We start from the raw sequence: 113,017 nt of genomic DNA, 5'->3' as shown, positions 1-113,017 counted from the left end.
CCGCCAGCAGGCCACCGGCAGCGCCCGCTTGCCGTAACCGGGTGGGCGCCAGGCCTTTCAGCGCCCAGAACACGGTGACAAAAGCCGGCACCGACAGCAACGTGATATTCAGTGCGCAGGTACGCCATGTGCGCCCGAACAACAGGTCGGCGCGAGCATCCACAGGCGCCCCGGCGATACTCACGGCCGCCCCGCACCAGACCAGCAGCAGTGGCAAGCCAAGCATCTTCCAGCCCGCAGCGCCCTTCGCCCCTGGCCTGGCCAAGCGGCTTGTCAACCACAGCCCGATCAACGCCAAGCTGGTTGGAAAGGCGACTTTGCCCCAGAACAACGGGGTTTGTGCGACCTCTGTGATATCACTACGTACACCGTAAAGGGCAACTGTCAGCAGCAGTGCTGCGGTCAGCCCACCCAGCACAGCAACCGCCATCCGCCTGCAAACGGCGTGGCGCGGCACTGGCCCTTCGCCTGCGGCCAGCAAGGCAATCAAGTCGTCAGTCTTCATGGTTATTGGCTCCTCCAATCAGCCTGGATAGCGCTTTCAGACCTCGATGTATCCCAACCTTTACCGCTGAACTGGAAAGCCCGGTAAGTTGTGCCGTCTCTTCGACAGACAACCCCTCCAGCTTGACATGAACAATCGGCAGTCGTTGCCGCTCTGGCAGTTGCTTTAGCAGCTTGGTCAGGTCTCGGCTGGCCTCGGCTGATTCAACCTCCGAAATAGCAAACAATTGCGCATCATCGTCCAGAACATCATGCCGGGCTTCGCGACGTGAAACACTTCGCAGATGATCCGCCAGTTTGTAACGGGCGATCGCATGCACCCAAGCCGTCAAAGGCTGCTGTGCCTGGTAAGTGTGACGCGCGTTATGCACCGCCAGCAGCACATCCTGCACCATGTCCTCTATCTCGGCCGGGCGCCTGCTCAGACGGCTGCGCAGAAACGCACGCACATGCAGCGCAAGCGTGCCAAGAAAATCCTGATAGGCCAGCTGGTCGCCTGTCAGCCCTCGAAGCAACAGTGCTTTCAACCGGGCCTCGCGAGCCTCGAGCTCATCCTGTGAGTTAGTTCGCTGCATGGGCCGCCTGGGTTACACCCTGAATACAATTGACTTGATTCATCCGCTCCCGGCGTGTGGCACGCAGGTGCTGCAAATATGCCATGCCCTTGGCTTCAACATCAGCTTGTTAAGACATGCCCTGAAAAAAATTCTCCCACGGCTGTAACCCTTTTTACGCGAGGCACGAATTACTCCATGAGCCGCCGGTAAAGACCACGGCCACACTCTCAGGAGATTCACCCATGAAAACCCTCGCCCTCACCACTGCAGCACTTGCTCTCGCCTCGCTTGCAGGCGTTGCCATGGCGGCCGACAGCACGCAACCCGCAGGCAGTGGCGCTGCCATGGAAAAATGCTACGGCGTCGCCATGGCAGGAAAGAACGATTGCAAGGCCGGCGCCGGTACCAGCTGCGCAGGCAGTGCGAAGAAAGACTACGACGGCATGCACTGGAAAAACGTCCCCGCCGGCACCTGCACTTCGATCAAGACACCTGCCGGCATGGGTTCGCTGACACCTCACAAGTCTTGATCAGGGGAAACCGACCATGAACGCAGACGCACGAATGGGCGCCGGAATCAGCCTGAAGGCCGAGCACTACGACCAGGCGCTGGCGTGCAATCTCGAAGGGCTCTGGTTTGAAGTTCACCCGGAGAACTACATGGTCGGTGGCCCTCGCCTTGCCTGGCTGAACCGCATCGCAGAGCGGCACCCGGTCTCATTGCATGGTGTGGCACTTTCGCTGGCGGCTGATGCAGCCCCCGATCAGGACCACTTGCAGCGTCTGCGCGCACTGTGCGATCAGACCGAACCGGTACTTGTATCAGAGCACCTGGCCTGGTCCACCTGGCAGGGGCACTACCATCCAGACCTGCTGCCATTTCCCCGCAGCAACGAAGCCCTGCAGCGCATCGCTGAAAACATCCAGCGATGCCAGGAGGTATTGGGCCGGCGTATATCCATCGAAAACCCCAGTCATTACTTGCAGCTGCAGGGCCATGACTGGGACGAGATCGACTTTCTTGGCGAACTGACACGTCGCACGGGTTGTGGCCTGCTGCTGGACATCAACAACGTCTATGTGAGTGCTCACAATCTGGGGTTCTCGGCAACTGCCTACCTGGACCGCTTTCCAGCGCAAGCCATCACAGAAATTCACCTGGCCGGGCACAGCGATGATGACCAAGGCAACCTGTTGATCGACTCCCATGATGCGCAGGTGGCCGAGCCTGTGTGGGCGCTGTACCGCCAACTGGTTTCCCGTGTCGGCCCGCGCCCGACACTCATTGAACGTGACGACAAGCTTCCCCCGTTCACCGAACTGCTTGCTGAACGGTCCATCGCACAGTCGATCATGACTTGCCCAGGTGTATTGCCATGAACCTTTCCCTTGGTCAGTTCCAGCACGCATTCATCGAGGCACTCTATTCCCGCCCTGCTCCCCAGCTTTCGGGAGTGACCGAACAAGCGGCATTCGCGGTTTATCGCAACACGGTGCTGGCCGGCTGCGTGGATGCGCTGCGCGCAAACTTTCCGAGCGTGTGCACACTCGTCGGGCGCGCCTGGATGGATGAGACCGCGGCAGTCTATGCGCGGCAATTTCCCCCCAGCGATCCCCGGCTGATCTGCTACGGCGCAACCTTTCCGGATTTCCTCGAAGACATTCAGTCACAGCATGCTGTGCCGTATCTGGCGGATGTCGCGCGCCTGGACCTGCGTTGGACAGAAGCCTTCAGCGCGCCGAACGAACCGTGCCTGAACCTTGTCGAGCTGGCAGGCATGACCCCCAGCGATCTGGATCACGGTTGCCTGCCCCCCCGTGCCAGTGCCCGCTGGTACTGGTGCGAAGCGCATCCTGTGTACACCCTGTGGCGCTGCGCCCGCGAACAGCTTGCCTGGCCCCATGACCAGCCATGGGTGGGCGAAGGGGTACTGTTTGTCGGGACCGCTGATGGCGTATGCCATCAGCCGCTGGGGAAAGGTGGCCATGAGTTTCTCAAGGCCTGTGCGGCCGGACACTCGCTGATGCAGGCCTCAGACCTGGCGCGACACGCAGAAACCGACCTGGACTTCACCGAGATGCTCGGGCGCCTGATGACAGCCCAGGCTTTTCGCCCACTCGCCTTCACAGGAGAACACCACCATGGCTAGTGTCGATTTCACACCCCCGGCCAGCAGCTTGCGGCGCGCCTGGAACCACGTTGCGCAGAGCATCGAGCGCCGGTTGAGCGATGACCTGTTGTGCCTGGTCGCCCGGCTCGGGATCGCCTCGGTATTCTTTCTTTCCGGGCGCACCAAAGTGGAAGGTTTCCTTACCCTCACACCCAGCACCTATGAGCTGTTCCGCACCGAGTACGCGCTGCCGCTACTCTCGCCCTGGCTTGCAGCGCACCTGGCAGCCTACGCTGAGCACTTGTTCCCGCTATTGCTGGTGCTCGGCCTGATGACCAGGCTATCTGCGCTGGCACTGCTGGGCATGACCCTGGTGATAGAAGTGTTCGTATACCCCGATGCGTGGCCCACCCACCTGACTTGGGCAGGGCTCTTGCTGCTCCTGGTCGCACGTGGCGCCGGCGCGTTTTCGCTGGATCATCTGCTGAAAGTGAAATGACCGAAGGCCAATTGGCACCTGCCCTGTTCACGCAGCAATCGTATCGTTTTCGCTACACTGTAGCGAAAACGATACAAGCCCGCCTCGACGTGGGTGCACAAGGGTTTGATGCTCAAACCCTTTTCCTCCCATGAGCACTTGTAACGATATCATTCCATACAAAAAATATGGCTTTCCACCATATTTACGTAAGCAATTGATAAAAAAGAAGTTTTTTATATTGGCCGCATTATTGCTTAGGGAATCCTACCCTAAGAGCGCGGCGCCACCGCGCCCCACGCCCTGCTTCCCGAGGATTTCCCATGAGCGAGTTGCGTTTCACTGAAGATCACGAATGGCTGCGCGTCGAAGCCGATGGCAGCGTCACCGTGGGCATCACCGCCTACGCCCAGAATGCCCTGGGCGACGTGGTTTTCGTGCAACTGCCAGAGTTGCAGCAGTATGAGAAAGGCAGCGAAGCGTCCACCGTCGAATCGGTCAAGGCCGCCAGCGGCGTGTACATGCCACTGACGGGTGAAGTGGTCGAAGTCAACGGCCAGCTCGAAGACAGCCCGGAACTGGTCAACGAAGACCCGATGGGCGAAGGGTGGTTCTTCCGCTTCATCCCTGCCGATGCAGAAGCCGTGACCGCTCTGCTCGATCAGGACGCCTACGACCGCCTGCTCAAAGCCAACGACGACGCCTGAGGACACCCGCCATGACCATCAACCTCGGCACCGCCAACGAATTCATCGCCCGTCACATTGGCCCGCGCGCCGCTGACGAACAGGCCATGCTCACTGCACTGGGCTTCGACTCGCTGGACGCCATGACCGCTGCGGTCATCCCCGACAGCATCAAGGGCACTAGCGTGCTTGGCTCGCATGACGGCCAAAGTGAAGCGGATGCGCTGGCCGCACTCAAGGCCATCGCCGGCAAGAACCAGCTGTTCAAAAGCTACATCGGCCAGGGCTACTACAACACTCACACTCCGGCGCCGATTCTGCGCAACCTGCTGGAAAACCCGGCCTGGTACACCGCCTACACCCCATACCAGCCAGAAATTTCCCAGGGCCGCCTGGAAGCGCTGCTGAACTTCCAGACCCTGATCAGCGACCTCACCGGCCTGCCGATCGCCAACGCCTCCTTGCTTGACGAAGCCACGGCTGCGGCCGAGGCCATGACCTTCTGCAAGCGCCTGTCGAAGAACAAGGCCAGCCACACCTTCTTCGCCTCGGTACACTGCCACCCGCAAACCCTCGACGTGCTGCGCACCCGTGCCGAGCCGCTGGGTATCGAAGTTGTGGTTGGCGACGAGCGCGAGCTGGGCGATGTCAGCGCCTTCTTCGGCGCCCTGCTGCAATACCCGGCCAGCAACGGTGAAGTGTTCGACTACCGCGAGGTCGTACAGCGTTTCCATGCTGCCAACGCACTGGTCGCCGTAGCAGCAGACCTGCTGGCCCTGACCCTGCTGACCCCACCGGGCGAATTCGAGGCTGACGTGGCCATCGGCAGCGCCCAACGCTTCGGCGTGCCACTGGGCTTCGGTGGCCCGCACGCGGCTTACTTCGCCACCCGCGACGCGTTCAAGCGCGACATGCCTGGCCGCCTGGTCGGCGTGTCGATTGACCGCTTCGGCAAAACCGCCCTGCGTCTGGCCATGCAGACCCGCGAGCAACACATCCGCCGCGAAAAGGCCACCAGCAACATCTGCACCGCCCAGGTGCTGCTGGCCAACATCGCCAGCATGTTCGCCGTCTACCACGGCCCTGCCGGCCTCAAGCGCATTGCCGAGCGCACCCATGCCCTGACCGCGATCCTTGCCGCCGGCCTGAAGGCGCTGGGCGTACAGGTGGTAGGCGCCAGCGCCTTCGACACCCTGACCCTGGCCACCGGCACTGCCACCGCCAGCCTGCATGGAAAGGCACGCGCCCAAGGCATCAACCTGCGCCAGATCGATGCCGCCCATGTGGGTTTGTCTCTGGACGAAACCAGCACTCAGGCTGACGTCGAGTCGCTGTGGCAGCTGTTGGGTGGCGAGCAGGCACAGCCTGACTTCACCGCACTGGCCGCCAGCACCGGCTCCCTGCTGCCTGCCGCCCTGCTGCGCCAGTCGGCCATCCTGGAACACCCGGTGTTCAACCGCTACCACAGCGAAACCGAGCTGATGCGCTACCTGCGCCGCCTGGCCGACAAGGACCTGGCGCTGGACCGCAGCATGATCCCGCTGGGCTCGTGCACCATGAAGCTGAACGCCGCCAGCGAAATGATCCCGGTCACCTGGGCCGAGTTCGGCAACCTGCACCCGTTCGCCCCGGCCGAGCAGAGCCAGGGCTACCTGCAGATGACCACCGAACTGGAGGCCATGCTGTGCGCGGCCACTGGCTATGATGCCGTGTCGCTGCAGCCCAACGCCGGCTCGCAGGGCGAATACGCCGGGCTGTTGGCGATCCGCGCCTACCACCGCAGCCGTGGTGAAGGCCACCGCGATATCTGCCTGATCCCGTCGTCGGCCCATGGCACCAACCCGGCCACCGCACATATGGCTGGCATGCGTGTCGTGGTTACCGCCTGTGACGCCCGTGGCAACGTCGATGTCGAGGACCTGCGCGCCAAAGCCATCGAGCACCGCGAGCGCCTGGCTGCAATCATGATCACCTACCCGTCGACCCACGGCGTGTTCGAGGAAGCGATCGGCGAAATCTGCGCGATCATCCACGACAACGGTGGCCAGGTGTACATCGACGGCGCCAACATGAATGCCATGGTCGGACTGTGCGCGCCAGGCAAGTTCGGCGGCGACGTTTCCCACCTGAACCTGCACAAGACCTTCTGCATCCCGCACGGTGGTGGTGGCCCGGGCGTTGGCCCGATTGGCGTCAAGTCGCACCTGGCGCCGTTCCTGCCAGGCCATGCACAGCTGGAAAACACCCAGGGCGCGGTATGCGCTGCGCCGTTCGGTAGCGCCAGCATCCTGCCAATCACATGGATGTATATCCGCATGATGGGCGGTGCCGGCCTCAAACGTGCCTCGCAAATGGCAATCCTCAACGCCAACTACATCGCCCGCCGCCTGGAAGAGCACTATCCTGTTCTGTATACCGGCGGTAATGGCCTGGTGGCTCACGAATGCATTCTCGACCTGCGCCCACTGAAGGACACCAGCGGCATCAGTGTCGACGACGTGGCCAAACGGTTGATCGACTTCGGCTTCCACGCCCCGACCATGTCTTTCCCGGTGGCTGGCACGCTGATGATCGAACCGACCGAAAGCGAGTCCAAAGAAGAACTGGACCGCTTCTGCAACGCGATGATCCAGATCCGCGAAGAAATCCGCGCGGTGGAGGACGGTAGCCTGGACAAGGACGACAACCCGCTGAAAAACGCCCCGCACACCGCGGCTGAGCTGGTTGGCGAATGGACCCATGGCTACAGCCGCGAGCAGGCGGTATACCCGCTGGCGAGTCTGGTGGAGGGCAAGTACTGGCCGCCGGTCGGCCGGGTCGACAACGTGTTCGGCGACCGCAACCTGGTGTGCGCCTGCCCGTCGATCGAGAGCTATCAGGACGCCTGATTGCGCTCAGGCCCGCTACCTGACTTGAGGTGTGGACCTCTGTGGGAGCGGGCACGCCCGCGAATGCGATGATGACTTCACCGACGCATTCGCGGGCACGCTCGCTCCCACAGGGTTCACCGTCCGCCTAATTTCCCCGGCTGGAGGAACCACCATGTCACTGAGCGTCTTCGACCTGTTCAAGATCGGCATCGGCCCCTCCAGCTCCCACACGGTCGGCCCGATGCGCGCCGCTGCGCGGTTCGCCGAAGGGCTGCGCCGTGATGGCTTGCTTACCCGCACCGCCAGCGTCAAAGCCGAGCTGTATGGCTCACTGGGCGCCACAGGCAAAGGCCACGGCAGTGACAAAGCCGTGCTGCTGGGCCTTGAAGGCGAACACCCGGACATTATCGACACCGACAGCATTCCCGCTCGCCTGCAAGCCATCCGCGACAGCGGACGCATCAACCTGCTGGGCGAGCACAGCATTGCGTTCATCGAAAAGCAGCACCTGGCGATGATCCGCAAGCCGTTGGACTACCACCCCAACGGCATGATCTTCCGCGCGTTCGACGACGCAGGCCTGCAAATCCGAAGCCGCGAGTATTACTCGGTAGGCGGTGGTTTCGTGGTCGACGAGGACGATGCCGGCCACGACCGCATCGTCGAGGACACCACGGTGCTGGCCTATCCGTTCAAGACCGCCAAGGAGCTGCTCGGCCACTGCACCGCGCATGACCTGTCGGTGAGCCAGGTGATGCTGGCCAACGAGACCGCCTGGCGCCCAGAAGCAGAAACCCGAGCCGGGCTGCTGCGCATCTGGCAGGTGATGCAAGATTGTGTCGCTGCTGGTTGCCAGCATGAGGGCATATTACCGGGAGGGCTCAAGGTCAAACGCCGTGCGCCGGCCCTGTACCGCCAACTGAGCGGCCACCCGGAGGCCAGCCTGCGTGACGCCCTGTCGGTGCTCGACTGGGTCAACCTCTACGCCTTGGCAGTGAACGAGGAAAACGCCTACGGCGGTCGTGTGGTTACGGCCCCTACCAACGGCGCAGCGGGCATCGTCCCGGCAGTCCTTCACTACTACATGCGCTTCGTGCCGGGTGCCAGCGAGGACGGGGTGGTGCGCTTTCTGCTCACCGCCGCAGCCATCGGCATCCTGTACAAGGAAAACGCCTCCATCTCCGGTGCCGAAGTGGGCTGCCAGGGCGAGGTCGGCGTGGCCTGCTCGATGGCCGCCGGGGCGCTGTGCGAAGTGATGGGTGGCAGCGTGCAGCAGGTGGAGAACGCCGCCGAAATAGGCATGGAACACAACCTGGGCCTGACCTGCGACCCGATCGGCGGCCTCGTTCAGGTGCCCTGTATCGAGCGCAATGCGATGGGCTCGGTGAAGGCCATCAACGCGGTACGCATGGCCCTGCGCGGCGACGGGCAGCACTACGTGTCGCTGGACAAGGTCATCCGCACCATGCGCCAGACCGGCGCCGACATGAAAAGCAAATATAAAGAGACCGCCCGTGGCGGCCTGGCCGTCAACATCATTGAATGTTGACCCGACAATGACAGCAAGGAGTCATCGATGTCCGAAACACTGCTCAAGACCCCACTGCATGCCCTGCACCTGGAACTGGGTGCGCGCATGGTGCCGTTCGCCGGCTACGACATGCCGGTGCAGTACCCGCTGGGTGTGCTCAAGGAACACCTGCACACCCGCGAGCAGGCCGGCCTGTTCGACGTCTCGCACATGGGCCAGATCATTCTGCGTGGTGCTGACGCCGCCAAGGCGCTGGAAAGCCTGGTACCGGTGGATATCATCGACCTGCCGGTGGGCATGCAGCGCTATGCCATGTTCACCAATGAGCAAGGCGGCATTCTTGACGACCTGATGGTTGCCAACCTGGGCGACGACACTCTGTTCCTGGTAGTCAACGCGGCCTGCAAGGCGCAGGACCTGGCTCACCTGCAAGCGCACATCGGCAGCCGCTGCGAGGTGCAGCCGCTGTTCGAGGAGCGTGCCCTGCTCGCCCTGCAAGGCCCGGCTGCGGTCAAAGTGCTGGAACGCCTGGCTCCAGAAGTGGCCGGCATGATCTTCATGCAGTTGCGCCGGGTAAAGCTGCTGGACGTGGACTGCTTCGTCAGCCGCTCGGGCTACACCGGCGAAGACGGCTACGAGATCTCGGTACCGGTCAACGCTGCCGACGCCCTGGCCCGCCGCCTGCTGGCCGAGCCGGAAGTACAGCCGATCGGCCTGGGCGCACGCGACTCGCTGCGCCTGGAAGCTGGCTTGTGCCTGTATGGCCATGACATGAACACCGAGACTACGCCGATCGAAGCCAGCCTGCTGTGGGCGATTTCCAAGGTGCGCCGTGCCGAGGGTGCACGTGCTGCCGGCTTCCCTGGTGCCGAGGCGATCTTCGCCCACGTGCGCGACGGGGTCGCGCGCAAACGCGTAGGCTTGTTGCCTCAGGAGCGTACGCCAGTACGCGAAGGCGCGGACATTGTCGACGCAAACGATAAACCGGTGGGTAAAGTATGCAGCGGAGGCTTTGGTCCGACACTCGCTGCACCTGTCGCAATGGGTTATATCGATAGTGAACATGCTGCACTCGACACTGCACTGTTTGCCGTGGTGCGTGGAAAGAAGGTGGCCTTGAAAGTCAGCAAAATGCCTTTCGTGACACCACGTTACTACCGTGGCTGAAACGGCTTTGTGAAGGTTTTGGGCAGCGTCGACATATTCGTTTTCGAACCTGCCCAATAACTTTTGAACATGGCGCCAGGCCAGGCGCCATGCCGTTTCCGACAAATCGGTCGGTTATCGGCAAGCGGCCAGTTTTCCATACGACCAAGGGCTTGTTTTTCGCTCGGGAGTTGGCGTAGAGTCACTGCACTGTGTTTGCATGGGTCGCAACAGTTCGTGACCTGGGCCAGTAGCCGAGATTTGCTACAACCCGTTCGACGTCTCTTACTTCCTGCAACCCAGCCCAGTAGTCTTTCGCTTACAAAAAAGTGCGAAAGAAACTGTCATCAAAATTTAAGTTTCATAGGAAATAAGACAATGGCTGAGCGTCAGAAGGGTACCGTCAAGTGGTTCAATGACGAAAAAGGTTACGGCTTCATTACCCCAGAAAGCGGTCCGGATCTCTTCGTGCACTTCCGCGCTATCGAAGGCAACGGCTTCAAGAGCCTGAAAGAAGGCCAGCAAGTCACCTTCGAAGCAGTCCAGGGCCAGAAAGGCATGCAGGCTGACAAGGTTCAACCTGTCTGATCCAGCGCCAGACTTTGAAAAGCCCCTGCCAAGTGCAGGGGTTTTTTTTTGCCCGTAGAATAGTGGGCTCGTATTTTGGAGCGTCCTGCATGTCCAAGCCTCTACTCACACCCCAGGGTGATTTTCCGCCGGTCAGCCTGGGCCGGCGCCTGGCTGCAATGTTCTATGACTTTTTGCTGTGTACCGCACTGCTGATCGTTACCGCTGGCGCCTACAAGATGATTCAGATGTCGATCATCGGCGAAGCACGTATGCGCGAGCTGACCGAGGCCGGCGCACTGGATGGCGACCCACTGCTGTCTACGGTATTGCTGTTTGCCCTGTTCGGCTTCTTTGCCAAGTTCTGGACCCACAGCGGGCAGACGCTGGGTATGCAGGTGTGGGGCGTCCGGGTGCAGAATGCCGATGGCTCGGCCATCAGCCTGTGGCAGGCGCTGTTGCGGTTCGTCGTGTCGATCGCCTCGTGGCTGTGCCTGGGGCTGGGTTTTTTCTGGGTGCTGATCGACAATCGCAAGCGTGGTTGGCATGACATCTATTCGGAAAGCCAGCTGGTGCGGGTTCCTAAACAGAAAAAATAAGCCACAAGCTTGGCGTTGCCGGTTCGGCCCTTTCTTGATGCCTGCGCGGTACCTGTAGGAGCGGGTTTACCCGCGAAGAGGCCGGGACAGCTCAACACCCATGAAAAAGCCGACCCTGAGGTCGGCTTTCTTGTGCAGCTCAGGCTATTAGCCTGCCCGGCGCAGCAACCACACGCCCGCCAATGCACAGATACCTGCCGGGATCACCACCGCTAGCAGCGGCGGGAAGCCGAATACCTGACTCGAAGGCCCGAGCAGGTCCTGGCCAATGCGAAACACGAAGCCCACCAGTACACCCGTGAACACGCGCTGACCGAGGGTTACCGAACGCAGCGGGCCAAAGATGAACGAGATCGCCATCAGCACCAGAGCCGCCGTTACCATCGGCTGCAGCACCTTGGTCCAGAACGCCAGCCAGTAGCGGGCGTTGTTCAGGCCCTGGTCAGACAGGTAGTGGATGTAGTCCCACAACCCGGTAATCGAAAGCGACTCCGGCGCGAGGATTACGGTATTGAGCAGCTCTGGCGTGAGCGAAACATCCCAGCGCTCCTCTGGCGCGTTGACCACCTCGGTATGGTCGCCACGGAAGTAGGTGGTACGCACATCGGCGAGCAGCCAGTGGTCGCTCTGGTACTGTGCGCGGCGGGCAAAGCTCGAGGTGACGATCTTGCGCTCGCTGTCGAAGCGGTAGCGGGTCACGCCCAGCAGCAGGCCATTGGGCTGTACGGCGTTGATGTGCACGTACTCCTCGCCCTGGCGGTGCCACATGCCGCGCTTGGAGCTTTGTGCCTCACCACCACCCTGAGCCAGAGAACGGTCGGCCTGAGCCTTGTTCTCAGTCACCGGAGCCACATATTCGCCAATCAGCAGACCAACCAGCATCAGCACCAGCATCGGCTTCATCACCGCCCAGACGATGCGGCCGATGGACACGCCGGCCGCACGCATGATGGTCAGCTCGCTGCTGCTGGCCAGACTGCCCAGGCCGATCAGGCAACCGATCAAGGCGGCCATTGGCAACATTTCATACAGCCGCCGAGGCGCGGTAAGCAGGACAAAGTTGCCCGCTTCCATCACTGTGTAGGTGTCACTCAGGTCGCTCATCTCATCGATGAAAGCGAAAAGTGAAGCCAGGCCGAGGATGATCCCCAGCACGGCCAGGATGGCCAGCAGCACGCTCTGGCCGATGTAGCGATCGAGCTTAGCCATGGGCCACCTCCGCACGGCGGGCGGCGCGTTTGAGGCGCAGCGGCTCCCAGTACATCAGGCCAAGGCCGATCAGCAGGAACAGGCCGTGTACCCACCACATGCCCAGGGCAATCGGCAGTTTGCCCTTCTCGAGGGCGCCGCGTACGGAAATCAGCATTGTCAGGTAGGCCATATACAGAAGAATTGCCGGCAGCAGCTTGAGGAAGCGGCCCTGGCGCGGGTTGACCCGCGACAGTGGCACTGCCAGCAGGGTGACGACGAACACCAGGATCGGCAGCGACAGCCGCCATTGCAGCTCGGCGCGCTCACGCAGGCCCTTGGCGCCGATCAGTTCGGAGGTGGGAATAGCTTCGCGCTCGGTCACTTCCTCGGCCACTTCCGGCTTGGGCAGCAGCACGCCGTAGGTGTCATACTTGATGGCGCGGTAGTCGGCCTGGCCCGGATTGCCGTCGTAGCGGTAACCGTTTTCCAGAACCAGGTAACGGTTGCCGTCGGCCTGGATTTCCTGGTGACCTTTTTCAGCGACCAGCACCGATGGGGCGCGGTCCTTGGTCTTGTCCTGGTTGAAGCGCTTCTCGGAGATGAACACCCCGCCCAGGTTGATGCGGTCATCCGACAGTTGCTCGGTATAGGTTACCCGCGAGCCATCACGCAAGGTCTGGAAGCGGCCCGGCACCAAGGTATCGAACTCGGTCAGGGCATCCTGCTGGCTGATGATCTGCTGCACCTGGGCCACGCCCTGCGGGGCCAGGCTCATGCTCAACCAGGCCACCAGCAGGGCAACCAGGGCAGCCGGTGCCATGGTCAGGCCCAGCAGGCGCTGCTGGCTCATGCCTGTGGCCGACAGCACGGTCATCTCGCTTTCCAGGTACAGGCGCCCGTAAGCCAGCAGTATGCCGAGGAAGAGCCCCAGAGGCAGGATCAGTTGCAGGAAGCCTGGCAAGCGGTAGCCCATGATCAGGAACAACACGCCAGGGTCGAGCACGCCTTGGGCAGCCTGGGCCAGGTACTTGATGAAGCGCCCGCTCATGATGATCACCAACAGCACAGCGCTGACGGCGCTCAAGGTCACCAGGACCTCGCGGGACAGATAACGAAAGACGATCAAACCAGACACTCCTGGGTTGTCAGGGCGGACAGCCATGCAATGGCGCCAAACAATGACTTAGTACATCCAAGACCAATGCCGGTTCGCCAAAGGCGAACCTCCATGTAAAGTGCGCGCATTATCCTGTGATTGACCGCCCCTGTCACTTGGCCGCGCACGAAGGTGCACAACGGGGTTGTCAGCACGCTTGCCACAGGCTCAAACTGGCAGCTTTTCCGCTGGTGCGCGACGACGCGGCCAGGCCCGTCCAGAGCGCCGGAACACACGGCGCCATTCGTATCGATCATTCGGGGATCCTGACATGGAACTGGTTGTAAAAAGCGTAGCTGCTGCATCCGTAAAAACCGCCACCCTGGTCCTTCCGGTAGGTGAAAACCGCAAGCTCGGCGCTGTTGCCAAGGCTGCCGACCAGGCCAGCGAAGGCGCCATCAGCGCCGTGCTCAAGCGCGGCGACCTGGCCGGCAAGCCGGGCCAGACCCTGCTGCTACAGAACCTCCCTGGCCTGAAAGCCGAGCGCGTGCTGCTGGTGGGCAGCGGCAAGGAAGAAGCCCTGGGCGACCGCGCCTGGCGCAAACTGGTGGCCAGTGTCGCTGGCGTGCTCAAGGGCCTGAATGGCGCTGACGCAGTGCTGGCCCTGGACGATATCGCGGTCAGCAACCGCGACGCCCATTATGGCAAGTACCGCCTGCTGGCCGAAACCCTGCTGGACGGCGAGTATGTGTTCGACCGCTTCAAAAGCCAGAAAGCCGAGCCGCGCGCGCTGAAAAAGGTCACCCTGCTGGCCGACAAAGCCGGCCAGGCCGAAGTCGAGCGCGCGGTCAGGCATGCCAGCGCCATCGCCAGCGGCATGGCCTTCACCCGCGACCTCGGCAACCTGCCGCCTAACCTTTGCCACCCAAGCTTCCTGGCCGAACAGGCCAAAGACCTGGGCAAGGCGCACAAGGCCCTCAAGGTTGAAGTGCTGGACGAGAAAAAGATCAAGGACCTGGGCATGGGCGCGTTCTACGCCGTGGGTCAGGGCAGCGACCAGCCACCACGCCTGATCGTGCTCAATTACCAGGGCGGCAAAAAGGCCGACAAGCCTTTCGTGCTGGTGGGTAAAGGCATTACCTTCGACACCGGCGGCATCAGCCTCAAGCCAGGCGCCGGCATGGACGAAATGAAGTACGACATGTGCGGCGCCGCCAGTGTGTTCGGCACCCTGCATGCAGTGCTCGAACTGCAACTGCCGATCAACCTGGTGTGCCTGCTGGCCTGCGCCGAGAACATGCCAAGCGGCGGTGCCACCCGCCCAGGTGACATCGTTACCACCATGAGTGGCCAGACCGTGGAAATCCTCAACACCGACGCTGAAGGCCGCCTGGTGCTGTGCGACACCCTGACCTACGCCGAGCGCTTCAAACCGCAGGCGGTCATCGACATCGCCACCCTGACCGGCGCCTGCATCGTCGCCCTGGGCAGCCACACCTCCGGCCTGATGGGCAATAACGACGACCTGGTCGGGCAGTTGCTCGATGCCGGCAAGCGCGCCGACGACCGTGCCTGGCAGTTGCCGCTGTTCGATGAATACCAGGAGCAACTGGACAGCCCGTTCGCCGACATGGGCAACATTGGTGGGCCGAAGGCCGGTACGATCACCGCTGGCTGCTTCCTGTCGCGCTTCGCCAAAGCCTACAACTGGGCGCACATGGACATCGCCGGTACCGCCTGGGTCAGTGGCGGCAAGGACAAAGGCGCCACTGGCCGCCCGGTTCCTCTGCTGACCCAGTACCTGCTGGACCGCGCTGGCGCCTGACGCCGTGAATCCGGTGGTGCCTTGCGCGCCACCGGCCGGCGATTCCCACCATGAGCAAAGTCGACTTCTACATTCTGCCCACCGACTCGCTGTCGGCTCGGCTCGATTTCGCCTGCAAGCTGTGCGAGAAGGCCTGGCGCCTCGGCCACCGCGTCTATCTGCACTGCCAGGATGCAGAACAGCGCAGTGAACTGGACCAACGCTTGTGGCGCTTCAAGGGCGAGGCTTTCGTGCCCCACGACCTGGCCGAGGTCCATGCAGATGCTGGCGTGGTGCTGGGCCTGGCTGACAACGCGGGCGAGCACTGCGGTCTGCTGATCAACCTCGGCGCCAGCGTGCCGGGCTTTGTCGGGCAGTTCGAGCGGGTGGCCGAAATCGTCGTTGAAGAGCCCGCCATCCGCCAATCAGCCCGTGAGCGATTCCGTTTCTACCGTGAACAGGGCTATGCTCTGCAAGACCACCGCTTACAGCGACTTTGACGACGATGGACAAGCCCTCCCCTTTGCCCGATTCCGCCCACCTGCTCGATGACCTCGAGTCGATCCGTCAGCTGCTTGGCGACGCCGACCTGCAACCGCCGCTGCTCACCGAGACGGTAGAGCAGATTCCGTTGCTGCTGGACGAAACCGCCAGCGACCCCGCGGCGCCCGACGAACCGGTAGCTGCCGAACCCGAGGACGACCCGCAAACCCGCCGCCAGGACACCCTGCTGCACCTGGAAAGCGAGCTGCGCGCTGCCGCGCAGATGATCATGCAGGACGTGATCAACGACTTTACCCCGCATATCGAGAACGAAATCAAGCGCCGGCTGGATGCGCGGATCGAGCGCCTGATCAAGCGTTCCGAGTAGAATCGGGCAACGGTGTCGCCTGCTTCGCAGGCAAACCCGCTGCCACAGGTTCGAAGCCTGCGCTTTGCCCGCGAGACAGGCGACACTGTTCCGACAGTTGTCAGCAGCTTGTCGCCTGCGGCCCCCAGCTTGGTTATACTTCCCGGCTTTCCCGAATAAATGCACAGGGTCCCGCCGCGCATGGATAAGACCTACCAGCCGCACGCAATCGAAACCTCCTGGTACAACACCTGGGAGTCCGAGAACTATTTCGCTCCACAAGGTGCAGGCGAGTCCTACACCATCATGATCCCGCCGCCGAACGTAACCGGCAGCCTGCACATGGGCCACGGGTTCAACAACGCGATCATGGACGCCCTGATCCGTTTCCGCCGCATGCAAGGCCGCGACACCCTGTGGCAGCCTGGTACCGATCACGCGGGTATCGCCACGCAGATGCTGGTCGAGCGCCAACTTGAAGCCAAAGGCCAGAACCGTCATGACCTGGGCCGCGAAAAGTTCCTGGAAAAGGTCTGGGAATGGAAGGATCAGTCCGGTGGCAACATCAGCCGCCAGATTCGCCGCCTGGGCTCATCGGTAGACTGGAGCCGCGAGCGCTTCACCATGGACGATGGCCTGTCCGAAGCAGTAAAAGAAGCGTTCGTGCGCCTGCATGAAGACGGCCTTATCTACCGCGGCAAGCGCCTGGTCAACTGGGACACCAAGCTGCACACAGCCATCTCCGACCTCGAAGTGGAAAACCACGACGAGAAAGGCCACCTGTGGAACCTGCGCTACCCGCTGGCCGACGGCGCCAAGACCGCCGAAGGGCAGGACTACCTGGTGGTTGCCACCACTCGTCCGGAAACCCTGCTGGGTGACGCCGCCGTGGCAGTCAACCCAAACGACGAACGCTACCAGGCACTGATCGGCAAATTCGTCGAGCTGCCATTGGTCGGCCGCCGCATCCCGATCATCGCCGATGACTATTGCGACCCCGAGTTCGGTACCGGTTGCGTGAAGATCACCCCGGCCCACGACTTCAACGACTACGAAGTCGGCAAGCGTCACAACCTGCCGCTGCTGAACATCTTCGACAAGAACGCCTTCGTGCTGGCCAGTGCCCAGGCCTTCAACCTCGACGGCAGCGTCAACGAGCAGGTCGACACCCAACTGCCGGCCCAGTATGCCAACCTTGACCGTTTTGTCGCGCGCAAGCAGATCGTCGCCGACCTGGACGCCCAGGGCTTGCTGGTCAGCATCGACGACCACGCCCTGAAAGTGCCGAAAGGCGACCGCTCCGGCACGGTCATCGAGCCGTGGCTGACCGACCAGTGGTACGTTTCCACCAAGCCGCTGGCAGAACCTGCCATCGCCGCCGTGGAAGATGGCCGCATCCAGTTCGTGCCCAAGCAATACGAGAACATGTACTTCTCCTGGATGCGTGATATCCAGGACTGGTGCATCAGCCGCCAGCTGTGGTGGGGCCACCGTATTCCGGCGTGGTACGACGAGGCCGGCCAGGTCTACGTTGGCCGCAGCGAGGAAGAAGTACGCACCAAGCACAAGCTGGGCGCCGACGTGGCCCTGCGCCAGGATGACGACGTACTTGACACCTGGTTCAGCTCGGGCCTGTGGACATTCTCCACCCTGGGCTGGCCGGAGCAGACTGAATTCCTCAAGAAGTTCCACTCCACCGACGTACTGGTGACTGGCTTCGACATCATCTTCTTCTGGGTTGCGCGCATGATCATGCTGACCATGCACCTGATCAAGAACGAAGACGGCACCCCGCAGGTACCGTTCAAGACCGTGTACGTGCACGGCCTGGTACGTGACGGTCAGGGCCAGAAGATGTCCAAGTCCAAGGGTAACGTGCTGGATCCGCTGGACATCGTCGACGGTATCACCCTCGACGCCCTGCTGGAAAAACGCACCAGCGGCATGATGCAGCCCAAGCTTGCCGAGAAGATCGCCAAGCAGACCAAAGCCGAGTTCCCAGAAGGTATTGCCAGCTACGGCACCGACGCCCTGCGCTTCACCTTCTGCTCGCTGGCCTCGACTGGCCGCGACATCAAGTTCGACATGGGCCGCGTCGAAGGCTACCGCAACTTCTGCAACAAGATCTGGAACGCTGCCCGCTACGTGCTGGACAAGGGTGAAGACTGCGGCCAGAACGGCGAAGCCTACGAGCTGTCGCTGGCCGACCGCTGGATCATCTCGCAGCTTCAGCGTACCGAAGCCGAAGTAACCCGCCAGTTGGAGCAGTTCCGCTTCGACCTGGCCAGCCAGGCGCTGTACGAGTTCATCTGGAACCAGTACTGCGACTGGTACCTGGAGCTGTCCAAACCGGTACTGTGGGACGAAAACGCCCCGGTAGAGCGCGCCCGCGGCACCCGCCGCACCCTGGTGCGTGTGCTGGAAGTGGCACTGCGCCTTGCGCACCCGTTCATGCCGTTCATCACCGAAGAAATCTGGCAGCGCATCGCGCCGCTGGCCGGCATCGACGGCAAGACCATCATGCTGCAGCCGTGGCCAGTGGCCAACGAAGCGCGCATTGACGCCGCCGCCGAAGGCGACATCGAGTGGCTGAAAGAGCTGATGGTCGGCCTGCGTAATATCCGTGCCGAAATGAACATCGGCCCAGGTAAGCCGCTACCGCTGTTCCTGAAGAATGCCAACGCCGACGACCAGCGCCGCCTGCAGGAAAACGAAGCGCTGCTGAAGAAGCTGGCCAAGGTCGAATCGTTCACCGTCCTCGGCGATGCCGACGAAGCGCCGCTGTCCGCTACCGCCCTGGTCGGTGACCTGCAAGTGCTGGTACCCATGGCCGGGCTGATCGACAAGGATGCCGAGCTGGCACGCCTGAACAAGGAAATCCAGCGTCTGCAAGGTGAAGTGCAACGTGTTGGCGGCAAGCTGTCCAACGCAGCCTTCGTCGACAAGGCCCCACCTGCGGTGATCGAGAAAGAACGCGCCAAGCTGGCCGAGTCTGAACAGGCTCTGGCCAACTTCACCGAGCAGCATGCGCGGATTGCTGCGCTGTAAACACTAGAGAGACCGTTGGGGCCGCTACGCGGCCCTTTCGCGACACAAGGCCGCTCCCACAGGACGGCGCCAACCTTCAAGGCGCCACCCTCCTGTGGGAGCGGCCTTGTGTCGCGAAAGGGCTGCGTAGCAACCCCAGGTTCTTCAAGCCACCGCTCGTATAGGGCTGGACACTGCCATGACCCCGAACAAACCCACCCTGCACCCGCGCAACCGCCACCAGGGTCGTTACGACTTCCCCAGCCTGATCAAGGCCCACCCTGATCTGGCCCGTTTCACCATCACCAACCCCCACGGCAAGCCCAGCATCGACTTTGCCAACCCCGAAGCCGTCCGCGTGTTCAACCGTGCACTGCTCAAGGCCCAGTACGGCATCCAGCACTGGGACATCCCGGCCGATTACCTGTGCCCGCCCATTCCTGGCCGTGCCGATTACATCCACGTAGCCGCCGACCTGTTGGCCGATGACAATGCCGGCGACGTCCCAAGGGGCCCCCAAGTGCGCGCGCTGGACATCGGCGTGGGGGCCAACTGCATCTATCCACTGCTGGGCCACAGCGACTACCGCTGGCGCTTCCTCGGCTCAGACATCGACCCCATGGCCTTGGCTTCGGCCAAGGCCATCATCCAGGCCAACGGTTTGGGCAAGGCCATTACGCTGCGTCAGCAGGCCAACCGAGCGCACATCCTCAGCGGCCTGCTGCAGGAGGGCGAGCGCTTCGACCTGACTTTGTGCAACCCGCCCTTTCATGCCTCACGCGACGAAGCCACCCGCGGCAGCCAGCGCAAATGGAAGAACCTTGGCAAGCAGGACCCCAAACGCAAGCTGCCGGTGCTGAACTTCGGTGGCCAGAACAATGAACTGTGGTGCGAAGGTGGGGAAATCCGCTTTGTCACCCAATTGGTTGGCGAAAGCGTGCAGTACGCCGGACAGGTGCTGTGGTTCACCAGCCTGGTGTCCAAGGCCAGCAACCTGCCGGGCATCGAGGCCGCGTTGAAGAAGTCCGGCGCCAAGGCCGTGCGCATCATCGAGATGGGCCAGGGGCAGAAACAGAGCCGCATGGTCGCCTGGAGCTTCCATGACGACGCCGCACGTCAGGCCTGGCACGCCCGGCGTAAATCACAGGCATGAAAAAACCGCGCCCGGGCAAGCCGGGCGCGGTTTCGTCAAAGCAACAATTACTTGTTGATAGCGTCGGTCAGCACTTTGGCTGGAACGAACTTGACGACTTTCTTGGCAGCGATTTCGATGGCAGCGCCAGTCGAAGGGTTGCGGCCGGTACGGGCAGGACGCTCGGAGACTTTCAGCTTGCCGATGCCTGGCAGAGTGATTTCAGCGCCGTTTTCCAGTTGGTCTGCAACGATCTGGCCCAGTTGCTCCAGAGCGTTCTTGGCGGTGGCTTTTGGCGCGGCGATCGATTCGGCGATGTCGGCAATCAGTTGGTCTTTGGTCAATGCCATGGTGGTGTTCCTTCCCTATCAAATTCGATGGTTATGCAGCGGACTACGACGTTATCGGGCCAGCCCCTTTAAATGGAGGGCCGCGCCAATTGCGTATGTAGATACGTAAATCGGCGTTTGGTTCGACACGACGAAAGCAAGCTGCCAGCACTGCGCCACACGAGGGGCGCAAGACCGCGCAAAACTACCACAGGAATGGATAAATATCCGCTTCGCACTTTGATTAAATGCAGGTTTTTCGGGCGTTTCAGCTGAAAACACACAAAACTGAACAAAAAACGAACAACAGACATATCTGCCAACATACGGCCACTGCATCACCTCAGGTCTAGGTTAAACTTGGCAACTTTTGCAGCTCGCCGAGAATTCCATGCCAATCCGTCATTGCATCGTTCACCTGATCGACAAAAAGCCCGATGGCAGCCCCGCCGTGCTGCATGCTCGTGACTCCGAACTGGCTGCCTCCGATGCCATCGAAAACCTGCTGGCCGACCTCAATGACAGCTACAACGCCAAGCAAGGCAAAGCCTGGGGCTTTTTCCACGGCGAATCGGGTGCCTATCCGCTGAGCGGCTGGCTGAAGCAGTACTTGGATGAAGAAAAGGATTTTACCGCCTTCAGCCGCGTGGCTGTCGAGCACCTGCAGAAGCTGATGGAAGAGTCCAACCTGTCCACCGGCGGCCACATCCTGTTTGCCCACTATCAGCAAGGCATGACCGAGTACCTGGCAATCGCCCTGCTGCACCATAGCGAAGGTGTAGCTGTGAATGCCGAGCTCGACGTGACCCCTTCCCGTCACCTCGACCTTGGCCAACTGCACCTGGCAGCACGCATCAACCTGTCGGAGTGGAAGAACAACCAGAACTCCAGGCAGTACATTTCGTTCATCAAGGGCAAGAACGGCAAGAAGGTGTCGGACTACTTCCGCGACTTCATCGGCTGTCAGGAGGGTGTCGACGGCCCGGGCGAAACGCGCACCCTGCTCAAGGCCTTCAGTGATTTCGTTGAAAGTGAAGACCTGCCGGAAGAATCTGCCCGCGAGAAGACCCAGACCCTGGTCGAGTACGCCACCACCCAGACCAAGCTGGGCGAGCCGGTGACACTGGAAGAGCTGTCCAGCCTGATCGACGAGGACCGCCCCAAAGCGTTCTACGACCACATCCGCAACAAGGACTACGGCCTTTCGCCGGAAATCCCGGCGGACAAACGCACCCTCAACCAGTTCCGCCGTTTCACCGGGCGTGCCGAGGGGCTGTCGATCAGCTTCGAGGCACATCTGCTGGGGGACAAGGTGGAATATGACGAAGCGGCGGGGACCTTGATCATCAAGGGGCTGCCGACAACCTTGGTGGATCAGCTGAAGCGCCGCAAGGACTGATTTCCCCCAAGCCGCCAAAGGAGGCAACCAATGCCTCCTTCGCCGACTTGCGCAGCCGTTTCACCAACCGCTCCTGGCGCAGCGCCGCGCTCTTGTCCGGCCACTGCTCCACATACACCAGCGCCTGGGCCGGGCTGGTCTTGAAATAGCGGGCGCCCTGCCCTTTCTGATGCGCGGCAAACCGACGCTGCGGATCATCGCTGACGCCGCAATACAACGAGCCATTGGCTGCCCTTACCAGATAGACGAACCAGGGCTTTCCAACGGCAGGTTCGACAACCTCACTCACCCTGGGCCTGCTGGAATGCGCGCAACCCCTTGAATGCCTGCAGGCGGACCTTGTTCTGCATCAGCGGCGACCACCCCAGCAGCATGCCAGGAACACCCAGCGCTTGCCGCGACCAGCGCCACAGGTCAAAGGTGTCGTCATGCTGGCAAATCAGCCCATCACGAATGACAAAGCGTGCCTGGATATCGTTGACCACAATACGCCCGGTCTGGCTGAACAAGTAGGTAGCCACCCAATGCGCGCTGCCACTGTGCTCATCTGCGCGTATGCTGTCGAATGTCAGGGTGAAGTTCTTGGCGCGGGTGGTGAGCATCCGCCACATATCGCCGGCGTCCTTGCCGCGCAGGGTGCCGAACACCGGGTCGCTGAAAACGATATCGTTGCTGTAGCAGGCCAGCATGGCGTCGGCATCCAGGCGCTGGAAGGCCTGGTAGAAACGGGTGATCAGGGCGCGGTTGGCATCGCTCATGGGGGGCTGGTCCGTCCTAGGTTCGAAAGCTGCACGATAATCTGCCCCGATGGCTTATGCCAGTACCGTCCTCTTGGCGGGTAAGAGGACGGTACTGCAAAACAGGCCTCAGACTTTCTCGCTGGTCACCTGCACATGCAGCGCCCGCCCGGCCCCCAGACCGAACACGATGGCACCGACGCCCAGCACCGCAAAAATCCAGCCCAGGGCCGCCCAGCCGCCAGTCAGGTCATGCACCAGGCCCACCGCAAATGGCCCCATTGAGGCGAGGGTATAACCCACCCCCTGGGCCATGCTCGACAAGTTCGCCGCCACATGGGCATCCTTCGAGCGCAGCACGATCAAGGTCAGCGCCAGGGCAAAGGTACCGCCCTGCCCCAGGCCCAGCACAATGGCCCACCCCCACAACCCGGAAAGTGGCGCATACAGGCAACCGAACAGCCCCGCCAGCGTACCCGACATGACTACCACGATCGCCAGCCGCTGGTCCTTGCCGCGGGTGGCCAGCCAAGGGGCGCTGAGCGAGCTGATCAACTGCACGATTACCGACCCTGACAGCACCAGCCCTGCCTCGGTTGGGCTGAGGCCGCGACCGATCAGGATCGATGGCAACCAGCCGAACACGATGTAAGCCAGTGATGACTGCAGGCCCATGTACAGGGTCACCTGCCAGGCCAGTGGGTCACGCCACAGGCCTCGCACGCGATAGGCTACCTTGTGCAGGCCATGCCCCTGACGGGCCTGTGGCAGCCACACCAGCATGGCCAGCAAGGCCGGCAGCACCCAGAAGCCCAACCCTAGTGCCCAGCTGCCGTCGAAATGCTGGGCCAAAGGAACGGTGGCACCCGCGGCCATGGCAGCGCCCAGGCATAATGCCATGGTGTATACGCCGGTCAGTGTGCCAGCATGCTGCGGAAAGTCGCGCTTGACGATACCCGGCAACAACACGCCGATAATGCCGATGCTGGCCCCCGCCATCAGGCTGCCGAGGAACACCCCGACAGCCCCAAAGGCGCTTCGTACCACGAGGCCAAGTGCCAAGGTGACGAGGATGCCAAGAATCACCCGCTCGCTGCCAAAGCGCCGCGCCAGCACCGGCGCCAAGGGAGCAAACAGGCCCAGGCAGAGCACCGGCAAGGTGGTCAGCAAGCCAGCCTGCGAAGCACTCAGGCCCAGGCCTTCAGATACTTGGCCCAGTACCGGCGCCATGCTCGACAATGCCGGGCGCAGGTTCAAAGCCACCAGCACCAGGCCCAGCAGCAACAGCCAGGGCCGCCGCAACACCACAGCCTGCTGCTGGACCTGCTCGTCGTCAGCTTCAGCGTCGATCAGCAGCTCATCGAGATCCCGCTCGTTCGAGGGGGTATTACGGGTGATGGATTCAGCCATGGCCTTCTCGGTGTCAGGATTCAATGAGGGTACGGCTCAGGCACTTGGCCCGTTCAGCGTCACGTCGCTCGATGGCCTCGAGGATCTGCCCATGCAAGTCGAACGTGGCCTGGCAGCGCGGAACGGTCGCCAGACTGTGTTGCAGCGCGGCAGCCACGACACCGGAAAAGTAACGGTACAACTCGCTTAATGCCGGGTTGTGGGCGGCATCGACCAGCCGCTGGTGGAACACCAGATCGCAAGCCACATAGGCATCGACATCGCCGTGAAAGTGCCCGGCACTGCCTTCAAGGGCATCCCGTAGCGCTTGCAGGTCAGCATCGGTACGGCGCAGAGCCGCCAGGCCGATGGCCTCCACCTCGAGGATATGGCGTGTTTCCCGGGCCTGCTCGGGCGTACATCGGGACATCGCGCGCACCGCCTGCAGCGGGTCCTGGGCAGTGCGCAGGTAGCTGCCGTCGCCCTGGCGAATTTCCACCAGGCCACTGAACGCCAGCACGCGCATGGCCTCACGCACGGTGTTGCGGCTAATGCCCAATTGCAAGGCAAGCTCTGGCTCGGTAGGCAGGCGCTGGCCGACCTGCCAATCGCCCTGCACGATGCATTCGCGCATGCGCTCTACAGCCAACTCCACCAGGGAGCGCTTGCTCAGCTCGGTATTCATGTCACTCAACCAATCATCCGATGAATTTACGCAGCTTACTGGATTGCGGGCAAAAACGTAAACAACCTGATATTTCTGCCAGTTGTGGGCATGACACTTTGTTGCAACCCTCGTTGCGTGCTTTCAAGGATGTGCCTACATGCGACTGGCGAGTTTGCTGTTATTTCTGTTCCTGACCCTGCAGCCAGGCTGTGACACGGCCCGGCACCAGAGCCGCCCTAAAACCTTGCTCATCGGCCTTGACGGCGTGCAATTGCAGCAATACCTGCAACTGGGCGATGCGACCAACCTGAAGCAGCGCCTGTATTACGGCAAGGCCTACACAGGGGGCATCAGTGGTAAAACCAGCGAGCAACCCACCTTGAGCGGCCCTGGCTGGATCACTTTGCTGACCGGCGTGTGGAGCAACAAGCATGGCGTTGAATCGGACGATGACTCGCAACGGGTAAACCCGGCGTTTCCTAGCCTGTTCAAGCGGCTACGCCTGGCATACCCCAATGCCTACCTCTCCAGCATCGTCAACTGGTCACCCATCAACACAGCATTTCTGCTGGAGGACGCCCATGACGCCGATGTACGCGAGAGTGGTTTGTCGGATGAACAGGTGATAGCGCGTACGTTGCAGGTCCTTGGCGACACACCCGCTGATTTCACGTTCATTCAACTGGATGAACCTGACCAAATCGGCCATCACACGGGTTATGGTGAGCGCTATGCACAGGCGTTGCGCAAGGCAGACAGCGAGATCGGACGGCTATTGGACAAGGTAGACCAGCGGCGTCGCATGTTCCCGCAGGAAGATTGGCTGGTGCTCGTCAGTACCAACCATGGCCGGGACTATTGGGGGAAAGGCCATGGCGGCGCTTCGGAGCAGGAAAAGAGCATCTTCATCGCCAGCAACAAACCGTTGAATCAGGAACTGACCGAGCTGAGCATTCCTGTGGAAATGCCTGGACCCGGCAACCTGTACGGGCTACCCGCGCAGACCTCGGTAGCGCCCACGGTGCTGCGCCACATGGGCCTCAAGCTGCAGCCGGAATGGCTATTGGATGGCACGCCTTTACTGGGTGATACCGGCGTACGCAAGGCGCGGGCCGACGAGAACAAAGGATCGCTACGCTGGAACAGCAATGCCAATGGCTATCTGACCATTATCAAGAATGGGCATGTAGTTGCCCAGGTGGCGGCCAGAGACGAGCAATGGACCGACCCTGAGGGCATGGACGAGCAGAACGATTATGTACTGGTGCTTGATGGTACACCGGCGGCAGTGCGCAACAGGCCGGCAGCCAAGCCGTTTGTGATCGAAGACCGCCGCTATTAAGCCCTTGAGAAGCAACAGTTTTGTCGTTCCTCAAGGGCTGGCGCGATCCCCGTAGGAGCGGGTTCACCCGCGAAAGGGCCGGGCCTGCTGGCCAGTTTCCACCCGCCGTTCACCGTTGCCGCCGCTACCGTATTCGCGGGTAAACCCGCTCCTACACGTCAGCTCAACGCATCCAGCAGTGCCTGGTTCATTTCCGGCGTACCGATGGTGATCCGCAGGAACTGGGCAATACGCGGCTGCTTGAAGTGGCGCACGATCACGCCCTGCTCGCGCAAGCGTGCCGCCAGCTCGCCGGCATCCTGCTGCGGGTGACGGGCGAAGATGAAGTTGGCAGCCGACGGCAGTACCTCAAAGCCCTTGGCCTGCAGTTGCCCGACCAGCGCCTCGCGGCTGTCTATCACCTTGCGGCAGGTTTCCTCGAAGTACTCTCGATCGTCGAACGCCACCGCCGCACCGACGATAGCTGCACGGTCCAGCGGATAGGAGTTGAAACTGTTCTTGATCCGCTCCAGCGCCTCGATCAGGTCCGGGTGCCCGACTGCCAGGCCAACTCGCAGCCCCGCCAACGAGCGCGACTTCGACAGCGTCTGGGTAACCAGCAGGTTATCGTAGCGGTCCACCAGGCTGATCGCCGTTTCACCACCGAAATCGATGTAGGCCTCATCCACCACCACCACCGAATCACGGTTGGCCTGCAGCAACTGCTCCACCACCTGCAACGGCATCAGGCAACCGGTCGGCGCATTGGGGTTGGGGAAGATGATGCCCGCGTTAGGCTTTTTGTAGTCCTCGATGCGGATCTGGAACTGCTCATCCAGCGCCACCTGTTCGAAGGCAATGCCGTAAAGGCCGCAGTAGACCGGGTAGAAGCTGTAGCTGATGTCCGGGAACAGCAGGGGCGTATCGTGCTGGAACAGGCCGTGGAAGATGTGCGCCAGCACCTCGTCCGAGCCGTTGCCGACAAACACTTGCGCCGGGGTCACGCCGTAGTACTCGGCCACTGCTTGCTTGAGGCGGTCACCGTTCGGGTCGGGGTACAGGCGCAGGTTATCGTTAAGTTCGCCGCGCATGGCCTCCAGCGCCTTGGGCGATGGGCCATAGGGGTTTTCGTTGGTGTTCAGCTTGACCAGGCGCGCCAGCTTGGGTTGCTCGCCCGGCACGTAAGGCACCAGGTCCTTGACGAAGGGGCTCCAGAATCGACTCATGCTCAGTTCCCCTTGTCTTGGGTCAGGATACGGTATTCGGCACTACGGGCGTGGGCAGTGAGCGACTCGCCTCGGGCGAGGACCGAGGCAGTGTGACCCAGCTCGGACGCGCCCTGCTCGGAGCAGAAGATGATCGACGAACGCTTCTGGAAGTCATACACCCCCAGCGGCGACGAAAAACGCGCGGTACCTGAAGTGGGCAGCACGTGGTTAGGGCCAGCGCAGTAATCGCCCAGCGCTTCGCTGGTGTGGCGGCCCATGAAGATCGCGCCAGCGTGGCGAATGTGTGGCAGCCAGGCTTGCGGGTCGGCCACCGACAGCTCCAGGTGCTCCGGTGCGATGCGGTTGGCCACTTCCATGGCCTGCTGCATATCTCGCACCTGAATCAGCGCACCACGGCCGTTGATCGACTTTTCGATGATATCGGCACGCTCCATGGTTGGCATCAGCTTGTCGATGCTGGCAGCCACGCGATCGAGGAAGGCGGCATCCGGGCTGACCAGAATGGCCTGGGCGTCTTCGTCGTGCTCGGCCTGGGAGAACAGGTCCATGGCGATCCAGTCCGGGTCGGTCTGACCGTCGCACACCACGAGAATTTCCGAGGGGCCGGCGATCATGTCGATGCCTACCTGGCCGAACACGTGGCGTTTGGCGGTGGCAACGTAGATGTTGCCCGGGCCGACGATCTTGTCCACCTGCGGCACGCTTTCAGTGCCGTAGGCCAGCGCAGCCACGGCCTGGGCACCACCGACGGTGAAGACCCGGTCGACACCGGCGATGCAGGCAGCCGCCAGCACCAGCTCGTTGACCTCACCCCGTGGGGTCGGTACCACCATCACCACTTCAGCCACGCCGGCAACCTTGGCCGGGATGGCGTTCATCAGCACCGACGACGGATACGACGCCTTGCCGCCCGGCACATACAGGCCAGCGCGGTCCAACGGGGTGACCTTCTGGCCGAGCACGGTGCCGTCGGCCTCGGTGTACTGCCAGGAATCCTGCTTCTGCCGCTCGTGATAGATGCGCACACGGTTGGCGGCCTTTTCCAGGGCTTCGCGCTGGACCGGAGTGATACGGGTCAGCGCCAGTTCCAGGCGCGCGCGATTGAGGATCAGGTCGTCAATCGACTTGGCGTCAACACCATCGAAGCGCTGGGTGAATTCCACCAGCGCCGCATCACCGCGTTCACGCACGGCCTTGATGATGTCGAGCACGCGCTGATTGACCGCGTCATCGGACACACTTTCCCAGCTCAGCAGATGATCCAGATGTCGGGCGAAATCCGGATCAGCAGCGTTGAGACGGGCAATTGCAGTGGACACGGTCATGGCGAGGGCCTCGTAATATTAGCGAATGCTCAGGCGCCCTAGGGGATTGTGCGAAAAGTGCCTGCGCGACGATCATGCTACGTTAAAAACAGGCTCGGAATGCTCATTTGCAACCAGCAAAGTCGGGCGCGACCCCGGCCGTTCCTCGCCTGTTTTCGTTCTTGCGTGATCGCCGCTCGGCGACTTTTCGCACAATCCCAAGCTACCAGTCCATACGCGCGGGCACCCGAGAAAAATGGCTATGACGCGGATAGACGGGCGCGACAGCGAAGGCCGCGCGCAGCAGGTAGAGCGTTAGCCGCGGTGTCGCGATTCGACCGCTCCGCGCAGCGTCTCGATCAGGCTCTGGATGCGGGCGTGCTGCATTTTCATGGAGGCTTTGTTGACCACCAGGCGCGAGCTGATCGTGGCGATCAGTTCCTGGGGTTCCAGGCCGTTGGCACGCAGGGTGTTACCGGTGTCGACCACGTCGATGATCTTGTCGGCAAGGTTGATCAGCGGTGCCAGCTCCATCGAGCCATACAGCTTGATGATGTCGACCTGGCGACCTTGCTCCGCGTAGTAACGCTTGGCTACGTTGACGAACTTGGTGGCCACGCGCAGGCGCCCCTTGGGCTCGGCTGCGCCGACTACGCCCGCGGTCATCAGCTTGCATTGGGCAATCTGCAGGTCCAGGGGCTCATACAGACCCTGGCCGCCGTACTCCATCAACACGTCCTTGCCGGCCACACCCAGGTCGGCAGCACCATGCTCGACGTAGGTCGGCACGTCGGTGGCACGCACGATCAGCAGACGCACGTCGTCCTGCGTGGTGGGGATGATCAGCTTGCGGCTCTTGTCCGGGTTTTCGGTCGGCACGATGCCGGCCTCGGCCAGCAACGGCAAGGTATCGTCGAGAATACGGCCTTTGGAAAGCGCGATGGTCAACATTGGAACGTCGGTCCTTAAGCGGCTGCTGCCGGCCAGGTCATCGACCTGGCCGCATTCAATTCAAAAGGTGCGTCCTTGCACCCGCGGGGTACTAGCCCGGTACGCGGCGGATTTTCGCGCCGAGCATCTGCAGTTTTTCCTCGATGCACTCGTAACCACGGTCAATGTGGTAGATGCGATCGATCAGGGTATCGCCTTCGGCAACCAGCGCCGACAGCACCAGGCTGGCCGAAGCACGCAGGTCGGTGGCCATGACCGGGGCACCCTTCAGCGCCTTGACGCCAGTGACGATGGCGGTGTTGCCTTCGACCTGGATCTGAGCGCCCATGCGGTGCATTTCGTAAACGTGCATGAAGCGGTTTTCGAAGATGGTCTCGATCACCGCGCCAGTGCCTTCGGCAATGGCATTCAGCGAGATAAACTGCGCCTGCATGTCGGTCGGGAACGCCGGGTACGGGGCGGTACGCAGGTTGACGGCTTTCGGCCGCTTGCCATGCATGTCCAGTTCGATCCAGTCTTCGCCGGTATTGATGTCGGCACCCGCTTCCTTGAGTTTTTCCAGTACGGCTTCAAGGATGGTGGGGTCGGTGTCCTTGACCTTGACGCGGCCACCGGTCACGGCAGCGGCGACCAGGTAGGTACCGGTCTCGATGCGGTCCGGCATCACGCGGTAGTTGGCCGAATCCAGTCGTTCGACACCATCGATGGTGATGGTATCGGTACCTGCGCCCTGAATGTTCCCGCCCATGGCGTTGATGAAGTTGGCCAGGTCGACCACTTCAGGCTCACGCGCGGCGTTCTGCAACACGCTGCGGCCCTTGGCCAAGGCAGCGGCCATCATGATGTTCTCGGTACCGGTCACGCTGACGGTGTCGAAGAAGAAGTGCGCGCCACGCAGGCCGCCTTCAGGCGCCTTGGCCTTGATGTAGCCGCCTTCCACTTCGATCTTCGCCCCCATGGCCTCAAGGCCACGGATGTGCAGATCGACCGGGCGCGAGCCAATGGCGCAACCGCCAGGCAAAGCCACTTCGGCTTCGCCGAAACGGGCAACCATCGGGCCCAGCACCAGGATCGAAGCGCGCATGGTCTTGACCAGCTCATACGGCGCGACCAGGGTCTTGATGGTGCGTGGATCGATTTCCACCGACAGCTTTTCGTCGATTACAGGCTCGATGCCCATGCGCCCGAACAGCTCGATCATGGTGGTGATGTCGTGCAGGTGCGGCAGGTTGCCCACGGTGACCGGGCCATCGGCCAGCAGGGTCGCTGCCAGAATCGGCAGGGCTGCGTTTTTCGCGCCCGAAATGCGGATCTCGCCGTCAAGGCGAGCGCCGCCAGTAATAATCAGTTTGTCCATTGGAGTCTCGCCGCCAAGTTGGCTCAGGTGCGCTCAGCCCAGGCTGCGCTGCTGAAAAATTTCATGGTTACCGCATGGATGCTGCCATTGGCGATCCACGGATTCAGGTGAGCATAGATCGCCTGCTGGCGTTTGACCGGACTCAGGCCAGCCAACTCGTCGCTGATCACGTTCAACTGGAAGTTGCAGCCTTCGCCTTCAACTTCGACCCGGGAACCCGGCAATTTCTCTTCAAGGAAGCTCTTAACTTCTACGGCCTGCATGCTCAACCTCAATCGGCGCCCGATGCGCACGGGTCGGCCATCATACAAAAAAGCCCCTCGCCTGCGAAGCCCAACGAAGTCTTCGCTGACCGAGGGGCCATCATCCGTGCCTGGCCACTAGCTTGCCAGCACTTCATCGAGATCATAGACCTCGGCAATTTCCCGCATGTCGTCGGGCATGCTACGCACCTCGCACGCCTTGCCGGTGGCCTGAGCATCACGAATGTACGCAAGCAACAGCGACAGGCCGACACTCGACGACTTCTCGACAGCCGAGCAATCAAGCACCAGTCGCGGCTCGCGCGAGCCATCGATCAGCACCTTGCCCTGCTTGCGCAAGGCCGGGCCGCTGCGGTAATCCAGCACGCCAGCCAGACGCAGCACGCCCGGCTCGGCCATGCTTACAGCAGCCTCGCTCATTTGACGCTCTTCTCTGGCGAGTTGTCAGCAGTCTGCTTGGCCTTGGCCACTTCGCCGGCCCAGCCGTCGATGGTCTTGTCCAGGTCGTTGCCGTTGCGCTGCATGGCATCGGCGAACTGGTCACGGAACAGCTTGCCGATGTTGATGCCGTTGACGATCACGTTACGCACCTTCCACTCGCCACCAATGTTCTCCAGGGTGTACTGCACGGGGTACACGGCACCGTTGTTGCCGGTGACCTTCATGCCGACGCTGGCGCGCTTGCCGTCATCGGCCTTAGCCGGGTCGACGGTGATGCCCTGGTTGTTGTACTCAAGCAAGGCATTGCCATAGAACTGCATCAGGCTGCGCTTGAAGTTCTCCTGGAAGCGCTGCATCTGCTCCGGGGTCGCCTTGCGCGAGTACTTCACGGTCATGATGCTGCGCGAGATACCGTCAGCATCCACCACCGGGCCAAGAATGCGGTTGAGCGAGTCATAGAAGGCGTTGGGGTTGGACTTGTACTGCTCCTTGTTGGCCTTGAGGTCGCCGAGCAGTTCATTGGTGGTGCCCTGAACCACTTCGTGCGGTGTCTGCGCAGCCAGGGCCAGCAGGGGGAAGGCCGCCAGTAGCACTAGCAGGCCACGTCGCAGGATCGAAATCATGGATACTCCTTAATTAGCCGGTTGCGCTTCTTTCGGTTCCTTGCCAACAGAGTTGAGCAGGAACTTGCCAATCAGATCCTCCAGCACCAGTGCCGACTGAGTGTCATGGATGGTTGAACCATCCTTGAGGACATCGTCTTCACCGCCCACGCTGATGCCGATGTACTTCTCACCAAGCAAACCGGCGGTCAGGATCGAGGCAGTGGAGTCGGTCGGCAGGTTATCGACCGACTTGTCCAGCTGCAACGTCACCCGACCGGTGTAGGAATCACGGTCCAGATCGATGGCGGTGACCTTGCCGATGGTCACACCGGCCATGGTCACTTTAGCTCTGACCGTCAAACCGGCGATATTGTCGAAGTACGCATAAACTTTATAGGTATCAGTGGTCGGGCTGGCCGACAGCCCGCTGACACGCAGGGCCAGCAGCAGCAGCGCCAGGATCCCGGCCAGGAGGAACAGGCCGACACCGATTTCCAGGGTGCGGTTTTGCATCAGAAATCTCCAAACATCAAGGCGGTCAGAATAAAGTCCAGACCCAGCACTGCCAACGAGGCATAGACCACGGTCTTGGTGGTTGCACGACTGATCCCTTCTGAAGTGGGCTCACAGTCGTACCCCTGGAATACGGCGATCCAGGTCGAGACGAAAGCAAATACCAGGCTCTTGACCAGCCCGTTGAGCACGTCGTCAGTGAACGAAACACTGTTCTGCATGTTGGCCCAGAACGAACCCTCGTAGACGCCCAGCCAGTCCACCGCCACCCACGAGCCACCCCAGATACCGACCACGCTGAAGATCAGCGCCAGCAGCGGCAGCGAGATGAAACCTGCCCACAGGCGTGGAGCAACGATGTACTTGAGCGGATCGACACCGATCATTTCCAGGCTCGACAACTGCTCGGTGGACTTCATGTTGCCGATTTCGGCGGTCAGCGCGGATCCGGCACGACCGGCAAACAGCAACGCCGTTACCACCGGGCCAAGTTCACGCAGCAGGGTCAGGGCGACCATTTGCCCTACCGCCTGCTCCGAGCCGTACTTGGTCAGAATGCTGTAACCCTGCAGCGCCAGCACCATGCCGATGAACACCCCGGACACGACGACGATCGCCAGTGACAGCACGCCCACCGAGTACAACTGCTTGGTCAGCAGCTGGAAGCCGCCGCCAATGCCGCCGCGACCGACCAGCGCATGGAACAGGAACAGGCACGAACGCCCGAGCACGGCCAGCACGTCGATTGCCGACCGGCCCAGCAGGCGGACACGTTCGAGTAAGGATTTTCTGCGCATCAACGCGCCCCCAGCAGGTCGGCGCGGTAATCAGGCGCGGGAAAGTGGAAGGGAACCGGGCCATCCGGGTCGCCTTTCATGAATTGGCGGATCCGTGGATTGTCCGAGCCCATCAGCTCATCAGGCGTCCCCTGGCCCAGCACCTGGCCGTCACCTACCACGTAGATGTAATCGGCGATGCTGGCGGTTTCTGCCAGGTCATGGGAAACCACGATGCTGGTGATGCCCAGGGCATCGTTGAGCAGGCGAATCAGGCGCACCAGTACCCCCATGGCGATCGGGTCCTGGCCGACGAACGGTTCGTCGTACATGAGGATCTGCGGGTCCAGGGCAATCGCCCGGGCCAGCGCCACGCGGCGCTTCATGCCACCGGACAGCTCATCGGGCATCAGGTCGATGGCACCGCGCAGCCCCACGGCCTGCAGCTTCATCAGCACGATGTCACGGATCATTTCGTCCGACAGCTGAGTATGCACGCGCAGCGGGAACGCGACGTTCTCGAACACATCGAGGTCGGTGAACAACGCGCCGCTCTGGAACAGCACGCCCATCTGCTTGCGGGCGTCGAACAGGTCGCTGCGCGACAGCGTCGGCAGGTTCTGGCCGGCCACCCATACTTCACCGCTGGAGGGACGCAGTTGCGCCCCCATCAGGCGGAGCAACGTGGTCTTGCCGCAACCCGATGGTCCCATGATGCCGGTGACCTTGCCGCGCGGGATGCGGATGTCGACGTTGCTGAAAATGCTGCGCGAACCACGTTTGAAGGTTACACCCTTCAACTCGACCGCGTAGGCGCTATCCACACTCATCTAGACTCCTTGCTAATGCAGCCTCGTCCTAGTGGACGCCGGCCTCCATCTGGAAGGCACACACATCCCGGCAGGCCGAATAGCGGCGAACTATAGCACCGCTGACAGCGCCGCCCCAAGGCCGGGCAAGCAGTCGTTCAGCACCGGGACAGGCTTTGGTGGTATTCGCTACAGCAATCGAGGAGGTGAGGGTTTTCATCATTGCGCGTATAATCGTCGCCTTTTCCTCAGGCATTGCTTTTTCGACATGAGCCAATCCAGCGAGCTGATCCAATCCGCCCAACGCACCCTGCGCCTGGAACTCGAGGCCGTAGAGGCCCTTTTGGCGCGCATCGACGACAATTTCGTCAAAGCCTGCGAACTGATTCTGACCAGCAAGGGCCGGGTCGTCGTGGTCGGCATGGGCAAGTCCGGGCACATCGGCAACAAGATCGCCGCCACCTTGGCCAGCACCGGTACGCCAGCGTTTTTCGTCCACCCGGCCGAGGCCAGCCATGGCGACATGGGCATGATCACGCGCGATGATGTCATCCTTGCCTTGTCCAATTCCGGCAGCACAGCCGAAATCGTCACCCTGCTGCCATTGATCAAACGCCTGGGCATCAAGCTGGTCAGCCTGACCGGCAACCCGGACTCGCCCCTGGCCCAGGCCGCCGAGGTCAACCTCGACGCCCGCGTCGAGCAAGAGGCCTGCCCGCTGAACCTCGCCCCTACCTCCTCTACCACGGCATCGCTGGTGCTGGGTGACTGCCTGGCCATCGCCCTGCTCGAGGCCCGCGGCTTCACCGCTGAAGACTTTGCCTTCTCGCACCCGGGTGGTGCACTGGGCCGCCGCCTTTTGCTCAAGGTCGAGAACGTGATGCACAGCGGCAACGAGTTGCCCCAGGTTGCCCGCGGCACCCTGCTCAAAGAGGCACTGCTCGAAATGTCCCGTAAGGGCCTGGGCATGACCGTGATCGTCGAAGCCGACGGCACGCTGGCCGGGGTATTCACAGACGGCGACCTGCGCCGCAGCCTGGACCGCAACATCGACATACACACCACTCTGATCGACCAGGTGATGACCGTGCACGGAAAAACGGCCCGCGCCGAAATGCTCGCTGCCGAAGCCCTGAAGATCATGGAAGACCACAAGATCGGCGCGCTGGTGGTGGTAGACCGCGAGGGCCGCCCGACCGGCGCCCTGAACATGCACGACCTGCTGCGCGCCGGTGTAATGTAAGGAGCGATGGAATGAATCAGGACCTCATGCAACGGGGCAAAGCCGTCAAGCTGGCAGTGTTCGATGTGGATGGCGTGCTCACCGACGGGCGCCTGTACTTCCTCGAAGACGGCAGTGAGTTCAAGACGTTCAACACCCTCGACGGCCAGGGCATCAAGATGCTCATGGCCTCGGGCGTGACCACCGCGATCATCAGCGGGCGCAAAACCCCTGTAGTCGAGCGCCGGGCGAAGAACCTCGGCATCCCGCACCTGTACCAGGGCCGCGAGGACAAAGTGGTCGTGCTTGACGGCCTGCTTGCGGAGCTGGGCCTGAGCTATGATCAAGTAGCCTACCTGGGCGATGACCTGCCCGACCTGCCGGTCATTCGCCGGGTGGCATTGGGCATGGCCGTGGCCAACGCCGCACCGTTTGTTCGCCAGCACGCCCACGGCGTGACTCAGGCGCGCGGTGGCGAAGGCGCAGCCCGTGAATTCTGCGAACTGATCATGCAGGCCCAGGGCACCCTGGACGCTGCCAACGCCAATTACCTGTAAGGCTGCCCATGTTCAGCAAGAAAGCCCGCACTATTGCGCTGCTAGCAGTGATTACCGCCCTGCTGGCGGCGGTCGGCTACTGGAATGTCAGCCCGGAAAGCTTCCTCGACAAGCCGGTGGCCAAGGTAGACGAAAGCGCCATCGACTACTATGCGATCAACGCCCACAGTGTGCAGTTCCTGCCTGACGGCAAGCTGCAGTACGAAATGACCGCCGACAAGGTCGAGCATCTCAAGGCCAGCGAAATCACGTTGCTGACTACGCCGGATCTGCACATGTACCGCGGCACCGAATACCCGTGGCACGTGCAGAGCACCCGTGCCGAGGTCAATCCGGACGGCACCGAGGTCGAACTGATCGACAACGTACGGATTGCGCGCACCGACGAAAAGCAGCGTGAAACCATCATTACCAGTTCACGCATGACCGTGTTCCCGCAGAAGCAATATGCGCAGACCGAGCAAGCCGTTAGAATCGACGGCGCCGGTGGCACAACTACGGGCAAAGGAATGAAAGCGTATTTGAAAGAAAGCAGGATGGACCTGCTCTCTAACGTAAGAGGACAGTATGAGGCTCGTTAAAACTCTCCCCCTTTTGCTCAGCCTGAGCGCAGCACTGGGAAGCGCGAGCGCCTTCGCACTGCCGAATGACCGTGATCAGCCGATCCGCATCCAGGCCGACCAGGCTCACCTGGATGACAAGCAAGGCGTGGCCACCTATACCGGTGACGTGATCATCACCCAAGGTTCGATGATGATCAAAGGCAACACCGTGACCATCACCCGCTCCGCCTCCGGCGACATCGATGTGGTGACCTCGGTGGGCAACCTGGCCTACTTCGAGCAGCAGCAGAGCGCAGCCAAGCCGGACAAGATGAAAGGCTGGGGCGTGACCATCCAGTACCAGGCGCAGAAGGACCTGGTAATTCTCACCGACCGCGCCAAGGTCGAGAACGAAGGCAACACCACCGAAGGCGAAAAGATCGTCTACAACACCCAGACCCAGGTGGCGACCGCCGGTCGCGGTAGCAACGTGACAACACCACGTCAGCGTATCGACATGGTGATCCAGCCCAAGAAGAAGGCCGAGTAAATGGCAACCCTCAAAGCCCAGCACCTGGCAAAGAGCTACAAGGGGCGGCATGTAGTACGTGATGTCAGCCTGTCGATCGACAGCGGCCAGATCGTCGGCCTGCTCGGCCCCAACGGCGCCGGCAAGACCACTTGCTTCTACATGATTGTCGGGCTGGTCCAGGCCGAACAGGGCCGAGTACTGATCGACAACCTCGATGTGAGCCACCAGCCCATGCACGGCCGCGCCCGCGCCGGCATCGGCTACCTGCCGCAGGAGGCCTCGATCTTCCGCAAGCTGTCGGTAGCCGACAACATCATGGCCATCCTCGAGACCCGCAAGGATCTCGACCGGGACGGCCGCCGCAAAGAGCTGGAAAGCCTGCTGCAGGAGTTCCACATCAGCCACATCCGCGACAACCTCGGCATGAGCCTGTCCGGTGGCGAACGCCGCCGCGTCGAGATTGCCCGCGCCCTGGCGACAGCGCCCAAGTTCATCCTGCTGGACGAACCGTTCGCCGGTGTCGACCCGATTTCGGTTGGCGACATCAAGCAGATCATCCACCACCTCAAGGCCAAGGGTATCGGTGTACTGATTACCGACCACAACGTGCGTGAAACGCTGGATATCTGCGAAACCGCTTACATCGTCAACGATGGCCGACTGATCGCTGAAGGCGACGCAGAAACCATCCTGGCAAACGATCTGGTCAAAGAAGTTTACCTGGGCCATGAGTTCCGCCTCTGACCCGGCAAGCGCCTGAAGTACTGGCTAACAGCCGTGAGACTGCGGGTAAAGTTGTTACGGTACTCTAGGCAAACGCTACAATTTAAGGCATAAAACTTGCTTGATCTGGCGCTCCGGCGCCCTCGTGTAGTGGATGGCGCATGCGCGCCGGCGAACAAGGTATTAAGCCCCTGCCATGAAACCATCGCTCGTCCTAAAAATGGGCCAGCAACTGACGATGACTCCTCAGTTGCAACAGGCCATCCGCCTGCTCCAGCTCTCAACCCTGGACCTCCAACAGGAAATCCAGGAAGCGCTGGAGTCGAACCCGATGCTCGAACGTCAGGAAGACGGCGAAGACTTCGACAACAGCGACCCGATGGCCGACAACGCCGAGAACAAGCCGGCCGCCGAAGTTCAGGACAACAGCTTCCAGGAAAGCGCCGTCAGCGCCGACAACCTGGAAGACGGTGAGTGGAGCGAGCGCATCCCCAACGAGCTCCCGGTCGATACCGCCTGGGAAGACATCTACCAGACCAGCGCCAGCAGCCTGCCGAGCAACGATGACGACGAGTGGGACTTCACCACACGCACATCGGCCGGCGAGAGCCTGCAAAGCCACCTGCTGTGGCAGTTGAACCTGGCGCCGATGTCCGACACCGACCGCTTGATTGCCGTCACCCTGATCGACAGCATCAACGGGCAGGGCTACCTGGAAGACACCCTCGAAGAAATCTGCGCCGGTTTCGACCCGGAGCTGGATATCGAGCTGGACGAGGTCGAAGCAGTACTGCACCGCATCCAGCAGTTCGAGCCGGCTGGCGTCGGTGCTCGCAACCTCGGCGAATGCCTGTTGCTGCAACTGCGCCAACTGCCCGCTACAACCCCGTGGATGACCGAAGCCAAGCGTCTGGTCACCGATTTCATCGACCTGCTCGGCAGCCGTGACTACAGCCAGCTGATGCGGCGGATGAAAATCAAGGAAGACGAGCTGCGCCAGGTCATCGAACTGGTGCAAAGCCTTAACCCGCGCCCTGGTTCGCAGATCGAGTCCAGCGAGCCCGAGTACGTGGTGCCCGACGTCATCGTGCGCAAGGACAGCGACCGTTGGCTGGTAGAGCTGAACCAGGAAGCCATCCCACGCCTGCGCGTCAACCCGCAGTACGCCGGCTTCGTGCGACGTGCCGACACCAGCGCCGACAACACCTTCATGCGCAACCAGCTACAGGAAGCGCGCTGGTTCATCAAGAGCCTGCAAAGCCGTAACGAAACCCTGATGAAGGTGGCCACGCAGATCGTCGAGCACCAGCGCGGCTTCCTCGACCACGGCGACGAAGCGATGAAGCCGTTGGTACTGCATGACATTGCCGAAGCAGTAGGCATGCACGAATCGACCATCTCGCGGGTTACCACGCAGAAATACATGCACACCCCGCGCGGTATCTACGAACTGAAATACTTTTTCTCCAGCCATGTCAGCACCTCCGAAGGCGGAGAATGCTCGTCCACGGCGATCCGCGCGATCATCAAGAAACTGGTTGCGGCGGAAAATCAGAAAAAGCCATTGAGTGACAGCAAGATCGCTGGTTTACTGGAGGCACAAGGCATCCAGGTAGCCCGTCGCACCGTCGCCAAGTACCGCGAGTCCCTCGGCATCGCACCGTCGAGCGAACGCAAGCGACTGATGTAGCCCCTGAGATGAGCCACAGCGTTTTCGTGGCAGGTGCAAGACCTGCCTCTTTATGCACGGGCAACAAAGGAGAAGCTGTATGCAAGTCAATATCAGTGGACAGCATGTAGAAGTCACCCAGCCACTGCGCGATTACGTGCTTGAAAAGCTCGCCCGCGTGGAGAGTCACTTCGACAAGATCACCAACGTGCAGGTAATCATGAAAGTCGAGAAGCTTCAGCAGAAGGTCGAGGCGACCCTGCAGATTCCCGGCGGCGAAGTGGTAGCCAACGCCGAACACGAAGACATGTATGCAGCGATCGATGCCTTGGCCGACAAGCTCGACCGCCAACTGAAAAAACACAAGGAAAAACAGCAAAGCCTGCTGCAAGGTGCAGCTGCCCGCTGATCCCCCTCATCCATGATCCGACTTGAAACCATCCTGACCCCCGGCCGTTCCCTCGTGAACGTGCCGGGCGGCAGCAAGAAGCGCGCCCTGGAAAAGGTCGCCACTGTCATCGCCGACCAAGTGCCAGAACTGGAGATGCAGGACGTCTTCGAAAAACTGGTAGCCCGGGAAAAGCTCGGCTCTACCGGATTCGGCAATGGCATCGCCATCCCGCACTGCCGCCTTGAAGGATGCTCAGCTCCAGTCAGCGCTCTGCTGCACCTGGAAGCCCCTATTGATTACGACGCCATCGATGGCGCGCCAGTGGACCTGCTGTTTGTGCTGCTGGTGCCCGAAGCGGCCACCGATGCCCATCTTGAGCTATTGCGTCAGATCGCCAGCATGCTCGATCGCAAGGAGGTTCGTGATCGGCTGCGCGCGGCCACCAGCAATGAGGCTCTGTTCCAGGTTGTCCTGGACGTACAGAACGAGCACTGAACATGCGCCTGATCATCGTCAGCGGCCGGTCCGGCTCCGGCAAGAGCACCGCCCTCGATGTCCTGGAAGACAGCGGTTTTTATTGCATCGACAATCTGCCCGCTGGGCTGCTGCCGCAGTTGGCGGAAAATGCACTGATCAACACCGATTTGCTGCAGCCCAAGGTGGCGGTGTCAATCGATGCGCGCAACCTGCCCAGCCACCTGATACGCTTCCCTGAACTGCTTGAAGAAGCCCGCGCCCGGCACATCCAGTGCGACGTGTTGTACCTGGATGCCGATGAAGAGGTCCTTCTCAAACGTTTCTCGGAAACCCGCCGGCGACACCCTCTGACCAACGCCAACCGCTCGCTCGCGGAAGCGATTCGCGTGGAAAGCGAGTTGTTGGGACCCATTGCCGACCTGGCCGACCTGAAGATCGACACCACCAACCTGAACCTGTACCAGTTGCGTGACTCGATCAAGCTGCGCCTGCTCAACCAGCCCGAGCCTGGCACAGCGTTTCTGGTCGAGTCGTTCGGTTTCAAGCGGGGAATGCCGGTTGACGCCGACCTGGTTTTTGACGTGCGCTGCCTGCCCAACCCCTACTGGAAGCCAGAACTGCGTGAGCACTCGGGCCTCGATCAACCCGTGATCGACTACCTGGCTGCACAAGCGGATGTCGAAGACATGTACAACGACATCTCCAGCTACCTGCTCAAATGGTTGCCCCGCTTCGCTGCCAGCAACCGCGCCTACGTAACCATCGCCATCGGCTGCACTGGCGGCCATCACCGTTCGGTGTACATCACCGAGCGCCTTGGTCGACAGCTGCAGCAAACCCTGAAAAACGTCCAGGTCCGCCATCGCGACCTCTAGCCCAAGGATCCGCCCCACGATGCCCGCCCGCGAAATCACCATCATCAACAAGCTGGGTCTGCATGCCCGGGCGGCAGCCAAGTTCGTCGGGGTGGCCGGCCGCTTCCCCTGCCAGGTACGGGTTGGCCGCGCCCCGGACAAGCTGGTGGATGGCAAGAGCATCATGGCGGTGATGATGCTGGCAGCAGGCAAAGGCACCCAGGTGCACCTGCATACCGAGGGCGAGCAGGACAGCGACGCCATGGACGCACTGGTCGAGCTGATCAACAACTTCTTTGACGAAGGCGAATAGACCTCGCACACCTGCGCTTGCACAATGTCAGGACATCGCGGCATCCATCACCATCATCAGACAGAAGCCTGTACACAGCCTAAAGCTCGCCAAGAGCGCATACCGGTCCGACTCACTTCAGGGCTTCGAGGTAGCGACGCTCGACTTCCACCCAGTCAATGACGTTGTAGAAGGCACCGATGTATTCCGGGCGACGATTCTGGTACTTGAGGTAGTACGCGTGTTCCCACACGTCCAGGCCCAGGATCGGCACATTGCCGTGCATCAGCGGGCTGTCCTGGTTGCCGCTGCTCTCCACCACCAACATTTTTTGCGGCGTTACGCTGAGCCAGGCCCAACCGCTGCCGAAGCGGGTCAACGCGGCTTTGGTGAAACCCTCCTTGAAAGCCTCGAAACCGCCAAGTTGGGCAGTGACAGCTTGCGCCAGCAGACCCACGGGCTCGCCACCGCCCTGAGGTGACATGACAGTCCAGAACAGGCCGTGGTTGGCGTGCCCGCCGCCGTGGTTGGTCACAGCGCCACGCAGGTCTTCCGGCAGTTGCTTGACGGCAGCGATCAGTTTTTCCACCGGCCATTCGGCCCACTTGGTACCTTCAACGGCGGCATTGAGCCCGTTGACATAAGTCTGGTGATGCTTGGTGTGGTGGATTTCCATTGTCTGGGCATCAATGTGTGGCTCCAGCGCGTCGTAGGCGTATGGCAATGCAGGCAAGGTATGGTGCATGTCAGTGAATTCCGTAGGCATGGGTTCTGGGCGGTGACGCAGTGTCAGATACCCCCGGCGGTGAGCTTTTCCGGGTCCAGCAGCGCTTCAAGCTGATCGCGGGACAGATCGGTGTGCTCCAGCGCCACATCAATGATTGGGCGCCCCTGCTTGTAGGCGGTCTTGGCGATTTCGGCGGCCTTGAGGTAACCGATGATCGGATTCAACGCAGTGACCAGGATCGGGTTGCGCGCGAGGGCTTCCTTGAGTTTGTCTTCGTTGACCTTGAAGCTGGCGATGGCTTTGTCGGCCAGCAAGCGGCTGACATTGGCCATCAGCTCGATGCTTTCCAGCAGGTTGCGAGCGATCACCGGCAGCATCACGTTCAGCTCGAAGTTACCGGCCTGGCCCGCGACGGCGATGGTCGCGTCGTTGCCAATCACTTGGGCGGCGACCATGGCAGTGGCCTCCGGGATCACCGGGTTGACCTTGCCTGGCATGATCGAAGAGCCCGGCTGCAGAGCTTGCAGCTCGATTTCGCCCAAACCGGCCAGCGGGCCGGAGTTCATCCAGCGCAGATCGTTGGCGATCTTCATCAGCGCCACGGCGGTGGTCTTGAGCTGGCCAGACAAAGCCACGGCCGTGTCCTGCGAGCCGATCAGGGCGAACAGGTTCTGGCCGGGCGTAAACTCGATCTTGGTCAGGCCACTGAGCTGGCGAGCGAAACCGACAGCGAACTGCGGATGGGCATTGATGCCGGTACCCACGGCGGTTCCGCCCTGGGCCAGCGCCTGCAAGTGCGGCAGCATCGCTTCGATGTGCGCCTTGGCAGCATTGATCTGCGCAGCCCAGCCATCCAGCACTTGGCTCATGCGCACCGGCATCGCGTCCATCAGGTGAGTACGACCGGTCTTCACGTACTGATGTACTTGTGCCGACTTGACCTCGATCACCTGCACCAAGTGCGTCAGGGCTGGCAGCAACTGCTCGTGCAGGGCCAGCGCAGCGCTGACGTGGATGGTGGTCGGGATGATGTCATTGCTGCTCTGGCCACAGTTGACGTGGTCATTGGCATTGACCGCCTCACCCAGTACATGGGAAGCCAGGGTGGCGATAACCTCGTTGGCGTTCATGTTCGAACTGGTGCCAGAGCCGGTCTGGAACACATCGACAGGGAAGTGCTGGATGAAATCCTCGGCCAGCAGTCGCTCAACCGCCTTGACGATAGCCTGACCCTGCCCGGCAGAAAGTTGCGCCAGTTCGACGTTGGCCTTGGCCGCAGCGGCCTTGGCCAGCAACAAGGCACGAATGAACTGTGCCGGCATACGCTGGCCGCTGATCGGGAAGTTGTCGACCGCGCGCTGGGTCTGGGCGCCGTAAAGGGCCTGAACCGGCACCTGCAGCTCACCCATGCTGTCACGCTCGATACGGGTATCACTCATCATCAAATCCTTGCATCAGTTCATCGGGAGAAATCGAAGGCAGCAGGCGGCAATTGGCCAACTGCAAGGCGTAGGGCTGCCAGCGCTGGTTCTGTTCCTGACGGTCGAGGTTGCGCAGGTCCAACAGAGGACGCCATGCCTGATCCAGGCACAGGCAACGCCAATGCCAAGGCAGCATGCGATCACAGGCGGTATCCAGCAGCAGGCGAAACGCTGTCAGCGCCACCGTCCAAGACGAGGTTTCGGTGCAGCACACCAGATAGCGGCCTTCGGCCAGGTAATGCTCGATCAGGCGCGGCTCGTCGGGCTCGAGCGCACAGCGAATACGCCGGCTGAGCCAGCGCCAGTTTTCCAGGTAGGGCAGTTCGCGGAGGACGGGTTTCATGAACATCATCGCCGAGTTAACGGATAATGATATTGATTATTAAATGACAACCATAATCATTACAAGAGGGGATGATGAAACAAAAAACCCGGCGCAAGGGCCGGGTCTTAGGATTTGCAGAAAAAGTTTAGAGCCTGTAGCAGCCCGTTCGCGGGCTAACGATCAGCTACCAGCAACGGTCATGCGCTCAATCAGCACCGAGCCCGTATGGATATTGCTGCGGGTTTCAAGATCGCTGCCAATCGCGACAATCTGCTGGAACATGTCTTTCATGTTTCCGGCGATGGTGACTTCCTGCACGGCATGCTGGATCTCGCCATTTTCGACCCAGAACCCCGCCGCACCACGGGAATAGTCCCCCGTCACCATGTTCAAGCCATGCCCCATCAGCTCGGTCACCAGCAGCCCGCGGCCCATGCGGCGAATCAGCGCGGCCTGATCTTCGATACCGTGGCTGACGAACAGGTTGTGCACGCCACCGGAATTGGCCGTACTTGGCAAACCCAGCTTGCGCCCGGAATAGGTACCCAGCAAGTACGACACCAGCTCGCCTTTGTCGACAAACGGTTTGGCATAGGTGGCCAGGCCATCACCGTCGAACGCGGCGCTGCCCAACGCACGCGGAATATGCGGACGCTCGTCCAGGGTCAGCCAGGAAGGGAACAGACGCTGACCAATGGTACCCTCCAGGAACGACGACTTGCGGTAGAGGTTGCCGCCGGAAATGGCCGACAGGAAGCTACCGAACAGACCACCGGCCAATTCGGCCGAGAACAGCACCGGTACCTCGCAAGTCGGCACCGGCCGGGCGCCAAGGCGGCTGGCAGCACGCTGGGCAGCGCGCACGCCGATGCTGCGCGGGTCGGCCAGCAGGTTGCCCTGGCGGTTCACGTCGTACCAGTAGTCACGCTGCATCTGCCCGTCGCCTTCGGCAATCATCACGCAGCTCAGGCTGTGGCGGGTCGAGGCGTAGCCACCGATGAACCCATGGCTGTTGCCATACACGCGGCAGCCCTGGTGGGTATTGAGGGTGGTGCCATCAGCGTTGAGGATGCGCGGGTCGGCGTCGAACGCCGCCGCCTCGCAGGCCAGGGCCATTTCAATGGCCTTCTCGGGCTCGATATCCCAGTCGTGGTACAGGTCCAGATCAGGGATTTCACGCGCCATCAGCGCCGCGTCGGCCAAGCCCGAGCATTCATCCTCGGAGGTATGCCTGGCAATTGCCAGCGCTGCGGCGACAGTCTCGCGAATCGCCTCCGCGCCACTGGCAGAGGTGCTGGCCGAACCTTTACGCTGGCCGACATAGAGGGTGATACCAAAGCCCTGGTCGCGGTTGAACTCGACCGTTTCGACCTCCCGCTGGCGTACGGTGGTGGACAGCCCCTGCTCCAGCGACACCGCCACTTCGCAGGCACTGGCCCCCTGACGACGCGCCTCGGCGATGATCGCCTCGACCTGTTCCTGCAATGCTGGCAAGTCTTTCGGACCTACGCTCTGGACTGCACTCATGGTTCTCTCCACTCAAATTCTGCGTACGGCTTGGGGTCATTCTACGACCGGGCCGGACAAGCGGCCCCCGACTGGTTATCATGGCGGCGATTTCTAGCGGACTGCCACCATGGTTGATTCAAACGACGACGCCTTCGACGGCGAAAAAAGCAAAACCCAGATCAAGCGCGAACTCCATGCGCTGGTCGAACTCGGCGAGCGGCTTACCACGCTCAAGGCCGATACCTTGGCGCGCCTGCCATTGACCGACGAGCTGCGCAAGGCACTGGCCGAAGCCAGCAAGCACACCGCTCATGGCGCCCGTAAACGCCACATGTCGTTCGTCGGCAAGCTCATGCGCGTGCAAGACCTCGATGCCATCCACGCCCTGCTCGAGCAGATGGACAGCTCGACTCGCCAGTACAACGAACGCTTCCACAGTTTGGAGCGCTGGCGTGACCGGTTGATCGACGGTAACGACGAAGACCTCGAGCGCTTCGTCAACGAGTACCCCGACACCGACCGCCAGCAGTTGCGCTCGCTGGTGCGCCATGCCCAGCACGAGAAGGCGCGGAACAAACCGCCTGCCGCCGCGCGCAAGGTGTTCAAGTACATTCGCGACCTCGACGAGTTGCAGCGCGGGCTACGCTGACAGGCTGGGCCGCTGTGGGAGTGGGCATCGCCACTCCCACAACGGTTCCCGAAACCATCAAGCCCCGGTACCGCCCACGGTAATCGCATCCAGTTTCAAGGTAGGTTGGCCCACCCCGACCGGCACCGACTGCCCGTCCTTGCCGCACGTCCCTACCCCGCTGTCCAGTGCCAGGTCGTTACCGACCATCGAAACCCGGCTCATCGCCTCCGGACCATTGCCGATCAGGGTTGCGCCCTTCACCGGCGCGGTAATCTTGCCGTCTTCGATCAGGTAGGCCTCACTCGTGGAGAACACGAACTTGCCGCTGGTGATATCCACCTGCCCACCACCGAGGTTGGCGCAGTAGATACCCTTCTTCACCGACGCGATGATCTCCTGCGGGTCGCTTTCGCCGGCACGCATGTAGGTGTTGGTCATGCGTGGCATCGGCAGGTGCGCGTAGGATTCACGACGGCCGTTACCGGTCACAGCCATGCCCATCAGGCGCGCGTTCAGCTTGTCCTGCATGTAACCCTTGAGCACGCCATTCTCGATCAGCGTGGTGCATTCGGTCGGGGTGCCTTCGTCATCCACGCTCAGAGAACCGCGGCGGCCTTCGAGGGTGCCATCGTCGACGATGGTGCACAGGCTCGACGCCACCTTCTCGCCAATCCGGCCGCTGAACGCCGAACTGCCCTTGCGGTTGAAGTCACCTTCCAGGCCGTGGCCGACCGCTTCATGCAGCAGCACGCCCGACCAGCCCGAGCCCAGCACCACCGGCAAGGTACCGGCCGGTGCCGGTATCGCTTCCAGGTTGACCAGGGCCTGGCGCAACGCCTCGCGGGCATACCCCATGACCCGCTCTTCGGTGAAGAAACGGTAGTCGGTACGGCCGCCACCGCCCTGTCCGCCACGTTCGCGACGGCCATTCTGCTCGACGATGACGCTGACATTGAAGCGCACCAGCGGGCGTACGTCGGCAGCCAGGCTGCCATCGGCCGCAGCAATCAGGATGCGTTCCCAGACCCCGGCCATGCTCACGCTGACTTGCTGAATGCGCGGGTCCAGAGCACGGGTGGCGGCATCGACACGCTTAAGCAGCTCGACCTTTTCGGCACGGCTGAGCACGTCCAACGGGTTGTCCGCGGTATACAGGGCGGCCACCTCCTGACTGCGGAAAGCTTGCACCCTGCCGTTTTGCCCGGCACGGGAAATCGAACGGGCGGCACGGGCTGCCGAGGTAAGCGCTTCAAGGTTGATCGCGTTGCTGTAGGCGAAGCCGGTTTTTTCGCCGGACTGGGCACGCACGCCCACGCCCTGGTCGAGGTTGAAGCTGCCCTCTTTGACGATGCCGTCTTCCAGCGCCCAGGTTTCCGAGATCTGGCCCTGGAAGTACAGGTCGGCGGCGTCGATGCCGGGGCCAGCCAACTCACCCAGCACGCTCTGCAGGCTGTCCAGGGTCAAGCCGCCTGGGGCCAGGAGCTGCTCACTGACGGTGGATAACATCTGGCTCATAGTCACTCCGAGGTGTGCGCAGGCCGCAACGCGCCCTGCGAAAAAAAGCGCCGGTGCGATACCACCGGCATGCGCGTCCGAATGGACACTTGTTCTTCAATGTCGCGCTCGGCAAGCAGTACCGCTTCACCTTGCGCCTGTTCTGCGAGAATGCGTCCCCAAGGGTCGACGATCATCGCATGGCCATGGGTTTCCCGTGGGCCAGGGTGGGCGCCGCCCTGTGCCGCAGCCAGCAGATAACACTGGGTTTCGATGGCCCGGGCTCGCACCAGCACCTCCCAATGTGCTGCGCCGGTCACTGCAGTAAAAGCAGCCGGTGCGGTGATCAGCTCCGCGCCGGCGGCGCGCAGCGCGCTGTACAGTTCGGGAAAGCGCAGGTCGTAGCACACGCTAAGCCCAAGCCGCCCGACCGGCGTATCAGCCACCACCACCTGAGCACCCTGCGCGTAGTCATCCGACTCGCGGTAGCGGCCCCGGTTGTCGGCCACATCCACGTCAAACAGGTGCAGCTTGTCATACCGTGCCACCACCTCGCCGTGTTCATCGATCAACAGCGAGCACGCATGGGCCTTGGCATCGGGCTGGCCGACCGGTGGCAATGGCAAGGTACCGGCAACAATCCATAACTTGAGGTCGCGGGCGGTGCGTTTCAACCATGGCAGAATAGGCCCTTCCCCCAAGGCCTCGGCACGGCCGATGGCAGCAGCGTCCTTGCGCCCCATGGCGGCAAAGTTTTCCGGCAGCACCGCCAACCGTGCGCCGCCGGACGCGGCCTGCTCCAACAGGGCACCGGCACGCTGCAGGTTGGACTGCAGGTCGTCCTGGCTGACCATCTGGATTACCGCTGCCTTCATGGGTACTCCTAGCGGGATTTTTCGAAAGGTTTCACAAATGTGATTCTAGGCTCTTTCCATGGCCCTTCGACACGGTAGTGCACGCTGGCAAAGCGTGACACGCGGTCACCGATCAGCCGATCGACCAGGAACAGTGCGCCGCCCACAGCTGGCGCGCCGACGATCAACGCAGCCAGCGGCAGGTTGTTGGTCACCGGCAGGCTCACCTGCAGGTCGGCATCGACACGGTCGCTGACCATGTCCAGCGTGCCGTCGAGCTCGAAGTTGCTCGACGGGCCGGTCACGGTAATCGGTTTGCGGGTTACGTAGACGCCACTACTGGCCACCAGCAAGCCCTTGACCCGGTCATAGGCCAGGCCCTTGTCAAACAGGTCGGAAAAGTCCAGACGCAGGCGACGGCCAATCGAGTTGAAGTTGAGCAGGCCGAACACCCGCAGTGCCTGTGCACTGCCTTCGACCTCGACGAACTGGCCGGTGCGCAGCGCTGCATCCAGGCTGCCCGAGAAGCGTTTCAGGCCCACCGCGGCCGGCGAACCCGGCCAGCGGCCATCCACATCCAGGCGGAAGTCGCGGCTGGTCACAGTCGGGGCAAAGCCCCAGGCTTTGAGCACATCCGCCAGGTTCTTGCCATCAAGGCGCCCTTTGTACCAACTGCTGGTTTTGCCCGTTTCACCCTCCCAGCCACCACCGCCATCAATGCGCAACCCCTTGAGGTCGAGGTCGATATCACTGGCCTTGACGCCACGTGCGGTCGGCCGCAGCTTGATCGAGGCGCTGCCGTAAAGATCGTCACCTCGATAAAGCTTGTCGATGCTCAGGTCCAGTGCCGGGACTTTGCGCGGATCGAACGAGGACAGCGGGTCGGGCCCGTCTTCAGCCTGCTGTTCAGCGGCGCTGGCGGCAGGCAGGCGCAAGGTCTGCATGCGCACGACCATGGGCGCGCCCTTGGCATCCGGTACGCGTGCGTTACCGATGACCTCCTTGCTGTCGAGGCGCAAATCCCAGGCTGGCCCGGCCCGGGCCAGGCGAACTACGGCCTGGTTCAGGTCCATGCCGAAGGCTTTCAACTGGCCGATGCTCAGGTCGACGCTTTGCAAGTTCTGCCGCGCGCTGCCACCCGGGTCGTCGCCAGCAAGCTGGGCAGCCTTTTCCTGCCAAGGGGCCAGGTCCAGGGTCTCCAGGCGCCCGCGCACCCTCAGCCCCTGGCTGACAGGTACCCGGGCGTCGCCTGTACCCAGCACCAGCTCGCCACGGCCCTGCGTCAACTTTTCGGCCGGTGCAGCATAGGCAAAGCGGGCAAGGTCGGCGTAGGCGGCATCGAATTGCCGCTCCGGGCCCTGAAGGCTCATGTTGAAACGGCTGTCACGGGTATCTGCTGCCGCTTTGCCGAACGGAGCCGGCAAGTCGATGGCCAAGCCCTTGAGGCTGGAAGTGACACTCAGGCGGTTGTCCCGGCTCCCCAGACTGAGCTGCAACTGATACGGCAGGTCACCGGATGCCGGCAAAGCCTGGTTGAATTGCAGCCAGTCAGTCAGCGTCTTGAGCGATACCTGGCCATTGGCATTGATGCGGGTCTGCATCTGCCCAGCCTGACCTTCAGCGGTGATTCGAGCCGTTACCGGCTTGCCGAAGGCCTGTAGGCTGATGCCCTTGCCACTCAGGCCCTTGTCGAAGTCGAAGCTGAAGTCGCCCTTCAGGCGGTTCAACTCCAGGCTCGGCGGGGCAACCTTCAGGCGCGCGTCACTGGTGGCGAAGTCCACCTGCACTTTTGGGCGCTGCCCATGGGTCAGCGGGATATCGAGCTTGACCTTGCCCTTCAGCGGCCCCTCACCTTCCCAGCCGGCAAAAATCTCACCGGTGCCGATGGGCGCTTCCTTGAGAATCTTCAGGCCATCACCCAGGCTACCGTCGAAGTCGCCGTCCAGATAAAGGTGACTGTGCTGGTCACCGTCAACATGCGGGATATCGACTTTCACATCGCTGACCTTGGTGTCGAGCAGCACGCCTCGCCGGGCCATGATGCGCACGCCACTGTCCTCGATGAACACATCGCCATCCACATGCTGCACCTGTGGCCAACCAGGCTGGAAGTCCAGGGCGGCGTCGTGCACCTTGAAGAACAGGCTGATGCTGCGCGCTTCCGGCGCTGCGCCATGGTTCAGCGAGCCCTGATACTGGAAATAACCCTCGTCCACGGCACCTTTGACGATAGCGCTGCGCAGCCATTCGTCGAGTGCCGGGCTGAGCACTTCGGGCAGGTACTTGGCGGTATAACGGCCATCGCCTTCGGTCAGGCCGACGCGCAGGTCCATGTAGTCCTCGCGGCCCTCCTCGAACAACAGGCGAATCAGGAAGTCACCGGCGATCTTGCCCTCTTCGCCCAGCACCTTGAGGTAGGGCGCAACCAGGGTGAAACCGTCTTTGTCCAAAGTCCAGGTCAGGCGCGCATTCGCCTTCTGGTAGTGCCAGGGCTTGGCGAAGATCGGGTACAGATGCAGCATGAACGCATCGGTATCCAGGCGCAGCTCGCCATGGCCCAGATCACCCCTGATGCTGCCACTGACGTTACCGGCCGCCGGGGCGTTGTGATAAGCATCGAAGCCTACTTTCTCCAGGTTGGCTGCAAACTGCAGGCGCTGGTCACCCTCGGCCTTGGGCCTGGCCTCGAGGCGCACATTGCGCAACGTACCGGTTACCTTCAAGCCATCGACCACATCCTTTACCTTGTCCGGAAGCGGTGCCAGGGCATCGATCAACGGGGTCAGCGGTGTGAGGTCGAGGCGGTCCGCCTGTAACTGCCAGCTTTCATCGGCTGCGTTCTGGCCAGGGCGCTGCTGCAACTGCAGGTGAGACTCCCAGCGAGCCTTACCGAGGTCCATGGCCAACGAGTCGACGACTACGTCGAAGCCTTGCTCCCGCCGCTGGAACCACGCACCAAAAGCCAGATTATTCAGGTTGGCAGCCTTGCGCCCGGCATAGGCGCCCTCCAGCCTGGGAGCATTGAGCCGTACGACGGCCCGTTGCAACTGTCCCTTGCCCCAGTTGACCCAGAACTCACCGCCTGCCCGCAGGGTATCAGCATGCCACTGCCCCAACACCCGGGGCGGCAGCCAATGTGCCCAGTCACTTTGCGGCAGGCTCAAATAGGCTTCTACCTCGCCATCGCGCCAAGCTTCGGCCGACATATGGCTGTTCAGGCTCAGCGCCAGGGGCTGGCCGTCGGGCAGGGTGGCACGCAGGTCCAAGGCCTGGCGTGTGGCACCGGCCTGCACGCCGGCACTCACATAAGTCAGGGTCAGCGGGTCGCGCTGCCAGGGGTGCAGGGTGACCAGACTGTCGAACACATCGATGCGCCCCAGCTGGCGCAAGCGCTGCAGCAGGTCGGCAGGGTCCAGCGGTGCATCGTCCTTTTTAGGCAGGCCTTCGAGGCTCCAGGCGCCCTGCTCGTTCTCGCGAAGGATCAGTTGCAGCCCGCCCAGCTGAATACGCGCCAGGCGCACTTCGCGGGCGGTGAGGCTGGCCCAGATGTCGGGCACCACCATGACCTCGTCCAGCCGCAGCGCCTTGGCGCCTTCGCCCAATTGCAGGTCGCGCACCCGCAACACGGGGGCCAGTCCGCTCCAGTGCCCTTCCAGGGCACCGACATGCACGGGCAGGCCCAGCGCCTGCTCGGCCTTGCTTTCTACATCGGCACGGTACTCGGCTACCAGCGGCACCAGTTCACGGCCAAGGCTGACATATAGCGCTACCAATACTGTCAGCAGGGCACATATGCCCAACCCCCAGCGGGTCAGAGCGACAAGAACGCGGTTCAGACGTCCCATGGCCATGGCCCTCCAAGTCGTTTATCCATGATGGCCGGTACTGCCGGCTTTGCCAGCCCGACGACGCAGTGGCGTGTTTCAGAAGGCCTCAGAGCAGCACCACGTCGTATTGTTCCTGCGAATACATCGACTCGACCTGGAAGCGAATGGTTCGACCGATGAAGGCCTCCAGTTCCGCCACGTTGCCTGATTCTTCATCCAGCAGGCGGTCGACCACCTTCTGGTTGGCCAGCACACGGTAGCCTTCAGCCTGATAGGCACGGGCCTCCCGCAGGATCTCGCGGAATATTTCGTAACAGATGGTCTCGGGTGTTTTCAGCTTGCCGCGGCCCTGACAGGCCAGGCACGGCTCGCAAAGCACCTGCTCCAGGCTTTCCCGCGTGCGCTTGCGGGTCATCTGCACCAGGCCCAACTCGGTGATGCCAATGATGTTGGTCTTGGCATGATCGCGCTCCAGCTGTTTTTCCAGGGTACGCAGTACCTGGCGCTGGTGATCTTCGTCTTCCATGTCGATGAAGTCGATGATGATGATGCCGCCAATGTTGCGCAGGCGCAGTTGTCGGGCGATGGCGGTAGCGGCCTCGAGGTTGGTCTTGAAGATGGTTTCTTCGAGGTTGCGGTGGCCGACGAAAGCCCCGGTGTTGACATCAATGGTGGTCATCGCTTCGGCCGGGTCGACCACCAGATAGCCGCCGGACTTCAACGGCACCTTGCGCTCAAGGGCCCGCTGGATCTCGTCTTCGACGCCGTACAGGTCAAAGATCGGGCGCTCGCCCGGGTAATGTTCGAGGCGGTCGGCAATTTCCGGCATCAACTCGCCGACGAACTGTGTAGTCTTCTGGAAGGTTTCCCGCGAGTCGATGCGGATCTTCTCGATCTTCGGGTTGACCAGGTCGCGCAGGGTACGCAGGGCCAGGCCAAGGTCTTCGTAAATGACCGTGGGCGCGCCGCAGGTCTTGATCTGGGTGCCAATTTGCTCCCACAGGCGGCGCAGGTAGCGAATGTCCTGCAAGATCTCCTCGGCACGCGCACCTTCGGCGGCGGTGCGCAGGATGAAGCCGCCGGCATCCTTGATGTTCTCGCTATCCATGCAGTCGCTGACCACCTGCTTGAGGCGATCACGCTCGGCTTCGTCCTCGATTTTCAGCGAAATACCGACATGACTGCTGCGCGGCATGTACACCAGGTAGCGCGACGGAATTGATAGCTGAGTGGTCAGGCGCGCACCCTTGGTGCCGATCGGGTCCTTGGTCACCTGCACCACCAGGGCCTGCCCTTCGTGTACCAGTGCGGTGATGTTCTCTACCGCCGAGCCTTCACGCTGGGAAATTTCCGAGGCATGGATAAACGCAGCGCGCTCAAGGCCGATGTCGACGAAGGCCGCCTGCATGCCTGGCAGCACACGCACCACCTTGCCCTTGTAGATATTACCGACGATGCCACGGCGCTGGGTGCGCTCGACGTGCACTTCCTGCAGCACCCCGTTTTCCACCACCGCCACACGTGACTCCATCGGGGTGATGTTGATCAGGATCTCTTCACTCATGGCAGGCTCTCGTCAAAGGTTCTTTCTAATGATGGATGGCGTATGCACTGCTGGCTACTGCGGGTTTGTTACCTCTGGCGTATGCGCGGGCGATTGCCAGCAGGCAATGCCGAACTGGCCAAGCAAATCCGCCGTTTCACAGAGCGGCAAGCCGACCACCGCCGAGTAGCTGCCAGAGAGGCCGGTGACGAACACCGCACCCAACCCCTGGACGGCATAGCCGCCTGCCTTGTCGACCGGCTCGCCGCTGGCCCAGTAGCGCTGCGCTTCATCGGTACTGATGGCGCGAAAGCGCACCTTGCTGGTAACGCAAAAACTGTGCACCCGCTGGCCATCGTCCAGGGCAACAGCGGTCAGCACCTGATGCTCGCGGCCCGACAGGTCAGCCAGCATGGCCAAGGCATCTTCGCGGTTTTCCGGTTTGCCGAGAATACGACCATCGAGCACCACGGCAGTGTCTGCGCCGAGCACTACAGCCGGCCCGTCGACACGGGCCAGGCCGGCGGCGGCCTTTGCCCGGGCCAGGCGTTCGACGTAGGCAGGGGCGCTTTCGCTGGGCAGCGGAGATTCATCGACGGGGGCATTGATGACAATGAATGGCACGCCGATCTGCGTCAGCAGTTCACGACGACGGGGCGAGCCGGAAGCCAGGTATAGCGGGGTCATGCAGACATCTCCCTGTCAGCGGCACATTGCCGTCAGTTGATATGCAAGCGTCGACGCAGGTCGCGCAAGGCAAAGCTGATCCACGGCCAGAGCAAGGCACTGATTACCGCCGACCAAACCAGCGCCAAGGTGGGCAGGCGGTTGCCGGTCAGTGCGCTGAGCCATAGCTGGATCAACTGGGCGATGCCAAAGATCACCAGAATGACCAGGCTTTGCTGCCACATGGGGAACATGCGCAGACGCTGCTGCAGGGACAGCACCAGAAAGGTGATGAGGGTAAGGACCAGCGCATTCTGCCCCAGCAGGGTGCCATACAGCACGTCCTCGGCCAGGCCCAGCACGAATGCCGTGGTCATGCCGACTTTGTTCGGCACGGCAAGGGTCCAGAACGACACCAGCAAGGCCAGCCACATGGGCCGGAACACCTCCATGAACTGCGGCATGGGAGAAACACTGAGCAGCAGGCCGATGGCGAAAGTAAGCCAGATGATCCAGCCGTTGTTGCGGCGTGATGCAGCCATCATTGCCTCCGGGGTTGAGCGGGTGCGGCCGGCGTGGCAGGTGCAGCAGCCGGGGCTGCGGGCTGCGCGACCGGAGTGACCGGAGCTGCCGGTGCGACCGCCGCGGCCGGCGTACCAGCGGCTGGCGCAACCTGATCACCGGTAGCGGCCGGCTGACCAGCAGGTGCAGCCCCCTTGCGGTCAGCCTCCTCCTGAGCAATGGCGGCATCGGTGGCGCGCTGCTCCGGGCTACGCCGGTCACTGAACACCAGCAACATATAGCGGCTGCGGTTAAGCGCGGCGGTGGGGATGGCGCGGACGATGGCAAAGGGCTGGCCGGAATCGTGGATCACTTCGTTGACCGTGGCCACCGGGTAACCGGCAGGAAAGCGCTGCCCCATGCCGGAACTGACCAGCAGGTCGCCTTCCTTGATGTCGGCAGTGTCGGCCACATGGCGCAACTCCAGGCGCTCCGGGTTGCCAGTGCCGCTGGCAATGGCACGCAGACCGTTGCGGTTGACCTGCACCGGAATGCTGTGGGTGGTATCGGTCAGCAGCAGCACCCGCGCGGTGTAGGGCATCAACTCTACGACCTGGCCCATCAGGCCGCGGGCGTCGAGCACCGGCTGGCCCAGAAAAACACCATCACGCTCACCCTTGTTGATCAGAATGCGGTGGGTAAACGGGTTGGGGTCGACACCGATCAGCTCGGCCACTTCGACCTTTTCGTTGACCAGCGCCGAAGAGTTGAGCAACTCGCGCAGCCGCACGTTCTGCTCGGTCAGGGCCGCCAGCTTCTGCAGGCGCCCCTGCAGCAGCAGGGCTTCAGTCTTGAGCTTCTCGTTTTCGGCAATCAGCTCGGTGCGGCTACCGAACTGGCCGGCCACACCTTGCCAGGCACGCTGCGGCAAATCGGTGATCCAGTACGACTCCATCAGCACCAGGCCCATCTGGCTGCGCACGGGCTTGAGCACGTCAAAGCGCGCGTCGACAACCATCAACGCGACTGACATCACCACCAGAACGAGCAGGCGAACGCCCAGCGAAGGGCCCTTGGAGAAAAGCGGTTTAATGGGCCGTTCCTCGTGGACGACTCAGGAGGTCATTGGACATGGGACAACGCACCAGCCTGGTTGCGGATTGACGGTTACGGCGCCCCAAACGGGCACCAGCGCAGCACATACAGGTAGCACTGTGCGTACTACCTGTAAACCGGGCGCTCGTGAACAGCAAGCGTGATCACTCGCTGGAGAGCAGGTCCATCGCGTGCTTGTCCATCATTTCCAGGGCGCGACCGCCGCCACGGGCGACGCAGGTCAGCGGGTCCTCGGCAACGATTACCGGCAGGCCGGTTTCCTGGGCCAGCAGTTTGTCGAGGTCACGCAGCAGCGCACCACCACCGGTCAGCACCAGGCCGCGCTCGGCGATGTCCGAAGCAAGCTCCGGCGGCGATTGCTCGAGGGCGCTCTTGACCGCCTGGACGATGGTCGCCAGCGATTCCTGCAGCGCTTCGAGCACTTCGTTGGAGTTCAGGGTGAAGGCACGCGGTACGCCTTCGGCCAGGTTACGACCACGTACGTCGACTTCACGTACTTCGCCACCTGGGTAGGCAGTACCGATTTCCTGCTTGATACGCTCGGCGGTGGATTCGCCGATCAAGCTGCCGTAGTTGCGGCGCACGTAGGTAACGATGGCTTCGTCGAAGCGGTCACCGCCCACACGGACGGACTCGGCATAGACCACGCCGTTCAGCGAGATCAGGGCGATTTCAGTGGTACCACCACCGATATCGACGACCATGGAACCGCGGGCCTCTTCAACCGGCAGCCCTGCACCGATGGCAGCGGCCATCGGCTCTTCGATCAGGAACACTTCACGGGCACCCGCACCGAGGGCCGACTCGCGGATGGCGCGACGCTCGACCTGGGTCGACTTGCACGGCACGCAGATCAGCACGCGCGGGCTTGGCTGCAGGAAGCTGTTCTCGTGAACCTTGTTGATAAAATATTGCAACATTTTTTCGCAGACGCTGAAGTCGGCGATGACGCCGTCTTTCATCGGACGAATGGCTGCAATGTTGCCAGGCGTACGGCCCAGCATGCGTTTGGCTTCGGTACCGACGGCGACGACGCTTTTCTGGTTGCCATGGGTACGGATGGCAACAACCGAGGGCTCATTCAGGACGATACCGCGCTCACGCACGTAAATAAGGGTGTTGGCAGTACCCAGGTCGATAGAAAGATCGCTGGAAAACATGCCACGCAGTTTCTTGAACATGGGAAAGTGACCCTGGGGAAAGCGTGGGTAAAAAAGTGCGGCAAACTCTAACAATGGCAGGGATTTTGGGCAAGGAGCCAATATGTTAAATTGGCTGTTTTTCCGAGCACGCCAGCAGAATTTCGCGGCCGTTAGACCGCCAGAAAGCTGACATGTTCCTCACTGCGGACCCAAATTCCGTTCTTTGTTTCCCTTGGAGATCCTCATGGCGCTTGAACGCTGCGACGTGGAAAAGATCGCCCATCTGGCCCGCCTGGGCCTGAATGATGGCGAACTGCCACGCATTACTGACGCCCTGAACAGCATTCTCGGCCTGGTCGACCAGATGCAAGCGGTCGATACCACTGGCATCGAGCCCCTGGCCCACCCGCTGGAGGCCAGCCAGCGCCTGCGTCCCGACCAAGTCACCGAAAGCAACCAGCGCGACGCCTACCAGGCCATTGCGCCGTCGACCGAAAGCGGTCTGTACCTGGTTCCCAAAGTCATCGAGTAAGGGATAGAGCCTGCCATGCATCAATTGACCCTGGCCGAGATCGCCCGCGGACTCGCCGACAAATCGTTTTCTTCCGAAGAGCTGACTGGCGCGCTGCTGGCGCGCATCAAACAGCTCGACCCACAGATCAACAGCTTCATCAGCATCATCGACGACCTGGCCCTGGGCCAGGCGCGTGCCGCCGATGCCCGGCGCGCCGCTGGCGAAACCGGCGCGCTGCTGGGTGCACCGATCGCCCACAAAGACCTGTTCTGCACCAACGGCGTACGCACCAGCTGCGGCTCGAAGATGCTCGACAACTTCAACGCGCCCTATGACGCCACGGTGGTCGCCAAGCTGGCCGAAGCCGGCATGGTCACCCTGGGCAAGACCAACATGGACGAGTTCGCCATGGGTTCGGCCAACGAATCCAGCCATTACGGCGCGGTGAAAAACCCATGGAACCTCGAGCACGTTCCGGGCGGCTCGTCCGGTGGTTCGGCCGCTGCAGTGGCCGCGCGCCTGCTGCCCGCCACCACGGGCACCGACACCGGCGGCTCGATCCGCCAACCCGCGGCACTGACCAACCTCACCGGCCTCAAGCCAACGTACGGTCGTGTGTCACGCTGGGGCATGATCGCCTACGCCTCCAGCCTCGACCAAGGCGGCCCGCTGGCCCGCACCGCCGAGGACTGCGCGCTGCTGCTGCAAGGCATGGCCGGCTTTGATGCCAAGGATTCCACCAGCATCGAAGAACCGGTGCCGGACTACAGCGCCAGCCTGAACGCTTCGTTGCAGGGCCTGCGCATCGGCCTGCCGAAAGAGTACTTCGGCGCCGGCCTCGACCCCCGCATCGCCGACCTGGTCCAGGCCAGCGTCAAAGAGCTGGAAAAGCTCGGTGCAGTGGTAAAGGAAATCAGCCTGCCGAACATGCAGCATGCCATTCCGGCCTACTACGTGATCGCCCCGGCTGAAGCCTCTTCCAACCTGTCGCGTTTCGACGGCGTACGCTTCGGCTACCGCTGCGAAGAGCCCAAAGACCTCACCGACCTGTACAAGCGCTCACGCGGCGAAGGCTTCGGCGCTGAAGTACAGCGCCGCATCATGGTCGGGACCTACGCCCTGTCGGCCGGTTACTACGACGCCTACTACGTGAAGGCGCAGCAAATCCGCCGCCTGATCAAGAACGACTTCATGGCCGCCTTCAACGATGTCGACCTGATTCTCGGCCCGACCACGCCAAACCCGGCCTGGAAGCTTGGCGCCAAGAGCAGCGACCCGGTTGCCGCGTATCTCGAAGACGTCTACACCATCACCGCCAACCTGGCGGGCCTGCCAGGCCTGTCGATGCCTGCGGGCTTCGTCGACGGCCTGCCGGTCGGCGTGCAGCTGCTGGCGCCGTACTTCCAGGAAGGCCGCCTGCTTAACGTCGCGCACCGCTACCAGCAGGTGACCGACTGGCACACCCGCGCCCCCAACGGCTTCTGAGGAATTCACACATGCAATGGGAAGTTGTGATCGGGCTGGAAATTCACACTCAGCTCGCCACCCAGTCGAAGATCTTCTCCGGCAGCGCTACCACCTTTGGCTCCGAGCCGAATACTCAGGCCAGCCTGGTTGACCTGGGCATGCCCGGTGTACTGCCGGTGCTGAACGAGGAAGCCGTGCGCATGGCGTGCATGTTCGGCCTGGCCATCGATGCCGAGATCGGCAAGCGCAACGTGTTCGCACGAAAAAACTACTTCTACCCGGACCTGCCCAAGGGCTACCAGATCAGCCAGATGGACCTGCCGATCGTCGGCAAGGGCCACCTGGACATCGCGCTGGAAGACGGCACCATCAAGCGCATCGGCGTAACTCGCGCGCACCTTGAAGAGGACGCCGGCAAGAGCCTGCACGAAGACTTCAGCGGTTCCACCGGTATCGACCTGAACCGTGCCGGCACCCCGCTGCTGGAAATCGTCTCCGAGCCTGACATGCGCAGCGCCAAGGAAGCCGTCGCCTACGTCAAGGCGATCCACGCGCTGGTGCGCTACCTGGGCATCTGCGACGGCAACATGGCCGAAGGTTCGCTGCGCTGCGACTGCAACGTATCGATCCGCCCGAAAGGCCAGACCGAGTTCGGCACTCGCTGCGAAATCAAGAACGTCAACTCGTTCCGCTTCATCGAGCGCGCGATCAACAGCGAAATCCAGCGCCAGATCGACCTGATCGAAGACGGTGGCAAAGTGGTGCAGGAGACCCGCCTGTACGACCCGAACCGTGACGAAACCCGCTCCATGCGCAGCAAAGAGGAAGCTAACGACTACCGTTACTTCCCCGATCCGGACCTGCTGCCGGTGGTCATCGAGGACAGCTTCCTCGAAACCATCCGCGCCGGCCTGCCGGAACTGCCCCCACAGAAGGTCGAGCGTTTCCAGAGCCAGTACGGCCTGTCGGCCTACGACGCCAACGTATTGGCTTCTAGCCGCGAACAGGCAGACTACTTCGAAGAAGTGGTGAAGATCGGGGGGGATGCCAAGCTGGCGGCCAACTGGGTCATGGTCGAACTGGGCAGCCTGCTGAACAAGCTGGGTGTCGAAATCGATCAGGCGCCGGTCAGCGCCGCGCAGCTGGGCGGCATGCTGCTGCGCATTCGTGACAACACCATCAGCGGCAAGATTGCCAAGACCGTGTTCGAGGCCATGGCCGCCGGTGAAGGCGATGCTGACAGCATCATCGAGAGCAAAGGCCTGAAACAGGTTACCGACACCGGGGCGATCGACAAGATGCTCGACGAAATGCTGGCAGCCAATGCCGAGCAGGTCGAACAGTATCGTGCAGCCGATGAGGCCAAGCGCGGCAAGATGTTCGGCTTCTTCGTCGGCCAGGCCATGAAAGCCTCCAAAGGCAAGGCCAACCCGGGGCAGGTGAACCAATTGCTCAAGGCCAAGCTCGAAGGGTGATGATTTTCCCCCTGTAATGCTGCGAGGGCTTCGCCCTCGTTCGCGGCTGAAGCCGCTCCTACACAAGCCAACGCTTCGCCTGTAGGAGCGGGTTTACCCGCGAATGGCCGCACCGGAGAGCACCTGACTTGCTAAAACGATCCCTCGGCACCCTCGCCCTGTTTTCTTTCCTGGCCGGCTGCGCCAGCCATGACATCGACCCCCGCGGTTACGACCAAACGGGCACCGCTTCCTACTACGGGTCGCGCCACCACGGTAAACGCACCGCCAGTGGCGAACCGTTCAACCAGCACGGCCTTACCGCCGCCCACCGCAGCCTGCCTTTCGGCACGCGTGTACTGGTCACCAACATGGCCAACCAGCGCAGTGTGGTGGTACGTATCAACGACCGTGGCCCGCACACCCGCGGCCGCCTGATCGACCTGTCTCGCGCAGCAGCAGAAAAAATCGGCATGCTCCGTAGCGGAACAGCGCGCGTGCGGGTACAAGGGCTTAGCGACTGACGCGACAGGAGTCCGACCATTTTCGACCTGGCCACCCTTCCCACTTTTAGCCTGCTGCAAATGGGCGTTGCCCTGCTGTTGCTGGTCGGCGGCGCCGAGTTACTGGTGCGCTCCGCTTTGCGCCTGGCGCAACGCCTGCATGTTCGTCCGCTGATCATAGGCCTGAGCCTGGTGGCCTTCGGCAGCACCGCGCCACAATTGACCGTCAGCCTCCAGGCTGCCTACCAGGGCGCGCCGGATGTGGCAGTAGGCAGCGTGATAGGCAGCAACATCTTCAACGTACTGGTCATTCTCGGCCTGGCCGCACTGATCATCCCGCTGCGGGTGTCACGCCAGCTGGTGCGCCTGGACATTCCATTGATGATCGTCGCCAGCGGGCTGGTGTATGCACTGTCCGCCAATGCCCGCCTGGGCAGGGTTGAAGGGGCACTGTTATTGCTTGGGCTGGCCGGTTACCTGGCCATGCTCTGGCACCAGTCGCGCCACTACGCACGCACCTACCCTGCCCCGGACGCCGCCAGGTCAGGTGCCGGGCGCTTCTGGGCAGGTACGCTGCTGCAGGTACTGGTCGGCCTTGGCCTGCTGAGCCTGGCGGGCCACTTGTTACTGGAAGCTGCCATCGAGGTGGCCACCGACCTGGGCCTGTCCGAGCGCATCATCGGCCTGACGGTGGTTGCCATCTGCACCTCCCTGCCGGAACTGGCCGCTGCGCTGATCGCCGCCTTGCGTGGCGAACGGGAGATCGCGGTGGGCACGGTGATCGGCAGCAACCTGTTCAACCTGCTGGCCGTATTGGGCCTGACCGCACTGATCACCCCGGAGCCACTGTCGATTTCGCCTAACGCGCTGTCTTTCGATCTGCCTGTAATGCTCGGCGTTGCCGTACTGAGCCTGCCAGTGTTCTATTCCGGTTACCGCATCACTCGCGCCGAAGGCCTGGTGTTTCTTTGCCTGTACCTGGCCTACGGCCTTCATGTGGCGGCTTTTACCATGGGTATGCCGCTGGCTGGCCGCCTGGAGCGATTGATGCTGTTCTATGTACTGCCGGTGCTCGCCACAGTGCTGCTGTACACCACCGTGCGTGCCTGGCGGAGGCAGCATTGAGGGGCATGGAAGTGGCACGCGTCAGGGCCGCCAGACGCATGCCTTTAGGCTTTCATCGCCTGTGAGATCGAGCGCCGCGCGGGCGGCGCTCGATCTCACAGACGCCGAAAACCTAACGGCATACCCCTTACGAACAAACCCGATCAGCCCTTGGCCTGGCGCGCCTTCTTCATCTTGAAGGCGAGCCACAGCACAGCGATCCATGCCGGGATCAGCATTACCGAGATGCGAATTGGCGGCGTCAGGTACATCACCACCAGGATCAGCACAATGAATGCCAGGCACAGGTAGTTGGTCAGTGGGTGCCCCAGGCTTTTGTAGAAAGGGGTGATCCCGGCAGCCAACTTGGCCTTGCGGAACTTCAGGTGGGTGATACTGATGCTCGCCCAGTTGATTACCAGCGCAGACACCGCCAACGCCATCAGCAAGCCAAAGGCCCCACCCGGCATCAGGTAGTTGATCAGCACGCACAGGCCGGTCGCAAAGGCCGAGACGCCCAGCGCGGTCAGCGGCACACCGCTACGGCTTACCTTCAGCAACTGACGCGGCGCATCGCCCTGGCTAGCCAGGCCGAACAGCATACGGCTATTGGCGTACACACAGCTGTTGTACACCGAGAGCGCAGCCGTCAACACCACGATATTGAGGATGGTCGCCACCAGGTCGCTGTCCAGTTCGTGGAAGATCATCACGAACGGGCTGCCGCCCTGCACCACCTTCTGCCAAGGGTACAGCGACAACAGCACTGCCAAGGCACCGATGTAGAAAATCAGGATGCGGTACACCACCTGGTTGGTGGCCTTGGGGATGCTCTGGCGCGGGTTGTCAGCCTCGGCAGCCGTGATGCCGACCAGCTCCAGGCCACCGAACGAGAACATGATCACCGCCAGGGCCATTACCAGACCCGTGACGCCGTTAGGGAAGAAGCCGCCGTACTGCCACAGGTTGGCCACGCTGGCATCCGGGCCACCATGACCGCTGCCCAGCAACCAGGCACCAAAGCCGATCATGCTGACGATCGCTACCACCTTGACCAGGGCGAACCAGAACTCCATCTCGCCATAGACCTTTACCTGGGTCAGGTTGATCAGGTTGATCACCACGAAGAAGATCGCCGCCGTGGCCCAGGTGGGGAAGTCCGGCCACCAGTACTGCACGTAGATACCGACCGCCGTCAGCTCGGCCATGCCGACCAGCACGTACACCACCCAGTAATTCCAGCCTGAGACAAAGCCGGCAAACTCGCTCCAGTATTGGTGGGCGAAGTGGCTGAAGCTGCCGGCGACCGGCTCTTCCACCACCATTTCGCCCAGCTGGCGCATGATCAGGAAGGCCATCAGGCCGGCGATGGCGTAGCCCAGCAACACGGAGGGGCCGGCCAACTGAATGGTCTGGGCAATGCCCAGGAACAAGCCGGTACCGATGGCCCCGCCCAGCGCGATCAGCTGGATATGGCGATTCTTCAGCCCGCGCTGTAACCGCTCGGGCGTGCTCTGGTCTTGCATGAAGTGTCCTTTAGCTCAGTGAGGCAGTGTTGTTGCTGTTATTTGCAGTCAAGGATCTAGATCCATCCGCCCCACTGCAAGATGAAAATACCAATGTTGGTGGTGATCGCCGCCATTAGCGTGGTAATCACGATGATCGACGCGGCCAGTTCATGATTGCCGTTGGCCGCCCGCGCCATCACGTAGCTGGCTGCAGCGGTCGGGCTGCCCATGTACAGGAACAGGATGCCCAGCTCCGCCCCGCGAAACCCGCAAAACCAGGCCCCAAGGGTGCCGAGCAGCGGCAGCCAGAGCATTTTCACGAGGCTGGCATCGATGGCCAGCCGGCCACAGTTACGCAGCGCTGCCAGTGACAGCGTGCCACCGATACAGATCAGCGCCAGCGGCAGGGTCATCTGTGCCAGGTAGTCGCCCGAGGTCAGCAACCAGTTAGGCAGCGGCACCTGACCGTAAGCCATCGGTGCGGCCACCAGCACGCTGATGATCAGCGGGTTGCTGAAAATGCTCTTGCAGATACTCCACGGATCGGACTTGAGGTCCGGGCTGTACACCGCCAGTACTACCGCTGACAGCGAGTTGTACATGAGGATGACCAGGCCTGCGAGCACCGCCCCCAGGGAAATGCCATAGTCACCGTACAGGCTGGCGGCCAGGGCCAGGCCGATCACACCGTTGTTGCCGCGGAAGGCGCCCTGGGTATAGATGCCCCGGTCGGCCATCGGGCTGCGCCAGATGGCCATGCCCCAGGCAATGCCGAAACCGGCCAGGGTGGCGAAGATGAAATACAGGAGGACACCGGGCTTGACCGCTGCGGCCAGGTCGGCGTGGTAGATGCCGAGGAACAGCAGCGCCGGCATGCAGACGTTGAACACCAGCTGCGAGGCGACACGGTTGAAGTTGTCGTCGATCAAGTGTACGCGTTTGAGCAGGACGCCCATGAACAGCATGGCGAATACCGGCGCCGTGATGTTCAGGGTCTGGATAAGAAGGGCGAGCATGCGCAAGCGATCCTGGAGGGGTTGCCGTCAGGCGGCCAATGATACGTCAACGGCCGGGATTTGCGGGGATCAAGCGCGATAAAAGGAAATGCCTTTCAGGTTTTCCGATGCCTTCACCGGCCTCTTTGCACGTAAACCCGCTTCCACAGGTACCACGCCGCAACTCATCGGCTCATACATACCTGTCAGCCATTCATGACAAGCCCGCAGCAACCCAAGCCTTGTTCAGCCGCTTCTCCCGCGCCGACGCCGCCAGCGCCATCACCCCCTGGTCACGCTGCCAGATTTGCGCCCAATGCACCGGCCCTGTCGCCAACGCCGCATCGATCTCCCCCCGCAACGCCTGGAACTGCGCAAACAACCCGCCCAGCAACAAGTGGCAACCCATGCTATCGGCACACTGGCGGCTACCCTCGGCACAGCCGGCCAACAGCCCAAGCAACTGCAGGCGCAGACCCTGCGGCCAGGCGCACTCTTGCCCCACGCCATATAACCAAGCGGTCAGCGCCGTGAGCACATACAAATCCTCCAGCGAACGGAACGGCTTCACATAGGCATCCCAACCGTCACCGGCCAGCAACTCGCACGATGCCTGCTCCAGCAGCAATCGCCCATGGCCGACTTCCGGCATCAGCGGCAGGGTTGGCAATGGCTCCAGTGTTACCCCCGGCTCCCCGGGGTAAACCACCGCCAGGCTCAGTTGCGGCGCAGCGCCAGCCGCTTCGCTACGCGCTGCCACCAGCAACCACTCCGCCTCCAGGCCAGCAGTAACGAAGTCTTTGCAACCCGACAGCCGCAGAGCGTCCAGCCGTGTGTGCATGTCTGCCGGTCGCACGCTGCGCCGCTCGGTGGCACACAAGGCGCCAAGGCTGTGCGGCGCACTGGGCCACAGCACGCGAAGGGCAGCCTGGTAACCCACCAGGAAGGCCAGGCCCGGGGTGGCCATTGCACGCCCGCCCAGTACCGCCAGTTCGAACGGGGCAACCGGGCCGAGGCGCTCAAGCAGCGCGGCGTAGGTTTCGCCCAGGGTACCTGTCGGCGCGAGGCGAAGCGGATCGTTGAGTCGTTGCAACCAGGCCATGGCACAGCTCCTTGCTGGAGGGCTTTCAGTTAAGGCTCAGGGTGTGTCACGCAAGCATCACCAAAGATTCACAGGGGTGACACTGGGTCTACCTAGGCTGACTTTGCACAACAAAGCCGACCGGCCGCAACCCTTCTTGGCTGGCTTATGGAGACTCGTAATGACTCGGATCGCTACCGCTGGCGACTACAGCACTGAACGCCGTCTGCAAGCCGAACGCCTGGTTGGCGCCGCGGCGCTGCAAGAAGCCCAAGCCTTGCGCTACAAAGTATTCAGCGCAGAATTCAAGGCCAAGCTCAAAGGTGCCGAGCAAGGCCTGGACATGGACGACTACGACGTGCACTGCCGCCACATTGGTGTACGCGACCTGAGCACCGGCGAACTGGTTGCCACCACCCGCCTGCTCGATCATCAGGCCGCCAGCAGCCTGGGCCGCTTCTACAGCGAAGAAGAGTTCAGCCTGCACGGCCTGTTGCAGCTGCAAGGCCCGATCCTCGAGCTGGGCCGGACCTGCGTGGCCCCCGACTACCGCAACGGCGGCACCATCGCCGTGCTCTGGGGTGAACTGGCCGAGGTGCTCAACGAGGGCCGCTACAGCTATCTGATGGGCTGCGCCAGCATCCCCATGCAGGACGGCGGCGTACAGGCCCATGCAGTGATGCAGCGCCTGCGTGAGCGCTACCTGTGCACCGAACACCTGCGAGCCGAGCCGAAGAACCCGCTGCCGAAACTGGCCCTGCCCAACAACGTCATTGCCGAAATGCCACCGCTGCTCAAGGCTTACATGCGCCTGGGCGCGAAGATTTGCGGCGAGCCATGCTGGGACGAGGATTTCCAGGTGGCTGACGTGTTCATCCTGCTAAAACGCGACGAGCTGTGCCCACGCTACGCCCGCCACTTCAAGGCGGCGGTCTGATGCCGAAGTTGCGGGTACTGGCCCGCCTCATCCGACTGCTGCTGGTGCTGACGCAGGGCATGCTGATGGCCAGCATCATCGCCTTGGGAGAACGCTTGGGCTTCAAGGCGCCGATCGAACGGCGCCAGCGCTGGACCTGCCTGTTCATGAAGCGCCTGGTCGCCGCCCTACCCTTCGACGTGAAGGTAGTTGGCGAACTTCCACAGCGGCCGATGCTGTGGGTCAGCAACCATGTTTCCTGGACCGACATACCCCTGCTTGGCATGCTCACGCCGCTGTCTTTCCTGTCCAAGGCCGAAGTTCGCCATTGGCCGGTGGCCGGCTGGTTGGCGGAAAAGGCCGGCACGCTGTTCATTCGCCGTGGTGGTGGCGACAGCCAGCGCCTGCGCGAACAGATCGCCGGGCAACTGGGTCTGGCCCGCCCGCTGCTGATATTCCCCGAAGGCACCACTACCAGCGGCCGCACGTTGCGCACCTTTCATGGCCGCCTGCTGGCAGGTGCCATCGACCGTGGCGTGGCAGTGCAGCCAGTCGCTATCCAGTACCTGCGTGATGACCAGATCGACCCGGCAGCGCCGTTCATTGGGGAAGACGACCTGGTGTCGCACCTGATACGCCTGTTTGCCCTGCCGCGAGGCGAGGTATGCATCCACCTGCTGCAGCCTATCGGTAGCGTGGGCAAGGAACGTGCGGTGCTGGCATTGCAGGCGCAACAGGCGATTCACCTGGCGCTGTTTGGGGTTGAAGACGTGGAGATGGCGCCACGTCGACAGGCGCGGGCTGCCTGAATGCGTGTACTGCCTGTTCTGGCCCTTTCGCGGGTGAACCCGCTCCTACACCGAGCGCATTGCCCGTAGGAGCGGGTTTACCCGCGAAGGGGCCAGTATCACCCACACACCTCTAACTGTCAGACCTCCGCCCTACCGCCGCAAACGCCTGCAGCTGCGGGTAGAACTCGCGAAAATCCGCCAGCAGCGGCTCATACAGTCGCTCCAGTTCCACCATCACCCCGGCCATCCCCTCAGGCCGTGACAAGCGCCGGGCAATGCCGTTGAACACCTGCTCCAAGGTGGCAAAATCGCCATACGCCCCTAGCCAGTCATCCGCTGCCATGAAAGGCGCAATCCGCGCCAACCGCCCAGGCAGCTCGGGCTCTGCCAGCAGTACCCGATAAAACGCGCCAGTGAACTGCTCCAGCGGCTGTTCGGCGTAGTGGCTCCAATGCCGTGCCAGGCAATGGTCGAAAAACACGTCCAGAACGATGCCGGCAAAGCGCCGCCGCTCGCGCGGAAAACGTGCCAGAGCCGCTAGCACCAACGGGTGCTGGTCGGTGTAACTGTCGATATGCCGGTGCAGCCGGATGGCCGCCTCCAGCGCAGGCGGAAAGCGCCCTTCCAACGAGCCTTTGACAAAGTCGCCATAAAGGCTGCCAAGCAGTTGTTGCGGCGCCGGGCCGCCCAGGTGCAAGTGTGCGAGGTAGTTCATGAGCGCAGTCTAGCATCGCCACCCAGCATATCGTTATAACGCGATATATCGATTCGTGCTCAGCTCAGAACGCCTTCGTATTTGTATATCGGAATTCAGCGAATTATATTTCGTCCTATCGCGATATACCGCTACAGCGAGCCTCAAACCATGCCACTCGATCTCGACGAAATCATAAAAGCACTGGCCCACCCGGTCAGGCGAGAAATTCTCAGCTGGCTGAAAGACCCGGCAACCCAGTTCCCAGACCAGTACCACAGCACCGAAAACGGTGTGTGTGCCGGGCAAATCGACCAGCGCTGCGGCCTGTCGCAGTCGACGGTCTCTGCCCACCTGGCCACGTTGCAGCGCGCCGGGCTTATCAGCAGCCAGAAGATTGGCCAATGGCACTTTTTCAAACGCGACGAAGCCACCATCCAGGCGTTCCTCGAACAACTGCGCCAAGCACTTTGACAAGGCAGGTAACCGCTATGACCACGCTTTTCGATCCAATCAAACTGGGCGACCTGCAACTGCCCAACCGTATCATCATGGCCCCGCTCACCCGCTGCCGCGCCGATGAAGGCCGCGTGCCCAATGCGCTGATGGCCGAATACTACGTACAGCGTGCCAGCGCCGGGCTGATCCTCAGCGAGGCCACTTCGGTCAGCCCCATGGGCGTCGGCTACCCAGATACCCCCGGCATCTGGAACGATGAACAGGTCCGTGGCTGGAACAATGTGACAAAGGCCGTACATGCCGCAGGCGGACGCATCTTCCTGCAGCTGTGGCACGTGGGCCGAATCTCCCACCCCAGCTATCTGAATGGCGAACTGCCTGTAGCCCCCAGCGCGATCCAACCCAAGGGCCATGTGAGCCTGGTGCGCCCACTGAGTGACTACCCCACCCCACGAGCACTGGAAACCGAAGAAATCAGCGACATCGTCGAGGCCTACCGCAGCGGTGCCGAAAATGCCAAGGCTGCCGGTTTTGATGGTGTGGAGATCCATGGCGCCAACGGTTACCTGCTCGACCAGTTCCTGCAAAGCAGCACCAACCAGCGCACCGACCGTTACGGCGGCTCGCTGGAGAACCGCGCGCGCCTGCTGCTGGAGGTGACCGATGCGGCCATTGAAGTGTGGGGCGCGCAGCGCGTAGGTGTGCACCTGGCACCGCGTGCCGACGCCCATGACATGGGCGACGCCGACCGCGCCGAGACCTTCACCTATGTGGCCCGAGAGCTGGGCAAGCGCGGCATCGCCTTTATCTGCTCGCGGGAGCGGGAAGCCGATGACAGCATCGGGCCGCTGATCAAAGAGGCATTCGGTGGCCCGTACATTGTCAACGAGCGTTTCGACAAGGCCAGTGCCAATTCCGCCCTGGCCAGTGGCAAAGCAGATGCCGTGGCGTTTGGTGTGCCGTTCATCGCCAACCCCGACCTGCCGGCACGGCTGGCAGCCGATGCGCCGTTGAACGAGGCACATCCCGAAACTTTCTATGGCAAGGGGCCGGTGGGTTACATCGATTATCCGCGGTTGTGATCGAGAGCCGTTCGCGGGCACGCCCGCTCCCACCGGTACAGCGAAAAGCTTGAAAGCTGTTCTTGATCCTGTGAGAGCGGGCGTGCCTGCGAATAAGGCTCAGCTGATGTCACGGACGAGCGTTGATCTGTTGCTGCAGGTTCTGAATCTGGCTTTGCAGCGTGTTCAGGTTACGCGTCATCTGCGCCCGGAAGGCATCGAACTCCTTCACCGAAGCACCACTGGAGGACGCCGCAGCCGGGCGGTTGTCGATCTGGCTCTTGAGCACGACCATGTCCTGCTCCAGGCTCTGGATAGCCGCACTCGGGTTGCCCTGCTTCTTCAGTGCTGCCACCTCGCCACCCAAACTCTTGAGCTGGCCGTCCAGCTTGCCGCCATCAACCTGTGCAGCCTTCAGCGCGGCAACCTGCTCGTTCAGGCTCTTTAACTGGGCATCCAGCTTGCCACCATCGACCTGACCCGAACGCAACGCCGCCAGCTCGCCATTCACCAGCTTCAACTGCGCCTGCAACTGGCTTTGCAGCTCGGTCACGGCCTTCTGCTGTTCTCGCGTATCGGCCAGCACCTGCTCCAGACGCTTGCCCAGGTCGCCGGTCTGACCGGCAACACCCTTCTGCAACTGGCGCAGCTGTAGCTTCAATGCCTCAGTGCTGGTAGTGGCGCCTGACTCGGTGGCCGCCACCTTGCCACTGATCGCCTGAAGGCGGCCAGCCGCCTCCTCACTGATGCGGGCAAAGCTTTCCTGGGTGGCCACCAGTTGCTGCTCCATCAGCGAGATCTGCTGGAAACTCCACCAGCCCAGGCCCGCCAACGCGATGAAGGAGGCTCCGATCAACGCCCACAACGGCGCCGTGCTGGCCCCGCGGGCGGCTTTCTGGCGGCTGCGCATCACATGCGCCGGCATCAGTTCGTCATCATCAACCGTTCCCGCCCGCAAAGTTGGCACGTCATCAAAGTCATCGTGAACATGGTTACGCATGGATACATTCAACCGCCGAAGTCACATAGAGGCACGAGTATAAACCGCCAGCGCGGCGCATTGATGACCATTGTCAGCCGGGCGGCAAATGCTTCCACCAGCTGCAGAACTCATCCACCGCCGTCCACAGGCTGACCTTGGGCTGGTAGTCCAGATACTGCCGGGCACGGCTGATATCCAGGGTGAAATCACGGCTCATCACCTGCATCCCCAGGCGCGACAAGGTCGGTTGCGGGCGCCCTGGCCATAACATGCAGGCCGCCTCGTTCAGGGCGGCCAGGCTATAGGCAAGGCCATAGGAACGGTAGCGGGTCACCTGGGGAAGCTGCATCTGGCGCATCACGTAGTTGACCACGTCCCACAGCGGCAGTGGCTGACCGTTGCTTATGTTGTAAGCCTGGCCCAGCGCCCGATCATCAGCGAACAATGCACTTAGCAGCGCCTCGTTGAGGTTGTGCACACTGGTGAAATCGACCTTGTTCAGGCCGTTGCCGATGATCGCCACACGCCCTTTGCGCTGCATTTGCATCAGCCGCGGAAAGATACTGGCATCGCCAGCGCCGGTGACGAAGCGCGGGCGCAGCGCCAGCACTTCCAGACCGAACTCCTGGGCACCGAACACTTTCTGCTCGGCCAGGTACTTGGTTTGCCCATAGTGATCGTGAAAGCGACGCGGCACCTGGTCTTCACGGATGTCCAGACGCGAACGGCCATTGAAATAGATCGACGGCGAAGACAGGTGCACCAGGCGCCGTACATGCTCTTTCAGGCAGCCCTCGACCACGTTTTCGGTAACCACCACGTTGCCCTGGTAGAACTCCTGATAGCGTCCCCAGTTACCCACCGCGCCAGCGCAGTGCACCACGGCTTCGACACCCTGACACAAACGCCGGGCCAACTCGGCGTCCCCCAGATCGCCCGGGATGAACTGTGCGCCACGCTTGACCAGGTGCTCGACCCCTTCGGCACGGCGGCCGCTGACACGCACGTCCAGGCCTTGCTCCAGAGCGAAACGCGCAAAGCGCCCGCCAATGAAGCCACTCGCGCCGGTGACCAGAATTCGCATGTAACACTCCGTCTTGCCAGATTTCAGATGCAACTGACGCTAGCCATGACTACAAGGGCACCAGCCAGTGCTGTGCGGTGTGCCGCAAGTGGTCAGTCAGTTGCGCAAGCAATTGCCCGCCATTGCGCCAATGATGCCAGTACAGCGGCACATCGATGGGGGTATCGCGACAGATTTCCACCAATTGCCCACTGGCCAATTGCTCCCGGGCCTGCAGTTCTGGCACCAGGCCCCACCCCAATCCTGCCTCTGTCATACGCAGGAAGCCTTCGGATGAAGGGCACAGGTGGTGCAGAAAACCACCCTCCATGCCCAGCGATGCCAGGTAGCGGTGCTGCAGGAAATCGTCCGGGCCGTACACGATCGCCGGGGTACGGGCCAGGCGGCTGGCGACAAAACCTTGGGGGAAGTGCCGCGCCATGAACACGGGACTGGCCAGCGCCCGGTAGCGCATGGCCCCCAGTGGCAAACTGCGTGCTCCGGCTACCGGTCGCTCACTCCCACACAGGCAGGCTGCCACCTCGCCGGCACGCATGCGTTTAAGCCCCACTTCCTGGTCCTCTACCACCAGCTCGGTCAGCACGTTCTGTTGTGCGCAGAAGTTGCCCACCGCGCCAGCCCACCAGGTGGCCAGGCTATCGGCGTTGAGGGCGATGCGCAGGCGCTCCGGCATGCCCTCTTCGTCCAGCGCCGGTACCTGGCGCTGCAGGTCGCGCTCGAGCAGGCGCACCTGCTGCACATGGTTGAGTAGCTGGCGGCCGACTTCGGTCGTGCCGGGCGGCGTGGCACGTACCAGGACCGGCTGGCCGACCCGCGCCTCAAGCAACTTGATGCGCTGGGAAATGGCCGACTGCGACAAGCCCAATACCTGCGCTGCACGCTCGAAACCGCCTTGTTCGATCACTGCCGCAAGGGCAGCCAGCAGTTTGTAGTCGAACATCGATTTTCCTAATGGGTGATCAGCTTTATTTGTTTTTCTTATACAGCGCCGAACATCACAATGGCCAGCATCTTCCGTGACCCTTTTTGGAGAGCCCTGCCATGTGGCAAAGCTATCTCAATGGCATGCTGGTGGCCTTCGGCCTGATCATGGCCATCGGCGCCCAGAACGCCTTCGTCCTCGCCCAGAGCCTGCGCCGTGAGCATCATCTGCCGGTGGCAGCGCTGTGCATCGTCTGTGATGCCATCCTCGTAGCCGCCGGGGTGTTCGGCCTGGCCACCGTGCTGGCGCACAACCCGACCTTGCTGGCAATTGCCCGCTGGGGCGGCGCGGTGTTCCTGATCTGGTACGGCGCCAAGGCGCTGCGCAGCGCCTGCTCCAAGCAGAGCCTGCAGCACCAGCAGGGCCAGGGCGTCCGTTCCCGTCGCGCCGTGCTGCTCAGCGCCCTGGCGGTGACCCTGCTGAACCCGCACGTGTACCTCGACACGGTGTTGCTGATCGGCTCGCTGGGCGCCCAACAGTCCGCCCCTGGCGCCTACGTGGCCGGTGCGGCCAGCGCTTCGCTGCTGTGGTTCTCGACCCTGGCCATTGGCGCGGCCTGGCTGGCACCGTGGCTGGCGCGGCCGGCGACCTGGCGGATGCTCGACCTGATGGTGGCAGTGATGATGTTTGCAGTGGCTGCGCAACTGATCTTCAACTGACCTCGGGGTTTGGCGCGCCATATTCATCGACTGCAAGATCGAGCGGCACTCGGTCTCACATTTGACACCAGCGCAAGGGCGAGCCGCCGGTCGGCTCAGCCCAACCCCTCCGGAACCTCTATTCCCTATGTTTGTTGCGTGGTTATGCGCCGGGCCCGGTGCTATGATCCAGCGCTTGCGTCGCAAAGAGTACAGACTCGCCGACGCTTATCGGGCCGCCCGTGATCGGCCTTGCGCAAACCGCAAACAGACCTGAATCAGGAGATCCACCATGGCTTTTGAATTGCCGCCGCTGCCGTACGCCCACGATGCCCTGCAGCCGCACATCTCCAAGGAAACCCTGGAGTATCACCACGACAAGCACCACAACACCTATGTCGTGAACCTGAACAACCTGGTCCCAGGCACCGAATTCGAAGGCAAGACCCTGGAAGAGATCGTCAAGAGCTCTTCGGGCGGCATCTTCAACAACGCCGCTCAAGTCTGGAACCACACCTTCTACTGGAACTGCCTGTCGCCAAACGGCGGCGGCCAGCCGACCGGTGCACTGGCTGACGCCATCAACGCCGCTTTCGGTTCCTTCGACAAGTTCAAGGAAGAGTTCACCAAGACTTCGGTCGGCACCTTCGGTTCCGGCTGGGGCTGGCTGGTGAAGAAAGCTGACGGTTCCCTGGCCCTGGCCAGCACCATCGGCGCCGGCTGCCCACTGACCAGCGGCGACACCCCGCTGCTGACCTGCGACGTCTGGGAACACGCCTACTACATCGACTACCGCAACCTGCGTCCGAAGTACGTCGAGGCGTTCTGGAACCTGGTCAACTGGGCCTTCGTTGCCGAGCAGTTCGAAGGCAAGACCTTCAAGGCCTGAGCCATTCAGCCTTGATCAAGAAACCCGGCCATGTGCCGGGTTTTTTTGTGCCTGTATTGCCCGCAAAGAGGCTGCCACGGTTTTGCTTGCTCAGCCCGCATACCACGCTAACATCAAACCTCTGGAAGATTGATACAGCGCATTCAAGTTGCGGGGTCAGGCAACCGATACACTGCTAATGGTCGGCCGGTAGTGTATCGTCATCGTTGATGGCAAAATGATGCCATGCGCATGGATTAAGGAAACCCCATTGAAGCTGGAATTGCGGAACAGCTTGTCGGTCAAGTTGCTCAGGGTCGTGCTGCTGTCGGCGCTGGCGGTCGGCGTCGTGCTCAGCTGTGCGCAAATCATCTACGACACCTACAAGACCCGCCAAGCCGTGAACAATGATGCCCAGCGCATCCTCGACATGTTCCGCGACCCTTCGACCCAGGCGGTGTACAGCCTCGACCGTGAAATGGGCATGCAGGTCATCGAAGGCCTGTTCCAGGACGAGTCAGTGCGCATGGCCTCCATTGGCCATCCCAACGAAACCATGCTGGCAGAAAAGTCCCGCCCGCTGCAGGACATGTCCATGCGCTGGCTCACCGACCTCATCCTCGGCCAGGAACGCACCTACACCACGCAACTGGTCGGTCGTGGCCCTTACAGCGAATACTACGGCGACCTCAGCATTACCCTCGACACCTCGTCCTACGGTAAAGATTTCCTGATCAACGCGGTGATCATCTTCATTTCCGGCGTACTGCGGGCCATGGCCATGGGCCTGGTGCTGTACCTGGTCTACCACTGGCTGCTGACCAAACCGCTGTCGAAGATCATCGAGCATCTCACCCAGATCAACCCTGACCGCCCCAGCCAGCACCAGATACCGCTGCTCAAGGGCCACGAGAAAAACGAACTGGGCCTGTGGGTGAACACCGCCAACCAGTTGCTGGCCTCGATCGAACGCAACACCCATCTGCGCCACGAAGCGGAAAACAGCCTGCAACGCATGGCCCAGTATGATTTCCTCACCGGCCTGCCCAACCGCCAGCAACTGCAGCAGCAACTGGACAAGATCCTCATCGACGGCGGCCGCCTGCAGCACCGCGTGGCAGTGCTGTGCTTAGGCCTGGACGACTTCAAGGGCATCAACGAACAATTCAGCTACCAGGTCGGTGACCAGTTGCTGCTGGCCCTGGCCGACCGGCTACGCGCCCACAGTGGCCGCCTGGGCGCCCTGGCGCGGCTGGGCGGTGACCAGTTCGCCCTGGTACAGGCCAATATCGAGCAGCCCTACGAGGCTGCCGAACTGGCGCAGAGCATCCTCGACGACCTGGAAGTGGCGTTCGACCTCGACCACGAGCAAATCCGCCTGCGCGCGACCATCGGCATCACCCTGTTCCCCGAAGACGGCGACAGCACCGAAAAACTGCTGCAAAAAGCCGAACAGACCATGACCCTGGCCAAAGTCCGTTCGCGCAACCGCTACCAGTTCTATATCGCCAGCGTCGACAGCGAGATGCGTCGCCGTCGCGAACTGGAAAAGGACCTGCGTGAAGCCCTGCCGCGCAACCAGTTGTACCTGGTGTACCAGCCACAGATCAGCTACCGCGACCACCGGGTGGTTGGCGTAGAGGCCCTGCTGCGCTGGCAGCACCCGGAACTGGGCATGGTGCCACCCGACCAGTTCATCCCCTTGGCCGAGCAGAATGGCAGCATCATCAGCATCGGCGAATGGGTACTTGATCAGGCCTGCCGACAACTGCGCGAATGGCACGACCAGGGCTTCAGCGACCTGCGCATGGCGGTCAACCTGTCAACCGTGCAACTGCACCACAGCGAGCTGCCACGGGTGGTCAACAACCTGCTGCAAGCCTATCGCCTACCACCGCGCAGCCTGGAACTGGAAGTCACTGAAACCGGCCTGATGGAAGACATCAGTACCGCCGCCCAGCACCTGTTGAGCCTGCGCCGCTCCGGGGCGCTGATTGCCATCGACGACTTCGGCACTGGCTACTCGTCCCTCAGCTATCTGAAGTCGCTGCCGCTGGACAAGATCAAGATCGACAAGAGCTTCGTTCAGGACCTGCTCGACGACGATGACGACGCCACAATCGTTCGCGCCATCATCCAGCTGGGCAAGAGCCTGGGGATGCAGGTGATCGCCGAGGGCGTGGAAACCGCCGAACAGGAAACCTACATCGTTGCCCAGGGTTGCCACGAGGGCCAGGGCTACCACTACAGCAAGCCGCTTTCGGCCCGTGAACTGACTCACTTCCTCAAACAAGCGCAACGCAGCCGGGTTTCGGTTTCCTGAGGCCACCTGCCCGGTTACAGGCCGTGACCCGGATTTACACGAATTGCGCGCCCGCCCCTTTACAGCAAATGCAAATCTTTCGCATGATGTTGTAGTTTCGCGTGCCACGGCGCACGGTCCACCCCTTGGTCCAACCACACGATGCAGGAAAACCAATAATGATTCGAATGCCTCTGGCCTCCGCCAGTCTGCTGGCCATTGCCATCGCCCTCGCCGGTTGCGGTGAAGGCAAGGACGAAAAAGCCGCCGCGGCGCAAGCCCAGGCACCTGCTGCTGCCACCGCCGCTGCTGCGCCAGGCGCTGTCGACGAAGCAGCCGGCAAAGCCGTGGTCAAGCATTACACCGACATGGTCTACGCCGTGTACAGCGACTCGCTGAGCACTGCCAAGACGCTGCAGACCGCAGTCGACGCGTTCCTGGCCAAGCCCAACGACGAAACCCTGAAGGCCGCCAAGCAAGCCTGGTTCGCCGCACGCGTACCGTACCTGCAGAGCGAAGCCTTCCGCTTTGGCAACACCATCATCGACGACTGGGAAGGCCAGGTGAACGCCTGGCCCCTGGACGAAGGCCTGATCGACTATGTCGACAAGAGCTACGAGCACGCCTTGGGCAACCCGGCGGCCAGCGCCAACATCATTGCCAACACCGAGATCCAGGTGGGTGAAGAGAAGGTCGACGTCAAGGACATCACCCCCGAAAAACTGGCTGGCCTGAACGAGCTGGCTGGCTCCGAAGCCAACGTTGCCACGGGCTATCACGCCATCGAGTTCCTGCTCTGGGGCCAGGACCTGAATGGTACCGGCCCAGGCGCTGGCAACCGTCCGGCATCCGACTACCTGGAAGGCCAGGGCGCTACTGGCGGCCACAATGACCGCCGCCGTGCCTACCTGAAAGCGGTTACCGACCTGCTGGTCACCGACCTCGAAGAGATGGTCGGCAACTGGGCACCGAACGTCGCCGACAACTACCGCGCCAAGCTGGAAGCCGAGCCTGTCAACGACGGCCTGCGCAAGATGCTGTTCGGCATGGGTAGCCTGTCGCTGGGCGAACTGGCGGGTGAGCGCATGAAAGTTTCGCTGGAAGCCAACTCGCCGGAAGACGAGCAGGACTGCTTCAGCGACAACACCCACTACTCGCACTTCTACGACGCCAAGGGCATCCGCAACGTCTACCTGGGCGAGTACACCCGCCCGGACGGCACCAAGCTGACCGGCCCTAGCCTTTCGTCGCTGGTCGCCAAGGTTGACCCAGCCGCCGATGCAACCCTCAAGGCCGACCTGGAAGCCACCGAGGCCAAGCTTCAGGTAATCGTCGACCATGCCCTCAAAGGCGAGCACTACGACCAGCTGATCGCCGCCGACAATGCTGCAGGTAACCAGGTCGTGCGTGACGCAATCGCCGCACTGGTCAAGCAGACCGGGGCGATTGAGCAGGCCGCGGGCAAGCTGGGTATTGCCAACCTGAACCCGGACACTGCGGATCACGAGTTCTGATCATGCTGTAGCGCTTCAACGCAAACGCCCGGCCTTGTGCCGGGCGTTTTCATTTGCTGCCGGGTAAAACGCTTCCTGCTGCCTGGCGTACGCGCAGATGCTCATCCTGTAGGCCTTCGATCAAAGCTAACAGGAGGCACAGTGCTGCAGATTCTTGATGTCTGGGGCGAAGGCCGAATCGTCCAACGCATGAATGGGGGGGACCTCATTACCGGATTCAACGATGCGTACAACCTGAACAAGGCCGGCCAGCTCATCTCCAACGGGCCGTTCGCAGGCGGGCACATCCCCAACCTCATCGTCGTATACGAATACGATGCTCCGGACTTTCCCCTCGACGACCATGCAGTCCCTCACGTGACGCTGATGGGCGCTCCGATTACCCACCACGTGGCCGAGGAAATGTGCCGGGTAGTTGCCCGCCCCGGCAAGATCTACCTGTACGACCCCAACGAAACCGACCGCCGGATGTTCGAAGCGGTCGCCAGTGACCAAGGGCTGCAACTGCTCGGTCGCTTTCATCCCGCCGAGCTCGACCCCCCGTTCAACGAAATCACCTTGCTCGCGGCCTATGTCTATCGCGCCCCGACTAGCCCCTTACCCCGCCCGAAAACTGAACATTAAGAGGAAACACCACATGGCCAACGTCACCTACTTGCGCTCCATCGCCAATAACACCCCTTATACCTTGACCCTGATCGACGGTGAAAACCGCAGCAACAGCCTGGCAGTCGGCGCCCAGCACGTCTGGAATGGCTCGCTGGCCATCCCATGGATCGGCAGATCGACTGAGAACCACAAGGCCTTGCGCCTGATCCTCGGCCCGTCTGCCGACACCAGCATCTGGATATTCCAGGACTACTGGCAACCTGCGCACGAGGACGCAGTCAAGTGCATTACTGCCTCTTCCATGGAATACACCAGCGAACAAGTCATCGAAGTCACCGGCGATAATCGCGGTGGCGGCAACAAAAACCTGATCGTCAACCTGGTCAACCGAAACTTCATGCTCTATATGGCCTGACCAACTGCGCTCGCGGCAATTTCATCAAGCAAACGCAAATTGCTCTTATTCAATGATCCTGGGCCTGCTAAGCTGCACGCCGGTTTTTCGCTCACGCCCAGGATTTTCGATGTCCTTGTCGCTGTCCCGACTCCCTCCCCTGCTGCTGGCCTGTGCCCTGGCCGCCTGTGACGACGCCCCGCGTTTCACCCACGCCGAGCCCGGCGAAGCGTTATCGGGTGGCAAGGCGACCGTGCAGCGCAGCGATCGCAATGCCTATTCCCTGCCCTCGGCCAACCTCTCGCCAGAGCAGCGCCTGGACTTCGCCGTTGGCAACAGCTTCTTTCGCAACCCCTGGGTGATTGCCCCGTCCACCACCACCGCGCGTGATGGTCTGGGCCCGCTGTTCAATACCAACGCCTGTCAGAACTGCCACGTGCGCGATGGCCGTGGCCACCCACCAGAGCCGGGTGACAGCAACGCGGTGGGTATGCTGGTGCGCTTGTCGATCCCCGACCAACCCTACCTGGCCAAAGTGATCGAGCGCCTCGGCGTGGTGCCAGAGCCAGTCTATGGCACCCAGTTGCAGGACATGGCCGTCCCCGGCGTGGCGCCGGAAGGCAAGGTGCGGGTCAGCTACTCCAGCGAAACCTTGTCATTCAAGGACGGCCACCAGGTCGAGTTGCGCAAGCCAGCCCTGCAAATTACCCAGCTCGGCTATGGTGTGATGCACCCCGACACGCGCTTTTCGGCGCGGGTGGCACCACCGATGATCGGCCTGGGCCTGCTTGAAGCTATCCCCGAAGCCGACCTGCTGGCCAACGAAGACCCGGACGACCGCAACCGCGATGGCATCCGCGGGCGGGCCAACCGTGTATGGGACGATGCCCAGGGTAAAACGGTGATCGGCCGCTTCGGCTGGAAAGCCGGGCAGCCCAACGTCAACCAGCAGAACGTGCACGCCTTTGCCGGCGACATGGGTCTGACCAGCACCCTGCAGCCCAAGGACGATTGCACCCCGGCCCAAACCGCCTGCCTGTCCGCACCTAACGGCGACGGGGCCGATGGCGAGAAAGAAGTCAGCGACAACATCCTGCGCCTGGTCACGTTCTACACCCGCAACCTGGCTGTGCCGGCCCGCCGCGACGTCGGCTCGCCACAGGTACTGGCGGGCAAGAATCTGTTCTACCAGGCGGGTTGCCAAGGTTGCCACACACCGCAGTTCACCACCGCCGCCGACGCCGCCGAACCAGAGTTGGCCAACCAGGTCATCCGCCCCTACAGCGACCTGCTGCTGCATGACATGGGCCCGGGGCTGGCCGACGAGCGCACCGAATTTGCCGCCAACGGCCAGGACTGGCGCACCGCGCCGCTGTGGGGCATCGGCCTGAGCGAAACGGTCAGTGGCCACAGCCAGTTCCTGCATGACGGCCGCGCCCGCAACCTGCTTGAAGCCGTGCTGTGGCACGGTGGCGAAGCCGAGGCGGCACGCAACTTCGTACTCACTTTCAATGCCGAGCAGCGCGCCGCGTTGCTGGCGTTCCTGAACTCACTTTAAACGCGCAAAGGAGCCGGGCATGTTCCGACCCAAACTGTTGTTCACAAGCCTCGCCGCACTCGCCCTCGGTGCCTGCTCGCCACAAGACCCGCAAGCAGTGACCTCCGCCGCTATCGCCAACCAGGTGATCCTGCCTACCTACAGCCGCTGGGTCGAAGCCGACCGTACGTTGGCTGCCAGCGCCCTGGCCTACTGCGAAGGCAAGGAAAGCCTGGACAAAGCCCGCGCCGACTTCCTCAACGCACAAAAAGCCTGGGCCGAGCTTCAGCCGCTGCTGGTCGGCCCGTTGGCCGAAGGCAACCGCGCCTGGCAGGTACAGTTCTGGCCCGACAAGAAAAACCTGGTCGGCCGTCAGGTCGAGCAACTGGTCAACGGCGACAAGCCAGTTGATGCTGAGGCTTTGGGCAAGTCCAGCGTAGTGGTACGTGGCCTGTCGGCCTATGAGTACATCCTGTTCGACAGCAAGCCGGACATCGCCACTGCCGAGCAGAAGGCCCGCTACTGCCCGCTGCTGGTGGCCATCGGCGCGCACCAGAAGGCCTTGGCAGAGGAAATCCTCAAAGGCTGGAACAGCACCGACGGCATGCTCTCGCAGATGACCAAGTTCCCCAACCAGCGCTACGCCGACTCCCACGAGGCGATCGCCGATCTGCTGCGCGCCCAGGTTACCGCTCTGGACACCCTGAAGAAGAAGCTCGGCGCACCGATGGGCCGTCAGAGCAAGGGCATCCCGCAGCCGTTGCAGGCCGAGGCCTGGCGCAGCCACAATTCGATGAACAGCCTGCAGGCCAGCCTCAAGGCCGCCGAAGCCGTCTGGGTCGGGGTAGACAACCAGGGCCTGCGCGGCCTGTTGCCCAGCGGTCAGAAAGCGCTGGCGGACAAGATCGACGCCGCCTACGCTACCTCGCTCAAGTTGCTGGCCGATAACCAGAAAACGCTGGGTGAGCTGCTGGCCGACGACGCCGGTCAGCAAACCCTCAACCAGATCTACGACAGCCTCAACGTCGTCCATCGCCTGCACGAAAGCGATCTGGCCAAGGCACTGAACATCCAGCTGGGCTTCAATGCCAACGACGGTGACTGATCATGCTGCGACGCCAGGCACTCAAACTCGGTAGCGTATTGCTCAGTGCCCTCACCTTGGGCGGCTGGAGCCTGTTCCGCAACAAAGGCAGCGAACCCTTGCTGCTCTCGGCGCGTGACAACGGCAACGGCCAGCACTTTGCCGTAGGTTTTCGCCTGGACGGCACACAGGTGTTCAGCACCCAGGTCGCTCAGCGTTGCCATGCCATCATCCACCACCCCGAGCAGCCAATCGCCCTGTTCGTCGCCCGCCGCCCTGGTACCGAAAGCTACCTGATCGACCTGCGTGACGGCCGCCTGCTGCAAACGGTAGCCTCGCAGCCTAACCGGCACTTCTATGGCCATGCCGTGGTACACAAAGACGGCGAATGGCTGTATGCCACCGAAAACGACACCACCGACCCGGGGCGGGGCGTGCTTGGCGTGTACCGGTTCGAAGGCGAGCGCCTGGTGCACACTGGCGAGATACCGACCCACGGTATCGGCCCGCACGAGGTTGCCTGGCTGCCCGACGGCGAAACGCTGGTCGTGGCCAATGGCGGTATCCGTACCGAAGCCGAAAGCCGTGTCGAGATGAACCTCGATGCCATGCAACCTAGCCTGGTGCTGATGCAGCGTGACGGCACCCTGCTGAGCAAGGAAACCCTGGCCCAGCAGATGAACAGCGTGCGACACCTGGCAGTGGCCAGCGATGGCACCATCGCCGCCTGCCAGCAGTTCATGGGCGATGCCGATGAAACTGCCGAGCTGCTGGCGATCAAGCGCCCGGGCGAGCCATTCAAGGCCTTTCCGGTGCCGGAGCGGCAACTGCAAGCCATGGCCCAATACACCGCAAGCGTTGCCATCCACAGCGAGCTGCGGCTGGTAGCGCTGACGGCGCCGCGGGCCAATCGCCTGTTCGTCTGGGACCTGGACAGCGGCGCGGTGCGGCTGGATGCCCCGATGCCCGACTGCGCAGGCGTTGGCGCAGTGAAGGACGGCTTTGTCGTCACCTCCGGGCAGGGCCGTTGCCGGTTCTACGATTGCCGCAAGGCCGAACTGGTCGGGCAACCGATGAACCTGCCGTCCGGTTTCTGGGACAACCACCTGCATCTCGTCTGATTTTTCTGTTGCATTCACTGCCTCTTTCGCGGCTAAAGCCGATTCCACAGGGTTCTACACGGTCCCTGTGGGAGCGGTTTTAGCCGCGAAAAGGCCGGCACAGGCATTTCACACCCCTCCTCCCGAAAAACAGTCAATACTTCCCCCATCCACACGTGGGCAGGATCGCCCGTTGTCGTGTAGAAACGAATAACAACTGCATCCAAGGAACCGGACCTATGCTGCGCCGCCGCATGCTCATCATGTTGGCCGTTGTTCTGCTGATTCTGCTGGCCCTGGGGGGTTACAAAGCCTTCTCGATCTACCAGCAGATCCAGATGTTCACTGCCCCCAGACCGCCCATCACCGTGGCGGCTGCCATGGCCGAACAGCGCCAGTGGCAAGAGCGCCTCCCCGCGGTCGGCAGCCTCAAAGCGCTGCAGGGCGTGGATCTGAGCCTGGAGGTGGAAGGCATCGTCAAATCCCTGCACTTCGACTCAGGCCAGCAGGTCAAGGCCGGGCAACTGCTATTGCAGCTCAACGACGATCAGGAAACAGCCCTGCTCGGCACCGCCCAGGCCGACCTGGGCCTGGCCAAGGTCGATTTCGGCCGTGGCAGCCAGCTGGTCGGCGATTCGGCCATCTCCCGCGGCGAATTTGACCGCCTTTCCTCCCAGTACCGGCGCAACCAGGCAGTGGTCGAGCAGCTCAGGGCGCAGAAGATCAAGAAGAGACTCAATGCACCTTTCAGCGGCACCATCGGCATCCGCCAGGTAGACATCGGCCAGTACCTGGCCGCCGGCACGGTGATCGCCACCCTGCAAGACACGTCCAGCCTGTACGTAGACTTCAACGTGCCGGAACAGGCCCTGCCACACCTGAGCCTGGGCCAGCAGGTGCTGGTGCAAGTGGCCGCCTATCCGGGCCAGCGCTTCCCCGCCAACCTCAGCGCCATCAACCCCAAGGTCGAGGAAACCACGCGCAACCTGCTGGTACGCGCCACCATGGCCAACCCCGACGGCAAACTGCTGCCAGGCATGTTCGCCAGCCTGTTGATCCTGCTGCCCAACCCGCAGCCGCAAGTGGTGGCGCCGGAAAGCGCCATTACCTACACCCTGTATGGCAACTCGGTGTATGTCGTCTCACCGAAAAAGGACAAGAACGGCAAGCAGGAAAACGACGACAAGGGCCAACCCCTGCTGATCGCCGAACAGCGCACAGTACAGACTGGCGAGCGCCGAGACGGTGTGGTTGTGGTCAGCAAAGGCCTGCAGGCCGGGGAACAGGTGGTCACCGCAGGGCAGCTGAAACTCACCCCCGGTGCCGCGATACGCATTGGCCAGGACAACGCTCTCAAGCCCGAACCGGGCGCAGCGGCCAAGGACTGACAGGAGGCTGGCATGGCGTTCACCGACCCGTTCATCCGCCGCCCGGTGCTGGCCAGCGTGGTCAGCCTGCTGATTCTGCTGCTCGGCTTCCAGGCCTGGAACAAGCTGCAGATCCGCCAGTACCCGCAAATGGAAAACGCCCTGATCACGGTCACCACTGCCTACCCCGGGGCCAACGCCGAAACCATCCAGGGCTACATCACCCAACCATTGCAGCAGAGCCTGGCCAGTGCCGAAGGCATCGACTACATGACCTCGGTGAGCCGGCAGAACTTCTCGATCATTTCCATTTACGCGCGCATTGGCGCCGACAGCGACCGACTGTTCACCGAGCTGCTGGCCAAGGCCAATGAGGTGCGCAACAAGTTACCCCAGGACTCCGAAGACCCGGTACTGAGCAAGGAAGCTGCCGACGCCTCGGCGCTGATGTACGTCAGCTTCTACAGCAAGGAAATGAGTAACCCGCAGATCACCGACTACCTGTCACGGGTTATCCAGCCCAAGCTGGCCACCTTGCCGGGCATGGCCGAGGCGGAGATCCTCGGCAACCAGGTGTTTGCCATGCGTTTGTGGCTGGACCCGGTGAAACTGGCCGGTTTCGGCCTTTCGGCTACCGACGTGACCAATGCCGTACGCCGCTACAACTTCCTTTCCGCCGCAGGCGAGGTCAAAGGCGAATACGTGGTCACCAGCGTCAACGCCAGTACCGAGCTGAAGTCGGCCGAGGCGTTCGCCGCCCTGCCGCTCAAGACCAGCGGTGACAGCCGCGTGCTGCTGGGCGACGTGGCGCGGGTCGAGATGGGCGCAGAAAACTACGACACGGTCAGCTCGTTCGACGGCACCCCGTCGGTCTATATCGGCATCAAGGCCACCCCGGCCGCCAACCCGCTGGATGTCATCAAGGAAGTGCGGCGCATCATGCCAGAGCTGGAAAGCCAGCTGCCCTCGGCACTGAAAGTGTCGATTGCCTACGACGCCACGCGGTTCATCCAGGCTTCGATCGACGAAGTGATCAAGACCTTGGGCGAAGCGGTGCTGATCGTCATCGTGGTGGTGTTCCTGTTCCTCGGTGCCCTGCGCTCGGTGCTGATTCCGGTGGTGACCATACCGTTGTCGATGATCGGTGTACTGTTTTTCATGCAGATGATGGGCTACTCGCTCAACCTGCTGACCCTGCTAGCCATGGTGCTGGCCATCGGCCTGGTGGTGGACGATGCCATTGTGGTGGTGGAAAACATCCACCGGCACATGGAAGAAGGCAAGTCGCCGTTCGACGCGGCCCTGCAAGGCGCGCGCGAAATCGCCATGCCAGTGGTGTCAATGACCATCACCCTTGCCGCGGTGTATGCACCGATCGGCTTCCTGACCGGGCTCACTGGCGCGCTGTTCAAGGAGTTTGCCCTGACGCTGGCCGGGGCGGTGATCATTTCCGGTATCGTTGCCCTTACCCTGTCGCCAATGATGTGCGCCTTGCTGCTGCGCCGGGAGCAGAACCCGAGCGGCCTGGCCCACCGCCTCGACCAGCTGTTCGAACGCCTGAAGGGGCGCTACCAGCGCTTGCTGCACGCCACCCTCGATAGTCGGCCGGTGGTGCTGGTGTTTGCCGTGATCGTCCTGTGCCTGATCCCGGTGCTGCTCAAATTCACTCAGAACGAACTGGCGCCCAACGAGGACCAAGGGGTGATCTTCATGATGAGCAGCTCGCCCCAGCCGACCAACCTCGACTATCTCAATGCCTACACCGACGAGTTCACACCGCTGTTCAAGACCTTCCCCGAATACTATTCGTCGTTTCAGATCAACGGTTTCAATGGCGTGCAGACCGGTATCGGTGGCTTTTTGCTCAAGCCTTGGAACGAACGTGAACGCACACAGATGGAGCTACTGCCGCTGGTGCAGGCCAAACTCGAGGAAATCAGCGGGCTGCAGATCTTCGGCTTCAACCTGCCGTCGTTGCCCGGCACTGGCGAGGGCTTGCCGTTCCAGTTTGTGATCAATACCGCTGGCGACTACCCGGCACTGTTGGAAGTGGCCCAACGCATCAAGAAGCGCGCTCAGGAATCGGGCAAGTTCGCCTTCCTCGATATCGATCTTGCCTTCGACAAGCCCGAAGTGGTGGTAGACATCGACCGGGCAAAGGCGGCACAGATGGGGGTGTCGATGGACACCATCGGCAGCACCCTGGCGACCCTGCTGGGCGAGGCGGAAATCAACCGTTTCACCCTTGAGGGCCGCAGTTACAAGGTGATCGCCCAGGTTGAACGGCCGTACCGCGACAACCCCGGCTGGCTGAACAATTACTACGTGAAGAACGACCAGGGCCAATTGCTGCCGCTGTCGACCCTGATCACCCTCACCGACCGTGCTCGCCCACGTCAGCTCAACCAGTTCCAGCAACTGAACGCTGCGATCATCCAGGGTGTACCCATGGTCAGCCTGGGCGAGGCGCTGAAGACCGTGCAGGACATAGCTCGCGAAGAGGCCCCGGAAGGCTTTGCCTTCGACTACGCCGGCGCGGCCCGGCAGTACGTTCAGGAAGGTAGCGCATTGTGGGTCACCTTCGGCCTGGCGCTGGCGATCATTTTCCTTGTACTGGCTGCCCAGTTCGAAAGCTTCCGCGACCCGTTGGTGATTCTGGTGACAGTGCCGTTGTCGGTCTGTGGCGCGCTTTTGCCGCTGTTCCTGGGTGTGTCGAGCATGAACATCTACACCCAGGTCGGGCTGGTGACTTTGATCGGACTGATCAGCAAGCACGGTATCCTGATCGTAGAGTTCGCCAATCAGCTACGTCAGGAGCGGGGCCTGAGCGTGCGCGAAGCGATCGAGGAAGCAGCGGCCATTCGCCTGCGACCGGTGCTGATGACCACGGCGGCCATGGTGTTCGGCATGGTGCCGCTGATTCTGGCAACCGGGGCGGGAGCGGTCAGCCGTTTTGACATCGGTATGGTGATTGCCACCGGGATGTCGATTGGCACGCTGTTTACCTTGTTTGTGTTGCCATGTATCTACACCCTGCTGGCGCACAAGGCGAGCGCCAAGGAACCTGCAATCGCTTGAGCCAACCTGTGGGCGCGGGCTTGCCCGCGAAGAGGCCGGCAACGTAGGCGCAAAAAGCCAGAGGCCCCGCAATCGCGAGGCCTCTGGTTTTTCCAGCTAACGCAGGGTTCAACCGAATGGACGCAGCCCTTGACGCAAGCCAAACAGGAACAGCAAAAGGTCATGGTCCGGCTCGGTCCGGGCCTGCTGCGGTTTTGCATCCCGCGGCAACGCGCATTGGTCTGCCATTTCTGCCTTGCTGAACACCGTCGGTCTCGGCTCTTCCCAGGCAGCCACCGCCACGGTGGTCACCGCCAGGCCAGCTACCAGGAACAAAGCTCGAGCAATTTCTAGTTTCATTACTCTAACCCTTTGACAGCGCTGCCAAACGCCATCTTGTAAAAGTAGAGCAATGTCCGCCATTCTGCGTCATTGAGCGACGAATGGCGGCGTAGCTGACGCAAGTCATTGCCGGCCGCACGCTGGCAACTGATACGCCGCCTGCACTTTTCCAGGTCCAGCAGCGCCACTTCGACGCGAGCCTGGTCGCCCTCGCCGATCACCTTGATGAATACGTGCTTGCCATACAGGCAGCCGTGTTGCCAGTGCCCCAGGTGCATCCGCGCCAGGTTTTCCGCCAGGTCCTTGAGCATGCGCTCATGCACCACCTGCGGGTAACGCTCGCGGGCACCTTCGGCATGCCAGGTGTCGAGTTCGACAAAACCGTCCAGCGCTTCGCTGACCAGCAGCGCGCGCCACTGGTGCTCGGCATCGCGCTCCGCACCACAGAAGACGATACGCGGTACACGCACGCCCAGCTGCTCGAAACTGTTCAGCGCATCGAGTTCACGCAATACCGTCGGCCGACCAAAAGGGTGCAACAGGCTGCGGTAGATATGCCCAACCTGGCGCTTGGCATACAACAGCTTGCCATTGGCATCGTTGAGGCGTTGCACGCCACTTTCACCGCCGCGGCGCTGGTTAGGCTCCTCGACCCACTCGCCTTGCTGACGCCAGTAAAAATCGAACCGCGATTCCCCTTTATGGGCTACAGCCATCAAACACTACCCCTTACGCAATACGTAGACTCGCCACATGGCATAGAACGGCAGGAAGTCGAGGCGTTCCTGGATTCTGAAGCCGGCAGCCCTGAATTCTTCTTCGACCGTTTCGGCAGGTAACACGAAACGGTTCTGGTAATTATCCTGTTCGGCTTTGGCGCTACGGCGCAGCTCCAGCTTTTTCCGGCGCCAGGCCTTGAAGTTGCCATCCACCCACAGGGACAGGATCACACTATCACGGCTAACCCGCTGAAATTCCGAAAGTATGGTCTTTCTGTGCGCCGCCTCGCCAATGTGGTGGAACAGGCGCATGCAGAAGATGCTGTCGACGGCGTTATCCGGCAGGTCGATGGCAAAGGCCGAAGTCTGCAACGGCCGTACCCGTGCGACCACCTCTGGCGGTTGCGCCGCACAGGCAGTCTCGATCATGGCCTCGGAGTTGTCGGCACCGATGATTACCCGATTGGGCTTTTCCGCCAACAGCGGCCAGAAACGGCCCGCACCGCATGGCAGGTCCAATACCAGGCCGGGCTCGCCAGCCAATGCCAAGGCGCGGCGCGCCAACTGCTCATCTCGCTTGTGGGAAAGGCGTCGCGCCAGGCCGGCCTGGTGCTTGAGAAAGTACTCGCGCGCATGGTCTTTGTCGTACTTCTCGGAAAATTCAAGCTTGATGGGGCTACGCATTGGGCATCTCCTGACTCCATTGCGCCCACATTAGGTATGCAAGCGTTGGAATCAGGTCATGCCAGTGTGAAAAAAACGTTGAGTACCAGTTGACCTGATACAAGAAATTACCCGACCAAGGCGTCCGGGTCACCTTTGGCCGCGGTGTTGCTCAGGTCCACCTGGAAGCGGCAGCCATGTGGCAAGGTGGATGTCAGGGTGACACGCCAGCCCTGGTCGTCACAGATCCGCTGTACCAGCGAAAGCCCCAGCCCCAGGCCCTCGCCACGCCGTTCATCGCCGCGCACGAACGGCCTGAACATGGCCTCGCGCTGCTCTTCGGGGATACCCACGCCGCTGTCTTCTACGCTGAAACCGTTGGCTTCCAGGCTCAGGCGGATATACCCACTGTCGGTGTAGTGCGCAGCATTGCGCAGCAGGTTGCCCATCACCGACTGCAGGAAGGTGGCGTTGTACAGCACAGGGCTAGCACTCACGCGGCCATCGAAATACAGGGTGAGGCCTTTCTGTTCGATGGTGTCGCGCCACACCCCGATAAGTTCGTCGGCCACTTCGCGCAGGGTCGCCCGTGACGCCACCGCGCCCTCATCACGCTGCGCCCGGGCCAACATGAGGAAGGTCTTGACCAGCTCGCGCATTTCTTCGGTAGCCCGCGCAACCCGCTCCACCTGGCTGCGCGCGCGGGCATCGAGGCCAGGGTTTTCCATCAGAAGCTCGCAAGAGGTAGCCAACACCATCAACGGCGTGCGTAGTTCGTGGCTGACGTCGCTGGTGAACAGCCGCTCGCGGGTCAACGCATCACGCAAGCGGCCCAGGGTATCGTCGAAAGCCACTGCAAGCTGGCCGACTTCGTCTGCCGCATAATCCGGCGCCAGCGGTGGGGCCAGGCCCAGTAACTGATCGCGGTGGCGCACCTGACGCGCCAGGCGGATGACCGGTGCCATTACCCGACGTGCAACCAACCAGCCAAGGATGACCGCCAGCACCAGGCTGAGCACGAAGCCCACCACAACCACGGCAAACAGTATGCGCTCACGCTCCTCGAAGTCGCTCTGGTCCTGCAGCAGTACATAGCGGCGACCATCGACGATCTCGACCATGGCGTGGTACGACAGCTGATCTCGGAACACTTCGTGGAAACCGCGGTCGAGGTGACGCAGGTCCTTGGGCAGCTCGAAGTCGTCACGCCCACCACTGAAGTAGAACAGCTGGTCTGGGCGAGGCCGATGACTCCAGTCACTGACGCTGTCCATACGCAGCAGGCGCTGCAGATCACCGCCCAGTACCGAAGAAATCAGTCGCTCCTCGACCAGGTGCACCGTGGCGACGATACCGAATGCGAAGGCCCCGGCCACCAGCGCGCTCATCAGGGCAAAGGCGATGATGATGCGCTGGGCAAGGCTTTGCTTAAACTCCATCGCGGCCCTCGGCGAGGCGATAGCCGACGCCATGGACGGTATGCAGCAACGGTTTTTCAAACGGTTTGTCGATCACCTGGCGCAACTGATGCACATGGCTGCGCAGGCTGTCGCTATCAGGGCAGTCATCGCCCCACAAGGCTTCTTCCAGCACCTCGCGGCGCAGTACGTGCGGGCTTTTCTGCATCAGTACCGCCAGCAGCTTGAGGCCGACCGGGTTGAGCTTCAGCAGGCGACCCTGGCGGGTTACCTCGAGGGTATCGAGGTCGTAGCTGAGGTCAGCCACCTGCAGGGTGCGCCGCCCACCGCCCTGGGCACGGCGCAGCACCGCTTCGATGCGCGCCGCCAGCTCCGACAGGGCAAATGGCTTGAGCAGGTAGTCGTCAGCCCCAGAGCGGAAGCCCTGCAGGCGATCGTCCAGTTGGTCACGGGCAGTGAGCATGATCACCGGCGTGTCACGGCGGGCATCTTCGCGCAGGCGCTTGCACAAGGTGTAACCATCAATGCCTGGCAGCATGATGTCGAGGACGATCAGGTCGTAGTGCTCGGTGGCGGCCAGATGCAGCCCGGACAGGCCATCCTGGGCACAGTCGACGGTGTAGCCCTTCATGCCCAGGTAATCGGCCAGGTTGGCCAGGATATCGCGGTTGTCTTCAACCAAAAGAATGCGCATCGGTTTCTCCTGTGCGGCGCTTCTCGCTGTGGTGCGCGGCAGGCGCAGCTTAAGGCCAATGCCTGCACGGTGCCAGCCCTTGGGAAAATTCACCCCACTTGACAGTTTTTTCACTGATCCTTCACGGACACAGGATAGCGGGCGGCCGACAATACCCGATCTTTTTCGCGCCCTGGAGCCGTCATGCAGCAACGCACCCGCCCTCGCCCGATCAACTACTGGCTGTACCTGGGGATTCCCCTGGCGACTGCGCTGGCCCTGATCCTGCTGGAACTGACTTCAGTCGACATGGATGTCGCCAACCTGTTCTTCGACCCCGCTGCCGGGCAGTTCATTGGCCGCCACAGTTACGTGTTGGAAAACATCCTGCATGACCGGGTCAAGCAAGTGGTGATCCTGTTGGGGGTGATATCGCTGCTGACCTTTGCCGCGAGCCTTTTCTGGAAGCGCCTGTTTGGCTGGCGCCGTGAACTAGGCTGCCTGGTGCTGGCGCTGGGCTTGTCGACAGCGTTTGTCACGCCGCTGAAAAAAGTCACCCAGGTGCAGTGCCCTTGGAGCCTGACCCAGTTTGGCGGCACCGAAACGTACAGCAAGCTGCTGGAACCACGGCCGCCTACCAACAAGCCTGGGCTGTGCTGGCCGGGCGGGCATGCCGCGACCGGGTTCTGCCTGTTCGCCTTGTTCTTCATGCTGCGTGATCGCAAGCCGCGCCTGGCGCGGATGGCGTTTTTAGTAGCCCTGGTAGCAGGGTCGATACTGTCGGTGGGCAGGATGATGCAGGGGGCGCACTTCCTGTCGCACAATGTGTGGACAGCAGTGTTCTGCTGGTTGATCGGACTGGGGTCGTATTACCTGGTTCTCTATCGGCGGGCGCAGGCCGAGGTGCCCGTCGCCGAGCACAGCGCCGCATGAAAGAGGGAGGGGCCGCTTTGCGGTCCCTTCGCATCACAAGGCTGCCCTCAGGCATGCTCGACGAACACATCAGCAAACACCTGCCCCCGCGGCACGCCTGCGATGAACATCCGCCGGGCAAACCGCTCGACACTCCCAGGCGCCCCACACAGCAGCACCACCGTCTGCCGCGACAACAGCCGCATCCCGGCCAACGCTTCATCCATCTGTTCCACCAGCACCAACTCGACACTCACCCCTGGCAGCTTCAGCAGCGGCTCCGCCAGATAGTGCCCCGCCGGATCCCGCGCTACATGCAGCACGCGGATTTCGCCCCGATGCCCCAGGCGCAACGCTTCGCGCAAGATACCCCAGAGCGGCGCCAGCCCGGTTCCCGCGGCCAGCAACCACAGCGGCCGCTCCTGCCAATCAGGGTCGTAATGAAGGGCTCCGCCTCTGAACTCACCCAAATGCATCTGATCGCCCACCTGCAGCCCACGCGCCCTGTCGCAAAAGGCACCAGGTCGCTGGCAATCGATATGAAACTCGAGAACATCATCCTCACCCGGCAGGCTGGCCAGGGAATAAGGCCGAGCAACCGCCTCCAGCCACAGCACCACATGCTGCCCCGCCTGGTAACGCACCGCCCGCGCGGGCCGCACCCGCAGGCGCAATACATCGCCAAACCAGTCCAAAGCGCAGACCTGCGCCGGTACGCCACCCTGCCGGGGGTCGTATAGCGCCACACGCAGGTCCTCGACCACCCGGCACTGGCATGCCAGGCGCCAGCCCTGAGCGTGTTTCTCCAACGCCAATGCCTCGGGCAAAGCGTCCGCCGGTTGCCCATCCAGGCAGTGCACCAGACAAGCGTGGCAACTGCCGGCGCGGCAACTGTAGGGCACATTCAGCCCCGCCTCGTTGAGGGCATCGAGCAGGTTGCTGCCAATGGGCACCACCCAGCGGCGCTCGCCCACGCAAATTTCGGGCATGTTCGGTACATCTCCTGCTATCCAAGGCTCACTGTAAGCCAAGCAGAGCACACCAGCAAAATAGATGCCGGCACGCTGCCGACCATGGTCCAGACCGGCCGCAGGTGTGCCGGGCACGGATGCGCGCTATACTGCCGCGCCTTTTTCCGTCGGCCTGACCTGCCGGCGCCTTGCAAGGCGTTTCGACGTGCTGGTCGGCTATGTCGAGCGTCTTTTTGAATGTTCCCGTCTTTAAGAGGAGCGCGCTGCATGACCGTGATCAAGCAAGACGACCTGATTCAGAGCGTCGCCGACGCCCTGCAATTCATCTCGTACTACCACCCCGTCGATTTCATCCAGGCCATGCACGAGGCCTATCTGCGTGAGGAGTCGCCTGCTGCACGCGACTCCATCGCCCAGATCCTGATCAACTCGCGCATGTGCGCCACCGGCCATCGTCCAATCTGCCAGGACACCGGTATCGTCACCGTGTTCATCCGCGTGGGCATGGACGTGCGCTGGGACGGCGCCACCATGAGCGTCGACGACATGATCAACGAAGGTGTGCGTCGCGCCTACAACCTGCCTGAGAACGTCCTGCGCGCTTCGATCCTGGCCGACCCAGCCGGTGCCCGCAAGAACACCAAGGACAACACCCCGGCAGTGATCCACTACTCCATCGTCCCTGGCGACAAGGTCGAAGTGGATGTTGCAGCCAAGGGCGGCGGCTCGGAAAACAAGTCGAAGATGGCCATGCTCAATCCGTCCGACTCGATCGTCGACTGGGTACTGAAGACCGTGCCGACCATGGGCGCTGGCTGGTGCCCGCCTGGCATGCTCGGCATCGGCATCGGCGGTACCGCCGAGAAGGCCGCGGTCATGGCCAAGGAAGTGTTGATGGAGTCCATCGACATTCACGAACTGAAAGCCCGTGGCCCACAGAACCGCCTGGAAGAAATCCGCCTGGAGCTGTTCGACAAGGTCAACCAGCTGGGCATCGGCGCTCAAGGCCTGGGTGGCCTGACCACTGTGCTCGACGTCAAGATCATGGACTACCCGACCCACGCGGCGTCCTTGCCGGTGTGCATGATCCCCAACTGCGCCGCTACTCGCCACGCCCACTTCGTGCTCGATGGCACCGGCCCGGCAGAACTGGAAGCGCCGTCGCTGGACGCCTACCCGGAAATCGTCTGGGAAGCCGGCCCGAGCGCCCGTCGCGTCAACCTCGACGACATTACCCCGGAAGAAGTGGCCAGCTGGAAGCCGGGCGAAACCATCCTGCTCAACGGCAAGATGCTGACTGGCCGCGATGCCGCGCACAAGCGCATGGTTGAAATGCTCAACCGTGGCGAAGAGTTGCCGGTAGACCTGAAAGGCCGCTTCATCTACTACGTAGGCCCGGTCGATCCGGTGGGTGACGAAGTGGTAGGCCCAGCCGGCCCGACCACTGCTACCCGCATGGACAAGTTCACCCGCCAGATCCTCGAGCAGACTGGCCTGCTGGGCATGATCGGCAAGTCCGAGCGTGGCCCGACCGCCATCGAAGCGATCAAGGACAACAAGGCTGTGTACCTGATGGCCGTTGGCGGCGCTGCATACCTGGTAGCCCAGGCCATCCGCAAGTCGAAGGTGCTGGCCTTCGCCGAGCTGGGCATGGAGGCGATCTACGAGTTCGAAGTCAAGGACATGCCGGTGACCGTCGCCGTGGACAGCAACGGCGAGTCGGTACACATCACTGGCCCTGCCCTGTGGCAGAGCAAGATTGCCGAAAGCCTGGCCGTTGAAGTGAAGTAACCTGATGTAACTGCGGCGGCTGCTTCGCGGGCAAACCCGCTCCCACAAGTTCAGCGCAAGCCAGAAAGCTACGCGTTTGACTGTGGGAGCGGGCTTGCCCGCGAAGAGACCGCCACAGTCATCACAGGACTCTCTCGAACTGCTCCGGCCAGTCCCGCCAGGTAAACACCTGCCCTTCCTGCCTCACCCGCCGTACTTCCTCCAAATCCACCTCACACACCAGCCACTGGCTGCAGTCCGGGTTCAACTGCTCACTCAACGCCACCACCCCATCCCCTGGCATCCCGTGATCCGGCGGCACGAACAGGCCTGCCCGGCCGATATTCTCGTCCAATGCCGGTGACCAAGGCGCCACCCCCACCGTAGGGCTCTGCAACACGGCAATCTGGTTCTCCAGAGCGCGCGCCTGGGCGCCAATACGCACCCGGTGGTAACCGGCCTCGGTATCGGTACAACTCGGCGCCAGAATCAGGTCGGCACCGCACTCGGCCAGGCGGCGGGCCAGCATCGGGAACTCGTTGTCGTAGCAGATCAGGATGCCAAGCCGCCCCAGTTCGGTTTCGAATACCTGCAACCCCTGGCCTGCAGCAATATCCCACTGCTCGCGCTCGAAGCGGGTCATCATCAGTTTGTCCTGATAACCCAGCACACCTTGGGGGCCGAACAGCCAGGCACGGTTGCGGTAGCGTCCATCGTTGTCCAGCACCGGCATACTGCCCGGTTGCAGGTAGATCCCCCAGCGCCGGGCAAGGCTCTCGCACAACGCTTTCCAGGGTTCGATCAGCGGCTGGATGCCGGCAATCGAAGCCTTCAGGTCTTCCCGCTGCCCGGCATTCAGCTGGCCGCTCAGCACCAGCCCGGCGTACTCCGGCAACAGCAGCAAGCGTGCCCCTGCCTCCACCGCTTCGGCGCACAGGCCTTGCAGGTGGTCGGCGTAGGCGTCCCACGTCTCATGCAGCTCGATGGCGTACTGGCAGGCCGCCAGGCGGATCATATCGGCAGTGCCTTGAGCCAGAATGACATCAGCTTGTCAGAGCTTTCCTGCTCGTCCAGGTCGCGCCAGGCGTAGGTGGTGCGCAGCGACGGGTCGTGCAGGAAGCCGCGGTTGCGCCAGAAGCCGTGCAGGGGTTTGTACTCTGCTGGTCGGCGCGGGTGTGCACCAGGCCGTTCGACCGCGCAGAACGCACAATAATCGAACTCGGCCAGTTTGTGTGCGTAGGACTCGCGCTCGATGAAGAAGCGAACCCCCAGGCCCTGACCGCGGTATGCCGGCAACACCAGCGACTCACCGAAGTAGTACACACTGGCCGGGTCGCGCCCCTGGGCCAGGAATGGCTGCTGGAATTCGGGCGCGACGTCCACCAGCGGCAGGCCGGTAGAAGCGCCGACCACTTTGCCGTCGTCCAGCGCCAGCACAACCAGGCTGCGCCCGGAGCGGGCATAGTTGGCCAGGTAGTCGGCCTCGTACTCCGGGGTGCCGTCGTAAAGGTAGGGGAACTCGCGGAACACAGTAAGGCGCAGGCGAGCGAGGTCATCGATGTAAGGCGCGATAGCGGCACCGTGCAACAGGCGTATTTCCATGTTTGGCGGTCGTTTTGTCGATGTGGATGACGCGCTCGGCTAAGCCGGGCTTGAGGGGAAACCCTATCATCCGAGTTAGCGACCCGCCTTTTCCCTACACGACAGGAATTGTTCCATGACCGCAACCGAACTGGTAAATGCTTACTACGCCGCCTTCAACGCGGGTGACATGCCAGGCTTTCTGGCGCTGCTCAGCGAAGACGTGATCCACGACATCAACCAGGGCGAGCGTCAGATGGGCAAGGCCAGGTTCGCCGCGTTCATGGAAAAGATGAACCGCTGCTACCGCGAGCGCCTGGCCGACATCGTGGTGATGCAGAACGCCGATGGCAGCCGCGCGGCGGCGGAGTTCACCGTACATGGCGAATACCTGGTCGATGACGAAGGGTTGCCGGCGGCAAACGGGCAGACCTATGTGCTGCCGGCGGGGGCGTTCTTCTATATTCACTGTGGCAAGATTGCCCGGGTGACCAACTACTACAACCTCAATGACTGGGTTGAGCAGGTTGCCTGAAGCAACCCGCTCTGAACTCAACCAAGCCTGTCAGACAATACGCGTGCCCAGTACTTGAAGGAACGCCGCCAGCCAAGCCGGGTGCGCTGGCCATGCCGGTGCGGTCACCAGGTTGCCATCCACATGCGCCTGGTCCACCGCGATGTCGATGAACGTGCCACCCGCCAGGCGCACTTCTGGCGCACATGCCGGGTAAGCGCTGCATTCACGCCCATCCAGCACCCCAGCTGCCGCCAGCAACTGGGCACCATGGCATACCGCCGCAATCGGCTTGCCGGCCTGGTCGAACGCCCGCACCAGCTCCAACACCTTTTCATCCAGGCGCAGGTATTCCGGCGCGCGACCACCCGGGATCAGCAGCGCGTCATAACTCTCGGGCCGCACCCGCACGAAGTCATAATTCAGGGCAAAATTGTGCCCGGGCTTTTCGCTGTAGGTCTGTTCACCCTCGAAGTCATGAATCGCGGTACGCACAGTCTGCCCCGCCAGCTTTTCCGGGCACACCGCATGCACCGTGTGGCCTACCATGCTCAGGGCCTGGAACGGCACCATCGCTTCGTAATCCTCGACGTAGTCGCCCACCAGCATGAGAATTTTCTTCGCCGTCATCTTGCCCACTCCTTCGGTTAACCGTGAATAGTCACTGCACGATAGCCGCTGTCAGTCACGGCGGTCGAGGAAGTTGACCACCAAACGATCCAGCCAGCCCCAGATCCGTTGCTTGACCCTGCGCCACAAAGGGCGCGCATGCCAGTGAGCGAGGTCGACTTCTTCGCTCAGGGCGAAGTCGCGCTCGAAGCTGGCCACCACCGCCGCTGTCAACGGCGGGTCCAGCGCCTCGATGTTGGCTTCAAGGTTGAAGCGCAAGTTCCAGTGGTCGAAGTTGCACGAACCGACGCTGACCCAGTCGTCCACCACAGCCATCTTCAGGTGCAGGAAGCACGGCTGGTACTCGAAAATCCGTACGCCCGCGCGTAACAGCCGCGGGTAGTAACGATGCCCGGCGTAGCGTACCGAGGGGTGATCGGTGCGCGGACCGGTCAACAACAGCCGCACGTCCAGGCCCTTGCTGGCAGCCCGACGCAACGAGCGGCGCACGCTCCAGGTCGGCAAGAAGTACGGCGTGGCCAGCCATACCCGTTTCTTGCCGCTGTTCAGTGCCCGTACCAGCGCGTGCAGGATGTCCTGGTGCTGGCGGGCGTCGGCATAAGCGACCCGGCCCATGCCCTGCCCCTGCGCAGGCACCTTGGGCAGACGCGGCAGGCCAAAGCCTTCAGCAGGGCGCCAGGCGGTGCGGCGAGTGTTGGCGTGCCACTGACGGTCGAACAGCAACTGCCAGTCGCTCACCACCGGCCCCTGCATCTGCACCATCACTTCGTGCCATTCGCTGGTCGCCTCACCCGGCTTCCAGAACTCGTCGGTAACGCCCGTCCCCCCCACCACGGCCCAACGTTCGTCCACCAGTAGCAATTTGCGATGATCACGGTACAGGTTACGCAGGCCACGCTTCCAGCGCAGGCGGTTATACCAGCGCAAGTACACGCCAGCGTCCAGCAGGCGCTGACGCAACGCACTGTTGAAGGCCAATGCACCGTAGTCATCAAACAGGCAGCGCACCCGTACGCCACGTCGGGCAGCCTGCTCCAGCGCGTCCACCACCGCCTCGGCACAGGCGCCGGCCTCGACCAGGTACAGTTCCAGGTCAACCTGGAACTCGGCCCGCATGATCGCCAGGAGCATGCGCGGAAAGAATGCGGGGCCATCGATAAGCAGTTCGAACTGGTTGCCATCCCGCCAGGGGAAGACCGGCCCCGCCATGTCAGCGCGCAGTGAAGATCAGCACCGCGCTAACCGGCACCGACGGGTTGATGGACTTCAACCTGGCAAACTTGCGCAGGCTTTCCAGGCCCGGCATCAAGCCGAAATCTTCGGCGCGCAGCACCAGGGGCTCAAGGGTCACCACCTGGAAACGCCGCGCATCCAGGCGGGTGGCCAGCAACAAAACATTGTAGCGGTGCGACTGGCCATGCAGGGTGACCGTCAGCGGCAGACGCAACTCGATCTGTGCACCATCGGCCAGGTCATTGATCGGCTGCAGGTCGATCTGCGTCTTCACTGTGGCCTCGGCGAAGCGCTCGACCTCGAACAGGTTGTCGCGCATTTGCTCGTCACGCAGCGGAATACCGCTGCTTACCGAGTCCATCTCGATCCTCAACCCGGCCACACCCTTGCGGTCGACCGTGCCGTGCAGCACCAGAAAACGATGCACTTCGGCGGTATTGCCATTCTTGCCGGTAATAAACGACAGCCGTGAAGATTCGCCATCCAGGTGCCAATTGGCATGAGCGGGCAGGCACAAAGCCAGCAACAAGGCAGGCAGCAGGCGGGGCAGCTTGAACATGACAGATCTCGTGAAACCAGGCCGCCAACCTTACCCGCCTGCATTCATGGCAGCAAGCGGCAGCCCTCACGCGCGCCTTGCCAGGCCGCCTGGCTGCGCCGCCCCAGGCCTTCAGCGGTGACTTGCCGCTGCTGGCTGTTTTCCTCCAGCAGGCTCAATGGCAGCCACTGCTTCACATACCCTCGGCAGTACGCCTCGTCAAAGCCCATGACAAAGCGGCAGGAACAGTATTCCTTGGCCGAGTAGGCCGGCAGTATGCCGGGGAAGTCCGCCAGCGCCTGGCGTTCTTGCCAGGCCCAATACAGGAGCCCTGCCAGGACCAGCAGCAATAGCCGCTTCATGCCCCCTCCCCGGCCAGTGCCGCCAGCACCCGCTTGAGCAGTTCATCGTGTCGGTAGCTGCTGTCGCGGTCATCGGCGTAGCGCACGATCACCAGCTTTTGTTCAGGCAGCACATATAACGCCTGCCCCCAGTGGCCAAGGGCGGCGAAGGTGTCTGCGGGTGCGCTGGGCCAAGGCCGTTCGGCGCCAGCCAGCGGCTGGTTGAGCCACCAGTGGCCACCGGGGGTGGCCTCGCCAGGCAGCGCTTGGGCCTGGGCAAACGGGGTACGGTTGAGGGCTACCCAGGCTTTGGGCAGCAATTGTCGGCCCTGCCAGCGCCCGTCGCGTTGCATCAACAGGCCGATACGGGCCAAATCGCGGGCACTTAGGTACAGATAAGAAGAGCCTACGTAGGTGCCTGCCCGGTCACGCTCCCATACCGCACTGCCGATACCCAACGGGGTGAACAGTGCGTCCCAGGGATAGTCGGGGTACTGTCCGGCATCGAGCATGCCGCGCAGCGCTGCGGCCAGCAGGTTGCTGTCGCCACTGGAGTAGAGGAATCGCTGACCGGGGCTGGCAGCGGCACCCCGCGCTGCCGTATAGGCAGCCATGTCTGCGCGGCCACGGGTATACAGCATGGCCACCACCGAGGATTTCAGCGGTGCATATTCATAGTCTTCCTGCCAGTCGAGGCCACTGGCCCAGTGCAGCAGGTCGGCCATACGCACACCGGGGTGGGCGCGCATGGGTGGATAGAAGCGGCTGACCGGGTCTTGCATCTGGAAGCGGCCTTCGCCCTGGGCCACGCCCATTATCGTGGCCAGTACACTCTTGCTTACCGACCAGGTCAGGTGCGCGGTGTCGGCACGGGTGGGCGCTGTGTAGCGCTCGTGGAGGATACGACCGTCGCGGATGATCAGCAGAGCGTCGGTGCGGATGCCGTTGCGCTCCGAGGGAGAGCGTGCGGGAAAGGCATAAGCGTCGACGACCTGCCAGTCAAGGGCGGCAGGGTCGCTCTGCCACTGTGGGTCAGGCCAGTCCTCAGCCTTGACGCTAACTGCAACCATCGCAAGGATGACCAACAGTACCTTCATCGTGCTCGCCCTGATTGGGGCTGCCTTGCAGCCCTTCGCGGGCAAGCCCGCTCTCACAGTTGCAGGAGTGGATTTACCCGCGAACAGGCCAACATCATCAATAGAGCATCAGCGCCGAACCGGCCGCTTCTGCAACTTGCGCTGCAGCGTCCGCCGGTGCATGCCCAGCGCCCGTGCGGTCGCCGAGATGTTGCCTTCATGCTCGTTCAGCACGCGCTGGATGTGTTCCCACTGCAGGCGATCGACCGACATCGGGTTTTCCGGCACCAGGGTATCCAGGTCGGTGTGCTCCGACAGCAGTGCTGCCAACACGTCATCGGCGTCAGCCGGCTTGCACAGGTAGTTGCAGGCACCGCGCTTGACCGCCTCCACTGCGGTGGCAATGCTCGAGTAACCGGTCAGGATCACCACGCGCATTTCCGGGTCCAGTTCCAGCAACTTGGGCAGCAACACCAGGCCGGAATCGCCATCCATTTTAAGGTCCAGCGTGGCGTAGTCAGGCAGGTCCTGCTGGGCCAGAATCAAGCCTTCTTCGGCAGAACTGGCAGTGCTCACACGGAAACCGCGACGGCTCATGGCCCTGGCCATGACCCGGGTGAAGGTGGCATCGTCATCCACCAGCAGCAGGTGCGGCAGCTCTTCGCTTTCGACCTGGTTTTCTTCGCTCATCATTCATCTCCTCGCTTGCCATAGGGCAGGCGCAGTTCGGTCAGGGTGCCACCCTGTTCATGACTATAGAGTTTCACCGAGCCGCCCGCACGGGTCACGCTGGCCTTGCTCAAGAACAGGCCAAGGCCAAAGCCTTTGCCCTTGGTGGTAATAAAAGGTTTGCCAATGGCTTCGGCAATGGCCGGCGGTACGCCAGGGCCGTGGTCGTGGATACTGATGACAATGTCCTGGGCGTCCCAGTCCAGGCGAACCTCCAGATCATCAGGGCAGGCATCGGCGGCATTGTTCAACAGGTTCAGTAGCGCCTGGGTCAGGTCTGGCGGCGGAGACAGGCGCGGCACTTTGCCGTCGCGCAGGCGCTGGAAGCGGTAGCTGGCTTCCGGGCGCATCAGGTGCCAGCGGTTGAGCGCCTCGTCCAGCCAGGCAGTCACATCCTGCTCCACGATGGCCAGGCGTCGGTTGGCTTCGGCTGCGCGCACCAACTGCTGCAAGGTCTCTTTGCACAGCTTTACCTGGTCCTGGAGGATCTGCAGGTCCTCCTGCAACAGCGGGTCGGTGTGGTCCTGGCGCATTTCGTTGATCAGCACGCTCATGGTCGCCAGCGGCGTACCCAGCTCATGGGCGGCGCCGGCGGCCTGGGTCGCCACTGCCAGCAGTTGCTCGTCGCGCAGGCTCTCTTCACGCCGCTCTGAACGCAGCTGTTCCTGGCGGCGCAGCTCTTCGGCCATGCGCGCGGCAAAGAAGGTGATCACTGCGGCAGCCAAGGCAATGCTCAGCCACATGCCGTAGACCTGCATCTTGTCCCGCGCCATTGGCAGCCCTTCGAGCGGGTAGAACTGCACCAGCAGCAAACTGTAGGCCGTCAGCGCAATACCCGACAGGATCAGCGAATACAGCCACGGCAAGGTCACCGCAGCGATCGCCAGCGGCACCAAGTAATACGACACGAACGGGTTGGTCGAGCCGCCGGAGTAATACAGCAAGGCGCTATGGATCAGCAGGTCACAGGCCAGCTGCAGGGCGTATTCCATTTCGGTGACGGGCAGCGACAGGCGCAGGCGCAGGGCCGTGAAGGCACACAGCAGCGAAGAAAGGGCCAAGGTGCCGGCCAGCGACAGCCAGGGCAACGGCAGCAGTTCGGTCCAGTAGGCAACGCCCACCGAGCCGGCCTGGGCAGCCAGGACCAGGACCCGAATAAGGGTGAGGCGCCAGAGGTTCTGGCGGGTAGCGGACAACGGTTGTACGGCGGCGAGCATGAGCTCTCCTGATGAGTGCTCCAGAAAAATCGGCTGGAGTATACCGAAGCCGGGCGCCTCGCTGCAGCGATGCGGCAAAGCGCCACACTTTGTCACAGGTTCATGATGGCACTTTTGAACCCACTACACTGTTGCCGGTCCGATGGGCCATGCGTGGAATGGAAGTCCAGCCCCCACGCCTTTCAATGCCAAGGAGTATCACATGCAAATCCCACGTCGCGGCGCCGCCCTGATCATGTCTTGTGGCCTGCTCGCCAGCCTGCCGGCACTGGCCGCCGATGAACCGCGTTTCAACCAGGTATCGCTGCGGGCCGAAGTCAGCAAGGAAGTGGCGCGCGACCTGATGGTCGTGACCCTGTACAGCGAAGCGCAGAACAGCGACCCGGGCAAGCTCGCCAAGCAGATCACCGAAACCATGAACAAGGCCGTGCAGCAGTCGCGCCAGGTCAAGGACGTGAAGATCAGCCAGGGCAGCCGCAACAGCTACCCGGTATACGACAGCAAGGGCCAGAAGATCACCGGCTGGCGCGAACGCGCCGAGCTGCGCCTGGAAAGCGCCAACTTCCCGGCCTTGTCCCAGCTTACCGCCGATCTGTTGCAAGAGCTGAAAATGGGCGGCATGGACTTCTCCATCGCACCCGCCACGCGCAAGGCCAGCGAGGATGCACTGCTCAAGGATGCGGTCGATGCCTTCAAGGCTCGCGCGCAACTGGCGACTGAAGCGCTGGGTGGCAAAGGCTACAAAGTGGTCAGCCTGAACCTCAACAGCAGCGGTTACCCGCGCCCGTACTTGCGTAGCGCGCCGATGGCGATGAAGGCCATGGGGGCTGATGAAGCAGCACCCGCGCCGGATATCGAGGCGGGCACCAGTGAAGTGAGCATGAACGCCGATGGCCTGATCGAAGTGCAGATGCCATAAGGCGTCCACGCATCATCTGTGAGAGCGGGTGGGCTCGCGAACTAGACACTGCGGTGGATGGCACGGGCTTCGCCCGTGTTCGCGGGTAAACCCGCTCCTACAGGTGACCGCATCAATTTCACGATTTTCGGAAGTTTCCTACGCACCACATAGGTGCCTTCCTACATTCCTGCCCACCCGAAATATCGCGCAAAACGCCATCATCGCGCCTACGCAAACGTTTAACTTCGCCAAAAGTTATATCGATGCGACATCCATGTACGGACGTTCCACTTTTCTGGCGCCAACTATCCTCCTACCTGTTGCATTGGGAACAGCCCCTGCATAAGTATCCGCAGGTCGGCTCACGAGGCCACCTCATCCAAAAAATGACAACAATGAGGCCACCATGCTCAAACACGCAGTCATTCCGTTCCTGCTGGGTGCAGGCTTGCTCAGCGGCGCACCGTCGGCCGTTGCCGCATCCAACCTGGTGTTCTGCTCCGAAGGCAGCCCGGCCGGCTTCGATCCGGGGCAGTACACCACCGGGACCGACTTCGACGCCTCGGCAGAGACCGTATTCAACCGCCTGACCCAGTTCGAGCGCGGCGGCACTGCGGTCATCCCGGGCCTGGCAACCAAATGGGAGGTGTCCGACGACGGCAAGACCTATACCTTCCACCTGCGCGAAGGGGTGAAGTTCCACACCACCGACTACTTCAAGCCCAGCCGCCCGTTCAACGCCGACGACGTGCTGTTCACCTTCAACCGTATGCTCGACAAGGACAACCCGTTCCGCAAGGCGTACCCCACCGAGTTTCCATACTTCACCGACATGGGCATGGACAAGAACATTGCCAAGGTGGAGAAACTTGACGAGCACACGGTGAGGTTCACCCTCAACGAGGTTGACGCCGCGTTCATCCAGAACCTGGCCATGAGCTTTGCCTCGATCCAGTCCGCCGAATACGCCGACCAGTTGCTCAAGAACGGCAAGGCCGCCGACATCAACCAGAAGCCGATCGGCACCGGCCCGTTCGTGTTCAGCAAGTACCAGAAGGACGCGCAGATCCGCTTCAAGGGCAACAAGGACTACTGGAAGCCCGAGGACGTGAAGATCGACAACCTGATCTTTGCTATCACCACCGACGCCTCGGTGCGCATGCAGAAGCTTAAAAAGAACGAGTGCCAGGTCACCCTGTTCCCACGCCCGGCCGACATCGAGCCGCTAAGGAAGGTCTGAAAAAGACTTCCCGAATCTGGTGAAATACGCCGATCCCGCCAGCCGAGTTTTTCCATGAAGCAGATGACCTTCGCCGACGCCGAGTACGCCGGCAAGCGCAAGCAGACCCGTAAGGAATTGTTCCTGATCGAGATGGATCAGGTGGTGCCGTGGAAGGGATTGATTGCCCTGATCGAGCCACACTACCCAAAGGGTGAAGGTGGTCGTCCAGCCTATCCGCTGATGGCCATGTTACGTATCCATCTGATGCAGAACTGGTTCGGCTACAGCGACCCGGCCATGGAAGAAGCGCTCTACGAGACGACCATCCTGCGTCAGTTCGCCGGGCTGAGCCTGGAGCGCATTCCCGACGAAACCACCATCCTCAACTTCCGTCGTTTGCTGGAGAAACATGAGCTGGCAGCCGGCATCCTCGGCGTAATCAATGGCTACCTGGGGGATCGCGGCCTGTCGCTGCGCCAGGGCACTATCGTCGATGCCACACTGATCCACGCACCCAGCTCGACCAAGAACCAGGACGGCAAGCGCGACCCGGAAATGCACCAGAGCAAGAAAGGGAACCAGTATTACTTTGGCATGAAGGCGCACATCGGCGTGGATGATGAGTCGGGGCTGGTACACAGCGTGGTAGGCACGGCAGCCAACGTGGCGGATATCACCCAGGTCGACAAACTGCTGCACGGTAACGAGAACGTCGTCTGCGCCGATGCCGGCTACACCGGCGTCAAAAAGCGCCCCGAACATGCGGGCCGCGAAGTGATCTGGCAGGTCGCAGCACGCCGCAGCACCTACAAGAAGCTCGATAAACGCAGCGCCCTGTACAAAGCCAAGCGCAAGATCGAGAAGGCCAAGGCACAAGTGCGAGCGAAGGTCGAGCACCCGTTTCGAGTGATCAAGCGCCAGTTCGGTTACGTGAAGGTGCGCTTCCGTGGCCTGGCCAAGAACACCGCTCAGCTGGTGACGCTGTTCGCGCTGTCGAACCTATGGATGGCGCGCCGACATTTGCTGACTACCGCAGGAAAGGTGCACCTGTAATGCGGAAAATGGCTGCTGCGAGGTGCTCGCGGCGGCCAAAAACGGAGAACTGAGCGGGTTACCTGGTCGATTTTGATCGACGGCCCGCTTTCAAAAGCAGCAAGGGCTGAAGTCGACCGGAAATACAGGGTTACTTCAGACCTTCCCTAAAAGCCGACAAGAACCTGCAAATGCCGCAGCAGGCCGGTTTCAACCTCGGCTACATCGCCTACAACGTGATGGACAAGATCAAGGGCAGCAACGAGGCCAACCCCATGGCCCAGCTGAAAGTCCGACAGGCGCTGGACATGGCCGTGGACAAGAAAAAGATCATCGAGTCGGTGTACCAAGGCGCCGGCCAGTTGGCGGTCAACGCCATGCCGCCCACGCAGTGGTCCTATGACGACAGCATCAAGGACGCCGCCTTCGCCCCCGAGAAAGCCAAGCAACTGCTCAAGGAAGCCGGCATCAAGGAAGGCACCGAAATCACCCTGTGGGCCATGCCCGTGCAACGCCCGTACAACCCCAATGCCAAACTGATGGCCGAAATGCTCCAGGCCGACTGGGCCAAGATCGGTATCAAGGCGAAGATCGTCAGTTATGAATGGGGCGAATACATCAAGCGCTCCAAAGGCGGCGAGCAGGGTGCGATGCTGATTGGCTGGAGCGGTGACAATGGTGACCCGGACAACTGGCTGGGTACCCTCTACGGTTGCGATGCCGTCGATGGCAACAACTTCTCCAAGTGGTGCTACAAGCCCTACGACGACCTGATCAAACAGGCCAAGGCCACGTCCGACCAGGCCAAGCGCACCGAGCTGTACCAAAAGGCGCAGCACATCCTCAAGGAGCAGGTACCGATCACCCCGATCGCCCACTCCACTGTCTACCAACCCATGAGCGCCAAGGTGAAGGACTTCAAGATCAGCCCGTTTGCGCTGAATTCCTTCTACGGCGTAAGCGTGGACAAATAGGCTGACCGTGGCACCCGCTGAGCGGCGGGTGCCCCCTCCTTGCCACCCTTTCATGTCGTCCTGCAGCTATCCGCTGCGGGGTCGGCTAACTGTTGCCGCCATTCGCACCCCAAGGCGGCGCAAACAGATGAAAAAGGAACTGCCATGTGCTTCGCCAAACGCCTTTCGACCCTGCTGGCCCTGGGCCTGATCAGCCAATCCCCGGCCGTTTTGGCTAACAATCTGGTGTTCTGCTCCGAGGGCAGCCCAGCTGGCTTCGACACCGCTCAGTACACCAGCGCCACCGACAACGACGCCGCCGAACCCATCTACAACCGCCTGGTCGAGTTTGAACGTGGCGGTACCGCCGTGCACCCGGCCCTGGCGACCCGCTGGGAGGTGTCCGACGACGGCCTGCGCTACACCTTCCACCTGCGTGAAGGGGTCAAGTTCCACAGCAACAAGGCCTTCAGCCCGAGTCGCGCGTTCAACGCCGACGATGTGCTGTTCACCTTCAACCGCATGCTCGACAAGGGTCATCGGTTCCGTCAGGCCTACCCTACCGAATTCCCCTATTTCATCGGCATGGGCCTGGACAAGAACATCGCCCGCGTCGAGAAGATCGACCCGATGACCGTGGTGTTCACCCTGAACACGGTCGATGCCGCGTTCATCCAGAACCTGGCCATGAGCTTCGCCTCCATCCTCTCCGCTGAATACGCCGAGCAGTTACTGGCCAGTGGACGCCCCAGCGACATCAATCAGCAGCCTATCGGTACCGGGCCGTTCGTGTTCCAGCGCTACCAGAAGGATTCGCAGATCCGCTACAAGGGCAACAAGGACTATTGGGCAGCGAACGAAGTGAAGATCGACAACCTGGTGTTTTCGATCAATACCGACCCCTCGGTGCGCATCCAGAAGCTGCGCCGCAACGAATGCCAGGTCACCCTGCACCCGCGCCCGGCCGACCTGCCGGCGCTCAAGGCCGACAGCACGCTACAGGTGCTCCAGCAACCAGGCTTCAACCTCGGCTACATCGCCTACAACACCCAGCACCCGCCGTTCGACCGCCTGGAAGTGCGCCAGGCAATGGACATGGCGGTTAACAAGAAAGCCATCATCCAGGCGGTGTATCAGGACGCCGGTCAACTGGCAGTCAATGCCATGCCACCGACCCAGTGGTCCTATGACGACAGCATCCAGGACGCACCGTACGCTCCGGAAAAGGCCAGACAGTTGCTGCTGCAGGCCGGTGTCAAACCTGGCACCGAGATCACCCTGTGGGCCATGCCGGTGCAGCGCCCGTACAACCCCAATGCCAAGCTGATGGCCGAAATGCTCCAAGCCGACTGGAGCAAACTCGGGTTCAAGGTGCGCATCGTCAGCTACGAATGGGGCGAATACCTCAAACGCATGAAAAACGGTGAGCACGACGTCGCCCTGATCGGCTGGACCGGAGACAACGGCGACCCGGACAACTGGCTGGGTACCCTATACAGCTGCGATGCCATCGGCAGCAACAACTACTCGCAGTGGTGCGACCCGCAGTACGACAGCCTGGTCAAGCAGGCCAAGCAGGTGACCGACCGTACCCAGCGCACCGCCCTCTACCAGCAGGCCCAGCAGCGGCTCAAGCAGCAGGTACCGATTACCCCGGTGGCGCATTCCACAGTGAACCAGCCGCTTAGCGTCAAGGTTTCCCAGTTCAAGGTCAGCCCGTTTGGGCGCAATGATTTTTCCGGTGTGAGTGTTGATTAAGCGTTAGCCAGTTCCGGCCTCTTCGCGGGCAAGCCCGCTCCCACAGGATCTCGACAGGTTCGGACACTGCGCCCTGCCTGTGGGAGCGGGCTTGCCCGCGAAGAGGCCAGTACGGCCAACACAACACCCCGATTCTGCCCGGTGATCCCGCGGCAACCCTGGCAACACAGCAGCAATCACCCGGCCCACAAGGCCGGCCATAACTAGAAAAGAAAGGGAGCTTTAACCTTGAAAGTATTCACCTTGACCGCACTGGCGTTATCCATCAGTGCCTTTTCCACTGTGGCCCAGGCAGATCCGCAGAGCCAGGACTACCTCCCGCTCACCCTCAAAAGCACAAGCGAGCAAGCGCAAGCCAGCGGCTTCATCGACGGCCAAAGCCTGTCCGGCAGCACCCGCAACTGGTATGCCCGCGAACGCGCCGCACGCGCGCCGCTGTGGAAGTACTACAAGAACGACGGCACCCGCCACGACACCCACAGCCGTGAAAACTGGGTACAGGGCACCATCCTCAACTACAGTTCCGGCTTCACCCAGGGCACCGTGGGCTTCGCCGTCGAGGCCGCCGGCTACAACGCCATCGCCCTGCAGCAGAGCCGCGAAGCCATTGCCGGCCCCAACAACCGCACCCTCACCCACAGCGATGGCGACCCCATCGGCCAGTGGAGCAAACTGGGCCTGGGCAATATCAAGGCGCGTGTGTCCAACACCACCCTTACCCTCGGCCGCCAGTCGGTGGACACGCCGATGATCGCCTACATCGGCAACCGCGCCCTGCCCTCGAGCTTCCAGGGCGCATTCCTGCACAGCGCCGAATTCGACAACCTCAGCATCGACCTGGGTACTTTCGACCGCGTCTCGCCACGTACCGAACAGAGCCTCAGCAAGTTCCGCAGCGAGTACAGTGCCACCGGCGTGGAAACCGACCGTGCCAGCACCGCCGGCATCAACTACCAGCCGTTCAAGAGCCTGAGTACCAGCCTGTACGCCACCAAGGTCGACGACTTCTGGAACCAGTACTACTTCGGCGCCAACCATGTGCTCGGCGACAGCGCAGTGCTCAGCCTGAGCACCGGCCTGAACTACTACAAGACCGTCGACGCCGGCAGCCAGAAAATGGGCAAGATCGACAACGACACCTACAGCCTGTCACTGGGCCTGACCCATCAGGCCCACACCCTCAGCGCCTCCTGGCAGCAGGTCAACGGCAACGAGTACTTTGACTACCTGCACGAAACCAACGGCATCTTCCTGGCCAACTCGCTGCTGTCGGACTTCAACGGCCCCAACGAGAAATCGCTGCAGATTTCCTACGTGCTGAACATGGCGCCCTATGGCGTGCCTGGCCTGAAGTTCAACCTGTACAACGCCCGCGGCTGGGGTATCGACGGCACCCACTACCGTGGCACTGCCTACGACGTGAATGGCCTGGATGGCGAAACCCACTATGAGTGGGGTATCGGCACCAGCTATGCGCTGCAGAGCGGGCCGCTGAAAGACACCAGCATCCGTGCCACCTACACCACCCATCGCGCCAGCAAGGCACAGGGCGATGGCAGCCTGGATGAGTTCCGCGTGGTCACCACCATTCCGTTCAACATTCTCTGACCGTCGGCGCCCTGGCCCGTTTCGCTGCGGGCCGGGGCGGCTACGCTGGAACCAATGCAAGCAGGGAGTTTTCAACACATGCACAGAGCTTTCATGAAATCGCGGCCGTTGCGCCTAGCCCTGGTCGCGCTGCTTCTGGGCGGCGCCACGCAACTGGCGGCCAAACCGCTGGTGGTGTGTACAGAAGCCAGCCCGGAAGGGTTCGACATCGTCCAGTACACCACCGCAGTCACCGCCGATGCCTCGGCCGAGACAGTGTTCAACCGCCTGGTCGACTTCAAACCCGGCACCACCGAGATCCAGCCAGCCCTGGCCGAGCGCTGGGACATTTCAGCCGACGGCCTGACCTACACCTTCCATCTGCGTCAGGGGGTTAAGTTCCACACCACCGACTACTTCAAGCCAACTCGTGACTTCAACGCCGATGACGTGCTGTGGAGCCTCAATCGCCAGCTCGACCCGAACCACCCCTGGCATGACAAGACCAGCGTCGGCTACCCGTACTTCGAGAGCATGGGGTTCAAGGAACTGCTCAAGTCGGTCAGCAAGGCTGACGAGCACACCGTGGTGATTACCCTCAGCCGACCGGAAGCGCCGTTCCTGCGCGACATGGCCATGGGCTTTACCTCGATCTACTCCGCCGAATACGGCGACCAGTTGCTCAAGTCTGGCAAGACCGCCGAGCTGAACAGCAAGCCGATCGGCACCGGCCCTTTCATTTTCCAGCGTTACAACAAGGACGCCCAGGTCCGCTTCAAGCCCAACCCGGACTATTTCCGCGGCAAGCCGCCGGCCGATGCGCTGGTGTTCGCCATCGCCATCGACAGCAACGTGCGCCTGCAAAAACTGCGCGCCAACGAGTGCCAGGTGGCGCTCTATCCCAAGCCCGATGACGTGCCGTCGATCAAGCAAGACCCGAAACTCAAGGTTGAAGAAATCGAGGCCTTGGTCACCGGCTACATCGCCATGAATACCCAGCACAAATACCTCAACGACGTGCGCGTGCGTAAAGCCATCAACATGGCCTTCGACCGCCAGACCCATGTCGACCAACTGTTTGGCAAAGGCAACGCGCTGGTAGGTGTAAACCCTTACCCCCCCACCATGATCGGCTACAACACCCACAACCAGAACCCACCGCGCGACCTCGATAAAGCCCGCGCACTGCTCAGTCAGGCCGGTGTACCCGAGGGCACGGTAATCACCCTGTTCACCCGCAACGGCGGCGGCCCGACCAACCCCAACCCGCGCCTGTCCGCCGAGATGCTGCAAGCCGACCTCAAACAGATCGGCCTCAAGCTGGATATCCGCGTCATGGAATGGGCCGAGATGCTGCGCCGGGCGAAGAACGGCGAAGCCGACCTGGTGTCCACCGGCTGGGCCGGCGACAACGGCGACCCCGACAACTTCCTCAGCCCGCTGCTCAGTTGCGATGCCGTGAAAAGTGGCGAGAACTATGCGCGCTGGTGCAACCCCAAGTTCCAGGAACTGATCAGCCGCGCCCGCGAAGTGATCGACAACGACGAGCGTGCAAGGCTCTATAACGAGGCATTGAAAGTGTACGATGACGAACAACCCTGGATCAGCATGGCTCATCCAAAGATGTTCACCGCCATGCGTGACAACGTGGAGGGCTACGTGATCAACCCTCTGACCAACAACAACTTCGCCACCACCAAGGTGAAGTAGAACAACAACGACCGCCGGCAACCCACACGGGGACCGGCGGCTCTGCCGTACCGGGCTGATCGCCCCACGGCCTGATGAGGTAACCCCGACAATGTTTAGTTTTATTGCCCGGCGCCTTGGCCTGCTGATACCGACCTTTTTCGGCATCACCTTGCTGACCTTCGCGCTCATACGCCTGATCCCCGGCGACCCGGTGGAAGTGATGATGGGCGAGCGCAGGGTCGACCCCGAAATGCATGCCCAGGCCATGGAACGCCTGGGCCTGAACAAGCCACTGCCGGTCCAGTACCTGGACTACGTCGGCAAACTTGCCCAGGGTGACCTTGGCGAATCGCTGCGCACCCGCGAAAGCGTGTGGCGCGAATTCCTCACCCTGTTCCCGGCCACCCTTGAACTGGCCTTCGCCGCCCTGCTGTTCGCCGGCATCGTCGGCCTGCTGGCCGGGGTAATCGCTGCACTCAAGCGCGGTTCATTGTTCGACCACGGTGTCATGGGCATATCACTGGCCGGCTACTCGATGCCGATTTTCTGGTGGGGCCTGATCCTGATCATGTTCTTCTCGGTAAGCCTGGGCTGGACCCCGGTATCCGGGCGCATCAACCTGCTCTACGACATCGAGCCGAAAACCGGCTTCATGCTCATCGATACCCTGCTCAGCGATGAAGAGGGCGCGTTCAAGGACGCAGTGATGCACCTGATCCTGCCGGCCATCGTGCTCGGTACCATCCCGCTGGCAGTGATCGCCCGCATGACCCGCTCGTCGATGCTCGAAGTGCTGCGTGAGGACTACATCCGCACCGCCCGCGCCAAAGGCCTGTCGCCGGCCCGCGTGGTGTTCGTGCACGGCCTGCGCAATGCGCTGATCCCGGTGCTGACCGTGTTCGGCCTGCAGGTCGGCACGCTGCTGGCCGGTGCAGTGCTGACCGAAACCATCTTTTCTTGGCCGGGCATCGGCAAATGGCTGATCGAAGCCATCGGTGCCCGTGACTACCCCGTGGTCCAGAACGGCATCCTGTTGATCGCCTGCCTGGTGATTCTGGTCAACTTCGTCGTGGACATCCTCTACGGCCTGGCCAACCCACGCATCCGTCATCAGCGCTGAGGCCTTTGCCATGACTAGCCCGATTCCAAAATCCGTGTCGCCGGCC

Annotated in this window: 111 protein-coding genes and 2 pseudogenes (2 of these 113 only partly in view); 60 read left to right on the top strand and 53 right to left on the bottom strand. The window is 62.0% G+C overall.

Translation table 11 applies throughout. From position 1 onward, the window contains the following. Positions 1-505 carry the 5' portion of a DUF1109 domain-containing protein gene (locus ACE4QZ_RS07370; RefSeq protein WP_028698090.1) on the bottom strand. The gene continues 137 nt to the left of window position 1, outside the view, so only the first 505 of its 642 coding nucleotides appear in the window; it begins with the start codon at positions 503-505; its stop codon lies beyond the left edge, outside the window. After that, on the bottom strand, positions 495-1,079 hold the full coding sequence (locus ACE4QZ_RS07365) for a sigma-70 family RNA polymerase sigma factor (RefSeq protein WP_021781886.1): 585 nt from the start codon (positions 1,077-1,079) through the stop codon (positions 495-497). Before ACE4QZ_RS07365 ends, ACE4QZ_RS07370 begins: the two co-directional genes overlap by 11 nt. 224 nt (positions 1,080-1,303) lie before the next feature. Between ACE4QZ_RS07365 and ACE4QZ_RS07360 the strand changes: the two genes are divergently transcribed. The 10 genes from ACE4QZ_RS07360 (at position 1,304) to ACE4QZ_RS07315 (ending at position 11,049) form a co-directional block, all read left to right on the top strand. Continuing rightward, complete coding sequence (locus tag ACE4QZ_RS07360; protein WP_021781885.1) at positions 1,304-1,591, top strand: DUF2282 domain-containing protein; 288 nt, start codon at positions 1,304-1,306, stop codon at positions 1,589-1,591. A gap of 16 nt (positions 1,592-1,607) precedes the next feature. Then, complete coding sequence (locus ACE4QZ_RS07355) at positions 1,608-2,441, top strand: DUF692 domain-containing protein (protein WP_181005337.1); 834 nt, start codon at positions 1,608-1,610, stop codon at positions 2,439-2,441. Continuing rightward, the gene (locus ACE4QZ_RS07350; protein WP_103463213.1) at positions 2,438-3,211 is read left to right on the top strand and encodes a DNA-binding domain-containing protein; all 774 of its coding nucleotides are present in this window, start codon (positions 2,438-2,440) and stop codon (positions 3,209-3,211) included. The genes ACE4QZ_RS07355 and ACE4QZ_RS07350 overlap by 4 nt, the downstream gene beginning before the upstream one ends. Continuing rightward, complete coding sequence (locus ACE4QZ_RS07345; RefSeq protein WP_021781882.1) at positions 3,204-3,671, top strand: DoxX family protein; 468 nt, start codon at positions 3,204-3,206, stop codon at positions 3,669-3,671. The genes ACE4QZ_RS07350 and ACE4QZ_RS07345 overlap by 8 nt, the downstream gene beginning before the upstream one ends. Positions 3,672-3,973: 302 nt before the next feature. Further along, entirely contained in the window at positions 3,974-4,357 is a 384-nt protein-coding gene (gcvH, locus tag ACE4QZ_RS07340; protein ID WP_003255087.1) for a glycine cleavage system protein GcvH, read from the top strand. 11 nt (positions 4,358-4,368) lie between these two features. After that, a complete protein-coding gene (gene gcvP, locus ACE4QZ_RS07335) occupies positions 4,369-7,224 on the top strand; it encodes an aminomethyl-transferring glycine dehydrogenase (RefSeq protein ID WP_028698094.1) in 2,856 nt (951 codons plus the stop codon). A gap of 154 nt (positions 7,225-7,378) precedes the next feature. Then, positions 7,379-8,755 carry an L-serine ammonia-lyase gene (locus ACE4QZ_RS07330; protein WP_410480422.1) on the top strand — a complete coding sequence of 459 codons (1,377 nt, stop codon included), beginning with the start codon at positions 7,379-7,381 and terminating at the stop codon, positions 8,753-8,755. A gap of 27 nt (positions 8,756-8,782) precedes the next feature. Continuing rightward, positions 8,783-9,904, top strand: a complete 1,122-nt coding sequence (gene gcvT, locus ACE4QZ_RS07325) for a glycine cleavage system aminomethyltransferase GcvT (RefSeq protein WP_021781879.1) — start codon at positions 8,783-8,785, stop codon at positions 9,902-9,904. Between the two features lie 357 nt (positions 9,905-10,261). After that, positions 10,262-10,471, top strand: a complete 210-nt coding sequence (locus ACE4QZ_RS07320) for a cold-shock protein (RefSeq protein WP_014589840.1) — start codon at positions 10,262-10,264, stop codon at positions 10,469-10,471. An 89-nt stretch (positions 10,472-10,560) separates the two neighbouring features. Beyond that, positions 10,561-11,049: an RDD family protein gene (locus tag ACE4QZ_RS07315; protein ID WP_021781878.1), complete on the top strand. Its 489-nt coding sequence runs from the start codon at positions 10,561-10,563 to the stop codon at positions 11,047-11,049. A 147-nt stretch (positions 11,050-11,196) separates the two neighbouring features. On the opposite strand, the gene lptG is transcribed toward ACE4QZ_RS07315, so the two are convergent. Both lptG and lptF read right to left on the bottom strand, forming a co-directional pair. Next, positions 11,197-12,258: an LPS export ABC transporter permease LptG gene (gene lptG / locus ACE4QZ_RS07310; RefSeq protein ID WP_021781877.1), complete on the bottom strand. Its 1,062-nt coding sequence runs from the start codon at positions 12,256-12,258 to the stop codon at positions 11,197-11,199. Continuing rightward, entirely contained in the window at positions 12,251-13,366 is a 1,116-nt protein-coding gene (lptF, locus tag ACE4QZ_RS07305; RefSeq protein WP_021781876.1) for an LPS export ABC transporter permease LptF, read from the bottom strand. Before lptF ends, lptG begins: the two co-directional genes overlap by 8 nt. A 301-nt stretch (positions 13,367-13,667) precedes the next feature. Here lptF and ACE4QZ_RS07300 point away from each other — a divergent pair, with 301 nt between their 5' ends. The 5 genes from ACE4QZ_RS07300 to rlmF all read left to right on the top strand — a co-directional run bounded on the left by ACE4QZ_RS07300 (position 13,668) and on the right by rlmF (position 20,170). Further along, positions 13,668-15,161, top strand: a complete 1,494-nt coding sequence (locus ACE4QZ_RS07300; RefSeq protein ID WP_103463214.1) for a leucyl aminopeptidase — start codon at positions 13,668-13,670, stop codon at positions 15,159-15,161. Between the two features lie 50 nt (positions 15,162-15,211). After that, positions 15,212-15,640, top strand: coding sequence for a DNA polymerase III subunit chi (locus tag ACE4QZ_RS07295; protein WP_021781873.1), 429 nt, complete (start codon positions 15,212-15,214; stop codon positions 15,638-15,640). A 5-nt stretch (positions 15,641-15,645) separates the two neighbouring features. Further along, positions 15,646-16,011, top strand: coding sequence for a hypothetical protein (locus ACE4QZ_RS07290; protein WP_021781872.1), 366 nt, complete (start codon positions 15,646-15,648; stop codon positions 16,009-16,011). 180 nt (positions 16,012-16,191) lie between these two features. Beyond that, on the top strand, positions 16,192-19,038 hold the full coding sequence (locus ACE4QZ_RS07285; protein WP_021781871.1) for a valine--tRNA ligase: 2,847 nt from the start codon (positions 16,192-16,194) through the stop codon (positions 19,036-19,038). A 178-nt stretch (positions 19,039-19,216) separates the two neighbouring features. After that, complete coding sequence (rlmF, locus tag ACE4QZ_RS07280; protein ID WP_021781870.1) at positions 19,217-20,170, top strand: 23S rRNA (adenine(1618)-N(6))-methyltransferase RlmF; 954 nt, start codon at positions 19,217-19,219, stop codon at positions 20,168-20,170. 47 nt (positions 20,171-20,217) lie between these two features. On the opposite strand, the gene ACE4QZ_RS07275 is transcribed toward rlmF, so the two are convergent. Continuing rightward, complete coding sequence (locus ACE4QZ_RS07275; RefSeq protein ID WP_003255106.1) at positions 20,218-20,499, bottom strand: HU family DNA-binding protein; 282 nt, start codon at positions 20,497-20,499, stop codon at positions 20,218-20,220. A gap of 370 nt (positions 20,500-20,869) precedes the next feature. On the opposite strand from ACE4QZ_RS07275, the gene yejK reads away from it, so the two are divergent. Continuing rightward, positions 20,870-21,877, top strand: a complete 1,008-nt coding sequence (gene yejK, locus ACE4QZ_RS07270) for a nucleoid-associated protein YejK (protein WP_021781869.1) — start codon at positions 20,870-20,872, stop codon at positions 21,875-21,877. On the opposite strand, the gene ACE4QZ_RS07265 is transcribed toward yejK, so the two are convergent. From ACE4QZ_RS07265 to ACE4QZ_RS07250, 4 genes are all read right to left on the bottom strand, one after another. Then, positions 21,825-22,166: a GIY-YIG nuclease family protein gene (locus ACE4QZ_RS07265; RefSeq protein WP_080694554.1), complete on the bottom strand. Its 342-nt coding sequence runs from the start codon at positions 22,164-22,166 to the stop codon at positions 21,825-21,827. The two genes, yejK and ACE4QZ_RS07265, sit on opposite strands and share 53 nt — an antisense overlap. Further along, on the bottom strand, positions 22,159-22,635 hold the full coding sequence (locus tag ACE4QZ_RS07260; RefSeq protein ID WP_028698096.1) for a nuclear transport factor 2 family protein: 477 nt from the start codon (positions 22,633-22,635) through the stop codon (positions 22,159-22,161). The genes ACE4QZ_RS07265 and ACE4QZ_RS07260 overlap by 8 nt, the downstream gene beginning before the upstream one ends. Positions 22,636-22,743: 108 nt before the next feature. Further along, the gene (locus ACE4QZ_RS07255; protein WP_028698097.1) at positions 22,744-24,024 is read right to left on the bottom strand and encodes a CynX/NimT family MFS transporter; all 1,281 of its coding nucleotides are present in this window, start codon (positions 24,022-24,024) and stop codon (positions 22,744-22,746) included. A gap of 13 nt (positions 24,025-24,037) precedes the next feature. Next, the gene (locus ACE4QZ_RS07250; RefSeq protein WP_021781865.1) at positions 24,038-24,688 is read right to left on the bottom strand and encodes a FadR/GntR family transcriptional regulator; all 651 of its coding nucleotides are present in this window, start codon (positions 24,686-24,688) and stop codon (positions 24,038-24,040) included. A gap of 139 nt (positions 24,689-24,827) precedes the next feature. Here ACE4QZ_RS07250 and ACE4QZ_RS07245 point away from each other — a divergent pair, with 139 nt between their 5' ends. Next, positions 24,828-26,012, top strand: coding sequence for an alkaline phosphatase family protein (locus ACE4QZ_RS07245; RefSeq protein WP_103463216.1), 1,185 nt, complete (start codon positions 24,828-24,830; stop codon positions 26,010-26,012). Between the two features lie 158 nt (positions 26,013-26,170). On the opposite strand, the gene hisC is transcribed toward ACE4QZ_RS07245, so the two are convergent. The 10 genes from hisC to ACE4QZ_RS07195 all read right to left on the bottom strand — a co-directional run bounded on the left by hisC (position 26,171) and on the right by ACE4QZ_RS07195 (position 34,260). Next, positions 26,171-27,217, bottom strand: coding sequence for a histidinol-phosphate transaminase (gene hisC, locus ACE4QZ_RS07240; RefSeq protein ID WP_103463217.1), 1,047 nt, complete (start codon positions 27,215-27,217; stop codon positions 26,171-26,173). A gap of 2 nt (positions 27,218-27,219) precedes the next feature. Continuing rightward, a complete protein-coding gene (gene hisD / locus ACE4QZ_RS07235; RefSeq protein ID WP_021781862.1) occupies positions 27,220-28,545 on the bottom strand; it encodes a histidinol dehydrogenase in 1,326 nt (441 codons plus the stop codon). Between the two features lie 294 nt (positions 28,546-28,839). Further along, a complete protein-coding gene (hisG, locus tag ACE4QZ_RS07230) occupies positions 28,840-29,475 on the bottom strand; it encodes an ATP phosphoribosyltransferase (protein WP_021781861.1) in 636 nt (211 codons plus the stop codon). Between the two features lie 91 nt (positions 29,476-29,566). Then, a complete protein-coding gene (gene murA, locus ACE4QZ_RS07225) occupies positions 29,567-30,832 on the bottom strand; it encodes a UDP-N-acetylglucosamine 1-carboxyvinyltransferase (protein ID WP_003255119.1) in 1,266 nt (421 codons plus the stop codon). Positions 30,833-30,855: 23 nt separating this feature from the next. Beyond that, complete coding sequence (locus ACE4QZ_RS07220; RefSeq protein WP_003255121.1) at positions 30,856-31,095, bottom strand: BolA family protein; 240 nt, start codon at positions 31,093-31,095, stop codon at positions 30,856-30,858. A 117-nt stretch (positions 31,096-31,212) separates the two neighbouring features. After that, complete coding sequence (locus tag ACE4QZ_RS07215) at positions 31,213-31,515, bottom strand: lipid asymmetry maintenance protein MlaB (protein ID WP_021781860.1); 303 nt, start codon at positions 31,513-31,515, stop codon at positions 31,213-31,215. Beyond that, positions 31,512-32,159, bottom strand: a complete 648-nt coding sequence (locus ACE4QZ_RS07210) for a phospholipid-binding protein MlaC (RefSeq protein ID WP_021781859.1) — start codon at positions 32,157-32,159, stop codon at positions 31,512-31,514. Before ACE4QZ_RS07210 ends, ACE4QZ_RS07215 begins: the two co-directional genes overlap by 4 nt. 9 nt (positions 32,160-32,168) lie before the next feature. Continuing rightward, positions 32,169-32,654 (bottom strand): outer membrane lipid asymmetry maintenance protein MlaD, encoded by a 486-nt coding sequence (mlaD, locus tag ACE4QZ_RS07205; protein WP_003255124.1) that lies wholly within the window; start codon positions 32,652-32,654, stop codon positions 32,169-32,171. Continuing rightward, positions 32,654-33,451 carry a lipid asymmetry maintenance ABC transporter permease subunit MlaE gene (gene mlaE, locus ACE4QZ_RS07200; protein ID WP_003255125.1) on the bottom strand — a complete coding sequence of 266 codons (798 nt, stop codon included), beginning with the start codon at positions 33,449-33,451 and terminating at the stop codon, positions 32,654-32,656. Before mlaE ends, mlaD begins: the two co-directional genes overlap by 1 nt. Next, a complete protein-coding gene (locus ACE4QZ_RS07195; protein WP_012270662.1) occupies positions 33,451-34,260 on the bottom strand; it encodes an ATP-binding cassette domain-containing protein in 810 nt (269 codons plus the stop codon). Before ACE4QZ_RS07195 ends, mlaE begins: the two co-directional genes overlap by 1 nt. A 247-nt stretch (positions 34,261-34,507) precedes the next feature. Between ACE4QZ_RS07195 and ACE4QZ_RS07190 the strand changes: the two genes are divergently transcribed. The 10 genes from ACE4QZ_RS07190 (at position 34,508) to ACE4QZ_RS07145 (ending at position 41,519) form a co-directional block, all read left to right on the top strand. Next, complete coding sequence (locus ACE4QZ_RS07190) at positions 34,508-35,482, top strand: SIS domain-containing protein (RefSeq protein WP_021781858.1); 975 nt, start codon at positions 34,508-34,510, stop codon at positions 35,480-35,482. Between the two features lie 11 nt (positions 35,483-35,493). Further along, entirely contained in the window at positions 35,494-36,018 is a 525-nt protein-coding gene (locus tag ACE4QZ_RS07185) for a KdsC family phosphatase (protein ID WP_021781857.1), read from the top strand. Between the two features lie 8 nt (positions 36,019-36,026). Next, entirely contained in the window at positions 36,027-36,599 is a 573-nt protein-coding gene (gene lptC, locus ACE4QZ_RS07180; RefSeq protein WP_021781856.1) for an LPS export ABC transporter periplasmic protein LptC, read from the top strand. Further along, positions 36,586-37,110, top strand: a complete 525-nt coding sequence (lptA, locus tag ACE4QZ_RS07175; protein ID WP_021781855.1) for a lipopolysaccharide transport periplasmic protein LptA — start codon at positions 36,586-36,588, stop codon at positions 37,108-37,110. The genes lptC and lptA overlap by 14 nt, the downstream gene beginning before the upstream one ends. Continuing rightward, positions 37,111-37,836 (top strand): LPS export ABC transporter ATP-binding protein, encoded by a 726-nt coding sequence (gene lptB, locus ACE4QZ_RS07170; protein ID WP_103463218.1) that lies wholly within the window; start codon positions 37,111-37,113, stop codon positions 37,834-37,836. Between the two features lie 175 nt (positions 37,837-38,011). Then, on the top strand, positions 38,012-39,505 hold the full coding sequence (locus ACE4QZ_RS07165) for an RNA polymerase factor sigma-54 (RefSeq protein WP_028697418.1): 1,494 nt from the start codon (positions 38,012-38,014) through the stop codon (positions 39,503-39,505). Positions 39,506-39,584: 79 nt separating this feature from the next. Then, the gene (hpf, locus tag ACE4QZ_RS07160; RefSeq protein WP_003255135.1) at positions 39,585-39,893 is read left to right on the top strand and encodes a ribosome hibernation-promoting factor, HPF/YfiA family; all 309 of its coding nucleotides are present in this window, start codon (positions 39,585-39,587) and stop codon (positions 39,891-39,893) included. A 12-nt stretch (positions 39,894-39,905) separates the two neighbouring features. Continuing rightward, positions 39,906-40,370 carry a PTS IIA-like nitrogen regulatory protein PtsN gene (gene ptsN, locus ACE4QZ_RS07155; RefSeq protein WP_003255137.1) on the top strand — a complete coding sequence of 155 codons (465 nt, stop codon included), beginning with the start codon at positions 39,906-39,908 and terminating at the stop codon, positions 40,368-40,370. Between the two features lie 2 nt (positions 40,371-40,372). After that, complete coding sequence (gene rapZ / locus ACE4QZ_RS07150; RefSeq protein ID WP_021781853.1) at positions 40,373-41,227, top strand: RNase adapter RapZ; 855 nt, start codon at positions 40,373-40,375, stop codon at positions 41,225-41,227. Between the two features lie 19 nt (positions 41,228-41,246). After that, positions 41,247-41,519: an HPr family phosphocarrier protein gene (locus tag ACE4QZ_RS07145; RefSeq protein WP_010952144.1), complete on the top strand. Its 273-nt coding sequence runs from the start codon at positions 41,247-41,249 to the stop codon at positions 41,517-41,519. Positions 41,520-41,631: 112 nt separating this feature from the next. On the opposite strand, the gene ACE4QZ_RS07140 is transcribed toward ACE4QZ_RS07145, so the two are convergent. The 4 genes from ACE4QZ_RS07140 to pmbA form a co-directional block, all read right to left on the bottom strand. Continuing rightward, on the bottom strand, positions 41,632-42,243 hold the full coding sequence (locus tag ACE4QZ_RS07140; protein WP_410480421.1) for a superoxide dismutase: 612 nt from the start codon (positions 42,241-42,243) through the stop codon (positions 41,632-41,634). A gap of 44 nt (positions 42,244-42,287) precedes the next feature. Then, positions 42,288-43,664, bottom strand: coding sequence for a class II fumarate hydratase (locus tag ACE4QZ_RS07135; protein WP_031321956.1), 1,377 nt, complete (start codon positions 43,662-43,664; stop codon positions 42,288-42,290). Beyond that, a complete protein-coding gene (locus ACE4QZ_RS07130) occupies positions 43,657-44,058 on the bottom strand; it encodes a hypothetical protein (RefSeq protein WP_021781850.1) in 402 nt (133 codons plus the stop codon). The genes ACE4QZ_RS07135 and ACE4QZ_RS07130 overlap by 8 nt, the downstream gene beginning before the upstream one ends. Positions 44,059-44,211: 153 nt before the next feature. Then, complete coding sequence (gene pmbA, locus ACE4QZ_RS07125) at positions 44,212-45,558, bottom strand: metalloprotease PmbA (protein WP_021781849.1); 1,347 nt, start codon at positions 45,556-45,558, stop codon at positions 44,212-44,214. Positions 45,559-45,667: 109 nt separating this feature from the next. Between pmbA and yjgA the strand changes: the two genes are divergently transcribed. After that, the gene (yjgA, locus tag ACE4QZ_RS07120; RefSeq protein ID WP_003255152.1) at positions 45,668-46,189 is read left to right on the top strand and encodes a ribosome biogenesis factor YjgA; all 522 of its coding nucleotides are present in this window, start codon (positions 45,668-45,670) and stop codon (positions 46,187-46,189) included. Positions 46,190-46,246: 57 nt separating this feature from the next. On the opposite strand, the gene tldD is transcribed toward yjgA, so the two are convergent. The 8 genes from tldD to mreB form a co-directional block, all read right to left on the bottom strand. After that, entirely contained in the window at positions 46,247-47,686 is a 1,440-nt protein-coding gene (gene tldD / locus ACE4QZ_RS07115; RefSeq protein ID WP_021781848.1) for a metalloprotease TldD, read from the bottom strand. Between the two features lie 2 nt (positions 47,687-47,688). After that, positions 47,689-48,540 (bottom strand): carbon-nitrogen hydrolase family protein, encoded by an 852-nt coding sequence (locus ACE4QZ_RS07110; protein WP_103463219.1) that lies wholly within the window; start codon positions 48,538-48,540, stop codon positions 47,689-47,691. A gap of 8 nt (positions 48,541-48,548) precedes the next feature. Continuing rightward, positions 48,549-52,370, bottom strand: a complete 3,822-nt coding sequence (locus ACE4QZ_RS07105) for a YhdP family protein (protein WP_021781846.1) — start codon at positions 52,368-52,370, stop codon at positions 48,549-48,551. An 82-nt stretch (positions 52,371-52,452) separates the two neighbouring features. Then, positions 52,453-53,910 carry a ribonuclease G gene (gene rng / locus ACE4QZ_RS07100; RefSeq protein ID WP_021781845.1) on the bottom strand — a complete coding sequence of 486 codons (1,458 nt, stop codon included), beginning with the start codon at positions 53,908-53,910 and terminating at the stop codon, positions 52,453-52,455. Positions 53,911-53,964: 54 nt separating this feature from the next. After that, positions 53,965-54,576: a Maf family protein gene (locus tag ACE4QZ_RS07095; protein WP_021781844.1), complete on the bottom strand. Its 612-nt coding sequence runs from the start codon at positions 54,574-54,576 to the stop codon at positions 53,965-53,967. A gap of 32 nt (positions 54,577-54,608) precedes the next feature. Then, a complete protein-coding gene (gene mreD / locus ACE4QZ_RS07090; protein ID WP_021781843.1) occupies positions 54,609-55,097 on the bottom strand; it encodes a rod shape-determining protein MreD in 489 nt (162 codons plus the stop codon). After that, the gene (gene mreC / locus ACE4QZ_RS07085; RefSeq protein WP_021781842.1) at positions 55,097-56,089 is read right to left on the bottom strand and encodes a rod shape-determining protein MreC; all 993 of its coding nucleotides are present in this window, start codon (positions 56,087-56,089) and stop codon (positions 55,097-55,099) included. The genes mreD and mreC overlap by 1 nt, the downstream gene beginning before the upstream one ends. 226 nt (positions 56,090-56,315) lie before the next feature. Next, positions 56,316-57,353, bottom strand: coding sequence for a rod shape-determining protein MreB (mreB, locus tag ACE4QZ_RS07080; protein ID WP_003255163.1), 1,038 nt, complete (start codon positions 57,351-57,353; stop codon positions 56,316-56,318). Between the two features lie 205 nt (positions 57,354-57,558). Between mreB and gatC the strand changes: the two genes are divergently transcribed. From gatC to ACE4QZ_RS07055, 5 genes are all read left to right on the top strand, one after another. Continuing rightward, on the top strand, positions 57,559-57,846 hold the full coding sequence (gatC, locus tag ACE4QZ_RS07075) for an Asp-tRNA(Asn)/Glu-tRNA(Gln) amidotransferase subunit GatC (protein WP_003255165.1): 288 nt from the start codon (positions 57,559-57,561) through the stop codon (positions 57,844-57,846). A 15-nt stretch (positions 57,847-57,861) separates the two neighbouring features. Then, positions 57,862-59,313, top strand: coding sequence for an Asp-tRNA(Asn)/Glu-tRNA(Gln) amidotransferase subunit GatA (gene gatA, locus ACE4QZ_RS07070; RefSeq protein WP_103463220.1), 1,452 nt, complete (start codon positions 57,862-57,864; stop codon positions 59,311-59,313). Positions 59,314-59,324: 11 nt separating this feature from the next. After that, on the top strand, positions 59,325-60,770 hold the full coding sequence (gene gatB / locus ACE4QZ_RS07065; RefSeq protein WP_021781840.1) for an Asp-tRNA(Asn)/Glu-tRNA(Gln) amidotransferase subunit GatB: 1,446 nt from the start codon (positions 59,325-59,327) through the stop codon (positions 60,768-60,770). Positions 60,771-60,898: 128 nt separating this feature from the next. Further along, positions 60,899-61,273, top strand: coding sequence for a septal ring lytic transglycosylase RlpA family protein (locus tag ACE4QZ_RS07060; RefSeq protein WP_012270637.1), 375 nt, complete (start codon positions 60,899-60,901; stop codon positions 61,271-61,273). A 60-nt stretch (positions 61,274-61,333) separates the two neighbouring features. After that, positions 61,334-62,377, top strand: coding sequence for a calcium/sodium antiporter (locus ACE4QZ_RS07055; RefSeq protein WP_021781839.1), 1,044 nt, complete (start codon positions 61,334-61,336; stop codon positions 62,375-62,377). A gap of 143 nt (positions 62,378-62,520) precedes the next feature. Here the strand turns inward: ACE4QZ_RS07055 and ACE4QZ_RS07050 are convergent, their stop codons facing one another. From ACE4QZ_RS07050 to ACE4QZ_RS07040, 3 genes are all read right to left on the bottom strand, one after another. After that, positions 62,521-63,882, bottom strand: a complete 1,362-nt coding sequence (locus ACE4QZ_RS07050) for an amino acid permease (protein WP_103443535.1) — start codon at positions 63,880-63,882, stop codon at positions 62,521-62,523. 56 nt (positions 63,883-63,938) lie between these two features. Then, on the bottom strand, positions 63,939-64,880 hold the full coding sequence (locus ACE4QZ_RS07045) for an AEC family transporter (RefSeq protein ID WP_101196485.1): 942 nt from the start codon (positions 64,878-64,880) through the stop codon (positions 63,939-63,941). Positions 64,881-65,073: 193 nt separating this feature from the next. Then, complete coding sequence (locus ACE4QZ_RS07040) at positions 65,074-65,961, bottom strand: hypothetical protein (protein WP_021781836.1); 888 nt, start codon at positions 65,959-65,961, stop codon at positions 65,074-65,076. Between the two features lie 160 nt (positions 65,962-66,121). Here ACE4QZ_RS07040 and olsB point away from each other — a divergent pair, with 160 nt between their 5' ends. Both olsB and ACE4QZ_RS07030 read left to right on the top strand, forming a co-directional pair. Continuing rightward, positions 66,122-66,877: an L-ornithine N(alpha)-acyltransferase gene (gene olsB, locus ACE4QZ_RS07035; protein WP_101196484.1), complete on the top strand. Its 756-nt coding sequence runs from the start codon at positions 66,122-66,124 to the stop codon at positions 66,875-66,877. Beyond that, positions 66,877-67,665, top strand: a complete 789-nt coding sequence (locus ACE4QZ_RS07030; RefSeq protein ID WP_021781834.1) for a lysophospholipid acyltransferase family protein — start codon at positions 66,877-66,879, stop codon at positions 67,663-67,665. The genes olsB and ACE4QZ_RS07030 overlap by 1 nt, the downstream gene beginning before the upstream one ends. A gap of 112 nt (positions 67,666-67,777) precedes the next feature. Here ACE4QZ_RS07030 and ACE4QZ_RS07025 read toward each other — a convergent pair whose 3' ends face one another. Then, positions 67,778-68,362: an ACP phosphodiesterase gene (locus tag ACE4QZ_RS07025; RefSeq protein ID WP_021781833.1), complete on the bottom strand. Its 585-nt coding sequence runs from the start codon at positions 68,360-68,362 to the stop codon at positions 67,778-67,780. Positions 68,363-68,512: 150 nt separating this feature from the next. Here ACE4QZ_RS07025 and ACE4QZ_RS07020 point away from each other — a divergent pair, with 150 nt between their 5' ends. Both ACE4QZ_RS07020 and ACE4QZ_RS07015 read left to right on the top strand, forming a co-directional pair. Continuing rightward, the gene (locus ACE4QZ_RS07020; RefSeq protein WP_003255178.1) at positions 68,513-68,815 is read left to right on the top strand and encodes an ArsR/SmtB family transcription factor; all 303 of its coding nucleotides are present in this window, start codon (positions 68,513-68,515) and stop codon (positions 68,813-68,815) included. A gap of 17 nt (positions 68,816-68,832) precedes the next feature. Further along, the gene (locus ACE4QZ_RS07015) at positions 68,833-69,882 is read left to right on the top strand and encodes an alkene reductase (RefSeq protein ID WP_103463221.1); all 1,050 of its coding nucleotides are present in this window, start codon (positions 68,833-68,835) and stop codon (positions 69,880-69,882) included. 109 nt (positions 69,883-69,991) lie between these two features. Here the strand turns inward: ACE4QZ_RS07015 and ACE4QZ_RS07010 are convergent, their stop codons facing one another. The 3 genes from ACE4QZ_RS07010 to ACE4QZ_RS07000 form a co-directional block, all read right to left on the bottom strand. Next, positions 69,992-70,861, bottom strand: a complete 870-nt coding sequence (locus ACE4QZ_RS07010) for a hypothetical protein (protein ID WP_021781831.1) — start codon at positions 70,859-70,861, stop codon at positions 69,992-69,994. Between the two features lie 73 nt (positions 70,862-70,934). Continuing rightward, positions 70,935-71,927, bottom strand: a complete 993-nt coding sequence (locus tag ACE4QZ_RS07005) for an NAD-dependent epimerase/dehydratase family protein (RefSeq protein WP_021781830.1) — start codon at positions 71,925-71,927, stop codon at positions 70,935-70,937. 49 nt (positions 71,928-71,976) lie between these two features. Further along, positions 71,977-72,867, bottom strand: a complete 891-nt coding sequence (locus ACE4QZ_RS07000) for a LysR family transcriptional regulator ArgP (protein WP_021781829.1) — start codon at positions 72,865-72,867, stop codon at positions 71,977-71,979. Positions 72,868-72,968: 101 nt separating this feature from the next. Here ACE4QZ_RS07000 and ACE4QZ_RS06995 point away from each other — a divergent pair, with 101 nt between their 5' ends. From ACE4QZ_RS06995 to ACE4QZ_RS06945, 11 genes are all read left to right on the top strand, one after another. Continuing rightward, positions 72,969-73,568: a LysE/ArgO family amino acid transporter gene (locus ACE4QZ_RS06995; RefSeq protein WP_003255185.1), complete on the top strand. Its 600-nt coding sequence runs from the start codon at positions 72,969-72,971 to the stop codon at positions 73,566-73,568. A gap of 271 nt (positions 73,569-73,839) precedes the next feature. Further along, a complete protein-coding gene (locus ACE4QZ_RS06990; protein WP_003255187.1) occupies positions 73,840-74,436 on the top strand; it encodes a superoxide dismutase in 597 nt (198 codons plus the stop codon). A gap of 250 nt (positions 74,437-74,686) precedes the next feature. After that, a complete protein-coding gene (locus tag ACE4QZ_RS06985; protein WP_021781828.1) occupies positions 74,687-76,738 on the top strand; it encodes a putative bifunctional diguanylate cyclase/phosphodiesterase in 2,052 nt (683 codons plus the stop codon). A 158-nt stretch (positions 76,739-76,896) separates the two neighbouring features. Continuing rightward, positions 76,897-78,231: an imelysin family protein gene (locus ACE4QZ_RS06980; RefSeq protein ID WP_021781827.1), complete on the top strand. Its 1,335-nt coding sequence runs from the start codon at positions 76,897-76,899 to the stop codon at positions 78,229-78,231. Positions 78,232-78,372: 141 nt separating this feature from the next. Beyond that, on the top strand, positions 78,373-78,855 hold the full coding sequence (locus tag ACE4QZ_RS06975) for a hypothetical protein (RefSeq protein WP_021781826.1): 483 nt from the start codon (positions 78,373-78,375) through the stop codon (positions 78,853-78,855). Positions 78,856-78,868: 13 nt separating this feature from the next. After that, positions 78,869-79,255 carry a hypothetical protein gene (locus tag ACE4QZ_RS06970; protein ID WP_021781825.1) on the top strand — a complete coding sequence of 129 codons (387 nt, stop codon included), beginning with the start codon at positions 78,869-78,871 and terminating at the stop codon, positions 79,253-79,255. 109 nt (positions 79,256-79,364) lie between these two features. Beyond that, entirely contained in the window at positions 79,365-80,792 is a 1,428-nt protein-coding gene (locus tag ACE4QZ_RS06965; RefSeq protein WP_053870403.1) for a di-heme oxidoredictase family protein, read from the top strand. Positions 80,793-80,811: 19 nt separating this feature from the next. Further along, on the top strand, positions 80,812-81,876 hold the full coding sequence (locus ACE4QZ_RS06960) for an imelysin family protein (RefSeq protein ID WP_021781823.1): 1,065 nt from the start codon (positions 80,812-80,814) through the stop codon (positions 81,874-81,876). A 2-nt stretch (positions 81,877-81,878) separates the two neighbouring features. Continuing rightward, positions 81,879-82,976, top strand: coding sequence for a DUF1513 domain-containing protein (locus ACE4QZ_RS06955; protein WP_021781822.1), 1,098 nt, complete (start codon positions 81,879-81,881; stop codon positions 82,974-82,976). A 218-nt stretch (positions 82,977-83,194) separates the two neighbouring features. Continuing rightward, positions 83,195-84,343: an efflux RND transporter periplasmic adaptor subunit gene (locus ACE4QZ_RS06950; RefSeq protein ID WP_021781821.1), complete on the top strand. Its 1,149-nt coding sequence runs from the start codon at positions 83,195-83,197 to the stop codon at positions 84,341-84,343. Positions 84,344-84,355: 12 nt separating this feature from the next. Beyond that, entirely contained in the window at positions 84,356-87,400 is a 3,045-nt protein-coding gene (locus tag ACE4QZ_RS06945; RefSeq protein ID WP_021781820.1) for a multidrug efflux RND transporter permease subunit, read from the top strand. A gap of 108 nt (positions 87,401-87,508) precedes the next feature. On the opposite strand, the gene ACE4QZ_RS06940 is transcribed toward ACE4QZ_RS06945, so the two are convergent. The 5 genes from ACE4QZ_RS06940 to colR form a co-directional block, all read right to left on the bottom strand. Next, a complete protein-coding gene (locus ACE4QZ_RS06940) occupies positions 87,509-87,739 on the bottom strand; it encodes a hypothetical protein (RefSeq protein ID WP_021781819.1) in 231 nt (76 codons plus the stop codon). Then, complete coding sequence (locus ACE4QZ_RS06935) at positions 87,739-88,437, bottom strand: lipopolysaccharide kinase InaA family protein (RefSeq protein ID WP_021781818.1); 699 nt, start codon at positions 88,435-88,437, stop codon at positions 87,739-87,741. Before ACE4QZ_RS06935 ends, ACE4QZ_RS06940 begins: the two co-directional genes overlap by 1 nt. A gap of 6 nt (positions 88,438-88,443) precedes the next feature. Then, positions 88,444-89,124: a class I SAM-dependent methyltransferase gene (locus ACE4QZ_RS06930; RefSeq protein ID WP_021781817.1), complete on the bottom strand. Its 681-nt coding sequence runs from the start codon at positions 89,122-89,124 to the stop codon at positions 88,444-88,446. A 107-nt stretch (positions 89,125-89,231) separates the two neighbouring features. Then, positions 89,232-90,542, bottom strand: a complete 1,311-nt coding sequence (locus ACE4QZ_RS06925; protein WP_021781816.1) for a sensor histidine kinase — start codon at positions 90,540-90,542, stop codon at positions 89,232-89,234. Further along, entirely contained in the window at positions 90,532-91,215 is a 684-nt protein-coding gene (gene colR / locus ACE4QZ_RS06920; RefSeq protein WP_003255215.1) for a two-component system response regulator ColR, read from the bottom strand. The genes ACE4QZ_RS06925 and colR overlap by 11 nt, the downstream gene beginning before the upstream one ends. Positions 91,216-91,398: 183 nt before the next feature. On the opposite strand from colR, the gene ACE4QZ_RS06915 reads away from it, so the two are divergent. Continuing rightward, entirely contained in the window at positions 91,399-92,127 is a 729-nt protein-coding gene (locus tag ACE4QZ_RS06915; protein ID WP_084850651.1) for a phosphatase PAP2 family protein, read from the top strand. 47 nt (positions 92,128-92,174) lie between these two features. Here ACE4QZ_RS06915 and ACE4QZ_RS06910 read toward each other — a convergent pair whose 3' ends face one another. After that, entirely contained in the window at positions 92,175-93,095 is a 921-nt protein-coding gene (locus tag ACE4QZ_RS06910) for an iron-sulfur-binding ferredoxin reductase (protein WP_028697411.1), read from the bottom strand. Positions 93,096-93,344: 249 nt separating this feature from the next. Between ACE4QZ_RS06910 and ACE4QZ_RS06905 the strand changes: the two genes are divergently transcribed. Beyond that, positions 93,345-94,868, top strand: a complete 1,524-nt coding sequence (locus ACE4QZ_RS06905) for a fumarate hydratase (protein ID WP_003255232.1) — start codon at positions 93,345-93,347, stop codon at positions 94,866-94,868. A gap of 121 nt (positions 94,869-94,989) precedes the next feature. Here the strand turns inward: ACE4QZ_RS06905 and ACE4QZ_RS06900 are convergent, their stop codons facing one another. Together ACE4QZ_RS06900 and ACE4QZ_RS06895 are read right to left on the bottom strand one after the other, a co-directional pair. Continuing rightward, positions 94,990-95,862 (bottom strand): carbon-nitrogen hydrolase family protein, encoded by an 873-nt coding sequence (locus tag ACE4QZ_RS06900; RefSeq protein ID WP_103463223.1) that lies wholly within the window; start codon positions 95,860-95,862, stop codon positions 94,990-94,992. After that, positions 95,859-96,449 (bottom strand): GNAT family N-acetyltransferase, encoded by a 591-nt coding sequence (locus ACE4QZ_RS06895; RefSeq protein WP_003255235.1) that lies wholly within the window; start codon positions 96,447-96,449, stop codon positions 95,859-95,861. Before ACE4QZ_RS06895 ends, ACE4QZ_RS06900 begins: the two co-directional genes overlap by 4 nt. A 115-nt stretch (positions 96,450-96,564) precedes the next feature. Between ACE4QZ_RS06895 and ACE4QZ_RS06890 the strand changes: the two genes are divergently transcribed. Next, positions 96,565-96,963, top strand: coding sequence for a nuclear transport factor 2 family protein (locus ACE4QZ_RS06890; protein ID WP_021781812.1), 399 nt, complete (start codon positions 96,565-96,567; stop codon positions 96,961-96,963). Positions 96,964-96,993: 30 nt separating this feature from the next. On the opposite strand, the gene ACE4QZ_RS06885 is transcribed toward ACE4QZ_RS06890, so the two are convergent. From ACE4QZ_RS06885 to ACE4QZ_RS06855, 7 genes are all read right to left on the bottom strand, one after another. Next, entirely contained in the window at positions 96,994-97,572 is a 579-nt protein-coding gene (locus ACE4QZ_RS06885) for a DJ-1/PfpI family protein (RefSeq protein ID WP_021781811.1), read from the bottom strand. A 51-nt stretch (positions 97,573-97,623) separates the two neighbouring features. After that, positions 97,624-98,781: a phospholipase D-like domain-containing protein gene (locus ACE4QZ_RS06880; protein ID WP_021781810.1), complete on the bottom strand. Its 1,158-nt coding sequence runs from the start codon at positions 98,779-98,781 to the stop codon at positions 97,624-97,626. 1 nt (position 98,782) lies between these two features. Continuing rightward, a complete protein-coding gene (locus ACE4QZ_RS06875; RefSeq protein ID WP_021781809.1) occupies positions 98,783-99,364 on the bottom strand; it encodes a YceI family protein in 582 nt (193 codons plus the stop codon). A 44-nt stretch (positions 99,365-99,408) separates the two neighbouring features. After that, positions 99,409-99,705, bottom strand: coding sequence for a hypothetical protein (locus ACE4QZ_RS06870; RefSeq protein ID WP_021781808.1), 297 nt, complete (start codon positions 99,703-99,705; stop codon positions 99,409-99,411). Further along, entirely contained in the window at positions 99,702-100,781 is a 1,080-nt protein-coding gene (locus ACE4QZ_RS06865; protein WP_103463224.1) for a serine hydrolase domain-containing protein, read from the bottom strand. Before ACE4QZ_RS06865 ends, ACE4QZ_RS06870 begins: the two co-directional genes overlap by 4 nt. Positions 100,782-100,889: 108 nt before the next feature. Beyond that, complete coding sequence (locus ACE4QZ_RS06860; RefSeq protein WP_003255244.1) at positions 100,890-101,450, bottom strand: response regulator transcription factor; 561 nt, start codon at positions 101,448-101,450, stop codon at positions 100,890-100,892. Next, positions 101,450-102,706, bottom strand: a complete 1,257-nt coding sequence (locus ACE4QZ_RS06855; RefSeq protein WP_021781806.1) for an ATP-binding protein — start codon at positions 102,704-102,706, stop codon at positions 101,450-101,452. The genes ACE4QZ_RS06860 and ACE4QZ_RS06855 overlap by 1 nt, the downstream gene beginning before the upstream one ends. 202 nt (positions 102,707-102,908) lie before the next feature. On the opposite strand from ACE4QZ_RS06855, the gene ACE4QZ_RS06850 reads away from it, so the two are divergent. From ACE4QZ_RS06850 to ACE4QZ_RS06810, 9 genes and pseudogenes are all read left to right on the top strand, one after another. After that, positions 102,909-103,625, top strand: a complete 717-nt coding sequence (locus tag ACE4QZ_RS06850) for an SIMPL domain-containing protein (RefSeq protein ID WP_021781805.1) — start codon at positions 102,909-102,911, stop codon at positions 103,623-103,625. Between the two features lie 388 nt (positions 103,626-104,013). After that, positions 104,014-104,841 (top strand): annotated as a pseudogene (locus ACE4QZ_RS06845) (ABC transporter substrate-binding protein); the annotation flags it as partial. 60 nt (positions 104,842-104,901) lie between these two features. After that, on the top strand, positions 104,902-105,882 hold the full coding sequence (locus tag ACE4QZ_RS06840; protein ID WP_410480420.1) for an IS5-like element ISPa16 family transposase: 981 nt from the start codon (positions 104,902-104,904) through the stop codon (positions 105,880-105,882). Between the two features lie 143 nt (positions 105,883-106,025). Next, positions 106,026-106,835: pseudogene (locus tag ACE4QZ_RS06835) on the top strand (ABC transporter substrate-binding protein); the annotation flags it as partial. 144 nt (positions 106,836-106,979) lie between these two features. Then, positions 106,980-108,572: an ABC transporter substrate-binding protein gene (locus ACE4QZ_RS06830; RefSeq protein WP_103463225.1), complete on the top strand. Its 1,593-nt coding sequence runs from the start codon at positions 106,980-106,982 to the stop codon at positions 108,570-108,572. Positions 108,573-108,800: 228 nt separating this feature from the next. Further along, the gene (locus tag ACE4QZ_RS06825; protein WP_021781802.1) at positions 108,801-110,180 is read left to right on the top strand and encodes an OprD family porin; all 1,380 of its coding nucleotides are present in this window, start codon (positions 108,801-108,803) and stop codon (positions 110,178-110,180) included. Positions 110,181-110,258: 78 nt separating this feature from the next. After that, complete coding sequence (locus tag ACE4QZ_RS06820; protein ID WP_021781801.1) at positions 110,259-111,869, top strand: ABC transporter substrate-binding protein; 1,611 nt, start codon at positions 110,259-110,261, stop codon at positions 111,867-111,869. Positions 111,870-111,960: 91 nt separating this feature from the next. Next, positions 111,961-112,971, top strand: a complete 1,011-nt coding sequence (locus ACE4QZ_RS06815) for an ABC transporter permease subunit (protein WP_028697407.1) — start codon at positions 111,961-111,963, stop codon at positions 112,969-112,971. 10 nt (positions 112,972-112,981) lie between these two features. Continuing rightward, positions 112,982-113,017, top strand: the beginning of a protein-coding gene (locus tag ACE4QZ_RS06810; protein WP_009685150.1) for an ABC transporter permease subunit. The gene runs 891 nt beyond the window's last position; 36 of the gene's 927 nt are visible here — the first part of the coding sequence; it begins with the start codon at positions 112,982-112,984; its stop codon lies beyond the right edge, outside the window.

Origin of the sequence: Pseudomonas sp. DCA-1, assembly GCF_046523955.1 — a bacterium.
Lineage (GTDB): Bacteria > Pseudomonadota > Gammaproteobacteria > Pseudomonadales > Pseudomonadaceae > Aquipseudomonas > Aquipseudomonas putida_Y.
Note: the sequence above shows the minus strand (reverse complement) of the source record. Positions and strands in the feature narration are given on the sequence as shown.

Coding starts and splice junctions, on each gene's coding strand:
- ACE4QZ_RS07365 (WP_021781886.1), bottom strand. CDS start 1,079: ATGCAGCGAACTAACTCACAGGATGAGCTCGAGGCTCGCGAGGCCCGG.
- ACE4QZ_RS07360 (WP_021781885.1), top strand. CDS start 1,304: ATGAAAACCCTCGCCCTCACCACTGCAGCACTTGCTCTCGCCTCGCTT.
- ACE4QZ_RS07355 (WP_181005337.1), top strand. CDS start 1,608: ATGAACGCAGACGCACGAATGGGCGCCGGAATCAGCCTGAAGGCCGAG.
- ACE4QZ_RS07350 (WP_103463213.1), top strand. CDS start 2,438: ATGAACCTTTCCCTTGGTCAGTTCCAGCACGCATTCATCGAGGCACTC.
- ACE4QZ_RS07345 (WP_021781882.1), top strand. CDS start 3,204: ATGGCTAGTGTCGATTTCACACCCCCGGCCAGCAGCTTGCGGCGCGCC.
- gcvH (WP_003255087.1), top strand. CDS start 3,974: ATGAGCGAGTTGCGTTTCACTGAAGATCACGAATGGCTGCGCGTCGAA.
- gcvP (WP_028698094.1), top strand. CDS start 4,369: ATGACCATCAACCTCGGCACCGCCAACGAATTCATCGCCCGTCACATT.
- ACE4QZ_RS07330 (WP_410480422.1), top strand. CDS start 7,379: ATGTCACTGAGCGTCTTCGACCTGTTCAAGATCGGCATCGGCCCCTCC.
- gcvT (WP_021781879.1), top strand. CDS start 8,783: ATGTCCGAAACACTGCTCAAGACCCCACTGCATGCCCTGCACCTGGAA.
- ACE4QZ_RS07320 (WP_014589840.1), top strand. CDS start 10,262: ATGGCTGAGCGTCAGAAGGGTACCGTCAAGTGGTTCAATGACGAAAAA.
- ACE4QZ_RS07315 (WP_021781878.1), top strand. CDS start 10,561: ATGTCCAAGCCTCTACTCACACCCCAGGGTGATTTTCCGCCGGTCAGC.
- lptG (WP_021781877.1), bottom strand. CDS start 12,258: ATGGCTAAGCTCGATCGCTACATCGGCCAGAGCGTGCTGCTGGCCATC.
- ACE4QZ_RS07300 (WP_103463214.1), top strand. CDS start 13,668: ATGGAACTGGTTGTAAAAAGCGTAGCTGCTGCATCCGTAAAAACCGCC.
- ACE4QZ_RS07295 (WP_021781873.1), top strand. CDS start 15,212: ATGAGCAAAGTCGACTTCTACATTCTGCCCACCGACTCGCTGTCGGCT.
- ACE4QZ_RS07290 (WP_021781872.1), top strand. CDS start 15,646: ATGGACAAGCCCTCCCCTTTGCCCGATTCCGCCCACCTGCTCGATGAC.
- ACE4QZ_RS07285 (WP_021781871.1), top strand. CDS start 16,192: ATGGATAAGACCTACCAGCCGCACGCAATCGAAACCTCCTGGTACAAC.
- rlmF (WP_021781870.1), top strand. CDS start 19,217: ATGACCCCGAACAAACCCACCCTGCACCCGCGCAACCGCCACCAGGGT.
- ACE4QZ_RS07275 (WP_003255106.1), bottom strand. CDS start 20,499: ATGGCATTGACCAAAGACCAACTGATTGCCGACATCGCCGAATCGATC.
- yejK (WP_021781869.1), top strand. CDS start 20,870: ATGCCAATCCGTCATTGCATCGTTCACCTGATCGACAAAAAGCCCGAT.
- ACE4QZ_RS07260 (WP_028698096.1), bottom strand. CDS start 22,635: ATGAGCGATGCCAACCGCGCCCTGATCACCCGTTTCTACCAGGCCTTC.
- ACE4QZ_RS07255 (WP_028698097.1), bottom strand. CDS start 24,024: ATGGCTGAATCCATCACCCGTAATACCCCCTCGAACGAGCGGGATCTC.
- ACE4QZ_RS07250 (WP_021781865.1), bottom strand. CDS start 24,688: ATGAATACCGAGCTGAGCAAGCGCTCCCTGGTGGAGTTGGCTGTAGAG.
- ACE4QZ_RS07245 (WP_103463216.1), top strand. CDS start 24,828: ATGCGACTGGCGAGTTTGCTGTTATTTCTGTTCCTGACCCTGCAGCCA.
- hisC (WP_103463217.1), bottom strand. CDS start 27,217: ATGAGTCGATTCTGGAGCCCCTTCGTCAAGGACCTGGTGCCTTACGTG.
- hisD (WP_021781862.1), bottom strand. CDS start 28,545: ATGACCGTGTCCACTGCAATTGCCCGTCTCAACGCTGCTGATCCGGAT.
- hisG (WP_021781861.1), bottom strand. CDS start 29,475: ATGTTGACCATCGCGCTTTCCAAAGGCCGTATTCTCGACGATACCTTG.
- murA (WP_003255119.1), bottom strand. CDS start 30,832: ATGGACAAACTGATTATTACTGGCGGCGCTCGCCTTGACGGCGAGATC.
- ACE4QZ_RS07220 (WP_003255121.1), bottom strand. CDS start 31,095: ATGCAGGCCGTAGAAGTTAAGAGCTTCCTTGAAGAGAAATTGCCGGGT.
- ACE4QZ_RS07215 (WP_021781860.1), bottom strand. CDS start 31,515: ATGAGCGAGGCTGCTGTAAGCATGGCCGAGCCGGGCGTGCTGCGTCTG.
- ACE4QZ_RS07210 (WP_021781859.1), bottom strand. CDS start 32,159: ATGATTTCGATCCTGCGACGTGGCCTGCTAGTGCTACTGGCGGCCTTC.
- mlaD (WP_003255124.1), bottom strand. CDS start 32,654: ATGCAAAACCGCACCCTGGAAATCGGTGTCGGCCTGTTCCTCCTGGCC.
- mlaE (WP_003255125.1), bottom strand. CDS start 33,451: ATGCGCAGAAAATCCTTACTCGAACGTGTCCGCCTGCTGGGCCGGTCG.
- ACE4QZ_RS07195 (WP_012270662.1), bottom strand. CDS start 34,260: ATGAGTGTGGATAGCGCCTACGCGGTCGAGTTGAAGGGTGTAACCTTC.
- ACE4QZ_RS07190 (WP_021781858.1), top strand. CDS start 34,508: ATGAGCCAATCCAGCGAGCTGATCCAATCCGCCCAACGCACCCTGCGC.
- ACE4QZ_RS07185 (WP_021781857.1), top strand. CDS start 35,494: ATGAATCAGGACCTCATGCAACGGGGCAAAGCCGTCAAGCTGGCAGTG.
- lptC (WP_021781856.1), top strand. CDS start 36,027: ATGTTCAGCAAGAAAGCCCGCACTATTGCGCTGCTAGCAGTGATTACC.
- lptA (WP_021781855.1), top strand. CDS start 36,586: ATGAGGCTCGTTAAAACTCTCCCCCTTTTGCTCAGCCTGAGCGCAGCA.
- lptB (WP_103463218.1), top strand. CDS start 37,111: ATGGCAACCCTCAAAGCCCAGCACCTGGCAAAGAGCTACAAGGGGCGG.
- ACE4QZ_RS07165 (WP_028697418.1), top strand. CDS start 38,012: ATGAAACCATCGCTCGTCCTAAAAATGGGCCAGCAACTGACGATGACT.
- hpf (WP_003255135.1), top strand. CDS start 39,585: ATGCAAGTCAATATCAGTGGACAGCATGTAGAAGTCACCCAGCCACTG.
- ptsN (WP_003255137.1), top strand. CDS start 39,906: ATGATCCGACTTGAAACCATCCTGACCCCCGGCCGTTCCCTCGTGAAC.
- rapZ (WP_021781853.1), top strand. CDS start 40,373: ATGCGCCTGATCATCGTCAGCGGCCGGTCCGGCTCCGGCAAGAGCACC.
- ACE4QZ_RS07145 (WP_010952144.1), top strand. CDS start 41,247: ATGCCCGCCCGCGAAATCACCATCATCAACAAGCTGGGTCTGCATGCC.
- ACE4QZ_RS07140 (WP_410480421.1), bottom strand. CDS start 42,243: ATGCACCATACCTTGCCTGCATTGCCATACGCCTACGACGCGCTGGAG.
- ACE4QZ_RS07135 (WP_031321956.1), bottom strand. CDS start 43,664: ATGAGTGATACCCGTATCGAGCGTGACAGCATGGGTGAGCTGCAGGTG.
- ACE4QZ_RS07130 (WP_021781850.1), bottom strand. CDS start 44,058: ATGATGTTCATGAAACCCGTCCTCCGCGAACTGCCCTACCTGGAAAAC.
- pmbA (WP_021781849.1), bottom strand. CDS start 45,558: ATGAGTGCAGTCCAGAGCGTAGGTCCGAAAGACTTGCCAGCATTGCAG.
- yjgA (WP_003255152.1), top strand. CDS start 45,668: ATGGTTGATTCAAACGACGACGCCTTCGACGGCGAAAAAAGCAAAACC.
- tldD (WP_021781848.1), bottom strand. CDS start 47,686: ATGAGCCAGATGTTATCCACCGTCAGTGAGCAGCTCCTGGCCCCAGGC.
- ACE4QZ_RS07110 (WP_103463219.1), bottom strand. CDS start 48,540: ATGAAGGCAGCGGTAATCCAGATGGTCAGCCAGGACGACCTGCAGTCC.
- ACE4QZ_RS07105 (WP_021781846.1), bottom strand. CDS start 52,370: ATGGCCATGGGACGTCTGAACCGCGTTCTTGTCGCTCTGACCCGCTGG.
- rng (WP_021781845.1), bottom strand. CDS start 53,910: ATGAGTGAAGAGATCCTGATCAACATCACCCCGATGGAGTCACGTGTG.
- ACE4QZ_RS07095 (WP_021781844.1), bottom strand. CDS start 54,576: ATGACCCCGCTATACCTGGCTTCCGGCTCGCCCCGTCGTCGTGAACTG.
- mreD (WP_021781843.1), bottom strand. CDS start 55,097: ATGGCTGCATCACGCCGCAACAACGGCTGGATCATCTGGCTTACTTTC.
- mreC (WP_021781842.1), bottom strand. CDS start 56,089: ATGTCAGTCGCGTTGATGGTTGTCGACGCGCGCTTTGACGTGCTCAAG.
- mreB (WP_003255163.1), bottom strand. CDS start 57,353: ATGTTCAAGAAACTGCGTGGCATGTTTTCCAGCGATCTTTCTATCGAC.
- gatC (WP_003255165.1), top strand. CDS start 57,559: ATGGCGCTTGAACGCTGCGACGTGGAAAAGATCGCCCATCTGGCCCGC.
- gatA (WP_103463220.1), top strand. CDS start 57,862: ATGCATCAATTGACCCTGGCCGAGATCGCCCGCGGACTCGCCGACAAA.
- gatB (WP_021781840.1), top strand. CDS start 59,325: ATGCAATGGGAAGTTGTGATCGGGCTGGAAATTCACACTCAGCTCGCC.
- ACE4QZ_RS07055 (WP_021781839.1), top strand. CDS start 61,334: ATGGGCGTTGCCCTGCTGTTGCTGGTCGGCGGCGCCGAGTTACTGGTG.
- ACE4QZ_RS07050 (WP_103443535.1), bottom strand. CDS start 63,882: ATGCAAGACCAGAGCACGCCCGAGCGGTTACAGCGCGGGCTGAAGAAT.
- ACE4QZ_RS07045 (WP_101196485.1), bottom strand. CDS start 64,880: ATGCTCGCCCTTCTTATCCAGACCCTGAACATCACGGCGCCGGTATTC.
- ACE4QZ_RS07040 (WP_021781836.1), bottom strand. CDS start 65,961: ATGGCCTGGTTGCAACGACTCAACGATCCGCTTCGCCTCGCGCCGACA.
- olsB (WP_101196484.1), top strand. CDS start 66,122: ATGACTCGGATCGCTACCGCTGGCGACTACAGCACTGAACGCCGTCTG.
- ACE4QZ_RS07030 (WP_021781834.1), top strand. CDS start 66,877: ATGCCGAAGTTGCGGGTACTGGCCCGCCTCATCCGACTGCTGCTGGTG.
- ACE4QZ_RS07025 (WP_021781833.1), bottom strand. CDS start 68,362: ATGAACTACCTCGCACACTTGCACCTGGGCGGCCCGGCGCCGCAACAA.
- ACE4QZ_RS07020 (WP_003255178.1), top strand. CDS start 68,513: ATGCCACTCGATCTCGACGAAATCATAAAAGCACTGGCCCACCCGGTC.
- ACE4QZ_RS07015 (WP_103463221.1), top strand. CDS start 68,833: ATGACCACGCTTTTCGATCCAATCAAACTGGGCGACCTGCAACTGCCC.
- ACE4QZ_RS07010 (WP_021781831.1), bottom strand. CDS start 70,861: ATGCGTAACCATGTTCACGATGACTTTGATGACGTGCCAACTTTGCGG.
- ACE4QZ_RS07005 (WP_021781830.1), bottom strand. CDS start 71,927: ATGCGAATTCTGGTCACCGGCGCGAGTGGCTTCATTGGCGGGCGCTTT.
- ACE4QZ_RS07000 (WP_021781829.1), bottom strand. CDS start 72,867: ATGTTCGACTACAAACTGCTGGCTGCCCTTGCGGCAGTGATCGAACAA.
- ACE4QZ_RS06995 (WP_003255185.1), top strand. CDS start 72,969: ATGTGGCAAAGCTATCTCAATGGCATGCTGGTGGCCTTCGGCCTGATC.
- ACE4QZ_RS06990 (WP_003255187.1), top strand. CDS start 73,840: ATGGCTTTTGAATTGCCGCCGCTGCCGTACGCCCACGATGCCCTGCAG.
- ACE4QZ_RS06980 (WP_021781827.1), top strand. CDS start 76,897: ATGATTCGAATGCCTCTGGCCTCCGCCAGTCTGCTGGCCATTGCCATC.
- ACE4QZ_RS06970 (WP_021781825.1), top strand. CDS start 78,869: ATGGCCAACGTCACCTACTTGCGCTCCATCGCCAATAACACCCCTTAT.
- ACE4QZ_RS06965 (WP_053870403.1), top strand. CDS start 79,365: ATGTCCTTGTCGCTGTCCCGACTCCCTCCCCTGCTGCTGGCCTGTGCC.
- ACE4QZ_RS06960 (WP_021781823.1), top strand. CDS start 80,812: ATGTTCCGACCCAAACTGTTGTTCACAAGCCTCGCCGCACTCGCCCTC.
- ACE4QZ_RS06955 (WP_021781822.1), top strand. CDS start 81,879: ATGCTGCGACGCCAGGCACTCAAACTCGGTAGCGTATTGCTCAGTGCC.
- ACE4QZ_RS06950 (WP_021781821.1), top strand. CDS start 83,195: ATGCTGCGCCGCCGCATGCTCATCATGTTGGCCGTTGTTCTGCTGATT.
- ACE4QZ_RS06945 (WP_021781820.1), top strand. CDS start 84,356: ATGGCGTTCACCGACCCGTTCATCCGCCGCCCGGTGCTGGCCAGCGTG.
- ACE4QZ_RS06940 (WP_021781819.1), bottom strand. CDS start 87,739: ATGAAACTAGAAATTGCTCGAGCTTTGTTCCTGGTAGCTGGCCTGGCG.
- ACE4QZ_RS06935 (WP_021781818.1), bottom strand. CDS start 88,437: ATGGCTGTAGCCCATAAAGGGGAATCGCGGTTCGATTTTTACTGGCGT.
- ACE4QZ_RS06930 (WP_021781817.1), bottom strand. CDS start 89,124: ATGCGTAGCCCCATCAAGCTTGAATTTTCCGAGAAGTACGACAAAGAC.
- ACE4QZ_RS06925 (WP_021781816.1), bottom strand. CDS start 90,542: ATGGAGTTTAAGCAAAGCCTTGCCCAGCGCATCATCATCGCCTTTGCC.
- colR (WP_003255215.1), bottom strand. CDS start 91,215: ATGCGCATTCTTTTGGTTGAAGACAACCGCGATATCCTGGCCAACCTG.
- ACE4QZ_RS06915 (WP_084850651.1), top strand. CDS start 91,399: ATGCAGCAACGCACCCGCCCTCGCCCGATCAACTACTGGCTGTACCTG.
- ACE4QZ_RS06910 (WP_028697411.1), bottom strand. CDS start 93,095: ATGCCCGAAATTTGCGTGGGCGAGCGCCGCTGGGTGGTGCCCATTGGC.
- ACE4QZ_RS06905 (WP_003255232.1), top strand. CDS start 93,345: ATGACCGTGATCAAGCAAGACGACCTGATTCAGAGCGTCGCCGACGCC.
- ACE4QZ_RS06900 (WP_103463223.1), bottom strand. CDS start 95,862: ATGATCCGCCTGGCGGCCTGCCAGTACGCCATCGAGCTGCATGAGACG.
- ACE4QZ_RS06895 (WP_003255235.1), bottom strand. CDS start 96,449: ATGGAAATACGCCTGTTGCACGGTGCCGCTATCGCGCCTTACATCGAT.
- ACE4QZ_RS06890 (WP_021781812.1), top strand. CDS start 96,565: ATGACCGCAACCGAACTGGTAAATGCTTACTACGCCGCCTTCAACGCG.
- ACE4QZ_RS06885 (WP_021781811.1), bottom strand. CDS start 97,572: ATGACGGCGAAGAAAATTCTCATGCTGGTGGGCGACTACGTCGAGGAT.
- ACE4QZ_RS06880 (WP_021781810.1), bottom strand. CDS start 98,781: ATGGCGGGGCCGGTCTTCCCCTGGCGGGATGGCAACCAGTTCGAACTG.
- ACE4QZ_RS06875 (WP_021781809.1), bottom strand. CDS start 99,364: ATGTTCAAGCTGCCCCGCCTGCTGCCTGCCTTGTTGCTGGCTTTGTGC.
- ACE4QZ_RS06870 (WP_021781808.1), bottom strand. CDS start 99,705: ATGAAGCGGCTATTGCTGCTGGTCCTGGCAGGGCTCCTGTATTGGGCC.
- ACE4QZ_RS06865 (WP_103463224.1), bottom strand. CDS start 100,781: ATGAAGGTACTGTTGGTCATCCTTGCGATGGTTGCAGTTAGCGTCAAG.
- ACE4QZ_RS06860 (WP_003255244.1), bottom strand. CDS start 101,450: ATGAGCGAAGAAAACCAGGTCGAAAGCGAAGAGCTGCCGCACCTGCTG.
- ACE4QZ_RS06855 (WP_021781806.1), bottom strand. CDS start 102,706: ATGCTCGCCGCCGTACAACCGTTGTCCGCTACCCGCCAGAACCTCTGG.
- ACE4QZ_RS06850 (WP_021781805.1), top strand. CDS start 102,909: ATGCAAATCCCACGTCGCGGCGCCGCCCTGATCATGTCTTGTGGCCTG.
- ACE4QZ_RS06840 (WP_410480420.1), top strand. CDS start 104,902: ATGAAGCAGATGACCTTCGCCGACGCCGAGTACGCCGGCAAGCGCAAG.
- ACE4QZ_RS06830 (WP_103463225.1), top strand. CDS start 106,980: ATGTGCTTCGCCAAACGCCTTTCGACCCTGCTGGCCCTGGGCCTGATC.
- ACE4QZ_RS06820 (WP_021781801.1), top strand. CDS start 110,259: ATGCACAGAGCTTTCATGAAATCGCGGCCGTTGCGCCTAGCCCTGGTC.
- ACE4QZ_RS06815 (WP_028697407.1), top strand. CDS start 111,961: ATGTTTAGTTTTATTGCCCGGCGCCTTGGCCTGCTGATACCGACCTTT.